The sequence below is a fragment of the Rothia sp. SCPM-O-B-18226 (M350) genome, from assembly GCF_058213595.1.
In genome coordinates this window covers 173,014-279,538 of sequence record NZ_JBYQJS010000004.1, presented here as the reverse complement: position 1 = coordinate 279,538, position 106,525 = coordinate 173,014, and the positions used below count along the sequence as shown (strand labels likewise).

Genomic DNA, 106,525 nt, shown 5'->3' with positions numbered 1-106,525 from the left:
CTGAAGGCTTACTTTTCAAGATGTTGTTTGTTGTTTGCGTTCACTGTATGGTTTTTGGATAACAATCCAATAGGCAATAAAAAGAGCCCGCTTACGCGGGTTCTTTTGCTTTAACAGCTAAAGCTAAAAAAAGGGGCAGACCCATGCGGGTCCGCCCCTTTTTTTTTGTACCTTCATATCCCTTATCGAGGGAAATGAAGGAAGAAGGGATATCCCCTCCAGAGAGGAGCGCACTGGGATAGAGTAGAACCATGCACTACCCCATGTTCTCCCACGCACCCGAGCCAGTTGATCAGCCGCAGCAGGCTGATGAAGAACGAACGGTAGCCCTCTACGTAGAGAGTACACTGGAGCCTCACGAAGCATGGGCCGCACTCACCGAATACATTCACCTCTGGTGGCCCAGGCAGCTTCTGCACAGCGAGGAAAGCCATATAGACCTCTCCGCTGAGCTATTGCTCGAAGAGACCGAGAACGGTTATGTTATTCCTATAGCCCGCGTTGTCCAATGCGTAAACGAAGACGTTCTTACCATCGCACCCTACCCGGGAACACTCCTAGGACGCCTCCTGAGAGCGGATGAAGAGACAGAAGAGAGCCTGAGCTTCATCCTGGATGCCCTAGCTCCCGAGACTGCAGACGCACCCCGGTCCCTCCTCGAAATCAGCAGCGGCACCTACACGGGTCGTGAGGACGAGGAACTAGGCATCTACGCCGGACACGAAGAAGCAGCCGCGCTACTCATGGGTGCCTATAGCCGCTTTATTGGAGCTGAACTCCAGAAGGAAGAACTATAAGGGACTCGCGGGTAAAAGAGGGTTCTCAACCCTGTAGAGTGGTATGTCATGAGCACACAGGACCAGAACACCGCACAGCAGAAGGACGCACGCCCCATCTGGGCACGACTGCGCACCAACGCGGCTGCGGGAGAGGTACAACCTCAGCAATACAGCAAGACCGATGTGCTGAAGCAGAGCAATACCTGGTTCCGCAAGCAGGGCGTGCCCCTCATCATTCCTGCACGTCAACGTGCTCTTGATGCCTTCCCGCGCTCCGTGCCCTGGATCCTGTGGGCGAGCATCATGCACGTCTGCTATATCTTCCTACGCGATATCCTCATTCTCGTAGTTGATGACGCAAGGGGTTCCCTCCCGGAATACATTAAAGCCATCACGACCAACACTGCACTCAGCGATGAAGTGCTACCCATGCTCGTGCTCGGTGGCATCTTCCTCGTGATGCCGATAATCTCCGGTGTGTTCATTACTCTTGCCCATATGCTCATGGTCCGCACCCCGCAATGGGTGCAGATTACCGCGGGCGTTCTCACCGTGCTGGTTGCCTGGGCGCTCTTCGTCACCGGAGTATTCGAAGACAGTAACCTTGACGGCTTCGACTTCGTCTACGACGGAGCCCAAGCCTTCCGCTCATCGTCGTGGGTATCTACCTTGCCATCTTCCTCGGCGTAGACACTGTACTGGGCTGGTCGCTCAAGCACGCTATCCACCAGCTCGCCTCCCTGCCGCCCATGATCGCGAAAGTACTGCCCGTGCTCATGGTGTCCGTGCTCTTCATCTTCGTGAACGCAGACCTCTGGAAGCTCGCCAACGGGCTCAGCTTCCCGCGCACCTGGGCTGTTCTGGGGCTTATGGGGCTACTTGCCGTGTTTGTGGTCGTCACGACCTCCCTAGAGCGCACGGCGCGTCTCCTGGGGCAGCGGAAGGGTGATGACATTGCACGCTTCACCGACAGCGACTACGAACAGGCCGCAGCCCGCGAAGGCGGAATCTGGAACACCGCCCAAGACTGGGTCGAAGAGAAGAAAATCCTCAAACACCGACCCCTCAAAACCGCCGCCTGGGGCAACCTCATCATCATCCCCATGATCGGGCAGATTATTCAGGCAACCCTCTTCATGCTGCTCGTCTTCGGGTTCTTCATGGGGTTCGCCTCCATTGCCATTAATGACGCCACTATCGAATCCTGGATGGCCGTCAAACCCAAACACCTCAAAATCCTCGGCGTAGACACCAATATCAACGCCGTGGTCATCAAGGTGTCCATGATCGTTGCCGTGTTCTCCGGGCTCAGCTTCGTCGCAACCACCAGTAGCGACGAAAAATATGCCCGAAGCTTCCTCAAACCCATGATTGAGCAAATCAAGCACATCCTGATTATTCGCGATATCTACCTGGGGCTTGCTCACCATGCCTAAAAGCGAAGTACTCGTACCCCTTAGCGAGGAGGAGACTGCGGAAAAAGAGCCTGACAAGGGATAAAAGGTATGGTGCTAGTGGGCGGATAGGTCCATAGTGAGCAGGTTGAATACCAGATACACCATGAGTAGGGCCACCGCTGCGTCAAGTACACGCCAGGCCTCCGGGCGGGCGAAGAGCGGACGTAAAATTCGTGAGCCGTAGCCAATCATGAGGAACCACAGCACGCTACCGCAGCAGCAGCCCAGGTAATACCACCAGCGGCCGGGATCGCCCTGCGTATTAGCCAGAGAACCGAGGAAAATCGTTGTGTCCAACCATGCCAGCGGGTTGAGGTAGGTGACCGCCGCCGTGGTTAGCAGGGCCGCCTTCAACGACTGCGCATCCTCGGTACCCTCCTCAACGACAACCGCATGCGGGGTGAAAACACGCTTCGCCGACTCGTAGCCGAACCACGCCAGAAAAGCTGCGCCGACGTAGCGGAGAACCTCCATAACCCACGGGGCGGCGTCAAGTAGCGCACCAAGACCCACGACACCCAAGCCAATCATGAGCGCATCCGAGAGCACGCAGAAGATAATAATCGGGGTAATATGCCGACCCGTAATGCCCTGACGCAACACAAACGTGCCCTGGGCGCCAATGGCGGCCACCAAAGAGATAGTGGTGGTGGCACCCAGAAACAGCAGGGACAGGGATGTGGACATCGTGAAACTTTCTATGTCGATCAAACGGGGTGTGAACCCGCGTACGCAGTGGCGGGTAGCGGCTCCCTTACTACCAGCTTGCCAGGCAAAAGCTCGCGACGCAGGGATAAAGCCTGCGTTAGCTGAAGTGTGAAGTGCCAGAGATGAGAATACGGGAAAAAGGACCCTAAATCTATCTAAATATTTTCACACTGCGTAAGATATTCTTATGACACGTTTCAGTACCGACCAGCTCACCACCTTCGCCACCGTCATCGAATATGGCACCTTCGACGCGGCGGCAGATATCCTGCGAGTGAGCCCCTCCGCCATCTCCCAGCGCATCAAAGCCATGGAGCAGATCGCCGGAAAGGTTCTGCTGCGCCGAAGCAATCCTGTGACCCCCACGGATGCCGGACAGAGCGTGCTGCGCATCGCCCGCCAGAGTGAATTCCTGCAGCAAGAAATGGAACGCGAACTCATGGGTGCCGGCGGCTTCCAAAGCGTGTCTGTGGCGGTCAATGCCGATTCGCTTGCCACCTGGTTCATCGACGCCGTCGGAACCCTCAGCCGCGAAGACAGCATCTTCTGCGACCTGCGACGAGAAGGCGAATTCCACTCCTCCGCCATGCTCCGCTCCGGAGAAGTCATGGCAGTCATCACCTCCAAACCCGAAAAAATCCCCGGCTGCTCCGTTGAAACCCTCGGTGTGGCACGGTACTGGTGCGTCGCCACCCCCGACTACGTGCGGCGCTACCTGCTCGGCTGGCCCAAGCGCGTAAGCCGCGAGGAGCTCAACCAGGCCCCCGTCGTCGAATACGACCGCAAAGACTTCGTGCAGGACGTAGCACGAGTCCTCATCGAACAAGAAGTAGGTCTGGAGGCTGAAGAAACCTTCACCCAAAGCCCCACCATCTACATTCCCTCCTCCCCGGACTACGCGCGTGCTGTCAGCGCCGGTATCGCATGGGGTCTTATCCCCGAAGCGCAATGCGCCGAAGAACTCGCAAGCGGGCACCTCATCAAGCTCGCCGTAACCCCCGTAGAATTCCCTCTCTACTGGCAACGGTGGAACATTAACTCACCCGTCATGGAGACCGTAACCCGCCGCGTTCACGAAGCGGCACGAGGCGACCTTATCTACTAGAAGGGGGCTTTGTGGAACGTCACCAGGTGGCCCTCTACCTTGGCTCCATGGCTGTGGGAGTTGCCTGCGCGGGGCTGGGCGGATGGAGTCAGGTCTCCGAGCATCTCGTGCCCTACGCGCTCGGTGCGCTACTGTGGACCAACTTCGCCCTCATGCCCCTGGCCGGCATGAATGTTGGTCAGCATAAGATGCTTGTTCGCAGGGTCGTGCTGGCGGCTACCCTTGGAACCCCGATTCTAGTTGCGCTGCTCGTTCCCCTCTTTATTCCCGAGGGTGGTCCCGTTGCTTTAGCTGCAGCGATTGTTCTGCTGGCTCAATGCGTGGATTACGTTGTGGTCTTTACGTGTATCGCCGGAGGGGAATATTGAGGTTTGCTGGCGGCAACACCCTACCTACTTAGCGCCCAGATCCTTTCTATTTCTATATGGACTAGTGTATATATTTATATGAGAATATTAAATATGGGGACAGTGGGAGAAATATTCCCTCTCCCCGTCGAAAGCTACCTCAGCCTTGCACCGCTCATCGTGCCCCTAGCAGCCGCCTATCTGGCGCAACGCTGGTCAGCCCGCTCACCGCAGCGTCAGCAAACCTCATGAGCGCCACCGTACTCACCCAAACCCTCACCGAACTGCTCATCATGGTCGCTATGACCGCGACCTTCCGGACTGCCTTTCAGAACAGAAAAACAGGGGCAGAGAGTCACTAGCCCCCGGTTCTTCGAGAACGACAGAGGCGGCCGCCCAGTAATGGGACAGCCGCCTCCTCAATACGCTCTAGCGCCAGCGGGTCATCATCAGCATACTCACCATCATGGCGCCCACGCCGATGCTGACGTTCCACATACCCAAGTCAGGAATCGGGAATAGGCCCTGCGTAATGTAGAAAACAATAATCCACAGGATGCCCAGGGCCAGCAGCGAAAACATGATGACTCGGTACCACAGCGGAGTCTGCTCCTTCAGCTGCGTACCGCTCTCCATCTCATGGGCAATCTCGCGCAGACGAATCTCGCTTGCGTCCTCCACCTCAGACTTCTCGGACTTCTGAGACTTCTTCTTGGACGATGCCTTAGCCGAGTTGGACGACATACTTCCTCCGCTTATTGTTGTATGGGTAACCTAAAAATATACGTTTACACCTATCTTTGCAGACTTGCGGGATGATTTCACCTCGCCCGAGCGTTAAACACAGCGTATGACGGCTGAGAAACGCAATGCCACTAACCCCAAGGAGAGAGCATGAGCCACGGAAAGGCACATAATGCCGCGCGCCGACCCCGCACCGTGCTGCAATGGATCATCCAGATTACCGGCGAGCTCCTTATCACCGCGGGCGTTATTCTGCTTCTCTTCGTTGCCTGGCAGCTGTGGTGGACCAATATCGACGCCGACCGTACCCAGTCCCAGGCCGTCAGCACCCTCGTGCAGGAGTTTGACGCGCATCCGGCCGAAGCCCCGCCCAGCTGGGACCCTAACACCCCTCCCGCCGGGCTGAGCGAACCCGAACACGGTGAGGTCTTCGGAGTCGTCTACATCCCCAAATTTGGCGCGGATTATCATCGTCCCGCCACCCAGGGCACCAGCGCCGACGTGCTCGACTCCCTCGGTCTCGGACACTACGACGGGACCGCCATGCCCGGCCAGGTCGGCAACTTCTCCCTCGCCGGCCACCGCCAAACCCGCGGTAAGGTCCTCAACGACATCGACCTGCTCACCGAAGGCGACCACATCTACGTGCGCACCAAAGACGGCTACTACACCTACACCGTCTACAGCCACGAAATCGTGCAGCCTGACCAGGTTGAAGTCATCGAACCTGTGCCCGGCCAACCCGGTGTGGCCCCCACCGAGCGTCTCATGACCCTCACCACCTGCCACCCACGCTACGGCGATACCGAACGATACATCGTGCACGCCCGATTCGAATCGTGGCGTCCCGCCTCCGCCGGCGCCCCCGCAGAAATCGCCGCTTCGGTGGCCGGATCTTAAGGAAAGGAAAAGAACATGTACGGATGGATTTTCCGACACCTGCCCGGGCCCCTGTGGCTGCGCATCATTATTGCCATCGTGCTGGTGCTCGTAGCCGTCTACCTGCTCATGGAGTACGTCTTCCCGCACTTCGCCGAGTACGGCCCCTTCAACCAGAACGTCACCATCAACCATTAGCACTAGGACAACACCATGACCCGCATCCTTGTCATCGACAACTACGATAGCTTCGTCTTCACCCTCGTGGGATACCTGCAGCAGCTCGGCGCCGAGACCACGGTCATCCGCAACGATGAATACGACCTGGACCACGTGCTGAAGCTCGCGGAAGACCACGACGGCGTGCTCATCTCTCCAGGCCCCGGAGCGCCCTCTGAAGCCGGCGTCATTATTGACACCATCCGCTGGGCGGCTGAGGCAAAGAAGCCCCTGCTGGGCGTCTGCCTGGGCCACCAGGCCATTGCCGAGGCTTTTGGCGGCACCGTTACCCACGCCCCCGAACTGATGCACGGCAAGACCTCGAAGATGGTGCACGAGAACGTTTCCGTCTTCAAGGACGTGCCCTGCCCCTTCACCGCGACCCGCTACCACTCGCTTGCGGTCGTACCCGAGAGCATGCCGGACATCCTGGAAACCACCTCCACGACCGACAACGGCATCATCATGGGCCTGCGCCACCGCGAAGCCCCCATGCACGGCGTGCAGTTCCACCCCGAATCAGTCCTGACCGAAGGCGGCTACCTGATGCTCGGCAACTGGCTTGAAGAAACCGGCCTGCAGGGCGCCGCAGAACGCGCTAAGAGCCTCTCGCCTCTCATGGCCTAAATCCCCTTGCCTTTAGAGTCCTCAGTGGCTTATATCGCCTCCAGAAGCTCCGTAGTAGGCGCACTACAGGGAAGCTGGAGGCGATACTCTATCTGAGCCCATAGTCGCGAGCAAGCCCGGGCACACGGGCAGGCACACGAAAGGGGCGGCGCCCCACACCCAACGGCGTAGAGCGCCGCCCCTTTTTTTCGCGGCTAACCTCTAAAACCCCTTAGCGGGAGTTAGCGTTATTTGCATTGGCGTTCGCGTTATTACCCTGAATCGTACGGGTACCCGCAGTAGCGGACGCAGCCGGTGCCGGAGTAGCCGAAGCGGTAGAATGCTGCTGGTTCTGGTTACCGGTGGTAGCGTTCTGGTTACCGGTCGAGGCGGCAGGCTGAGTAGCCTGCTGAGTGGCCTGACGCTGCTGGTTACCGGTGGTAGCGTTCTGGTTACCGGTCGACGCTGCCGGCTGAGTAGCCGCAGCAGTCGGGGCAGTCGTCTGAGTCGGGGTAGCAGCCACGCGAATCGTCACGGTGCTGTTCTGCGGCACCAGGGTACCGGCCGCAGAACTCTGCGAAAGCACGGTACCGGCGGGACGCTCGGTCGTCTGAACCGTCTCAATGTTGGTGTTCAGCAGAACATCCTGAGCGGTCAGAGCGGCAATCGCCTGATCCTTGGTCAGACCCACCAGCGAGGGGACCTTCACCTTACCCGAGGACAGGACAATGTTCACGGTGCTACCGGCCTCAACCGTCTGAACACCCTTATCGTCCGTCGAACCCTTCTCGGGGGACAGCTCAACCACCATACCGGCAGGCACCGAAGCGCTCTCCACGGTGGAGACACGGCCGTCCACCAGACCCAGGTCCTTCAGCGCGTTACGCACGTACGCCTCGCTCTGGCCCTGCAGGTTATCGGGCAGCTTAATCTTCTCCGGGCCGCTTGAGACGGTCACGGTCACGGTCGAGCCCTTATTAACCGTAGAACCGACACCCGGCTCGACGCTAATCACGTCGCCCTTCTTGATGTTGTCGGAGTAGCCCTGACGGTACTCCACCACGAAGCCTCGGTTACGCAGCTGGTTATCGGCATCATCGCGGGAAATGTTCACCACGGCCGGAACCTGAACCTGCGGAACCTCGTTCAGCTTGTTCTGGTAATACAGCACCGAGCCGATGCTAAATGCCAGTAGCGCGGCGATGAGAATACCAACCAGGAAGCGCGTCCACGCACGCTTACGGGGCGAACCCTCATCGTATTCGACGTACTCCTCATCCTCGTACGGTTCCTCTTCATCCTCGTAGTCGAAGAATCCGTTGAGACCGCCGTCCTCCACCGAAGCCTCGGTAATCGAGGTGGTGTACGGGGCGTAATCTTCGCCCAGGGACGCGGTGGTTGCCGACGGCACGAACGCGGTCGTCATGGCGGCGTCCTGAGCCACGGTTTCCTCGCCGGGACGAATCACGGAGACCAGTGCCTGCTCGAACTCGGCAGCGCTCTGATAGCGGTCGTCCGGGTTCTTAGCCAGACCCTTCAGAATGACCGCATCCAGACCTGCCGGAACCTCGAGCGGGGTGAACTTGCTCGGGGGCTCAGGGGTGTCGGAGAGGTGCTTAGCAGCCAAATCCACATTCGACTCGGCATCGAAGGGGGAACGGCCGGCAATCATCTCGTAAATCACGCAGGCGGCCGAGTACAGGTCGCTACGGGCATCGACCTCCTTGCCGCTGACCTGCTCGGGGGACATGTAGCGTGCGCTACCCATCACCACGTTCGCCTTGGTCAGCGCCTCGCCGGCCTCCTCAATCGCGCGAGAAATGCCGAAGTCCATGACCTTAATCTGGCCCGGCTGACCCTTCGCGATATCCTCGCTGGTGCGGTCCAGCACCATGATGTTCGCCGGCTTAATATCGCGGTGAATGATGCCCATCGAGTGGCTGTACTGGAGCGCGCCCAGCAACTGCTCGGCGTAGCCCAGCGCATCGCTCACCGGCAGGTGACCGCCACGCGACAGGATGGTGCGCAGGGTGTGACCCTCCACGTACTCCATCACGATATAGGGGATGAGCGTAGACTCGCCCGCGGCCTCATCCACGCCGTAGCTCTGGGAAGGATCGAACGAACCGGTGTCATACACCGCAACAATCGCAGGATTATTCAGAGACGCGACGGCCTCCGCCTCCCGCTTGAAACGGGCACGGAAGGTCTCATCCTGGGCCTGCTCCGGACGCAGAATCTTAAGAGCCACCTTGCGGCCGAGGCGGGTGTCCTCGGCAGCGTAAACGGTCGCCATCGCACCGGTACCGATTACCTCGAGTACCTTGTAACGGTTATCAACCGTGTCGGGAACCGACAGGTCCATAAGTTCTCCTGGATCAATAAGACAAAAACTAAATCAAAACGTAGGGGCTAACGCGCCGTGGCGGAAGCCGACGCAGACGGTGCAGCGGAAGCGCTGGCACTCGATCCCCTACCCGAATTGGAAGAGGCCACATACATGTCTACATTACTACCAACCGTCACCTTAGTGCCAGATGAAGGTGTAGTACGAAGAACCGTGCCGGGGGCCGCGGTATCCGAATTCTCGTAGTGAAGAGAAACATTCACGCCGAGCGCTGCGACGGCCTTCGAAGCCTCGTCCACGTTCTTACCCTCAAGGTTCGACGGGAGAGTCACCGACTTCGGACCGGTTGAATAGCGCACCGTGACGCTATTGCCCTGCTCCAAAGTACCCGTCGGGGAAACCGAAATCACCGTGTTCTCCGGTTGAGTGGACTCCACACCCTCCGTCTTGGGGGAAAGGCCGAGGTTCTTCAACTCGTTCACCGCATCCTGCAGCTCACGACCCTCGTAGTTCACCGCGTTCACGGTCACCTTCTTCTTGGAGGAGGTCGTGGCAGCAGCCTCGCTCGTCTCCACCGTCGACACCTTACCGGTGTTTGTCGGTTCCGAAGAGGCCGAAGCGCTCGCCGATGTCTCCGGGGACGTGCCGCCTCCACCATTATTGGTGAAGAACACGGTCCAGATGCCGCCCAGAATCAGCAGGATTGCCAGCAGCATCGCAATCCACATCCACACGTTCGGGCCACGCTTCGTCGAGGAACGGGGCGCCGCGGCAGAACGCTCCGTACTCGTGCGCACCGTCTGGGCGCTCGTGCGGGGGATAGGCGCCGTGGTCGGTTCCGGCGAGAAACGCCCGCCCGAACCAAAACGCGGTGCGGCGGAGGCGCTAATCGGCTCAGCCGCAACGTTCATGGCGTCCATGGCCACGGTTGCATCGTCGGCATTCTCCTCGGCCAGGAACTGGGCCAGGGAGGGCACAGCCTTCACCGCTGCCTTCAGGTCGCGGCGGCGAATCGCATCCACCGCGGAGGCCAGGGCGGTTGCATCCTTGGGACGCTGCGCCGGGTCCTTCGCCAGCAGGCACATAATCAGCGCGCGTGCCGCAGCCGGAATGCTCTCCGGAAGCGGCGGCGGCGGATCGTTCACCTGAGCCAGCGCAATCGCAATCTGCGACTCACCGGTGAACGGGCGTCGTCCCACCAGGCACTCGTAACCGATGATGCCCAGAGAATACATATCAGAAGAAGCGGTCGCAGCCTGGCCGGTAGCCTGCTCGGGAGCCAGGTACTGGGCGGTACCCATCACCTGACCGGTCGCAGTCAACGGCACCTGGTTTGCCAAGCGCGCGATACCGAAATCGGTCACCTTCACGCGGTCGTCCGGGGTGATAATCAGGTTACCGGGCTTCACATCGCGGTGCACCAGGCCCTGCGAGTGAGCGGCAGCCAGCGCACGAGCGGTCTGCGCGATAAAGTTCAGGACGCGGTCCGGCGGCAGGGTACCCTCGCGCTCGATGATACTCGACAGGGGGCTACCCGGCACAAGCTCCATCACCAGGTACGCGGAGTTATCCTCCTCGCCGTAGTCGAACACGTTCGCCACGCCGGGGTGGTTCAGCAGCGCCGTATTGCGAGCCTCCGCGCGGAAACGCTCCAGGAAGCCAGGGTCGCCGGTGTACTCTTCCTTCAGAATCTTGACCGCAACGATGCGACCAAGCACCTTATCGCGAGCCTTCCACACCTCACCCATACCGCCAATTGCGATACGCTCGGTCAGGGTGTAGCGCCCGCCCAGGGTAATATCAGCCGCAGGCCTCACTTGTTCAACACCGCCTCAAAAAGTTGCTTACTTGTACCGGTTGCCAATTGTGCGCCGGTCGCCACGTCAATATCTTCGTACACCACCGCGATGGCAATCTGAGGGTCATCGGCCGGAGCGAAACCGGTGAACCAAGAATTATTCAAACCCGCCGTCGTCTCTGCGGTACCGGTCTTACCCGCCACCTTCACGCCCGCGACACCGGCATTACGTGCAATACCATTATCAACCGAATTCACCATCCACTGCTTCACCTGGTTGGCCACCTCGGGGGAGGTGGAGGTGCGGAGCTTCTCAGCCGAGAACTCCTGCAGGGTGCTCAGGTTGCTGGTCTTCACCGAACGAATCAGGTTCGGCTTCATCTGCACACCGCCGTTCGCAATCGCCGCGGAGGTCATCGCCACCTGCAGGGGCGTGGTCTTCACGTTGTACTGACCGACGGCCGACTGAGCCAGCTGGCTCTGCGTCATATTCGAAGGGAACGAAGACTTCGACACGGTCAGCGGAATCTTCAAATCCTGACCGTACCCGAAGTTCTCGGCGGTCTTAGCGATACGCTCCTGACCCAGGTCCATCGCAATCTGCGCGAACGGGGCGTTACAGGACTGCGCCAACGCCCACTCAATCGTTGCCTGAGTTCGGGTGGAACACTGGCCGCCCGTGTAGTTCGGCAGGGTGATGTTCGTGCCCGGCAGAGGCAACTGCGCGGGGTTCGCGATAACCGACTCGGCGTTGTACTTACCCGACTCGAGGGCCGCGACCGCGTCAATAATCTTGAAGGTCGAACCCGGCGAGTACGTATTACCGGCAATCGCTCGGTTGAAGAGGGGCTGATCCTCATCTGCCGTTAGCGCCTGGTAGTTCGCAATCACGGAAGAACCCGAGTGGGAGGACAGCAGGTTCGGATCGTAGGAGGGGGATGAGGCCATCGCCAGAATCTCGCCGGTTTTCGGGTTCAGCGCCACGACGGCACCCTTACGGCCCTGCAGAGCGTTGTAGGCGATGTCCTGAAGCTTCGAGTTGATGGTCAGCTCCACGCTGGCACCCTGAGCGGAGGAACCGCTGAAGAGCTGCGCCACGCGATCGTAGAACTGGCTATCGCTCGTGCCGGCGAGCTCCTTATCCATGGCGGCTTCCAGGCCGGTCGCACCGTAGATGGTGGAGAAGTAGCCGGTCAGAGCCGCGTACTTGAGCGGGTGGTTGTACACGCGCTGGTAGTTGTACTCATCATCGGACTTCACCGAGGAAGCAATCTCCGTGCCGTCCACCACGATGGAACCACGCGCCGAACCGTAGTTGTCGTACAGTGCTCGGCTATTCCACGGGTTAGCCATCAGGGTCTTCGAATCGAAGAACTGAATATAGCTGAGGGTACCCATCAGCAGGACAAACACGCACGCGGCTGACATCCACATGCGGCGAATCGCCCTATCCATTCTTCTCACCTCCAGAATCCTTTGCCGTGATACGGGCCAGGACGCTCGTCGCGCCCTCGGGCTCGTAGCTGGTATCCATATGGTCGATACCCTGCGATGCATCGTAACCGGCCACCAGGTGCGGAGCACGGGCACTATGCGAAATCGACAGCCACAGCGCCACAATAATCCAGTTGGCCACCAGCGACGAACCGCCCGCCGACATAAACGGAGTCGTCAGACCCGTCAGCGGAATCAGACGGGTCACGCCGCCAATCACCACGAACAGCTGCAGCACCATGACCGTGGACAGGCCCGCCGCCAGCAACTTACCGAAGCCGTCGCGGGTGCCCAGAGCCGCGCGGTAGCCGCGCGAAACCAGCAACATGAACATCATCAGGATGGCGCCCAGACCAATCAGGCCCAGCTCCTCACCCAGCGAAGAGATGATCATGTCGGAGTTTGCGTAGGGAACCAGGTTCGCTCGGCCCTGACCCCAGCCGCGACCAAACAGGCCGCCGTACGCCAGGCCGAATACGCCCTGTAGAATCTGGCCCGAACCACCCGGCGAAGCCTGGTAAATATCCGGGTCAAAGGCGTGAACCCACGCGTAGATGCGGGCGTGCACGTGCGAAACGTAGTTGTACGCGAAGTACCCACCCACAGCGATACCGATACCGGCCACGACCAGCCACGACAGGCGGCCCGTCGCCAGGTACAGCATCGCCATGAACAGGCCGAAGAACATGATGGCCGAACCCAGGTCCTTCTGGAATACCAGAACACCCAGGCTCACGAGCCAGGCCAGGAACACCGGTGCAAGGTCGCGCAGTCGCGGCAGGTTTACCGGACCGATGCGGCGGCCCGCCACCAGAATCAGGTCGCGGTGCGTTGCCAGGTAACCGGCGAAGAAAATCGCCAGCGTAATCTTCGCGACCTCGCCGGGCTGGAAGGTGCGGTTGCCGATGTGAATCCAGATGCGCGCACCGTTCAACTCCATGCCCAGGCCGGGAATCAGCGGCATGATGAGCAGAATCATCGACAGCACCAGGGAGGTGTACGTGACCTTGCGCAGCACGCGGTGGTCGCGCAACACGAACACGATGACCGCGCACAGCACCATGGACACGCCCGTCCACATGAGCTGGCCGTCGCCCACCGGCGCGGCAATCTGCGGGTCCAGACGGTAAATCATCGTCAAACCGATACCGTTCAGAGCCACCACCAGCGGCAGGATGAACGGGTCGGCGTAGCGGGCACGGAACTGCAGGACCAGGTGGATCAGGAGCGAACCGGCGCCCAGCACGATGGTGCAGGGAAGCCACTGGCTCTTCGAAGTGTCCAGGGCGTGCTCCGGGTCGATCAGGTACATGCCGAAAGAGCTAATACCCACGGCCACGACCAGCAATAGTAGCTCCGTGAAGCGGCGCGCGCGTGGCGCATCGGAATCGCGTCGGAACGACAGCTTAGCCATGGTTCTCACCGCCCTCCGTGCTCGGGGATTCGGTCGGGGTTTCAGCCCCTGATTCCGCGGGCTCGGGAGCCAACGATGCGGTCGCCGTCGGATCGGGGGTCGGCGAAGCGGAGGCGGACGCCGCCTGTTCCGCCTTGATGCGGTTCTGCTCGGCCTGGGTCTTCAGGCGCGACACAATCTGGTGCGCCTCGTTCAGGTCCTTCGCGGTAATCGAATTACGTAGCAGGGTGCGGGTGTGGTCGGAGAGCTGCGAGGTCGAAATATCGGTATTCTCCACCACGTGCGAGAGGCGAATCGGGCCCAGCGCATGCGGAATACCGTTGTACACCGCCACCGTGCCGTCGCTCTCGCCCACGTAGTAGCTACGCTCCACGTAGCGCAGGCCGGTCCACGCTGCCAGGGTCAGCAGAGCCGCCACCAGCAGGAAGATGAAGAGACGCACCGACCAGGAACGGCGGGAGGTGCGTTCGGCCGGCTCCTCCGCGATGAGCTCCTCCAGCTCGGCGGGCAGGGGCGCTTCATCCACCGTTAGCGGCATGCGCTGAGCCACCGTGGCGCGGTGCTCCAGGGTACGGGAGGTCACCGCCGGAATCATGCCGGTCTCGGTCGCCACCGCGGCGGCACCGACCAGCTGATGCGGACGCGAACCCAGCTCGCCGCGCAGAATCGCGGCGTTGGTGAGGGCCGCATCCACGGCGTTGTCGTAGGTTCCGATGTGGTGGCGCACCGCATCGGAACCGCTGTGCAGCAGGGTTCCGGCAAAGTCGCGGGCACGGCGGAAACGACGCACGTTGTGGTGAGCGGACTCTTGCTCCAGCGCGGCGAGGGTTGCCTCCGCGGCCTCGGCGGTTGCGGCAATCTCGGGGAGCTTCTGCGTATTCACGCTGACTTCCTGCTCCGCCGCAATCGAGTCGGGCAGCGCGGAATCGGGTAGCGCGGAGGGGCCCACCGGCTCGTCCACCGGCAGTTCCTCGCGGTCGATGACCTGCAGGGCCACGACGGTCACGTTATCGGGCGCGCCGCGCTCCAGGGTCATGGAGATGAGCGTGTCGGCAACCTCCGCGAGGTCGTCGTGCGAACGCATCACCTGCTCAATTTCGGGTACGGAAACCACGGCGTCCAGGCCGTCCGAGGACAGCACCCAGCGCTCGCCCACGACGGCGTCCAGGGTCTTGAGCTCCAGCTCGGGGGAGGCGTCAACGTCACCGAGCACGCGCATAATCACGTTCTTATGCGGGTGGTGTTCGGCCTCCTCCGGGGTAATGCGGCCCTCGTTCAGCAGGCGCTGCACGAAGGTGTGGTCGGTCGAAATCTGCTCGAACTCACCGTCGGCACCCGGGCGCAGGCGGTATGCACGCGAGTCACCGATGTGGGCAAACTCGATGCAATCGCCGTCAATCAGTAGCGCGGTGCAGGTGGTGCCCATACCGGCAAGCTGCGGGTCGTTTGCGGCCAGCTCGTTAATAATCAGGTTGGCGCTCTGAATCTCGTCGGCCAGGTAAACGCCGCCGGTGCCGTTCTCAAAGTCGGGGTGGTCCAGCGGGGTCAGGTTTAGCACCGTGGTCGCGGAGGCGACATCGCCACCCACGTGGCCGCCCATGCCATCGGCGACGACCGCAAGGTAGCGGCCGCCGTAACCGGAATCGTCGTTCTTAGAACGTTTGAGGCCCGTATCGGAGCGCGCCTCAAGACGGAAAGCAATCTTCATCGGCTACCCCCTCAGCTGCATGGTGGTGCCGCCCACGCGGAATTCATCACCGGGTTCAATCGGGGTAGCGCGAGTCAGTCGCTCACCGTTGACGTACGTGCCGTTGGTCGAGTTCAGGTCCTCCAGGAACCAGCGGGAACCCTGGGGGAACAGGCGGGCGTGACGGCCCGAAGCGTAATCGTCCTGTAGGGACACCTCAATATCGTTGGCGCGACCAATCGTGATGGGGTGGTCGCCCAGCTGCATCATGGCGCCGGCCTGCGCGCCCTCGGTAATAATCAACTGCGAGGGCCGCGAGGGCGGGGGCGTGATGTGGGTGGCCTCGGCGGAAGCCTCCACAGGCACTGCGCGGTAGTTCTTACCCAGACCCAGGTCGCGGCGTGCCGCGGAGACCACCAGGAACACGAAGAACCAGATGAGCGCCAGGAACGCGTAGCGAAGAATAGTGACTGTTAGTTCGGACGCCATTAACGGGCACCTCCGGTAGAACTATGGAAGATGATGCGGGTATTGCCCATGCGAAGGAGTGAACCGTTGGTCAGCACCACGGGAGAGCGAAGTGGAGCCCCGTTGACGAGGGTGCCGTTCGTGGACCCCAGGTCGGTGGCAACGACGGCGCCGTTATGCGCCGACAGCTGCACGTGACGACGGGAGACGCCCTTATCGTCCAGGCGCAGGTCAGACTCCGAACCGCGGCCCAGAGTGAAGGGCAGGTGGCTAATCGGGTGCATGCGCCCGTTGATCTCCAGGAAAAGACGGGGAGCCGCCGCGGCGGGAGCGGCCGGGGACGCCGGGGCACCGTGGGCGCCCTGCGGGGCGTGCCCACCCTGGCCGCTACGCGGGATGCGCGAGAGACGAGAGTTCGGCTGCGCCACCGGCTGCTGCGGCTGAACCGGCTGCGCGGGCTGAGGCTGGGCGGCGGGTTTCGTGATGCGCGTGGGCAGCGAAGACTCCCGGGGCGGGCGCACCGGCGCGTAGTTAGCGGCGCCGCGCAGGGTGGGGGAGGCGGGCGCATCCGGAACCGAGAACGGCTCGAAGGTGGCCACCACCTCGAATTCACCCTCGGCCAGGGAATCGAGAACGTTGAAGGTCACGCGCACCGCGCCGATGAGGGTGTACCCCTGGGCGCGAGCGTGAGAGATGGCCAGGTCGCACAGCTCCACGGCGAACGGGTTGCCCCACTCGCGCACGCGCGGAAAATCGACCGGCGCGAAGCGGAGCGTGTAAATATTCGGGGCCATGGTGCGGCCGCTGCCGTCCACGTAAGACTCGTCGTCCATCATGATGCGGACGCGGTTGGCGACATCTGCCTTCTCAAAGGTGCCGAAGCCCTTAGAAAAGCCGACGGTGCGGCCGATGCCCTGTTCCAGCTTTCCTAGCTTGTCGAAAAACTTCATGCCGCCTCCTTCTCAACGACCAATCCGAGCAACTACTGCGCTCGCGGTATACCTCAAAGGGTTCAGTTTAACGAGCGTGCCTGTGCGTTAGCTGTGTGTTCTGTGCGTGAACACACCCGGTTCCATTTTAGGGGATGCACGGGTGAATCGGCCCGGAATCCCGCGTATCGTCTGGGGATTGGGCCGTTAATGCATGAAAAAATCCCCGGTTCTTTCGAACCGGGGATCGTTGGTGCGCGAGGGGGGAGTTGAACCCCCACGCCCTCACGGGCACACGGACCTGAACCGTGCGCGTCTGCCTATTCCGCCACTCGCGCAAGTGTCTTACGGTGTATCACCGCAGGCAACACATAGAACTATACGGGGTGCGTGATGCACTGTCCAATTGAAATGGTGTGACCTTCGTTACCTTAATGGTTGGGGTGGGGGTGTTAGACCCGGACTACTCGGCCCGAGCCGCAACCTCACCGGCTTCCCCAAGTGGAGCCCCGTCCCGCTTCGCCGCCTCCAGCTCCCGCTGTGCGGCCTCCGCGCGCTCGGTACGAACCCGCAAAATCCAAACCAGGGGGCCAAGATACGGCAGGAACAGCACCAGCAGAAGCCACTTAAGCTTCTGCACCTCGGAAAAGTACGGGCTACGGTGCACCGTCAGCAGACCCCACAGGGCCAGGCCGATACCCAGCAGGAAAACCGCGGTCACCACGATATCCACTACGGGCTTCCAGTCCATTACTTCTCCTCACAATGCCTCAATAGCGCCCCGCCTACGCGCGGCGCACCTCCACCAGAATACCGGTGCACGCGACGCCCACCGGCCGAATCGCACCGTTGGGCCCCCGAATAGCGTGAGGGCCCGCCCCCACATTCGGCGGGAACGGGCCCTCACACAGCTCTCAGTCGACGGCTCACGCTCGGTGAACCGCGTCAGCTAGCCTAGCGACCGGCCTTCGCAGCCTTCTTGGCGGCCTTCAGCTTGCGACGCTCGGCCGTCTTCGCATCGTACTCGGCCCAGAACTCGCGGGTCGTCACTACGTCCGTGCCATCCCAAGCCGCAAGGTTCTTAATCTCCGGAAGGTCCGAAGCCCTGAAGATCGGCTCCAGGCCGGCCTTACGCTGCGCCTCGTAATTCTTCAGCACCGCAACAACCTTCGGCGTCATCAGCAGCACCGCCGTCAAGTTCACAATCACCATGCCGGCGTTCAGCATATCCGCGGTCGTCCACACCAGATCCAGCGAAGAAATCGCGCCGAAGAACACGAACACCAGAACCAGCACGCGGAAAATCGTCAGGACCACCTTGTTCCCGGTCACGAAGCGCATGTTCGACTCGCCGTAGTAGTAGTTACCAATCACAGTCGAGAACGCAAACATGAAAATCGCGATAGTCAGGAAGTGAACCGCCCAATCGCCCAGCTGCATAGCCAGCGCCGACTGAGTCAGCGAAGCACCACGCGACTTATCACCGTAGGCCGGGTTTGACAGCAGCACGATAAACGCGGTCACGGTGCAGGCCATCATCGTGTCAAAGTAAACACCCAGGGTCTGCACGTAGCCCTGCTTAGCCGGGTGAGAAATAGTAGCGGTAGCGCCGGCGTTCGGGGCGGTACCCATACCGGCCTCGTTGGTCAGCAGACCGCGCTTCATACCCCAAATCACGGCACCCATGGTACCGCCGGTCACGAACTCCTTAATGCCGAACGCGCCCTGGAAAATCATCAGCAGCATGTTCGGGATCTGGGTGATGTTCAGCAGAACCACCAGCAGACCCAGCAGTAGGTACAGCACCGCCATAATCGGAACCAGCCACTCGGTCACCGAAGAAATCGCGCGAATACCACCGAAAATAATGGCCGCGGTCAGCAGTACCATGACGGCGCCCACGACCATGCGGAAGCCCATGGAGTTCGTACCCGACACGTCGATGCCCAGGGAGTTCGAGGTCGCATCCACCACGGCGTTAGTCTGCACAGCAACGAACACGAACGCATAGGTAATCACGATGAACGCCACGAAGATGTAACCCATCCACCGGGCGTTCAGACCGCGCTTCATGTAGTACGCGGGACCACCGATGTAGGAATCCTTACCGCGCTCCTTGTACAGCTGACCCAGCAGAGACTCCGCGAAGGCAGAAGCCGCGCCCACGGCCGCGATAACCCACATCCAGAACACAGCGCCGGGACCGCCCATAGCGATAGCCAGGGCCACACCCGCCACGGTACCGGTACCCACGCGGGATGCGGCAGAGACCGTAAACGCACGGAACGAAGAGATGCTCTTCTTACCGTCAGCCTCACGAGCAACCGGGTCACCCAGAACACGGACCATTTCCTTAATGGAACGCCACTGCACGCCGCGAGTACGAATCGTAATGTACAGACCAGCCGCAATCAGGGCGTAGTAGAGGAAGTTGCTCCACATCCAGTTCTGCACAGCATACACGGAAGAAGTCAGTCCCGAGGTCTGCTCATTTATGTCCCCGATGATGTTCAGAAGAAAATCCACTCGGTACTCCAATCTAGAAAGCGCGAAAGCCCACACGTTCACACCGAAGGGTGGGTTACGAGGGGCTTCTCTGCTGGTGATGCGGCTTTAGATCCGCGGCGCGCGGTCAAAATGCGCACGATTAGTCATCTCATTGTGGAGTTCGCGGGCTTCGTTCGGCAACTTAAAAGTGGGGCAGAGCTCAAATTGTAACGAATACTTAATATAGGGTCGGGTTAAACATTCACGCCCCGGCGGGCCGCGAAGAGGCGGTGCCGGGGTGAGAAGGCGCGGTGCTGTGCCCTATCCTTGCCCTCTAATCTTGGCGGAACTTCACGAGCGCCGGGGTTTCACGAACGGGAACGAAAGCACGCCGCGAATCTGCGTCTGGGCCAGCAGCATCACAAGGCGATCAACGCCCAGGCCCAGGCCGCCGGTCGGGGGCATACCCGTCTCCAGGGCGTACAGGAAGTCCTCATCCACCTCCATCGCCTCCGGGTCACCCGCGGCGGCCTTCAGCGACTGCTCCGTCAGACGCTCACGCTGCACGAGGGCATCCGTCAGTTCCGAGTAGGCGCACCCCATCTCCATGCCGTTAATGACCAGGTCCCAGCGCTCCGCCAGGCCCGGTACGCTACGATGCGGAGCCGCAAGCGGGCTCGTTTCCGCCGGGAAATCCGTGTAGAACGTCGGCTCCACGGTGACGGCCTCCACCAACTCGCCGTACAGCTCCTCGATGATGGCGCCCGGCCCCATGCCCTCATGGACGCGCACCCCGTGACGCTGCGCGAGGGCCAGGAGCTCCTCGAAATCTGTCTGCAGGTCGACGCGGCGGCCCAGCGCCTCCGAAAGGGCATCGCACACCGAAACCACGCGCCAGGGGCCCGAAACATCCGTCAGCACGCGTTCCGACGAGGACTTGGGGCCAAGGGGCAGCTGAACCGTGCCGAACACGGCCCGCGCGGCGTCCTTGATGAGCCGCTCGGTCAGCTGGCGCATCTGCACGTAATCGGCGTGGGGGCGGTACGCCTCCAGCACCGTGAATTCGGGGTTGTGGGTTGCGTCCGCACCCTCGTTGCGGAAGTCTCGGCCCAGTTCGTACACCGGGCCGCTACCGCCAACCACCAGGCGCTTGAGGTACAGCTCGGGGGCGATGCGCAGCGTCAGATCCTCGCCGTAGGCGTTGATGTAGGTACGGAAGGGGCGTGCGCTCGCCCCGCCGTGCACCGTGTGCAGGATGGGGGTCTCGACCTCGAGGAAGCCCTCGGCATCCAGACGCGCGCGCAGTGCCTTGATAACCGCCGTGCGTAGGCGCAGGTTGTGCATCTGATCGGGATTCACGATCAGATCGGTCGAGCGTCGGCGCAGGCGGGCCTCGGGGTCGGTGAAGGAATCGAAGGGGATGGGGTGCAGGCTCTTAGCGGCCATGCGCCATCCGGAGGCGATGAGCGAGGGGGTGCCCGTGCGGCTCGTGCCGTAGGTGCCGGTGGTTTCGATGAGGTCACCGGTATCGAGAGCTCGGGAGGCGAGGGTTAGGAGCTTCTCACCAACGAGCTCACGCTCTAGGATGACCTGCAGGGTCTTACCGGCCTCAAAGAGCGTCACAAAGAGGACTCCACCGTGGTCACGCAGAGCGCGAACGCGACCCGAAACAGTATATTCTTTTCCGGGAATATTTTGGTGGGAGAATATATTGAGGGCCTCGGGCACGCTGAGCACCATAACAGAGCCATCCCGACCATGGGTTTTGGTGACATCCTCACCCTCGATGGGGTACGGGTTCATGCCGGCATCGCGCAGCTCCTGCAGGTGGCGCAGGCGGTGCTGCGTCTGCTGGCTACGGGGCACCTGCGGGTGCTCCTCGGCGCGCACCTGTTGCATCTCGCGCAGAAGAACCAGCTCACCCTCGCTCAACGTGCGATGCTCCTCCCGCGAGCGTCGGGCGGACAGATCCGGCAGGAAGCCCTCCGCCACGCTCGCCGCAACCGCAACGTTCACAAGCGCCAGCGTCGGCTCGCAAGCAAGGTAGCGGGGTACCCAGCGCGGGGAGAACTTCAGGTTGAAGCGATACAGGCGACGCAGCTGCAAGAAACGGTCCAGCACGCCCAGGGAACGGGAAGCGAAACGATTCCACGCCGAGGCACCCACCCGGTCGGCCGCGGCGAAAATCTGCCCAAACATCGCGAAATTCAGGGACACCCTGCGCACGCCGAGTGAAGCGGCCTGCTCCATGAGGGAGGCCACGATGAACTCCACCACCCCGTTGGGGGCCTCGGGGGAGCGGCGCATGACATCCAGAGAGAGCCCCGTGGGGCCCCAGGGCACGAAGGACAGTAGGGCCACCAGGCGGCCCTCCCCGTCGTGGGCCGATACCAGAACCGTGGACTGATCCGCCGGATCATTGACGCGATTCAGCGCCATGGAGAAGCCGCGCTCCACGCGACCGTGCCGCCACGCCTCGATATTGTGCTGGATCTGCTGCTTCTGGGTATCGTCAAGCTCGGAGTAGCGGCGAATCTGCACGCCGTACCCGCCGCGTCGCACACGCTGAACGGCCTGGCGCACCGCGAGCATCGAGGTGTCGTTGAGGGTGAATCGGTCGGTCTCGAGCACCGCCTCCTCGCCCATCTGAAGCACGCTCAGGCCCGCCCGACTATAGGCGCGCGCACCGGCCTCGCTGACGCTCAGGGCCGCTGGAACCCAACCGTAGCTGCGGGCCTGCAGCATCCAACGTTCGATGACGTCCTGCCAGGCGTGCGGATCGCCCACGGGGTCGCTGGAAGCCAGGCACACCGAACCCACCGTGCGGTAAGTGATGGCCGCCCTGCGGTCGGAGGAGAAGATAACCTGCTTATCGCGGCGGGTCGCAAAATAGGAGAGGGAGTCGTTTGCGCCGTAGTGCTGTAGCAGGGCGCGAATCTGTAGCTCCTTCTCGCCATCCCACTCATCGGGGGCGCGGTACCCGCGGGCCAGCTGGTAAAGAGCCAGCACGAGGAAGAGACCATCGCCGACGGAGGCGATAAAGCCCACGAGGTCTGCGGACCACAAGCCCGGATGCATACGCTCGATGCCCAGCCCGTGCAGCAGCAACTCCCACACTGAGACGTGGCGTAGCTCGGGCCACCAGCCCACCCGGCAGAGGTACCACAGGGCGAGGGTCGTGAGGGCGATGCCGCCCACCGCGGTCGCCAGGGCCCCGGCCCAGGAGAGGCGCCCCACGCGCGCGGGGAATGCCGAACGAATCGTCACGAGGAAGGGAACCAGCAGCGCGGCGCACAGAATCGAGAGCGTGTCGATGCTCGAGGAGAAGAGCCGGTCCTTGGGCATAATGCCGGCGGGAAAAAAGAGAGTGAAAGCGCTGTGCGAGGCCAGGAGAGCGCCGAAAATCTGGAAGGCAATGACGACGTATAGGGCGGCGCGTTTACGAGCGATAAGCCCGGAAACCACCACAATCAGGGTGATGGCGCTGGGCAGAGTGTGCGTGGACGGGATGTTGAACAGGTCGGCAATGACCTCCCACCAGGTGAACCCGCGGCCGTGGCGTAGCGGCGAGAGAATCCACGCGAACGAGGTGAGAATCGCGGCAAACGAGTACACCCCGATAACCCAGCGTGCCGAAATTTCCGCGTACCGGGAGGGGACGGCGAGTTTCTGCCGCCTCCTGCTGGTTGAGCGGTGGCGAGCATGCCCATCCGCTACGTATTCCGCGCGTTCAGCGGGGTTGTCCGTCGTGCGACGGTCCCCGCAGGGAGCGTGGTTTTCGGTGGTTTCGATGCGGTGAGACATGGTTATCTTCGGCTGGGAATCGGGGTGTAGCGGGTGAGCGTTTTAGGCCTTCGGCTCGGTCTTCGGGTCACGGTAGGTTCCCTCGAAGACGTCGGGGATGCCGTTGTCGTCAGCGTCCACGCTTTCCTTCTCAGCCAGGGCACGGTAGTGCTTGTTACGGCGAGACAGGATGATGGCACCAACAATTGCGGCGAGCACGGAGCCGACGAGAATCGCAATCTTGGCGTCCTCGGTGTGCGGAGAGCCGTGCGGGAAGGACAGCTCAGCGACCAGCAGAGACACGGTGAAACCGATACCACCGGTTGCAGCCAGACCGACCACGTCAATCCAGGCGACGTCCGGGTCGAGGTTAGCGTTCTTGAAGCGAGTCACGAGCCAGGTAGTACCGAAAATACCGATGGTCTTACCTGCAACCAGCGCAACCATGATGCCGACCGCCACGGAGTCGGTGAGGGCGCGTCCGAGGCCTTCAAAGCCGCCCACAGCCACACCCGCGCTGAAGAACGCGAAGATGGGCACGCAGATGCCGGTAGAGAGGGGGCGGAAGCGGTGCTCCAGTACCTCTGCCAGGCCGTGTTCTGCGTGCGCTGCCTCGGAGCGTGCGGACATCTTCACGGGCACCAGGAAGCCCAGAACCACGCCGGAAATGGTGGCGTGAATACCGGACTCGAGGAAGAGTGCCCAGGTGATGATGCCCAGGGGCAACAGCAGAACCCATGCGGCGAGAGGCTTCAGGTGCAGCATGGTCTCACCGCGGTAGGCGATGAACGCGAAAAGGGCGAGGGGAATCAGCGCGAAGAGCAGGTACTCGCCGTGGAAGTTATTGGTGTAGAAAATCGCGATAATGCAGATTGCGATGAGGTCGTCGACAACAGCCAGGGTCAGCAGGAAGACGCGCATCGCCGAGGGGAGGAAAGTACCCACGGCGGCGAGAACAGACACCGCGAACGCAATATCGGTTGCGGTGGGGATAGCCCAGCCGTGCAGAGCGCTGGGGCTACCGAAGTTAATCGCCGCGTAAATAATTGCGGGGGTGATGACGCCACCGAAAGCAGCCGCAATCGGCACAATTGCGGTGGAGGGCGACTTGAGGTCACCAATCACGAATTCCTTCTTCAGCTCCAGGCCGGTGAGGAAGAAGAAAACGACGAGCAGGCCGTCCGCCGCCCAGGTGCCGATGCTCATCTGCAGGTGGTTGAAACCGGGGATAGCCGGGCCGACCACGGTGTCTCGCACGTCAAAGTAGAAGGTGGAGGCGGGGGTGTTGGCGAGTACTACTGCCAGCACCGTTGCGATGAGCAAGACGGTACCGCCGACGGATTCTGCGCGCAGAATGTCGGCTACGCGGCGTGAGTTGCTATATGAGCCGCGGCTGAGGGTATCTGGGTTGGTGTGAGTCATTCTCTCCTCTTTCTGCCGCGATATTATGCGGCATCTAAGGCTTTTAAGTTTACTCTGCACTGTATGAGTATTCGAGTATCCGCTGGCGGCTTTTAGCTCCTGGACGGTGCACTGTGGTGAGTTTTCAGGTGTTAAATGCATAAACGTTCCGCCCTCGCCGCGGTATGCGGTGAGGGCGGAACGTTAAAGATTCTGCAGGTATTCTGCGGGGTCGACTAGGGGCCTAGCCGCACGAATACGAGATTAGGCACCTGCGATGGCGGGTGCGCCGGACTCCTGGCCGTGGTCGTCGCCCAGCTCGCGGGCAACGTAGTTCTCCAGGTCGAAGAGGTTGCCGTTTGCGCGCTTTACAACGGTTACGAGGGTCTCCATGGTTGCAACTTCCTCAACCTGTTCCTTCAGGAACCAGAGGATGAACTGCTCGCCCAGTGCGTAGTTCTCAGCGCGTGCTGCGGAGAACAGTGCCTCGATCTGGCCGGTGACAACCTTCTCCTGTGCCAGGGACATGTCAACGATTTCCTGGACGTTCTCGAAGTCGTTCTTGACGGCGGGAACAGCGGGGATCTCGACCTTGTGGCCGCGGTCCAGCTTGTACTGAACCATCATGAGTGCGTGCTCGCGCTCCTCGAGGGACTGGCGGTAGAAGAACTTAGCCAGCTGGGGCAGGTCCTCACCGTCGAGCCAGATAGCCATGGACAGGTACTGGTGGGATGCTGCGAACTCGTGGCCGATCTGCTCATTCAGAAGGTCGTAGAAAGACTTGGACATATGGTTTCTCCTTATATGGTGGTTGCTTTTAGGCGCCGGGATGGCGCGGTGCAACCTGTTGGTATTTATCGTACGGGGTACTGTGGGGCGTGTACAGAGAGAAAAGGCTAATCGGTGGGGCAGATGAGGTACCCCTGACATATTGTCGCCACAACCCTTAGTGCGGATGCCCCGAATACTTTCTTTGGATTGAGTGGTATTGGGTGTGTTTCCTTGAGATTTCGCGGTTTAAAGCGGCATTAGACACCCCAACATCCCGCGTATATGCATGATGCCCCGGCGCCCGACAGCCGGTCATCCGACATTTCAAAGCGGTACGTGATACCGCAAAAAATTTTTTTAAAATTCTTCGCATGTATCGATGCTCGGGGCAACTTTAAGCGGTTTTAAGGTTCGCGCGTACCGCAGCGCTCGCGACTGCAAGAGCCTATTTAAGAAATCTATTAAAGAGATAAGGCACGTTCCCAGTGAGGAATGTGCCTTATCTCTGGTTCTCTCAACTCTCGCCCGGGGCGAATCTTACCCGAAGGCGGAGGAGGTTATTGTGTGGGGTAGTCCCCACGCTGCAGTGCATCAATCGAGATGACATTCGAGGGGGTGTCGCCCAGGACTGCCTCGCCAATCTCCGCAAGCTGCTTGACCTGCTGGGGTGTGAGGTGGTCAAAAATTTGGTGGCGCACCTCAGCGACGTGGCCGGGGGCTACTTCCTGAACCTTCTTCTGGCCGGCCGGCAGGAGGTGACAGATGCTGACGCGGCGATCTTCCGCGCTGAGGGAGCGGCGCACGTATCCGTCCTTCTCGAGGCGGGCCACCACGCGGGAGAGGCGCGCGGGGAGAGTATTTGTGGTGATGGCCAGTTCGGTCATGGTCAGAGAGAGGTCGTCTGACTCGGAAAGCATTGCGAGCACCATGTACTCGACGAAGCTAATGCCGGCCTCGCTCTGAAGCTGGTTCTCGAGGCGGCGGGTGAGGTTAAAGATGATGGAGCTGATAAAGAGCCAGCCCTCACGTTCTTCGGCAGAGAGCCAGCGCGGAGACTCAAGGCTTGCAGTGCCGTCCGGTTGCTGCGGTGTGGTCGGTGTGGACACGGAATCGGTTCCTCTTTTATCGGATGTGAATTTTATCGAATAGGAACTCTCCGAGGGAGAGATGTGGTGTGGTTGGCACCCATTGTAGCGAAGCAACAACCGCTCAAGGTTGAAATTGGTACGGTCAAGTAATGCTTGACACTTTGGTGCTAATTTTTAGGAGGGTGCTAGGGTTGTCGATTTATGAGCATCAAGTGCAAAAACAGCAATCTGCCTAGTGACTCAAGACACTTATAAAAAGATTTCCACCGCAAGTATAAACGAGAATGACTCAAAAATCATCTTGGGCCCACCAGGCAACTTCCGCGAAATATCAAGGATTTTAGGGGTATTGATGAAAATTCTGGAGAGTGCAAAGAACTTGCCCTGGGTGAAAAATAACAAAACGATAACAAATTTTTTAAAAAACCCCCGGTTTTAGGTTTGCAGACGTTATGAAACCGTGTACACTGGTTACATAACGGGGTCGAAGGAAGCCTCCGAGGCGAGACCGGAAGCTCGCTTCGATAGGTTCGACTCTCTATTTATCGGTGATTGTCGTCGGTGTACGAGTAACTCGTATTTCTACCGACGGATGTGCGGTGCGGATGCAGTTCGTGGTTGGGCTGCATTCCGTACCGTATCTTTTTAATTGCGTTTCTCTATCACTCACTCAAGAGCATCCCACCGCGGGATGCTCTTTTCTTTTGCCCTTTACGCCCCGACGTCGGCGTCGACGGAAATTTGGCACTCTGGTGCGGCTCCTCGGGGTAGTTTGATTCCCTGGCGTTCCGGGGGTACGTCTCCCCAATCTTGTCTCCCCCCGTTCCTGTCGGAAAAGAGGTTATCCACAGGAGTTTTCCACAGTGTGGAGAACTTACATGCGTGTGATTCTTGCTCCCTGCGCAGGGGGACCGATGTGCCTTAAAAATTCTGGGCGGCTGGAAAATTCTTGTAATTACAGGCTTCTGCGCTCGTTAAAACCGAGGGGGAATTCTTAAACCGAAAGGTTTCTCGCCTTTAAATCCGCGGATGTAGATTTTCTCCACAGTTGTGGATAACCCTGTGCACTTAATCCACCGCCTCCGGCGTAAGGAGGCGCGTAAGATCGCTCGGCGGCCCTGTTGGCACTCAATATTTTGGCTAGTAGAAGGAAAAACGCCTCGAATGAGGGCGAAAATTCTGTAGTTTATCCCCCGCACATCCCCAAAATAGGATGTTATCCACAGAAGTTTTCCACAGTGTGGAGAACTTACAGCACTGTTATTCACATGAGTGCATACCCCGATATTTCAAGGCAGAATAGGGTGCCGAACCTGAAAATCCTGTTGATACACAGGATTATCCACAGGTGTGGGGAAAGGTCTTTACTTAAAATCCACAGGCTCGAGCGAGGTCTTACATAAATGTGACGCTCCCCAACTCATGAAAAGTAAAGTAAACGCTACGCTGGTAATCTTTAATACAAGCCAAGTTTTCTAATGAAAGGCATCATCATGGCTGAAAAGTACACCCTCCCCGAGCTCCCCTACGACTACGCGGCGCTCGAGCCCCACATCTCCGCAAAGATCATGGAGCTGCACCACGATAAGCACCACGCAGCATACGTTGCAGGCGCTAACGCAGCTCTCGAACAGCTTGAAGAGGCACGCGAGAACGGTGCATACGGCAACATCTCCAAGCTCTCCAAGGACCTGGCATTCAACCTGGGTGGCCACACCAACCACTCCATCTTCTGGAACAACCTGTCCCCCGAGGGTGGCGACAAGCCCACTGGCGAGCTGGCAGCAGCAATCGACGAGTTCTTCGGCTCCTTCGACAAGTTCCGCGAGCACTTCACCAGCGTTGCACTGAGCATCCAGGGCTCCGGCTGGGCAATCCTCGCGTGGGACACCGTCGGCAAGCGCCTCATTATCGAGCAGCTCTACGATCAGCAGGGCAACATCTCCGTTGCACTGATCCCCGTTCTGCAGCTGGATATGTGGGAGCACGCATTCTACCTGGACTACCAGAACGTCAAGGGCGACTACGTCAAGGCATTCTGGAACATTGTGAACTGGGCAGATGTTCAGGCTCGCTTCGAGCGCGCAGTGTCCCAGACCAAGGGCCTGGTTCTCTAATCTAAGTTTTCGTCAGCGCGGTGAAGTAGCCGCGGTGAGGTAACTGAAACGGGTGCCCGGCGCCTCCAATATTCGGAGGTGCCGGGCACCCGTTCGTTGTATTCAGATGTTGCTCCAGGGGTGGAACCCTAGAACGCCAGCGTGCGGTCAATGCGGATGCGGCGGCAGAAATCCTCGTCATGGCTCACCACGATGAGCGCGCCGGTGTATGCTTCGAGTGCCTGCACCAGCCAGTCCACCGAGGAAATATCGAGGTTATTCGTCGGCTCATCCAGCATGAGAAGTTGCGGCACCGGGTCGGCCAGAAGCACCTGCGCCACCGCGGCACGGAAACGCTCACCACCGGAGAGCTCGCCGGTCTTGTGGTGCACGCTCTCTCGGCGGAAGAGCAGGCGCGCCAGCTGATCACGCAGGTGTTGTTCGCTCACGCCGGGGTTAGCCCGCTGCACGCACTGCAGAAGAGTGAGCTCCGGGTCGAGGGTGATGCGCTGGGGAATGTAGGCCCCCTCGAGGCAATAGTCGACGCGGTAGGCGGGCTGCACGGGGGAGCGGTACTCCGGGTCTTGTGCGTGGGCGATGGCCTCGAGGAGGGTGGTCTTGCCGCTACCGTTTGCACCGGTGATGCGCAGATGCTCGGGGCCGCTGAGAATCAGGTGTTCGGGGTGCTCCGCCGGGGTTCCCTGATTGCACTCGCTATCAGCCTCAATGGGTGAAAAATGCAGAGAATCAACCTTAGAAGGTTGCTGAACGGCAAATGTTTCACGTGAAACCCGAGAATCAACACGGCGGGAATCAACCCTGTGCAGCTTCAGCACCTTGCGTCCTGCGGGTAGGGGCTGCTGGCTCAGCTCGGCATAGATTTTCTCCTGCACGCGCACCTCATCCTGGGCGTTCTGGTATGCCTCCTGAGCCTGCTCCTGCTTGCCGATGCGCAGAACTCGAAGCTTTGCCGCCGCCTGACGTGAGGCGTCCTTGGCGAGGTCGAGAATCGTGTCCGGCTGGTCGTCCTTCCAGACCTGTGCCATGTTCTTCGAGATAATCTCCTGCGCCTGCACCCACTCGCGATGCGCCGAACGCACCCGGTTCTTCGCCTCGCTCACACGACGCTGAGCTGCCTGCTGCTCGGTCTCCAATGCCTGCCGGTAGGTGCTGTAGTTACCCTCGAAGAGGCGCAGATGCGCCAGCCCCTGACGATCGGAGTGAAGCTCCGCAATCACGTTTACACGCTCCAGAAGATCGCGGTCGTGGCTGATGATGAGCGCCGGGCAGGGTAGCGCCTCCAACGCGGTGAAGAGCTGAGCCTTCGCCGCGGAGTCCAGGTTGTTCGTCGGCTCGTCGAGCAGAATGAACTCGGGGTCAGAAATCATCAGCGAGCCAAGCGCGGCAATGACTGCCTCGCCACCGGAGAAACTGCGCATGCTGCGGGCAAAGAGTGCCCGAATCGCCTCCGGGTTGTCTCGATCAATCAGTGCCGCCGGGGTGAAACCGTAGGTCGCAAGAGCCGCCAGGGTGCGCTCCTCAACGTCCCAGTTATCCCCGATGGTCTCATAGAGTTCGGGGGAGTACTCGCCGGATTCCACCGCCTGTAGCGCCCGCAGAATCTCGGAGATTCCGCAGAGCTCGGCGAGGGTCTGCTCCCGGTCCAGACCCAAATCCTGAGGTAGATACGCCATGCGTGCCGGTGCCGCCAAAGAACCGGAACTCGGGGTCAAATCACCCAAAATCAACCTCATAAGGGTTGTTTTTCCGCAACCATTATCACCAATGAGTCCGGTTAGAGGTACCGAAAACACCGCCGAAAGGTCCACAAACAGTGGAGGTTGGCTCGGGTGCGCAAAGTGTAGATGGGCGATACTAACGTGCGCCGCCGCGTGGGAAGTGGCGTGCGAGCGGGCATCGCGGGAAGAAGCGGAACGGGGAAAGGTCGCCTGCGGCTGAAGTACGTGTGTCATACGAGCTCCTTGAGGTATGGATGCTCGGGTGCTCTCAAACTCCGACGGTGGTGCGTTGCAGTAGTGTGCCGGCGGTTTGGGTGCCTATGCTGAGCGCGTGGCGGTAAGAGGATCGCCCCAAAAAAGGCGCGAAAAAACCCGAGCGTAACGGTGGATGTACCTGTGCCCGGGTGCGTGCGCGCTGATTGGAATACGTAGGAAACGTGTCCGTAGAGCTGCTGCGTGAGCGCGCGAAAAATTCTTCTGAGTCCGGGCTTATGCTCGGTGGGTCATTTCTTTGATGCCTCCTAGATTCCGAATACCACCCCGGTCGCGCCTTGGGTGGCTTCGGTCAAACGATACGTTCAGCTCCGTAGCTACCCTCGCAATGGGGTAGTGCAGGAAGAGAGCTGATGAATCCAGCATAGGAATCGTGTGGGTGCTGAGTCAAACACCCTCCCACAAAACTGCCCGACAAGTACCGATACCCCTTAGAGAACGCAAAAGGAGGGGTGACACCAATCGGTGCCACCCCTCCTTTAAAGCATTAAATCTTAGGCATTAAATCTGCGCGCGTACAACACGCGAAAGGCTATTACGCCTCGTGGCGCTCACGGTACATGCCCAGCGGGCCCGCATCCGCGTACGCCTGAGCGTCGTTGTAACGGTACAGGCGCGGCGGGCGGTGACGGGTGCCCTCCACGCGGCGGCCGGTGTCAATAATCGACTTCGACGCCGCAATCTGGCGGCGGAAGTTCGCCGGATCCAGGGTGCGGCCCAGAATTGCCTCGTACACCTCACGCAGCTGCGCCAGGGTGAACTCCTCACCCAAGAAAGAGTGCGCAATACGCGAGTACTCGACCTTGTTCTGTAGGCGGTAGAGTGCGTACTCAATGATTTCGTTGTGGTCGAAGGCGAGCTCGGGCAGCTCATCCACCGGGAACCAGCGGATGTTCTCGTGCACGCGGGTGTTCGCGACCTCGGTGGCGGGAATCGACGCCCAGTACACCACGGACACCACGCGCTCGTGATCGGCGGCGGGGGTGGGAACCGGGGCGCCGCTCAGGCGGGCGGCGCGTGCCTCGGGGGCGCGCAGAACGTCGCCGAACGCGTAGAGCTGCTCCAGGTAGCCGGGCTCCAGGTTGGTGGCACGCTTCAGGGTAAAGCCGGCCGCCTCCTCCAGGGAGAGGGTCGGCTTAAGGGGGCCGCCGGGTAGCGCCCACTGGTCCTTGTAGGGCTCGCGGAGGCGGCGAACCAGCGGTAGCCACAGGGTCGGGTGGGTCTCGTTCTCCTTGGGGCGCAGGGCTAGGATAACGGTTGAAACGGCGAGGGATACGGAAGAGTGGTCCACGTCGTTGTGCTCTTCAACGGCGACTGCGCCGGGAAGAGGCTCAGATGCGATGCTCATTCAGGCCTCCTGTGCGAATGGGTATCGATAGGTGTGCATACTCTACTCATTTTAAGGGGTTAATAGGGTAAAAATGCACGCAAGGTGCCTAGTACCCAGAAAACGTGCATCATCTGTGCTGTGTCAAGGGGAAAAAGTTCAGGTGTGGCGCACGCGAAAGCGCCCCTCCTGCCTGTCCACAAGAACAGTACGGAGGGGCGCTCGAGGGTCTAACTATGCAATTCTAGGGTGCATACCAGCGGTGCAGACTAGTCGATCTGCAGCTCGCCCATAGCGTCCCAGCCCTCGCCGTCAACCAGGCGAGAAACAATCTTCGGGGTTGCGGTCAGCATGGGGCGCATGTCCTTCAGAGCCTGCTGGAAGTGGTCAGAGTTCACGTGCGGGCCAGCGGCGTCATCGTTGAAAGCCTCGAGCAGAACGAACTCGTTCGGGTCCTCAACGCTGCGGGACCACTCGAAGAACTTGTTGCCTTCCTCGGCGCGGGTTGCCTCGGTGAAGGCGCGGGTCTTCTCAATCCACTGGTCAGCGTATTCGGGCTTGACGGGGAACTTCACGGCAATAAAAATCATGGGAACTCCTTGGTTGGGGTGATGACGTATCACTTCAGTTTAAACCCTCGGTGCCTGTCGGTACCCGGGTTTTCATCGGGGTAGTCGCACATGCGGGGGTCGTTAATTGGCAATCACTGTGGCCTTGAGCACCTGCAGTGCGCGTTCCAGTGCGGCGCGGTCGGATTTGAGCATGTCGGCGGTCTGCGGGTTGGCGGAGCCGCCCCCGAAGGCCGCGTTGTAGTACATTCCGTCACCCAGAAGTAGCACGGCGCGGGCGATGCGTTCGTCGCCGAGCTCGGCAAGAATGAGCGAGTGCCACCCCTCCTGTACACGGGCTAGGGTTTGCTGGGCGAGCTCATTATTGTTCTGAGCCAGGCGGCTGAGGGCAATGAGGGCACGGTCGAACGGGGTGTTATCCGGCGTGGAGGAATTGATGTAGTAGGCGCTTGCCCCCTCGGGTGCCTGCTCCATCGCCGCGAAGTCCTCTTCAGCCAGGGTGAGGGTGCGTTCTGCGAGCGCCTCAAGGAGCGCCTTCTTGGAGGAGAAATGGTAGAGTAGTCCGCCCTTGGAGACCTTGGCGGCGGTGGCGACGGCGTCGAGGGTTGCGGCGCGTTCTCCCGAGCGAATCAGCAGGTCGACGTAGGTGTCGAGGATGTGTTCGCGGGAGTTGTTGGCGCGCTGTTTGCGGTGGTTGGGGGTGGTCATGGGTACCAGTCTAACCGCTTGAAACTATACCGTCCAGTTGGTATAGTTAATCTTCGTTTATGGACCCGCCCGGACCCCTAAAACCTCCGGGTAAGCCCCGAAAACCTCACTAAAATAACTAGTCCAAAAGACATACCGAGCTGATGCCGCGCCCGCGTCCGCCAAATCAGCCAACACTTTATAGACGCACGAAACACTTCATGACGAATCACAATCCGCACACCACGGCTCTGCCCATTCACGCCCCCGACCAGAAGACCAAGCGCTGGGCGGCACTCGGCGTGCTCATGCTCCCGGTGCTCCTGGTCTCCATCGACAACACGGTGCTTGCCTTCGCGGTGCCCGCAATCGCTAAGGCGCTGAGCCCCTCCTCCGCGGAGCAGCTGTGGATCGTTGATGCCTACCCGCTGGTGCTCTCCGCCCTGCTCGTGCCCATGGGCGCTATCGGTGACCGCATCGGCCGCCGTAAGCTGCTGCTCATCGGTTCGACCGGCTTCGCGGCGATTTCTGCGCTCGCGGCGTTCGCGCCCTCCGCACTGATGCTCGTGGTTGCCCGTGCCCTGCTCGGTATTTTCGGTGCGATGCTCATGCCGGCAACCCTGTCGATTATTCGCAATATCTTTGTGGACGCGACCGAGCGCCGCATCGCTATTGCCGTGTGGGCTTCGGGCTTCTCCGCCGGTGCGGCGCTGGGCCCGATTGTGGGTGGCTTCCTGCTGGAGCACTTCGACTGGGGTTCGGTGTTCCTGCTCGCTGTGCCGATTCTGATTCCTCTGCTGATTCTTGCCCCGATTATGGTGCCCGAGTCTAAGGACCCGAATCCCAGCCCGGTGGATCCGCTGAGCATCCTGCTGATTATGACCGGCATGACCGGTATTACCTTCGGTCTGACTCACACCTCCGAAACCGGTTTCGATGCGGTGGCTATTAGCACCATCCTTGCCGGTCTGTGCTTCATCGTTCTGTTTGTGCTGCGTCAGCTCAACCGCGAGAAGAACGACATTCAGCCCATGCTGGATGTGCGCCTCTTCCGCAACACCGTGTTCACCGGGGCGATTACCGCGAACCTCATCTCCATGACGGTGGACGTTGGCTTTATCTACTTCGCCTCCCAGCACCTGCAGTTGGTCTCCGGCCTGCCGCCCATGTACGCCGGTATGCTGCTGATTCCCGGCACCCTGGCGACCATTATCGCCGGTCTGGTGATTGCGCGCGTGGCGGTGCACTTCCACCCGGCGCAGGTGGTGTCTTTCGGCCTGGCGCTCAACGCTGCCGCGTTCGCGGTGCTCGCCTTCCTGGGTGCGCACAGCGACGTGGTCATTATCCTGATCTTCATCGTGCTCGGTACCGGTATCGGTATTGCTCAGACCATCTCGAACGACCTGATGCTCTCCAGCGTTCCGCCGCGTAAGGCGGGTGCGGCATCCGCGATTTCTGAGACCTCCTACGAGACGGGTGCGGTGCTCGGTGCCGTCATCATCGGTGGTATGCTCACCGCCGTCTACCGTGCGAACGTGGTCGTGCCCGCCGGTCTGGATGAGACTCTCGCCGATAACGCCCACGAAACCCTCGGCGGTGCCGTGACGGTCGCAAGCCAGGTGGGTGGCGAGCAGGCAAATCAGCTGCTCTCCTCCGCATTTGCCGCCTTCGACTCCGGCGTGGTGCTGAGCTCCGCGTTCAGCGCCGTGCTCATGGGTGTTATGGCTGTTATCAGTTACCTCATGATCCGCAAGGCACCGCGCGAAATGAAGCCCGCAGAGCACTAATATCGCCCCCCCCGTTCGTCATGGGTCCGCCGCCCGCCCCGGCCTTCTTCGGAAGCCGGCGCGGGCGGCGTTGCGTTACCCGGAGGTGCCGCGCGAACCGGCGACCCGTCATGCGGATTTTCTAGCCCGCGCACAGCCGGTCACAGGTGCGGGTGGTACGGTAGAATCCGGAAGATATTGCACCCGAGGCAACGCCCGGGCCGCGTGCGCGCGGAACCCGGGGCGACCGAAACCCCGGTACACGCGTTCAACGAGAAAGGCCGGAATGGGACTCAAAGACTGGATTGCACCCTTCATCACCCTGCTGATCGGTGCCAGCACCATCTTCATCTCCTATAAGAACTATCAGGCGCAGGCGGCGGCAAAGCCCTCCGAGCTGGCGCGACTGGAACTGTGGAGCAAGCTCCTCACCGAAGCCGGCATGGAAATTAGCGCCCTGCCGCCCGCCGATGAGCTGACCTCCGATCAGCGCGTCGTCCTGGAGAATTACCGGGTCTTCCTCAAGCGCGCCTCCCTAGAATCGAAGCTGCGTAAGGTCGGCATCGATAGCAACCGTATCTTTAGCCTGCTCATGAAGCGCGCCCACTCCTCGGTCAAGCCCACCCCCATCCAGATGGGCGACTCAATTAGCTACTACCGCCTGATTCTGCGTGCCCTGCTGTACATTTGGGTTCCGCTGGCCGTGATTTTCATCGGCGTGCCCATCATCGTGGTCACCATCGCCTACCTGATTGGCCTCTTCACGAACCACCGTGGTGACCTGTCTGACTTTGCGCTCTCCCCGCTGGCCGTGATACTCCTCATCCTGGGCGCGGCCGCCGTGGGTGCCCTCGTCATCCTGCAGAACCGCATCATCTCGGCCATTATCGCGAACAACGTGTACTTCTACTTCTGGGATATTTACGGGTCCAAGAAGAACTCCCGCGACTCGGCCCACGCCTACAGCGAGCGCCTGGCGGCTAAAACCTACGCCGACCAGCTGTTCCTTGGCCAGCAGGAGTTCGCCCACCAGTTCCGCGAAAATATGTACATGGCGGGTATCCAGGAGATCGACGAGTACCCGCGCGTGCTCAGTGATAGCGTGATGTTGCCGCGTAACTACCGGATTGTTGAAACTACCGAGGGTGAGGACCGTATCGACCGGATGGTGAACTGGGTGCGCTCCAAGATTGGCTTCGAGCGTCTGGAACCGCGCATCATCTACACGCTCGAACATAAGGACGCGCACAAGGATGAGCAGAAGGATTCCGCGCACGGTGAGCCGGTAGCTACTGAGCAGGGTGTTTCTGGGCAGCCCGTAGAGACTCCGGCTCAGGATAAGCAGGAGGATGCGCAGAAGGCTCCGGAGGTACCCGCCTCGGAGGAGCCCATCGTTGCGGAGGTGCCCGTTGAAGCGCCTGCCGAGGATCCGGCTGATGCACCCACCGAGCCCGTCACTGGAAGTGCCACCGAACCCTCCGCCGCAGCAGTTGCCGTATCCGGGGCAGACGACCCCACGGAGGCGTTCACCCGCATCCCGCACGATGCCGCCAGTGAGGAACCCGGCGCTGAGAAGCCCAAAAACTAAATAGCCGCCCGGAACACAGAAAAACCCCGGGGCACAGAAAATCCCCGCAGTGCCGGAATCCGGGCATGAGAAAAGGGTCGCAGCCTACGAGTTCGCCGTTGAACCGTAAGCGTACGACCCTTTTCTTTATTCTCTTCGGGGACGCGCGAAATCGGAGGTACCGCGCGTTCCAGAAGAGCCTATCGATGCGCTCGTCGTGCATCGTACCGGCCATCTCGCCGGGTAGCCGGCGGGCGCATCACGTCTTTCGAGCCGTCCGCTACCGCGGACGGGGGATCCGCTCCCCGGGTGAGTCCTACCCTTTCTCACCCGGGGGCGCATCGAGGGACGTTCACGGTGTCATGAACCATCCCACCGGAACCCCACACTCAACACAGGAGTTCCGGGACCTTGACGGTATGCGTGCCTATCGAGACGTGGGGGCGTCCTCGCGAGCGATAACAACCTTGACCGCGTTGTGCTCGGTCGCGTGCCCGAAGACGTCGTAGGCCTCCTCGAACTGGTCGAAGGAGAAATGGTGCGTCGCCATGGCCTTGGCGTTCAGGCGGCCGGAGCGAACCATGTTCAGCAGGTTGCCCACGGTGTTGCAGTTGACCAGGCCCATGTTGATGTTCACGTTAGAAATCCACATGGTGTTCAGCGGCAACTCAACGGGCTTGCCGTGCACGCCGGCGTTCGCGATGTTGCCGTAGGGGCGAACAATCTTGGTGCAGGTCTCGAAGGTCTGCGGAACGCCCACGGCCTCGATAGCGACGTCTACGCCCAGGCCGTCGGGGGAGAGGGCCTTAATCTTCTCGATGAAGTCCGGGTCGGCCGCGTTGACCTTATCGGTGGCACCCAGCTCCAGGGCCTTGTCCATGCGGTTCTCGTCGAAGTCGACGGTGATGACGCGACCGGCACCGCAGAGGTTAGCGGTCATAATCGCGCCCAGGCCCACCGGGCCCGCACCAATCACGGCGACGGTATCGCCGGGCTTGGTGTTGCCGTTGAGAATACCCATCTCAAAGCCGGTGGGCAGTGCGTCGGTGAGGAAGAGGACGTCCTCATCGGTCAGACCCTCCGGAACCAGGTGGACCGAGGTCTCTGCGTAGGGAACACGCACGTACTCGGCCTGCGTACCGTCAATCATGTAGCCAAAAATCCAGCCAACGCCGCCGACGGTCTGGCAGTGCGAAGGCTGGTTCGCCTTGCAATAGGAGCACTTACCGCAGCTGGTCACGGCGGGAATGATGATGCGGTCGCCGACCTTCAAATCGGTTACCGCGGAGCCCACCTCGGTGATGGTGCCGACAGCCTCGTGGCCGAGGATGCGCCCGTGCTCCACCTCGGGGCAGTCGCCCTTGAGGATGTGCAGGTCGGTACCGCAGATGGTGGTGGTGTCCACGCGTGCGATGACGTCCGTGGGCTCGAGGATGGTGGGGTTCGGGACTTCCTCCCAGGCGCCCTTCTGGTCGGGGCCGTGGTAAACATACGCTTTCATGCTGACTCCTCCGTTGAAGTTCATGTAAGGGGTAGCGATGACGTTATCACTGCCGATATCAACCTATAAGAAGTGTTTGATAGGTTGTACTTTCATTAAACAGGGAGTGTTAAATTAAGCGTCTTTATTACACGGAGTGTTCTCTTTGGTTCTTAAGGCTTAAGCATGGGGCCTCTTGAAGGCTTAAGCCGCTGCCTCCGAGCTCTGCTTGAGCTGGGCGCGCGCTCGCGAACGAACCGCCGTCACCGCCCAGACCAGCACAAAAGTCGCCACCATCGACAGCACAATCGTGCCACCGGTCGGCAGGTTAAACGCCCAGGACAGGTATAGGCCGACAATCGAGCAGATACCGCCGAATACCGGCGAGAACACCATCATCGACCCCAGTCGACGACAGGCCAGGCGCGCTGCCGACGCGGGAATCACCAGAAGCGCCAGCACCAGCACGTTACCGAGGGTCTGTAGGCCCAGCACCACGGAAATGGTCACCAGAACGTACAGCACAATGTCCAGGGCGAGCACCGGCAGGCCCATCGCGCGGGCACTCTCGCGGTCCAGGCTGACCGTCACAATCTGCCGGTGGAACAGCCACAGCACCAGCAGAATCACGGCGCCCATGATTGCGGCGTTGGTGATGTCCTCATTCGAAACACCCACAATCGAGCCGAACAAGAAATCCTGCACCGACCCCGAATAGCCCGGCGCCAAGGAAATAATCACAATACCCAACGCAAAAGAGGCGGCGAAGAAAATACCGATGACCGAATCCTCGCGCAACCGCTGATTCTGGCTAAAAATAGCCACCAGAATAGCCGTCACCACGCCCGCGGTCAGGCCGCCCACCATCAGGTTGCCGCCCAGCACGAACGCCACCGCAAGGCCCGGGAACACCGAGTGCGCCACCGCATCGCCAATGAAGACCATGCCGCGCATCATCACGTGGCAGCCCACCACACCCGTCACCACCGAGGCCAGCAGCACCGCAGCCAGGGCGCGCGGAAGGAACGCCAGGGACGGGTTGAACAGATCGGCCAGAAAATCGAGAGGAGTAATCAACGGGAACCCCCGGTAGAAGTAGCAGTATCAGCGTGGGCGGGGGAAGAAGCGCAGGAATCCGGCAGTTCGTGGCCGTACTCATCCAACGCACCACCGGCACAGGTGAAGCCCGTGCGGGCGTGGCCCTGCGCCTCCTCAATGTCGTGGCCGTGCAGCCACGTGTGCAACTGATCCAGGCTGAAGGAGGCCGCCGGACCGTCCAGGTGAATATTGCCGCGCACGCCGCACAGGCGCGAACAGGATTCGCGCGCCGCCAGCATGTCGTGCGTGGACATCAGAATCGTGATGCCCTCGTCCGCCAGCTCGCGGTACAGGCGGGTCAGCGTGGTCTGGGTGGGTGCATCCACGCCCGTGAACGGCTCGTCCAGCAGCAGCAGGGAGGGGCCGGCCGCCAGGGCGCGCGCCAAAAGAACCCTCTGGCGCTGACCACCGGAAAGCTCCGCAATGGAAGCATCCTGCAGGTGCAGAACATCGGTACGCTCCATCGCCGAAAAGACCTGCACCCAATCCTTCTTCGCCGGGCGGCGGAAGAACCCAATCTCACGCACGCGGCCGGTCATCACCGTATCCTTGACGGTCAGCGGAAAATCCCACTGGAACTGGTGCTTCTGCGGCACGTAACCGATGTGCGCACGCGCCGCGCGGGGCGACTCACCCAGCACCCTAACCTGCCCGGAGGCGGGGCGAATCAGGCCCAAAATGGTGCGCAGCAGCGTGGTCTTACCGGCACCGTTGGCGCCAATCAGACCCGCAAACTCGCCGCGCTCCAGGGTCAGGGACAGATCCTTGAGGATGGAGCGGCGCGCGTAGCCCGCGTACAGGTTTGAAATTTCGAGGACGGGCTCAGTACCCGCTGTTACCGACGCGCTCACGAACGGTCACCGCGCACTTCATCCAGTGCCTCACGCTGAGCGGAGGAGCGGCGGCGGCGGGAGGCGATGAACGCGCCCACGCCCACCACGACCACGATGCCAGCGACAATAGGACTCCAGGAAATCGTGAACTCGGCACGGAAACCGCTCTGGTCGCTCGCCGCGGCGGCAGAAGAAGAACCGGACGCCTGAGTACCGGATGCCTGAGAAGCAGAAGAAGCGGAGTTCGAAGAACCGCGCGCCTGCGCCTCCATCGCGTATAGGGTATCGGCGCTCGCGGAGTCACCCACCGCAAACTTCAGGTAGCGGGTATCGGACACGGTCGAACCGTCAGAGAGCTCGGCGCTCGCGGTGACCTTCAGCAGGTACTCGCCCGGGGCGGTGAATACCCAGTTCGCGTGGGTGTGAGTGTTCTTCTCAACCCACAGCTTCTGCGGCTCACTCTTGGTCGAGGACCACAGCACCTGCGGCGCCGAGAAGTTGCCGTTCTCCAGGTACAGGCTGAACGTGCCGGGGCCGCTCACCTGCTCCAGGGTCAGGTTCACGCCGCGATTCAGCTTGGACACCAGCTGCGGATCCTGGGTGTTCCAACCCGGCCAGATGACGCCCTTGGTTTCGGTCTGCGGAATCACGTACACCTTCGAACCGGCGGGCGCACCCACGAAGGAATAGCGCGGGTCGTTCGGCACCTCCAGGATGGCCTTATCGCTGCCGCGGTAGATGACCTCGTCCAGGCTGCGCCAGACGGGGGTTTCGCCGTGGTCGTCGTGGAGCATGAGCTCAAACTTGCCGTTGTTGAAACGAGGACCCATGTCCACGTGGCCGGCGGAGATTTCGATGCGGCCGGATGCGACCGGCTGCTCCGCAGACAGGGTCTGGGTGAGGGCGCGCTCGCCGCGGCTGAGGTTGCTGTCGCTCGGCTGAGTCGAGGCGCTCTCAGCGGTTGCCGGGGTGGTCTCCGCGTGTGCCACACCCAGGGGCGCGAGCATGAGGCTGGCGCCCAGAGCCAGGGCGGGCAGCGCGCGGCTACGTGAGGAGCGGGAGGGGGTGGTTGAGTTCATCATGAGGACTTCCTTGGATCATGACCGAAACGGTGTGTGAAAGATTATCTATATGCTGATATGGCTATATGAGCTTGTGGGTAGCTTAGAGTCGGGTTATGAGGTGCTTGCCTCCGAGCAGCTAGCGCCCGAAGAATCGCCGCCAGAACTAGCCCCAGAGCACAGCGCAATCGTGTGAGCATTCGCCAGCATCATCTGCGCGTAGTGGGGGGCCTGGGCATCCAGGGTGTCCGAATAGAGCACCCCGGTACGCACCTGCGCCTCCCGAGCCAGCTCCGTGAGAACCGGCGAACGCATCGCCGTGGACTTATCCAGGTAAATCGCCGGGACCTTCAAATCCTCGACCGTGCGACGCAGGCGCTGACGCTGCTGAATACTCGGCTCGCCGCTGGCGCTGGCGCTCACAAAACCTGCAATGTGCAACCCGTAGGTGCTCGCCAGGTAGCGGTAGCCGTCGTGCGTGGTGACTAGGTTGCGTGCCGACTCCGGCAGGCCCCCGTAGACCTGGCGCAGCTGAGCGTCCAAGGTGTCAAGCTCCTTGACGACCTGCTCGGTGCGGGTCGCGTACTCGCTCGCACCCGCCGGATCGGCGGAGGTAAGCGCGTCACGAATGACCTGCACGCTCGCCTTCGCGTTCGGCACCGAATGCCAAATGTGCGGGTCGATTTCGCCGTGCACGTGCTTGCCCAGAACGGCCTGCGCCAGCAGATACACCTGGCCGCGATGCTCCGAAGCACCCGACCGCAGGAAACGGTAGCTACCGCCGGCGGGCACCTCCTGCAGGGTGCGGGAGGGGACCGCGACCACGGTGCGGTTCAGCTCGTACTCGACGGCACCCTGGGAGGAATCCGCGCGGAGCACGAGCCTGCCGTCGCCGGTGCGCGCCGTAATATCGGCGTGACCTGCGGAAAGAACCTTAATCTCGGCGGCAGAAACGTTCTGTTCCTTCGCCAGGCGGTCCACCAACTGTTGCGGGTCGCGACCGACCGCGCAGTACAGGGTGCCGCGCGAAGAATGCACGGACTCCGGGGCCTTGACCGCGGTGGCACTCAGCTCAATGGCGTACTCGCCGGCGTCGCTAAACGCCCAGGATAGGTGCGTATGCGCCTGCAACGGAAGCTCCAGCGAACCCATATCTCCGGTACGGATTGCGGTGTCCCCCTCGCGGGTGAGGTTCACGCCGCGCGCATGCGAATCGCACAGCATCTCCACCGCGCCGAAGGTCTGCGTAATGAACGCCGCCAGCTGCGCATTCGAGGAATCGGTGGCGGTGTGCGCCCGCACGCTCTGCACCTCAAAACGCATGCCGGCCTCCGAAGAGTCGGCGGGGGCGGACTCGTTCTGCCCGCCCTCCTCAACGCGCAAACCCAGCCAGATGGAGTCCAGGGAGGCATCCTCAACAATGGCTTCGAGCTTGCCGCCGTACTGCTCGATCTTCTCCGCAACCGCCACGGACACAACGCCTGCGGGCAGGTTCGCCTCAACCATCTTGGTGAGCTTACGCTGCTCCAGCAGCAGGCCGTTCGTCAGGGCGCAACGGGCGTAGGCGACATCGCGGATATCGCGCAGGCTCGGCTCGTACGAGTGCGGGTCGGCACCGGCGGGCACGAGGGAGTGCACGCTGGCGCGGTCGCCAGCAATCTGCTGCGCCAAATCCGCCAGAATCGGGGTCGTGGCGACCACGTGCATCCGGTCGGAGGAGGCATTGATGGTGGTGGCGCATCCGCTCAGCGCGAGGGCACCTGCACCCGCCGCGGCACGGGAGGCGAGGGTGAGGGCGGCGCGTCGCGTATAGGCGTGCGAACCCTCGCCGGCGGTATGCCCGCTATGCGGTGCCACCGCGGCGTCCCTTCCGGCGTGCCGAACGCAGAATCATGGCGCCCAGCGCCAGAGCGAGAACCGAGGTGCTGACCATGAACGGGTCGATGACCACACCGGTGTTCGGCAGCTTACCCGCCGCGGCCGCCTTCTGGGCGGTGGCGAGCTCCTGGCTGGTCAAGGCGCAATCCTCGCCGGAGGCGGTCTTACCGACGATGCGCACCTTGGATCCGTCGGGCTTGGTGACGATACCGGTGGCTTCGTCCACGGTGCCGTTGAGCGGGTTCTTGGCGGTGCTCTTCTCGCCGCCGTTGTTGGCGCCGTTAGCGCCGTTAGCGTTGCCGCCGTCCTGCTTGGTGCCTGCCGCACCCTGCACGTTATCGCTGGCCGGGGCGTTATCGGGGTTGCCGACGGTGAAGTGCAGAACCGATTCGCTGCTGACCTGCTGACCGTTCTTCAGGCGCGCAGTCCAGCCGATGGTCACGGTGTAGCGACCCTCGGCAGTGAAGACCCAGTTGCTGTGCTGGTGGGTGTTTGCGGGCACCTGGAAGGAGCCGCCGCTACGCGAATCGAAGACCTTCTGACCGGCGGAACCGAAGTTGCCGGAGAGGAAGGTGGACATGGTGCCGGGGCCCTCAAAACCGTTGAGGCTCATGGTGACGGGGCCGTCGAGCTGCTTGAGCAGTTCGGGGTCCTGGGTGCTCCAGCCGAGCCAGGGTACGCCCTGCTGCTGGGTTGCACCAATCATGTGCACGGGGGTGCCCGCCGGGGCGATGTCTTCCATGCCCGCGGGCAGGTTGAGCTTTGCGGCGTCGTTGAGTACGAACTCGAGGGCGCCGGGGGAGACGTGGCGGGCGGGGCTGGTGCGGTCGTCCTTCACGCTGCTGGTGAGGTTGCCGCCGTTGAGCACGGGGCCCACGTCGAAGTGCCCGTGGGTGACTTCTTCACGGCCGCTGTGCTCGGCAGCGTTAACCACGGCGAGGGTGGGGATGCCGGTCGGCGCCTGGGCTGCCTGGTTGCTCTGCTTGCTGTCCTTCTGAGCGTCCTTGGAATCCTTGGTGTCTTCGGCGGGGACCTCGGTGGCGATGCACTGCTGGTTCAGGCTGCCGGGCAGGCCGGAGGAGAGGATGCCGCCGCCGTTACCGCTATTGCTGGGTGCGCTGACGTTCTGGGCGTTGGAGCCCTTCACACTGGATCCCTTCGCGCTGGGGGAGTTGCCGCTCTTGTTGCCGTCCTTGCTTTCGCCCTTGTCGGAGCCGTTATTGGTGTTGTCGGTGCCGCTGATAGCGGTTACACCGGATCCACCCTGGGATGCCTGCTCGCCGTTTGTGGCAGACTTTGCGCCGTTCGGGTCGGTCACCTGCGCGGCGTTCTGACCGTTCACGGATCCATCCACGCGGCGAATACCGGTGGATGCACTCGCCTCAGCAGAAGCACTCGCCTCGGCACTTGCGGAGGTAGATGCACTGGGGCTGCTGGTGGCGCTCTCGGTAGCGGTGGAGGTCGCCTCGGGGGTAGTGGTTGCCTCGCTCGTGGCGTCCTTGGTCGCTTCCTTTGCGGCGTTCTGCGCGTTCAGGAGCTTGAAGCCGTCCTCAGCGTTAGTGCCCACGGCGATGGTGTAGGTCGCCTCGGAACTGACCGGGGTGCCGTCGGCAAGGGTTGCGGTGGCGCGGAACGTCAGCTGGTAGATGCCGGCGCGGGTGAATGCCCAACTGAGGTGCTCGTGGCCGCCAGCGGTGATGGTGTGCGGTGCGAGCTGGTCGTTGGTGCTGAAGACGCGCGGGTTGTCGCGACCGGATTCGGTGAAGACTTCAGCGCGGCCGCCTTCGGGTACGCTGCTGCGCACGAGTTCAAGGTTGATGGTGTTGTCCTTGAGCGCGCCGGGGCGGATTCCTTCCGCACCGAGGCCGGGGTAGAGCAGGCCGCGGGTGCGGGTGGAGGGAATGTAGAAGATGTCGGTGCCTTCGGGGGCAATGTAGTCGTAGCCTGCTACGACCTTGGTGTGTGCGTCCTCGACATCGGGCAGGTGGAAGACGGTGCGGGCGGGGTTGAATCGTCCCTGCTGGCCGGGGGCGGTGTCTGCGAGGGTGCCGAGGGTGAACTGGTTGCCGTCGAGGAAGGCGTTGAGCATTTCGGTGTGTACGCCCGCGATGACGTAGTCACCTTCGTAGCTGACGTAACCGCGCGACTCGGTACCTGCCTGGGTGCCGGTCTGGTTTTCCTGTGCCTGTGCGGCGGTGAAGGTGCCGACCTGGGGCAGGGCGAGGGATGCCCCGAGTGCGAGGGTACATCCGAGGGTGGTTGCGCTGATTAGGCTCAGGGGTTTGGTGCGTCCTTGCATGGTGGCTCCTTGGATGACTGCTCGTTGGCTGGCGCGCTACCCGATGTTTTCGGGGCTTGCCCGGTGCTGGGTCCGGCGGCCTGTTGCCGGTTTCCCTCTTGGGTTCGGGGTGCGCTCTGCCGTGTTTTTCTCTTTGTGGATGTACGTGGTGTGCGTTTTTGGGCGCGCCTCGGCGCACACGTGTTTCTGAGAATCACTATACTCAGTTAGGTTCTGAATGACAATTATTTGCAAAAGCGCTACGCTAAGAAATAGAAAAATGAGAAAGGTTATCATGAGCTCTCAGAAGCAGACCCAACGACGGGTCATCACACACACCCCCGCACTCTTCGTCCCCGGCGGCAAGCCCGCCCTCCGCCGCGCAGCCGCATTCCTCTCCGCCGCAGCGCTGCTCGCGCTCGCCGGCGCAGCCCCCTCTCTGCCCGCCGCAGCAGGCCCCGACGACGGCAAAATCGTCACCACCAAGGGCCACGTTGACGCCCCCAAGGCATACTGGGACGAGCAGAACGGCACCTTCGTCCTCATGAACGAGGCGAACCCCTACAAGACCGGTGCAGACACCTACGAACTGGACAAGACCGTCAACTGGGTCGGCAAGGGCTACAGCACCAGGGACGGCAAGTCGCAGTACACCATGACCCTGGGCGACTCGCCCTCCCTGGCGTTCCTCGGCGAACCCGGCCAGACCCTCTACATGGCACCGCACCTGACCTACGGCAACCAGGACCCCATCTGGGCTGGCCTGGGTGCCTCCACGAAGGTGCCCACTGAGCGTTTCCGTGACGGCGTGTTCGCTACCGACATTCTCTCCGTTGAGGGCCCCGGCCGTATGGAGCTCTTCCGCTACAACCCGGACGACGCCCCCGCTGACGTGTACCGCATGCTCTCCAGCAGCTCCACCGGCTGGCACTCCTGGCTGCTCGACAAGGGTAGCCACACCCACAACACCACGACCTTCACCCGCCCCGGCCGCTATGTGGTCACCTACCGCACCGTGGCGCGCTCCACCGACGGCCGCATCATCAGCTCCAAGCCGTCGAAGCTGGTCTGGCAGGTTGGCGGCATGCAGCCCGTGCTCGGTGACGGCACCCCCACCGCCGTGCCCACCGTTGACCGCTACAACGCGGCACCCGTCGGTGACCTGGACGCCGCAAAGTACGTGCTGTCCGTGGCACCGCACCGTCTGGACGCTGACCCGGCTAAGAACAAGGACGCCGACGACAAGCTCAGCGACATCACCTTCACCGCCGCGAACAAGAACCTCAAGGGCACCCTGACCCTGTACAACAATGGCTACTTCCTGACCGACCTGCCGGTCGTGAACGGTACCGCCACCTGGTCTGAAATGCTCGGTAGCGAAGGCTCCCAGCTGCAGGCGGTCTTCACCCCCGACACTTCCGACGCGAACAGCGCGGAGGCGTCCCGCTGGATCTCGCACAAGCTCACCTACGAGCCCGGCAAGGCTGAGAGCGTGTACAGCGACGACGGTAACGGCTCCTGGCCCGAAGAAATCCCGGATCAGGCGAACACCGTACTCAGCACCCAGCAGTACACGCCGACCAGCATGGACTACGACGTAACCGTCACCCCGAACGGCAACGGCTTCAGCACCGTTGAGGTCCGCTTCAAGGACCCGAAGGTGCGCGGCTTCATGCGTGGCGGCTTCTACGCCCAGGATGACCCGGTCTACCCGTACCTCGACCTGGAAGGCTCCGTTGAGGATGGCGTGGCGCGCTTTACCTTCCGTGACGAGTCGTTCTACAAGGGCACGGCGCTGCGCGTGAAGATGCTGACCCACCCGGATATGAACGCTTCCGCCTCCACCACTGAGGTTGCGGCGAACTACGAGCCGGGCACCAAGTACACCGCGCACGGTGCGCTGGCTCCCGATAGCGCACCCATTAGCGATGCGCCGAAGCCTGCTCCGGTGGATCCGTCGCCGAGCGCTGAGCCTACCGTTGCGCCCTCTGCCGAGCCTTCTGCTGAGCCGAGCGAGGCTCCCAGCGAGGCGCCGACCGCTGAGCCGAGCACGGCTCCCACGACCTCGCCGAGTGAGGTTCCGACCGTGCCTGCGGTGCCGACCGCCTCCGCAGAACCGAGCGTGCCTGCTCCGGCGCCCTCCACTCCGGCACCGAGTAGCCCCGCGCCCGCAAACCCGGAGCCGTCCAGCCCCGCGCCCTCTGCTCAGCCGTCCACTCCCGGAACCCCGGGTCACCAGTGCGTGCCCGGCCAGATTGACGGCCGCGCCAAGATTTCGAAGGGCCACCTGGACATTCAGGCGACCCTGAAGGACCGCCAGCTGTCCGTGGGTCTGCGCGACGACAGCGGCATCATTGACGCTGATTCGACCGTGCGCCCGCTCGATTCGGTCGTGTGGACGGTCAGCGAGAACGCCCGCCGTGTGCGCACCGAACGTATGGCTGATGAGAAGCTGAACTTCATGGGCCCGGTCGGCACCGCCTTCTACGGCCTGCCGCAGACCCAGCAGAGCGGCCTGCCCTGGCCCGGCTACAACACGCAGGACATCGACTACTCGCAGCTGCGCGGTCCGGTGCGCCTGCACGTAGTGCCGAAGGTCATGCCTGAGGGTGCGCGCTTCGGCATGTTCACTGAGTCGCTGAACGGTGCGGATGTGCTGCTGGATTCGACGACCGGCAAGACCACGATCGACATTGATTACGCGACGCACGCGCACGCGAACTGGGTGTTCTCTGAGCCCGGCCAGTACATGTTTGACGTGCACTATTCTGCGACCCTGGCTGATGGTACTGAGGTGAACAGCCCGGTGCAGCAGCTTGCGGTTGCTGTGGGTAAGAAGGCGTCGGATGCGTGCTCGTTTGAGACTGCCGTGCCGAAGGACCCGAACGCGGCTAAGGACGACTTTAGTGGTGTGCGCCGTGTGGATTCGGCAACCCCGGGCGGTACCGCTGGTGCTAACCAGCCCGGCTCCGCGCAGTCTGGTGCCGCGCAGGGTGGTCAGTCCGGTCAGGCTGGCGCCGCCGGTGGCGTGAACGCGCAGGGCTCCTCTGACGGTTCGGCTGATGGTTCTGCTGGCGGCGTGTACCCGGGTGGTATTTCCGGTGGTGGTACCGGTGGCGGCTCCCTGGGTCAGTCTGGTGTGTCTGCTGCGTCGGGTGGCGCTAGCTCCCAGCAGGGCGGCCTGGCGCGTACTGGTTTTGGCGCGGTGTCTGTGGCTGTGGGCGGTGCGCTGGTGTTGGGTGCGGGTACTGTGATGGTGCTGCGTTCCCGCCGCCGCGCTTCTTAGCGCTCGCCGCGTGAGGACACGCTGATACGATAAAGCCCCCGCGGCTGAGAGGATGACTCTCGGCCGCGGGGGCTTTCCTGTGCCCGGTTCTCTGCGCTTTGGGGCTCCAGGATTTATCCGAACGGTCCAGATACATAACGCTCACGGAAGATACGGTTGAGGGGCGCTCGCAGGCACGGCGACTGCCGCACGCACGAACGCCCCCATCACATAGAGTCGGTTACTAAACCAAGCGGACCGGTTTACTTATCCATCTCGTAGACCCAACCACCGGCGTTGCAGTAGCGCTTGCCGTCCTTTTCGGTGATGGAATAGCCAGGCTCGTGGTTCTCGCACTTCTGGATAACCTCGCGGGCCTCTCGGTTAGACTTTTCAAGGTTCGCCGCACGAATCTGGAAGAAGGCAAACGTGGCGATGTACGCCACCAGAACCAGCACGAGAGCGGTAATCGCCATGCCCTTACCCTTGCCGGTGCCATTCTTGACCATGACCAGAGCAATCACCGCGAAAACAATGGTCGGGATGGTTAGGAACGAACCAATAACAAAGATGCCGGTCAGTGCGGAGATAATGCCCAGGACCAGCGCGGTTACTGCCGCCCACTTCTTCTTCGGTGCTTCGGCGGGTGCGCCGTATGCGGGCTGCGCGGCGGGTACCTGCTGGGTGTTCTCAGACATGAAAGTCCTCATTTCGTATGTGGTTACGAGTTGCATGAATGTGTGCCCTCCAGTGGAGTGGCATATATCTCACAGCATACCGTACACAAGGAAGGTTCTTGGCGAGATGGGAACAAGTTTGTCTATCTACTAAGATGCGGTATCCACTGTTGGAAATTTTTCCTGCAGGGGATGTTGTGGGCGCTTTTTTATATGAGATGGTGTAGTGTTCAAAGTGGTGCGAAGCACTAAAGGTGCGTATTTGATATTCGCGTGTCTAATGCACATCTTCCGGCAATTCATCGACGAAAGAGGATCACCGTGTCTGATCGCGTACTCTCATCGCAGGCAGCCAAGGATGCTATTACTGCTCTGCAGAACATCATCAACGGCGGCCTGCAGAACGAGATTAATAACCTCAACCAGCAGGGTAACCAGCTGAAGGACCCCAACAACTGGGACGGCCCCCTGGCTGAGCGTTTCCGTAATGATACCTGGCCCGGCGTAGAAAACACCCTGCGTAACCTGACTCAGGAACTGACCGACCTGCGTGAGCAGCTCAACCAGATTTCTACCGATATTTTCCAGGCAGGTGGCGGCGCCTAAGCCTCCCCTGGTGAACGCCGTTTACCGCCCCGATCCCCAGTTTATGGGGCGGTGTGCGGTAGGCGGCGTTTTCTGTCATTCTGCTTCAACACACGTTACTTCCAGGCATGTGCACGGGCCTGTCTTAACGTGTTTAATCACCCCACTTCCGCACTTAGATACTTTTCAGAGGTTCTATCATGTCTTCCGGCCCGAACCCCCCTTACGCTAACAAAGAGGACGTTGTTTTTAATAATGAGGTCTCCGATAAGCTTGCTAATGCGTGCCGCAAAGTAGCGCAAAACATTGAAAATGCTATGCCTGGGCTCAAGTCCTCTTTGACGACTGCTCTTGAGGACTTTGAAGGACACTATGCGGACGTCACCGCCTCTAATATTGATACTGCAATCAGTGATGGTCGTGACATCGCCAATATATTCTGTCAGTTGGCAAGTGTTGTTGATCAGCTGAAGGAAGCCGCTCACAAGGAGCAGGAGAACCGCCGGAAGGCTCGTGAATACGAGAACGAGTGGTTTGGTCTTCACAAGGCGTGGGATGACTTCTGGGGAAATGCTCCGGCTAAGGTAGAGCCGTATATTCCAGATACAACAATTAATACTAAGTCGCTGGGTACTCGGGAGAATACTGAAACTCGTTCGTCGGGTATGGCTGTTTCTTCGGCGCGCCCTTCGACTGTTCGGGACCTCTCTACCACCTTGGGAAATCTCGGCACTGAGTTTGGCTCTGAGCCCGGCAATATTCGTAGCCTCGCTGCTGAATTTGCGGCTAAGTGTCAGTGGGGAACCATTGACGCTGAAAATCTCATCAGCACGTTTGAATCGTGGAATCAATCGAACGCCAACGATAAGACCTGGCTGGGTATTGTAGCCGATACCTTCAAACAGGCCGGCGGCAATGGTGAGATTAGCACCGTCTCGAATGAGACATTGGACAATGCGCTTGCTGCAGTGAATGTCAGTACCGAACGACCTGATTTGGAAGTTCCTGCACCGGCTGTTGTGGGTAAGCCTGCCACCAGCGGTTATGCGAATGATCCCGTGAACGTTGCGACCGGTAACTTCATCGAAGAAGAGACCGATATGGCATTCTCCGGCGTGGTTTCTGCCTGCTCTGTAACTCGCATGTACAACAGTGTGACCGTGTTCGGTCAGCACGCTGTATCCGGTGTATTCGGCGCGGGCTGGTCCTCGAATATTGAGAGCCGCGTGCAGCTGAGCGCTGAGAACGCTGTCTGGACGATGCCTGACGGCCGCGAGGTTACCTTCGACCGCATCGTTCGTGAGGACGGTACCCATGGCTATGCTCGTGCTCCGCGTGAAGCATGGTGGCTTGAAGAGCTGCCCCTCACCCAGCTGACGGGTGAAGAGGGCTCTATTGCTGACCCCTCCCTGCGTTATATTTTGCACGCTACGGGCTACGATGCCTCGTCTCTGTTGCGTATCTCTGACAATTCTGGCACCCAGCACATTTTTAGCCTCACCGGTGTTTACCTGGGCATGAGCGCTGGAGCAGGTACTGCTGTCGCGTACCTGCGCGATGAAGAGGGCCGCGTTGGCGCTATCGTGCATCAGCGCGGTGCACGTATCAACGTGGAGTACACCGAAGGTGGTCTTGTCGGTGCTATTCATTCTTCTCGCGGTCAGTCTGTGCGTTATGAGTACGTCACCCTTGACGGTCGTACTCACCTGTGTGCTGTGCACGGTGATGCTGGTACCCGCCGTTATGAACATGACGCTGCTGGCCTGATTCATCGCGTGGTGGCTAGTACCGGTGCTGTTGAGGTGACGAACTATTACGACCCGGCCGGCCGCATTACCGAGCAGGATACCGAATACGGTCGTCGTGTTCGCTACCGTTACCTGCCGAACGGTATTACTGACGTTTCGAATGAGGATGCCTCCTACACGAACCTGTGGGTCAATGACCAGTACGCACGCCTGACCGCCATTGTTGACGCGGAAGGCGGGCGTACTAGCTATGCCTACGATGACTTTGGCAACCGCGTGAGTGTGGTGGACCGCGATGGTTCCCGCACTACTCGCTACAGCGATGAGCGCGGCCGTATTATTCGCGAAATCACCGATGAGGGTGCAGAAACCCTCTTCGCGTATGACGAGCATGACCGCGTAGTCTCCGTGGCAATGAGTGCTATTGAGACGGACCCGCGCGCACGCCGTGCCGCCCGCCTGGCCCGTCGTGCCCGCCTGGAGGCTGAAGCCCAGGGCCGCACTTTTGAGGGTGTTTCGGGGCAGGAGCCTGCTCAGAGCCCTGCCGTAAGCTCGATGACTACGGTGACTTACGAATACGCGAACGATTTTGAGCGTAACCCCTCTTCCATAACCGACGGCAACGGTCATGTGACCCGTTTTGAGTGGGCCGATGGCCTGCTGCAGCGTGTGGTGAGCCCTGAGGGCGTTACCGTCTCCTTGGAGTATGACGAGTGTGGTCTGCTGACCGGTATTCGTAACGCTGAGCAACAGCTGACCCGTTGCGAGTACTCTGCTGCGGGTCACCTGGTGAAGGTCGTTTCTGCTCTTGGCTATGAAACTGAGTTCACCTATGATTCTGCCGGTCACATGGTGTGCCGTCAGGATCCGGATGGTTCCCGCTGGCGTTTTGAGTATGCTGCTGGTGGTCGCCTGGTGGCTTCGGTGGACCCTGCTGGTGCTCGTACCGAGTACGAGTATGGCCCGAGCGGTGACATTGTTGCCGTGGTCGACCCGCTGGGTCGCCGCATGGAGCGTTCCTTTGACACGAACGGCAATATTGACCGTATTACTCTGCCGGGTGGTGCGCAGTTTAGCTACGCCTACGATGGTTTGATGCGCCTGGTTCGCACCATTGACCCCGCCGGTGGTGTGTGGACCCGCGAGTATGATGCCGCAAGCACCCTGACCGCGTTGATTGACCCGACCGGCGTGAGCGTACGTACCTCCGTCGATTCCTCGCGCAAGACCATCACCACGAGTGATGGTGTTGACCGCGTGCGTATCTCGTGCGACCACCTGGGCCGCCCCGTGCGTACCGAGGTTCTCTCCGATGATTCTAGTCCGCAGGTTAGTGCAGATGCCGACGACCCGACTGTCTCCACGATGGTTTACGACGGTGCGGGTAACCCCGTGCAGGTTCTGGACGCTGAGGGCGGTCTGAGCCGTTACGAGTACAACGGTTCGAACCAGATGGTGCGCATGATTTCCCCCGCGGGTCGTGTGACCGAGTACAGCTATGACGCGTGCGGTCGACTGGCTGCAACCTATGAGGCTGCCGGCACTGCTGAGCAGTCTGTGACTCGTTACGGGTACGACGCTGATTCGCGACTGATTCGCCAGGTGTACGGTGACGGTTCTGAGGCGCGTGTTCGCTATGACGCGTGCGGTCGTGTGCTGTCTATTACCGGTTCCGGTGTGGCTTCTCCGGTGTTCTATACCTGGGATTCGTGCGGTCGTGTGAAGAGCATCCGCGATAACAAGTGGGGTACTCGTTCGTTCACCTATGATGCCGCTTCTCAGGTGGTTGCGGTGACTAATGGTGCCGGTGGCGTGACCCATTACCGCTATGACGAGGCGGGTCACGTTACCTCTGTAATGGACCCTGCCGGTCGTATTACCCGCTACGAGTATGATCTGATGGGTAATGTTCTGGCGGTAACGGATCCGCTGGGTGTGCGCACTACCTCTACCTATGATGCTGCCGGTCGTCTGCTGACCAGCACTGACGGTAATGGTGCTGTACATTCCTTTGGTTATGACCGTGACGGTGTTCCCTGTTCCCATTCGGTGAATGGTTCTTTGCTGTACCGTATGGAGCGTGATTCTGCGCGCCGTACGATGACGACTTATGACCACGCGGGCGTTGATGCGTTTGGTGCTCCCGTAGTGACCGTCGAGTCCTACGACCGCTTGGGCCGTCTGGTCCGTCAGCGCCGTGAGTTTGGTGCCCAGATTCCGCAGTCTTTCCGTACCGAGTACATGGATGAGACTGGCGGCTACGAGCTGTCCTACGCTTACGATGCTGATGGTCTGCGCACTGAGTTTGTGCACCCTCTGGGTTCGAGCGCTTATGCGTATGATGCCGCTGGCCGCATGGTCAAGCAGACTGATATCACCGCGTACCGCCTGGATGGAACCGCCGTTACCTCTGAGTCTCGTGTGGAGTCTTCCTTCGAGTACAACGCGGTAGACGCGCTGGTGCGTGCGCAGGTGTCTGACTTGGCGGGTACCTGGGTTCGCGAGTTCGGCTACCGTGGCGCGCACATGAGCTCTGTGACTGAGCAGCCTGCTGTGGCAGACTCGGCTGTGGCAGATTCTTCTGAGGCTGTGCACACTGAGATTATTCGTGATGATTTGGGTCGTATTAGCGGTGTGGATTCGCCTGCTGGTCTGGTCATGTACACCTATACTGACGCGCAGATGCTCTCTTCTGCTGTTCGCGGTACCGAGACTATGCGTTGGGCCTATGATGCTGCTGGTGCGCTGGTGCGTGTTGAGTACTTTGATAGCGCCCAGCCCGAGAATGCTTGGGTGAAGGTGCTGGTCACTGATGAGGGTGCCCGCGTTCGCGCAGTATGCGTCTACGCTGTGCAGGATGAAGCGAAGACCGGTCCCCAGTCGGCTGAGTTTGCCTCTGCTGTTGAGGACGCTCAGGCGTGGCTGGGCCAGTGCCCGGAGTTTGTGGAACTTGAGGGTGTCACCTTGGTGCCGGTTGCGACGAGCGTGTTCTCCTACGACGGTAATGATTCGCGTCTTCTGCAGGTTTCTTCGGATGGTTCCGGCTCGTCCCTAACCTATGGTGCGGCTGGGTTTGTGAACTCGGTGGCGTCGTGGGGTTCTGCTGAGGATTCTGCTGTGTCCTTCTCGCTGTTGTGTGCTTCTACTGATGGTCGTGTGCTTGCCGCTGGTGGTGTGTCTGCTGGTGTGCCTGAGTTTGGTGTGCCCTCAACCGGCGCTCGTACTAATGCTGGTTTTGATGCTTCGGTGATGCACCCGCTGGTGTGGGATGAGAATTCGTTCGTTCCGCGTGTGCTGGGTGTGGCTGGCTCGTCGATGCCTTCTGTGGGTTCGCTGGTGCCTGGTGCCGGTTCTGGTGCCGGTTTGCTGGATCCGTATGGTTGGGCTTCTTTGGGTGTTGCTGCACCTACTGTGCCGTCTGCTCAGGGTGCTGGTGGTGTGCCTGTGTTGCCGGATTCGCTGGTTGGTGTTTCGGCGGCTTCGGGTGTGGTGCTGGGTTCTTCTGGTTTTGAGGTGTTGGGTGCCCGCGTGGTGGATTCGCGTGTGGCTCGCTTTACGGCGCCTGATCCTTTGGCTGCGCCTGTGGGTGCTGGTTGGGGTGCTGACCCGTTCTCGCTGGTGGGTGGTAACCCGGTTTCTTTGGTAGATCCGTGGGGCCTGTCGCCGGTGTCGGTGGAGGACTTCGATAAGTACCGCGAGCAAAAGGTAGCTTCTGGTGGCTGGTTACAAAATAACTGGGAATATGTAGCTGCTGGCGCCATGTTGCTTACTGGTGCCGTAGTTGGCGCATTGGGCACTGGTTTGGGGCCTTTTGGTGGTGCCGCATTTGGTGCAGCATCAGGTGCTTTGATGGGTGCTGGTATGTCGGTAATCGAGCAGAAGATGTCTGGCGAGAAGGTTGATTGGTCTAAGGCTGGTAAGGAAGCCGTAAAGGGAGCTATTACCGGTGCTGTGACGGGTGCTGTTACTGGCGGTCTAGGTAATCTGAAGAAGCTGGCTGACGCGACAGAAAAAATTTCTAAGATTGGCAAAGCGGCCCAGAAAGCTGGAACTTATTTGAAGAATAATAAGCTTGTGGAGGATGTAGTAAAAGATTCGGTGTCAGGCGGTATTAATAACGTAGTGTCGTATTGCTTTGACGACAAAGTGAAGGATAAGAGTATAACGGGCGCTATGGGTATGTTTGCTTCTGGCGCTACCGCTTCGGCGGTGGGTGCTGTCGCTGGAGGAAAGATGAAGAGTAAATGGGGTGTCGCGGGGTATGAGAAATATAGCGCCCCAAGCCATAATCCGAGTGATCTTTTGGATTCGTCGCAAATGATGCGGTCAGCGACACCGACAACTCTTTGGGAAACAGCTAAGAAAAGCTCCTTTGAATTCAGTCGTGATGTTACGATTGACACCCTTTCTGGCGCAGCTAAGAATTCTGTTCAGGAGAGGCTTGAGATGGGTATGCAGGGGCGTGAAAATTCGCCGCAGCATATGGATGCGGTGCTTGCGAAGGGTATTCAAAAAGATGGATTGAAATCTTCTTTTAAGACTGCGGTAAAGATGACTCCGGAGGATGCCGCGGAGAACCGTGCTGCTATAGCTGGTGCATCGCGACATGCTGTTGGTGTAACACGAGATGCAGCAGTTAGCGCATCGCATCATGCCATGGATGTAACGCGACAGGCTGCTGACATTACGCGACAAACTGCCTCTCACGCGAAGGATAGGATTTCAGATGCCGTGGACTGGGCAGGTGACATTATCGAGGAACGAATGCGCAAATGGAAGAAGTAAGAATTAGGAACTTTTTATACCCTGGTTTAAGGAGATTGTAAATATTGACTAATTATCATGAATATTATAGTAAAATATCGTTTTTTTTGGCGATAGCATTGATTGCATATATAACTTATATTATTCCCAAAAATTTGCGTGATGATAGTGATGGGATAACTGCAGTATGCACTGTGACCGGAGCGTATACAAAGGAGCTGGGGGGAGCGGATACTGCGGGTACAACTAATGTTTCCCCCATAGGTATTTTTACGACTGAGGAGTGTGGCAATCTTACGATGTATGAAGCTCCTGAGGGTTGGAAGATACCCGCATATGTTGCAACAGCTCAGCCTGGTAAAAAATACCTATTCCATGTTGCAAATTCATCGCCTAAAAAGGAGCGGGATTTTGATACAACCCGCTTCGAAGAAATTAAAGAATAAAGAATTAAAAATTAATTATAATAATCGTATACAGAAGCCCCTGGGCTGAGAGATGACCTCTCAGCCCAGGGGCTTTCTGTGCATCAGATGGTGCTCACCCGAGTGCCACCGTTAGCGGGTGATAATCGCGAAGTCGCTACTGGACAGGTTCGTGAAATTACCAATCTGCGCGTTCAGGCGGCACTTAGAAGTCACCGACAGCGCCGTCACCACCCGCTGATCCTCAGACACCAACACATGCCCCGAACAACCATCCGAAAAACTAATCAACTGAGCATCCGGAGAAATCGCCTGAACCAGCGTCGAAAACTCACCCGTACGCGGCAAAACCATCAACGGATTCAACTCATCCGCACCACTCGGCCACACCGGAACCACCGTCACCGGCAAAACACTCTGATTCACCACACGAGAAGGAACCCGCAACTCAATCGAACGCAAACGCTGAATCGGGTACGCCGTCGAACGAACCTCCCGATCAGAAATAGCCTTCAACGTCTCAGAATCAATACGGTTCAGCCATTCCTCAAAAGCACGCGAATCCTTAAACTCAGCAGACACATTCGCCCGGACCTGCACCACACCATTAGCTGGGATACTCACCCCAGACAGATTCCATGAACACGGAACGTCCACCGCAGTCACACTCGACTGATTCTTCGCCACGCCAGAAGACGCCTGACCGGCATCCCACGTCACCGAAGCACACGAACCACCCTCAACACCGGGAAGCACCTGCAAAATATCGCCCCGAAGAGCCGACTTCTGCGAGGAAAACTCAAAAGTCAGGCGGGCGCTCTTATCCCGTGGGTTATACGTACCCTCAATACGGGTACCCAAACCACTCGGCAAAGACGCCGAACTACGGCTCGACGCAGACCATGACTCGGCCGTCTTAGGTGAACCCTTACCGCCGTTCAAACCCACAAAGACGAGTACACCCACAAGGATTAGAGAACCCAGGATAGCGCCCCACACCAGCGGGCGGCGCAAGGGCGAACGGGCAGGCTCCTCATCCTCAACGACCTCATCAGGCACATATACCGGTTGCTCCACCACAAAAGGAGCCCGGATAACCGTCTCATTCTGTGCCTGACCCAGCGACGGCATGCCTGCACCATACAGCTCCGTGACATTCTGCCCAGGCACCGCAGAAACAGCAGGCTCAGCGCCATGAACCACCGTAGGCGTATAGCCCACAGCACCCGAAGACACCTCAACCCATCGGGGAAGCACCACATCAGTAGCGAAACCCTCAGCCAAAAGACGCAACTTAGCGGCAGCCTCAGCCGCCCCAGGACGCTGAGCCGGGTTCTCCGCCAACATCCCGTGAAGCACCTCAGCCACCTCAGCCGGAATCTGCGGCGACAACTGCACCGCACCACCACGCACCGGAAGAGGACGCGCTGCCACCAACAACTCATGAAGGGTCACTGCGCACGCATAAATATCAACCGCTGGAGTGGCCACACCGTGTGCAGAACGCTCCGGAGCCATATACCCCGGAGTGCCAGAAAACGAACGAGAAGCCCCCGAACCCGCAGAGCCGGTAAAAGAAGCAATACCGAAATCAGCCACACGAACCTGCTGATCCAGAGACTCCCCCAAAACACCGCTCAGCAGAACATTCTCCGGCTTAATATCCAGGTGCATCACGCCCTGACGGTGAGCAAACTCCACCGCATTCAGAACCTGCACCATCAGACTCAACGCCAAACAGACCGGCAGCGGCCCCTTAGAATCCAGCTTTTGACGTAGCGAACCGCCATGCTGAAACTCCGTCACCAGAGCCAGCACGCCACCCTCAACCACCATGTCCGTCAACGGCACGATATGAGGATGCGACAGCGCCAACAACACCGAACGCTCACGCACAAAAGACTCAAGAACCACAGGGTTCTCGGCAAGCTCCGGGCGCAGAATCTTCGCCGCGTACAGAGCCCACGAGCCGCTCATCGTAGCAGCCCACACCTCACCGACCGCACCAGAACCCACCCGGCGAAGCAAACGATACGAAGAGCCAAGGGGAGTGCCCTCAACCAAGCCCCCAGCAGGCTGACCAGCAGCCTGCGGGGCAGGATGAGCATCACGACGCTCCGAGCCGGAGTACTGCGGCGAACCAGCAGGTACAGTCACGGGCTAACTCCTTAACATCAACTTCACAACAAGCAGGAAGATTCCCCAGACGGGGTGACCCCTACAGCAAAACGGTCGGTAAAGTTACACGATACCTCACCACGCGCCAGACAAGCCCTACAGCCCGCCACGGTGCTGAGAATCCTCCGGGCTCATCAGCTGCACCAGAACCGGCGATCCAGCCAAGAACGCATAGCCACGACCAACGCTCAGCTGAACCGGGGCACGCCTCGGAATAGTGCCGAACATGTCCATATCCATATCAACATTCGGCTGAACCACGGCACCCGTACGGAACTTACGAATAGCCTTCGTCCAATGGCTATACAAAGGACGCAAATCAGTCGGCTTACCCGTAGCAATAATGTGAACGTCCGGGAAGTCACCCTTCACAATCGCATCAAAAACGTTCATCGGGTCATCTACGCGGTCACCGTCATCAATCAGCAACAGCACCGGGCCCGCGGCATCCTGCAAAGCTGCCTGCACCTGAGCAGAAGCATTCTTGCTCTCGAACACGCGGTCAAAAACGCCCTCCGGCACATTCACCAGACCGGAACGCTGATCGAAGACAGCCCAAGCCTCCGGAACCTCAGCGGCATCCATGCGCGCGTTCTCTGCCGCGATAGCGTCACCAGATGCCAACGCGGCAGATACCGACTGCTCCGCCGCAGCCCTCGCCCGAGAAACCAGACGAGCAAACGCAACCAGCAGAGAAGACTTACCCGAACGCGGATTACCCGCAACCATGGCATGCTCACCCTCATACAGCTCGAAAGCACACGCCTCCAACGTAGCCTCCGCAATACCCACAGGGATACGCCACAGGCTCGGAGAAAACTCGGCAGCAGGCATGCTCTCCCACGAAACCCACGTCGGCAGCTGACCAATCACATCACGCTTAGCAGGAGCCTGCGGGAAACGCTCACGAACCATAGAGACAGCCTCCTCCACGCCAACAGCGGGAGTAGCCACCTGCATCTGACGCAGACGCTTCGGGTCAACACAACGGCCGGGAACCGCAGCCGGAACATTCGTGCCGCGAATACCATGCGAGGAATAATCGTGAATATCGCTCAGCTGGAAGAACCACGTCTGCAACGAAGCATCAAGAATCTGCGAGGGAATATTCTTCGCACGGCTCGTCGACACCACGCAGTGAATACCAACAGCAGGACCATCCGCATACACTCGGTAGAAATTCGCCAGCAAATCCATGCTTACAGCGTCAGAGAACTCATCACGCAGCGTCGCAAAACCATCCAAAACAATGAAAAGAGGCTTACGGCGTGACGCGTCAGCACGGCGAGCATCAAGCTCCGACTTCACAAAACGCAAGAAGCGAGCCTGACGCTCCCTAGCGCCCTGGCCGGTACCCACAGCAGACACAACGTGCGGCAGGGAGTGTAGAGGCAACAAACCATCAGCGCCCATGTCCACCAGAACGATATCGATGTCCTCCGGCGAATAATGCTGAGCCAAACCCAGCACCACAGACTGAATCGTCGTGGTCGTACCACTACCGGCAACACCCACCAACAGCAGGTTGCTCATCTCAATATTCCAGCCCATAGGCACCTGACGCTGCAGCTCCGGCTCATCACCCAAAGTGCACATCAGGACACCGTCCCGGACACCCCCCACAGTGGGAAGATCCGGGTCGGGGAAGCCACGCACACCAAAATCAGCCAAATCAACATACGAACCCAACGGTTCAGGCCACACCTTACGAGGAGCGACCGCGCCACGAGCCGCATGAGCCGCCACAACAGCATCAATCAGCAGATCTAGGTCATTCGCATCACTCGACGACACCTTCGGACGTGCACGCTCCGAACGAGGAGTGCCGATACTATCGGTCGCACGAACCTCCAGAGAAGTCACCACCTCAGTGCCGCTCTGACCCGTCACCAGGGCAGTCTGCACCGGTGAAATATCATTCTGGCCCAGCTTCACATAGGCGCGACCCATCTGCGAACGCGAAATCTCCGAAGCATCCGGAACACCAATCACGTTCGAAGAATCCTCACGGCTCTGCACACGCAACGCCACACGCAAGTTCGTATTCGCCAGAATGTCATCATTCACCACGCCAGCAGGACGCTGAGTCGCCAAAATCATGTGAACACCCAGGGTACGACCCACCGCGCCAATACTCACCAGCGACGACAGGACATCCGGGAAGTCCTTCGCCAGCATCGCGAACTCGTCAATCACCAGCAGCAGGCGAGGCATCGGCTCCGGAGGGTTCGTCGCCAAATAATCCTTAATGTTGTCCACGCCCTCGCCGGCAGCCGCAAACAGGCGCTGACGGCGGTCCATCTCCGCCTCCAACGACTCAATAGCGCGGTGCGCCAACTGAGCATCCAAGTTGCTCAAAGTACCAATCGTATGCGGCAGACGCTCACACGTCTTAAACGCCGCACCACCCTTAAAGTCAACCAGAATAAAGTTCAAACGGCTCGGATCGTGGTGCGCAGCCAAACCCGCCACCAACGAACGCAAAAACTCACTCTTACCCGAACCGGTAGTACCACCCACCAGACCGTGAGGACCGTCCTTCACCAAGTCCAGCGTGAACGCGCCAGAATCGCCCACACCAATCTCGGTGCTGAAACCATTAGCTTGCGACCAAAACGCCTCAATATCCTCAGCACCCGGAGGGGTCGGCAAACCAACCAGCTCAGGCAGCTTTACCAGCTGAGGCAAACCGCCACCCAACAGCAAACGCTCAGGGTCCTCATGATGCGCCAAAGTACGCGCCACATGAAGAGCATCCTCAGCGTTCACGCCGGCGAGCACACCGTCAGTGACCGTGTAACGGCGGCGAGGCTCCGAATAGGTCATAGAAGCTTCCTCACCGATCTCCACGACAGAAGTACAAGACGCCGGAAGACGGTCAACGGAAGAAGCCAACACAATACCGGCAACACGGCGAGCGCCCGCAGCAGCAGTCTTATTCGCCATCAGACGCACTTCATCGCCGTACGCCAAAAGGTCGCGTGCCGGCGACTCACGGCCCTCAGTGAGGGTATCCGAATCAACGACCACGCACAGGCCGCGGGTCGGGAGGGACTCAATGTCATTGTAAAGAGAGCGCAGCATCTGGTCCGACTGCTCCTTACCAGAAGCAAACCAACGCATCTGCTGGTTCTGCGCCATGCGGATATGCGGAAGCCACGACGTCCACACCCAGTCCTGCGAACGCGCGGAATCAGCGCAGACCGCAATCGTCATATCTGCAGGACCCGTATGGGTCGCCGACTGCAGTACTAGGCTACGCGCCAGGGCGAGAGACTGCTCACGCGGACCCACGATGCCGATAGCGCCACCCTCACGCAGGTCAGCAATCAGCGGAGCATCCCACAGGGTATTGTGGTCAAGAAGATGCTGAACCTCAGGCTCAGGGTTGCTCGGTTTTGTCAGCTCAGGAGTCCAATGAATATGCCCAGTACCCACGTGGAAAGTCAACAGGTCGGGGCTGGTACTCCGGCGACGCCACAGCGTCATCGCGGGAAGAAGCGCCCGCAGCTGAACGGTATCCGGTGCCGGGGCAAGGTCACGAAGACGCTCAACCTCCTCACGGTTGCTCAGAGCGACACGTTCCTTAAACTTTTCCATTTCCTGCTCAAAACGCACACGCTCCTTCACCTTGTCCTTGGCGTGACGACGTTTCTGCTCCACCCACATGCCGATACTCAGGACGGGGCTGAGCATCGCGAAAAGGGCGTAACGAATCTCCTGCATAATGGCGACCATTGCCGCCGCCATAATAAGCGGGCCTATCGCCATTGCAATATTGAACTTCGGCGGGTCAGAGACGTTCTTGCGGGTGGGTGCCTCTACTTTTTCCGGAGCGCTCAGCGCACCCTGACGTGGCGGACGGTTAAACGGCGCGGTGCCCGATGCGCTCACATTCGGCGCGCTACCGGGGCGAGGTGCTGCCTTCTCTTGAGGAGCAGGCCGCAGGGTCAGAACGCAATCGCCAACGTGGATCGTGGTGCTCTCAGAAACAGTCAGACCTTCCTCGGGAATCTTCTGACCGTCCACAAAACTGCCGTTCGTAGAACCCGGGTCAGTGATACGTACCTTCTGAGTATTCGTCGACTCATCATGAACCACCTGCAAGTGCAGGTGCTCCCACGACGCGCTCGCCGTGGGCAGCACAATGTCGGCGTACGGGGAACGACCCGCCACCAGAGGACGCGAAGAGGGGATAGGGCGCGGCAGGGTAACCGTTGAACCACCACTCAAGCACACGCTCCAGCCCTGCACCAGGGAAGGGTAGGAGAGCGGTGCCCTAGAGATGCGCATACCTTCCATCGGCTTGACCTCCGCCAGGGTGGAGGAGGCCGTCACCGGGCGGTTATCGCAGTACAGCGGCTCGTCGACGGGCAGGGAGGGGCCACCGGTCGCCTGGACGAGATCAGCGATGGTCGTCTCAGGCTGCCAGGAGTCTAGCTCATAGCTCCCGTTATGCTCTTCAAGATCAAGGAAAAAGCGCATAAGGTGTTCTCCAAAATAGATAAATCGTGAGCCCTGCTGGTGAACGGACTAGAAGTAATACCCGAAAGCCGGGGTGTGATGGACCGGCTCTGCACGGATTAGGTTTTGTGCGGAAAAGCTAGTCGCGAGATTCTGAGGTGAACGTGCGAAGCATCCACACGGGCGGATTCACCGCATCCGCTGAGGAAGACCCACCCTGAATCATCGAAGCATCAGCCGTAGGGTATAGAAGCCCCACCTGACCGCCAGCGGCGTAGGAAGACGAAAAATCCAACGGATACGCGACCGTGGAATCTTTAGCGTCCAGCCGGAGAGTTCCTAGAACCCGTCGAACCGCATCGGGAGTGTATTCACGAACCCGGCTCGTTGCATATGCAAAGGCTAAGAGAGCGTTATGGGAGGGAGCATCCGCCCACGCTGCCGAGTTCGAGAACGCCTGTTCGCCCGACAAATCCTTGAGCGAAGAATCGTTCTTCATCCGTTCCACCGTCGACACAAACGCCGAAGAAGCACGACCGTCATCATCAGCACTCAACGCCGCAGCACGTGCCTGCATACGCCCCACAACGCGAATATTGTCGGTCAGGGAACCACCGTTCTCCAGAAGAAGCCGCGTAAAAGGCTCCGTCAAAGCTTCCTCACCTGCAATCACGGGAGAAGTAATGCCCGCCCTCTGGAGAGAACGAAGAACCTTTGCCTGAGTTGAGGCAGAGCCCGCTAAAACCAGAACCGGAGACGAGCCCGAAGACTTATCACCCAGAAGGTGCATCAACTCTTTAAGCGTATCCTTCATGCTGTCTTCATCAGCAGAAACCTGAACGCGATTCGTATAGGGAAGGTCAGGCGCAGAACCCTCACCCGCATCCAGCAGGATGGTGTGCACACCATCCTGCTGCTGCGAAGAGCCCGTGCTAGATACACCGGCAAGCGAACGAATGGCAGCCGTATAGGCCTGCTTCTCCTGCTCAGGGTCCAGAGCAAAACTCCACACCCCATCGCCAGTATCTACCCGGTCATACGTTTCAATCACCGCAACATTGCGTTCCTTGGCGGCAGCCGTAGCACCCCGAAGATGTTCCCCTTGAGAAGCAAGCACAATACCCAAAGCGCCCTCAGAAGAGAGCTTTTCTACCGCCTCACGGGCGCCCTGCTCCGTTCCCTTATCGTTCGCATAAAGAACCTTCACGGACGAATTACCCAGAGCCAGGCGGTACTGTGCAACACGAGCGCCCTGAGCGTTCAGACGCCACGCAGACCCCTCAGCATCATCACCGAAAGTAGCGACAACACCAATAACAGGCTCACGGCCAGAGGCCGGAAGAGAAATAGCCTGCTGAACCGTCACCGCAGACGCAGGGTTCGTACCCGTACCGAGCGGCAAAGGCTGAGGAGTCACAGTGCGCACGCCATACCAGATCCCCACCACCGCAAGGCTAAACAGCACACACAGACTGACACACCACACCATGGTGCGCTGAGTGAGCCGCCTGCCCTCGCGGCGGTGAGGACCTGGATCAGAACCCAGATGAGGGGAAAACCCCACGGCTAATCACCAATCTGGAAGGTGTACACTGTCTTCACCTCTGCACTGCCGGCATTCGACAGATGGAAGGTAGGCAGAGAACGCAGACGTTGCAGCGAGGCCTTGAACTGCGCCTGACGCTTCTGCAGAGCAGCGATATCCTCGGAGCGGAGGTTCGTGTAACCCTGAGCATTCTGCATCGCCAAAGCAAGCTGGTAGTCAGCGGCACCCGCCTTCGCGCTATTGCTCTTGAGCGCTCCCAAGAGGCCAGCACCCTCAGCGCTGCTATCGCCCAAATCAAGCATGAGCTTCGACAGGTCGTTATTCAGCTGAGCAGAAGCACCAGCCAAATCTCGGGTAGCGTTCTCAGTGCGGGTGCTCAGAGCAACCAGAGAACGCTCGGTCACCGAGTCCAGGGACTGACGCAGACCCTCAATACGCTCATTCATATCCTTATGCTGAACCTCGATAGAATCGCCAGCCACCTGAACCACGGTATTCGCGGTATCAGTAATACCTGCAATCGATGCGGCGAATGCCTCCTGGGCAGTCGAAGCGGCGGACGAACCGTTACTCGAAACCTTACGGATCTCTTCGTTAATCATGCCCGTTAGGGTGTCGCGAGTTTCGCTGGCAGAATCCTTGAACGCTTCCTTAATAGCGCTGGAGAGATCTGCCTGCGTGTTCGTCATATCTTCCAGGTTTTTACCCAGAGCATTGACGGTATCCGAAGCCGAACGGATACGGTCACGCAACGAAACCTTCGCTTCGTCAGACAGTTCCTTCTTCTCGGCGTCCTGGTTCTGTGCGTTTACGGCATCATCCAGGGTCTTCTCAACCTCACCGAGAGCACCATCTACCGCGTTCACAGCATCGTTAAGATTCTTGGCGTCGCGAGCCAGGCCCTCCTTGGGGTCATCCATAGAGGTTGCGGCAAGGACCTCATCCCATGCTGCTACGGCCGTGGCGATACGCTGCTCCATCGGAGTACGTGTAGCAGAGGGGTTCGGGGTGATGATACGCCTGTTCGCGTTCTCCACCGTGATGGAACGCGTATTACCTTCAGTGGCGGTAGGCTCGGCAGAAGGCGCCTCGGAGGACGGGGCAGTGGAAGGCGACTCATTCTTTGACGGCTCTGCGGAAGGGGTCGCAGAAGCAGATTCAGACGGTGCGGGGCTAGGTGCTTCAGAAGAAGGAGCCGCAGACGGCGAAGCCTCACCGTTACAAGACGAAGCTGTCAGGTATCCACGCAGATGCTCCACCTGCTCAGCAGATAGAGAGCCGCCGCGCTCAGTCGACAGAGCGCAAAGTTGCTCCGCCAGTTCCTGGTTCTGGGCGCTCATGGAACCAGAACCTTCCACCAAATCTGCACGAGCGGAAGCCGCACGAGAATGAACGTTCTTGATGCTCTCAATCAGACGACTCGACGTTTCCTTCAACTGGTTCACACCCTGACGAGCCGCGCTGACCTTCTCTCGCAAAGCGCGCACAGCATCAGCGTCAAGAGAGGACGGGTCCTTCTCCATCTGCTGAACAATCTCATCCATCTGACGCTTCAACGCCGAATAGTTGGTGTTCGCACCCTTCAAATACTCGGGCTGCAGATGATCCACAATCTTTTCGCCGGTAGCAACCAGTGCAATCAAAGAGCTCTGCACCGTCACCGACGCACCAAATAGGGCACAGGTTACCGAGCCGCTAGAAGAGCAAGTCTCAGCGGTCGGGTGCTCCGGGCCCACAATCTCACGAATCGAAGCCGTAAGATCCTGCTGGCAGTCTGAGCTTGCCTCCGCATACGCGTTCAGGACCGCAGAGAGCTGGACCAAGTTACCGTATACACTACGGCTACTTGCATCCTCCTCACGATGCACAACACAACGACCATTACTATGCGAAACAGACACATTGGGGCGCGCTGTCGTATCACCCAGCATGGTGTGAAGAGCCGCGACGGTACGTTCCAGCTGGGAAATTAGCTGAGAATTATTGGTACGCGAAGCCTCAGAAAGGTCCTTCTGCAGGTTCTCAATATTCGCCTGCAGACCCTGCATGGTCTTCGTCAATGATTCATTCTGAGTCTTCAGGTGCTCGGCAGCGTCCTTACCCAAAGTTGCAGACGTATCATCCAGGCTCTGACGCACCTGAGCAACCTGTGAACTGGCGCTATTCAACGTTGAATTAACCTCGTTGACGGTATCGATGGTGCGCTGCAGAAGCGCCACCTGAGAGGCATCCTGAGAGGTGAAACCGTTAGTAATAATTCCCGCGCCAGACAAATCGGACGCAAAACCAGGCTGCACCGAAATGTTGAAGGTGGGCGCGCTAAAATCCTTCGCCTTAACCTTCAACACAAAAGAAGAGGAACTGCCGGTTACCGGAGGCGCCGAAATAGCGCCCCACTGAACAACAGCCTTACCTTCATCATTGGTGCTTACCACGCCATTCGTCGACGAATCAGTGGCATCAGGGGTCGTAATAACCTGGGTAGGAGAACCCGAAAGAACAGTAGAAGCAGCGATGGAGAACGGAGTACCAACCGGTGCGGGGCTAGTACGGCTGGTACCGGATGCATCATAGGTGACGTCCTCAGTCTTCACCGTCAGGTTTTCGACCGTAACCTTAATGGTGATTTCGCCACTGTAACCGTTCAAATCATTCAGGTTAGTGCCGCTACCGCGCTCGCTAGAATACTGCAGGCTCACACGCACGGGAAGGTCATTGACGACGTCCTTGGGTTTGAACTGAACATTGCTCGTAGAGCTCGTGCGGTCCTTGTCGTTAACGTAAATGTTGGTCGACTCAATCGACGAGACCTCACCGTCACGGCCCATCTGAACATTCACGTTCTGCAGAACATTAGTAGCGTTCTCAACCTGATGGGGGCTCTGAGAAGTAACAGTACCCTTATCGGAAGGGGTGCTGTTATTGTTCGTGCCCGTGGAGCAAGACGAGAAAATAAGTGCCGTAGTGACACCCAAAATCAAAGGAAAGCGGAATAAGCGCTGACGCGCGGTGGTGTGGTTGGTCATGATGATCTTTTCGTTTAAGTTATGTGCCATGCAAGCAACCGATAGCGGCGCACCTGAAACGCAACCAAACGATGCCTGCAGAGGTAGACGGAGGGCCGGGCCCAGTACCACTCTATCAGCCTAATCTGAGAGGGCGGATAATATTTCGTCCTAGTCGGCGCCTCGTTAGGGGATTCCATTCAACCTTGAGGTGATAGTCAAAAGTATTTTTTATTTTGTTTTAATCTCGTGTGTTTGCCGAGTGCTGTTCGACGTAGAAGTACTCTGCGGCCGAGGTTATTTCCCAACCCAGGAACTTTCTCTATGCATGGGGGCTGTTGTCGTGCGACGCTACATCTTGATATCCGCTAGACCGGTGATTTTGTTGCGTCTTCTGTACAGCTTCCTGAACAGGGGCTGCGTCCACTCGAGGTTATCCCACGTATCAACCCACGCCAGATCCTGCGGGTCCCGCATATCGGGCCAGTGGTCGAACTCGAGCCTAAACCGTACGATTGCCAGCAGCCGGTGGTTCTTGCCAACGGGGTCAAGCTTAGCGATTTCCTTGCCTTTCTTGGTGTAGAAGGTGGCCTTGTCAGACCCTACCCCAGTCCATTCCAATTCTTCCTCCGCATCACCCTGGAAGTAGAAAACCTGATCGATAGCCCTAATCGGGTAGGAGGTCACGGCAGCAAATGGAGAGAGCTTCTGCTCCACATCGTCTGGCGTGATTTTCGTGTACACCAGGTGAACGTGCAGAAAGTGGTAGGGGAAGAAGAGCAGCATGATGAACGCCAGCAGGTTGAAGAGGATACCGAGCTCAACCTGCGTGTAGAGGTAGAGAGCGAAGAAACCTGCCGGGAATATGGGTGTGAGAAGGCCTATGAGTGCTTCACGGCGGGGCACGCGCGTAATGTAGATGCCTTCGTCGCGCAGCTTCATGTCCTGGCGCAGGTGCCTATCATGCAGAACAATGATAGTGATGGCGCCGATGATTGATGCGAGGGTGTAGGTGCCCCAGAGCAGAAGGAAAAAGGTGTGCATGATGCGTGCTCCTCTTTCGCGGTGTTGGTGGTGTTCGTGCCGGTTGCGGCTCTTTGGATGTAGGGGGTAGTCGGCGCTTATCGAGCGGGCTACATGTAGACGTCGGCAAGGCCAGTAACCTTCTCACGACCCCTGAAATAAAGAATGGTCATACCCCTATCGTCCAACTCATTCACCTTCGCCACATCATCCGGATCATTCATATCAGGCCAACGCTCGTTCTCAATCCTGAACCGCACAATCGCCATCAGACGATAATTGTTATGGATGGTCGGGCAGAACAGGGCAATCTGGGTGCCTGACTTGGCGTAGAACCCCACCATATCCTGATCTTCAATATTCAATGCCTCGTAATACACAATACGGTTGATTGCATTGAAGGGGTAGCGGGTCGGGTTGGAGAACCAAATACGCTGCTCGATACCTTCAGGTGAGATTTTGACGTAAGCGACGAGGATATAGCGCGAGAAGGCATAAAAACATAATGTAAAAATAATAGCGAATACATTAAACCAGATACCCATATTTCCACCATATCTATTACCAATATATCCAAAAAATGGAATTAATGGATTAAATATGCACACATAAGCCTCAAAGTGATTTACTCGCCTAATGTAAATTCCCTGTTCTTCTTTTTTCTTATCTTGGTGTCGATTAATCTCGTACCTAATAATAATGTAGGGGATAGAGAGAATAGACAGCGCTAAGATAATTCCCCAGAAGATACTAAAGAAGGTATCTAGCATGCTTTACTCCGCCTCCTGAACGCTAGCATGAGAGGAGGAATCCGCGTCTTCCTCTTCGGGAATAGAAATACCCACAGTGACGTACCTCTTCACCGACCACCCATTCATCGCCACCGGCGCCGCAAAGAACAGCGCAGGCAGCAACTCCAGGCGAACCAGCGAATAGCCCAAGTACCCGAGCGCAATACACGCGGCCAGGCCAGCCACGCCGATGCACACGGCACGCAAGGTACGGTACCCCTCGGTTCCCTCCTCAAAGCGGTTGCCCTGCAGGTAGAAGAGGCCCTCGCGCACAACACGTAGGAACCCTGGGGCCAGGAAAAGTGCAACCGCCAGAGCTACCGGATCATAGCCTGCAGTCATGAAACTGATCAGAGGAACCACGAGGCACAGAACCGTGAAAATAGCTGCCGCCATAACGCCCACGCGGGTTGAGCGCCTGTCCATCTGCTCCATGCGCTGCAGGTCAGGAATATCGTCATTAGGTTCAGTAGGCTGAATGAGGAAGTAGGTAATGAATATTCCACAAACCATGTACCAGGAGGCAAAGTTCGTCTCTGGGGTCCACAGCGTTGCATCCGCGGTGCGCAGTACCCCAAAAGCGGTCAGCGCCGTCAGAACAATCAAGCCTACCGCGCTGATGGAGTGAACGAAGATAAAGAAATGGTGGAAGAGGCCGCCGTTTGATTCGTAGCCAATACCTCCCTTGAGTACTGTATCTATGGCTGAGAGGCCGATAGTACTTGCAACGAGGAACAGCGCGCCCCACGGCCAGCCTCCAAAAATGAACGATAACAACGACACAAGAATCATGAAGCTAAAGCAGAACCACAGGAAGATTAGCCATAGGATTCTGAAGGTTTCAGAGATAGCGTTCATGCTATTTCCCTTTCAACTATTTGGACTCTGCCGCAGCACGGTCAAGGATGCGCTGCAGATGCTCCGGGATCTGTCGGTACTCCCCGGCTTCGGGGGAACCAATCTCATACTTGCGGGCGTAGCAGAGGATTTTGATTAGGGTATCCATCTCCTCATAATCACCGAACTCTACAAAGAGCTCCGGGATGTACTTGGGCGGCCAAACGCCGTAGCGTTCGCGGAAGAGAATCATATGGTAAATGTAGGTTGCGTCAAAGAAGACGGGGCTGAAACCCAGACGGTAGCGTCTCATCTGGCTACTGCTGATGAGCAGGTGTCCGCCTTTGCCGTTGACCTGCATGTGTATTTTGGTGATGCTGCTGTAGTCGAACTCGCGGGTTTTGAATCGCCAGTTCCGCCACTTCACGGAGGTTTCATTCTGCTGGATGTAGAAGGAATGGGTGTGAATAGCCATGAACCAGAGCCAGCATCCTAATAAATTCATAAATAGATACGCCGGAATGTAATCAATAAGTGTTTCTGCAGGAAAAGTTAGAGGAAATAGAACACACGTAAATAGGGTCAACAAGTCCACACACACTACAGCCAGTAGCGGTTTTTTCTGCCGCTGTCCCAGAGGAATATAACCCTTGGGGCGATTGAGGCCGATAGAGCCGTTGGTGACGGTTTCGGCAAGAAATTTTCTGAACATTCGCTGTCCTAGTGTGGTGGGTGGTTACATGTAGACGTCGGCAAGGTCGGTAACCTTCCCCAAATTTTCAAAGTAGCGCATCGTCTTCCCGGCACAATCCAAACGGTCCACCTGAGCTACGTCATCCGGGTTGTCCATGTCAGGCCAACGCTCGTTCTCAATCCTGAACCGCACAATCGCCAGAAGCCGGTAATTTTTATGAGGCAACGGGCTAAACAGGGCAATCTGAGTACCTGACTTAGCGTAGAACCCCACCATATCCTCGTCTTCATATTTTGCTGCCTTGTAGAACACGACACGGTTGATCGCGGTGAAAGGGTAACGGGTCGGGTTAGAGAACCAGATGCGCTGCTCGATACCCTCGGCGGAGGTCTTCACGTAGGCAACATGCACGTACCGCAACAGCGGAAGGACTGCAAGTGACAAGCATAGGTAGAGTATTTCATTGCCTGTGCCGAATTCTTCTTCAACATAAACATGTAAGAAAGCCATTAGCACGGACGGGACGGGAACAAATATCAGGCATAAAGCTTCGAGCCGAGTAACCCGTCGAATATAGATACCCTCACGTTGCCGTTGCTTATCTTTCCAACGCTGTACCTCGTAATTGATGAGGACGTAAAACGTCGCCACTGTTGTGAGTAGAGCAAAGATACCCCAGAAGATAATCAGGAAAGTGCGCATGGTGGGTTCTCGTTTCGTGTGGTTGGTGAATAGGAAGAGCGCGCACCCCACCCAAACTAGGCGGCGGCGCCTCCAGAAGATACGGTTGAGGGGCGCTCGCAGGCACGGCGACTGCCGCACACGCGAACGCCCCCACCCATCACATCACCGGTCAATAACCGAGACGACCGGTCTACTTGTCGTCGTCTACAGGGTAGAGCCAGCCGCCGTATGCGCAGTAGCGCTTACCGTCCTTCTCGGTGTAGTAGGCGCCAACAAATTCCTTGCTCTCGCACTTCTGGATTGCTTCCTGGGCTCGTTGCTTAAGCCTTGCATCCCTCTCTGCGCGCACATTGTTACCCAGAACGAAGGTGACCATCGCAACCGCAACCAGCACGAGCGAAATGATAGCCATGGCCTTGCCCTTGCCGGTGCCGCGCTTGACCATGACCAGGGCAATAATTGCGGAAATAACGGTCGGGATTGCGGTAAATGCGCCCAGGATAATGAAGCCGGTCAGGGCGGAGATAATGCCCAAGACCAGTGCGGTTACTGCCGCCCACTTCTTTTTCGGTGCCTCGACGGGTGCGCCGTGTGCGGGCTGTACGGCGGGTGCCTGCTGGGTGAATTGCGGCTGCTGCGGTGCAGCCGGCTGCGGGGTGTTTTCAGACATGAAAGTCCTCATTTCGTATGTGGTTGGTGAATATCCGGAAGCGCACCACCTGCAGGTGGCGTACCTTTCCCAAGGATACTCTATGTGCTTGAAAGCTCTGACAGGTTGAAATGTTGAGCACTTTGATGGTCTATGGGTTAGGTGGCTAAAAAGTTAACTCGGTGCAAGGCTCGGGTGAAGACTGGGCGACCATTCACCGGCGGGTGGGATTGGGCCCATATTCGCCCGAGTTTCTTGGCTGACCGTGGTATGCAGAAAGCCCCTGGGCTGAGAGATAATCTCTCAAGCCCAGGGGCTTCTCTATACGGTGCTACATCTGAAATAACACTATTTAGATGAGGCACCAAGGATGCGCTGCAGGTGTTCCGGGATCTGTTGGTAGTCCCCGGCTTCGGGGGAGCCAATCTCGTACTTGCGGGCGTAACAGAGACCCTTGATGAGGGCGTCCATGTCCTCGTAATCACCGAACTCTACGAAGAGCTCGGGGATGTACTTGGGTGGCCAAACGCCGTAACGCTCACGGAAAAGAATCATGTGGTAGATGTAGGTGGCGTCAAAGAAGACCGGACTGAACGCTAGGCGGCGTTTACCCATCTGGTTACTGCTAATTACGAAGTAGCCGCCCTTGCCGTTCTCTTTCATATGGATTTTGGTGATGCTGCTGTAGTCGAACTCGCGGGTTTTGAACCGCCAGTTCCGCCATTTTACGGAGGTCTCATTCTGCTGGATGTAAAAGAAATGCGCATGTAAAACCAAATACCAAGCGGGGGACCCAAGGATATTCATCATAAGAAAGAAGACTATTAAAGATTCAATATCCTCTGAAATCACAAAGGGGGTAACAACGCACATCAGAAACGTCAATACATCTACATATACAAGAACCAGAAGAGGGTTTTTCTGCCGCTGTCCCAGAGGAATATAGCCTTTGGGGCGGTTGAGTCCTATGGAGCCGTTGGTGACGGTTTCGGCAAGAAATTTTCTGAGCATGAAATGTCCTAGTGTGGTGGTTGGTTACATGTAGACGTCGGCAAGGCCGGAGACCTTCTCCAAATCCTCAAAATAACGAATTGTCCTCGAGGCACGATCCAAGAAATCCACCTGCGCCACATCATCCGGGTTGTCCATGTCAGGCCAACGCTCGTTTTCAATCCTGAAACGCACAATCGCCAAAAGCCGGTAATTGTTATGAGTCATTGGACCAAAAGCAGCAATCTGCTTACCCGACTTCGTGTAAAAACCCACCATATCCTGGTCTTCAACATCCACGGTCTTGTAGTAGGTAACGCTATCAATCGCACCTATCGGGTAGACCGTTGGGTTAGCTGACCAGACACGCTGCTCGATACCTTCAGGAGAAAGCTTCACATAAGCGACATGCACATAACGCAAGAAAGAAAGGAACATAACCGAAAGTGATAAGACCAATATTTCAGTCCCTATATCTAATGAATCAGGACCGTATATGTGGGCTACAAACGAAAGACAGGGGAAGGCGGGGGTAAATATCATAATGAGAGCTTCACCCTGATTAACTCGTCGAATATAAATACCCTCGCGCCGCCGTTGCTTATCTTTCCAACGCTGCACCTCGTAATTGATGAGGACATAAAATGTCGCAATTGTTATAAGTGTAGCGAGGGTGCTCCAGAAAATCAGGGGGAGACTAAGCACGGTGGGTTCTCGTTTCGTGTGGTTGGTGAATAGGAAGAGCGCGCTCCGTCCGCGCATCCCCGGGAGCCTTTAGCCTTGTATGTCGGGGCTACATGTCAATCTCAGCCAGACCCGAGATTTTCTTACGGAACTTGAAGTACGGAATGACTTCAGCACGGTTATCCAACCGGTTCACCTTATCCACGTCAGCCGGAATATCCAGGTAAGGCCAACGCCCGTACTCAATCCTAAATCGAGTCATAAGCAAGAGGTAGTACTCATCATAATTCGGGTTCAACGGGTTAATGCGCGCACGCGATTTGGTGAGGAACCAGGTGCGGCTTGCGGTATCTTCATCCGTGGATTCGCTATACACGACGCTATCAATCGCGCCGATGGGGCAGATCCTCGACCCGCGAACAGGGGTGTGCTGCTCAATACCTTCAGAAGAAATCTTCATGTATGTGGCGTTGACACTCCACAGGTAGAACAACAGGAAAGCAGCCATGAGTATGGATGCAATGTCTACAAATGAGTTAGTCCCGAGGCCATTGAGCGACAAAAAATAGCAGATAATCGGGAAACCCGGGAAAAAGACAATAATGTACGCCAGCGGCGCTTGCATACGACTAATGTAGATTCCTTCACGCTTTTTCTCCTCGTCACGGCGCCGATTAATGATGTAGGTGGCCAGGGTGAAAAGCGTGAAAATAGTCGTGATGATGGAGCACGCACCCCAAAAGGTAATAGCAAATTCTTGAGACATCATTTAGCTATTCACTCCTTCAGCCGAGTTGGAATCGGCGATGGTAGCAGAGTACGCTTCTCTGCTTACTTCAGTCGTGCTCATGGTATGTACGTCCTTGTGTGGTGGTGGTTGGTGAATTGTGCTCGCTACGGTGAGGTGGCGGGCACATCCTTAGCCTATCGCACTGTATCTGACCAGAAAGTTAACTGGGTGCAAGGCTCGGGTGAAGACTGGGCGACCATTCACCGGCGGATGGGATTAGGCCCTGTGCTCACCCGATTTTCTCGGCTGCTCATAGGGGAGGGGACGCGCCTTTCGTGTCTTGGTGGTGCTGGTTGAGGCGAAATAGGTTGCGGATATCGTATGGAAAGCCCGAACGGTACGAGATGAAGACTCGCACTGCCCGGGGCTCTAGTTTATAGAATGGTTATTCTTTGATTTCTTCGAAGCGGGTTGTATCAAAATCTCGTTCCTTTTGAGCAGAGTCATTCGCTACATGAAACAGATACTTCTTCCCCACCTGAGCCGTCTGAACATAGTCGGGAACCTTCCACCCGGATGGAGCCACAGACAGGCGGAGCGTGCCGCACTCCTTCGTCTCAAAAATACCCACGGGGGCAATATTGGTCATGCCGCTAACATCTGATCCCCCTCGGTCCTTCGTGTAAGCCTTAGTGACGGTGCAGGTAGCGGTAACGTTATCGCTATCATCACGCAAAGAGTAGGGAAGATACACGGTAACGAAGAGAGCAATCGCTACAATAATTGCCAGCATTATCATGCGGCTCCGATTCATGGTGCCTAATGTCTCTTTGAGGCCTTCACGAACACCTTGTGCAAATTCTGCCAGGAACATATTTTATTACTTGCTTTCTCTCGTGGGCATTAGGGTCAATATTTACTCACAAGCGGTCGTCTTTGTTTTATTGATCTACGGCTTATTCTTTGATTTCTTCGAAGCGGATGACGGAGAACCCTGTTTTGTCGTTTCGGGTAGTGAAGGACTTGTACGCCCTGTATTTCTTGCCCGCCTCAATACTGTTGAGGTAGGGGTAGATACGTTCCCCATCGGGAGCGTGCCACATTGTGATGGTTCCGCACTCTTTCGTCTCGAAGGCACCGGAGATTGCGTAGGGGTCCTCGTGCTCAATGATTTCAACCGACTCGATAGTGCATATTTCAGAGTCGTTATTCGGGTTGGAATGGGTCATGAAATATATAGCTCCCAATACGGCAATAAATCCTACGAAAAATATAATGACGCCGCGGTCATTCCATATATTTTCTGCTGTTCTACGAAAATACTCTTTGAAATTGGCTCCATTATTTTTCATCGCTATTCGCCTCTTCTCGCCTGAGTTCTTCGACTTCTTCAAATCATGAGTTTTTGCGGCGCGCCTCATTACGCGCCTCAGTGCGCGCAGCCCGACGGCGGCGACGCTGGCGCTCACTCTTCGTCACACCCACCACATACTTCGTCTTACACAAGTCATAAAACTGGGCATAAATATCGCGCGAAGAGCCATACATCCCCACCACACTCATCACATCCAGGCCGTCCTCCTCAGCCCAATGCCCATGATCATCACGGTACAGCACCTGCGCCATCAGAATCGTCGCGTCGAACTGGTACGGGTCAAAACTGCAGGTACGCTTACCCATCTCGGTACTGCCGATGCGTAAGAACCCGTTCTTGCCATTGTTCTCCACGTGGGCAAACGTAATCGAGGGGTAGGTGAAGGTGCGTTCCTTCCACCGCCAGTTACGCCACCGCACGCAATCTTCGCGTAGTTCGAGGTAGAAGGCGTAGCAGTGGTTCAGTGGGAGAGCGCCCAGCAGGCCAAGGGACACGACGCCAAAAATAAGACCTGAAATCGCAACGGTAAAATCCTCTGAACCGGGCTGCACATCCCCAAGACCAAGGGACAGCCATATAAGCGGCATGCCGACAAACCCGAGAATAGTTACAAGCCAGAAGAAGATATATGCCAGGATGGGCCTCTTCTGCCTCTTATTCAAGGTGGGTTTGCCGAGCTTAATACGGTAGCCCGGTATCAGGGCGACGATAAGTCCCCAAAGGGTTCCGGTTTCAACAGCGCTCATAGTGTGTACGTCCTTGTGTGGTGGTTGGTGAATCGCGCCGGGTGAGGCGGCGGGTACATCCTTAGCCTATCGCACCGTATCTGACCAGAAAGTTAACTCGGTGCAATGCTTGGGTGAAGACCGAGCGACCATTCGTCAGAAGGGCCGGCTCAGCGGCGAACCGACCCCCATCGGTGCGCGGAATTCACCCGCAAAACGCTAGAATCCGGGCCGTACGCGGCGTGTTGACAAACTAATATTTCAGCAAAAATCCCGCCGGAAAAACGCGGACTAGCCCACATGCCCTAAGCCTCAACTAGAAGGTGCACTCTGTACGCAAAAACTTTAACGTTTAACCTCTAGAATAAGAAAAGGTTCAAGGCGCGGCCGCACGCCGTACCAACGCCGCTCACTCTGCAGAAACACCAACCTTGAAAGGTACAATCATGACCTCCAAGAAGTCCGCACGGCTTACCCGCCGCGCAGCCCTGGCCGCCGCCGGTGCTGGCGCAGCAACCGCCCTCGGTGCGCTGCTCACCCCCGCGCAGGCCTACTACAACCGACCCACCGTCCGTTACCGCCCGGCCTTCCGCTACACCTACCGTTACAACCGTTACGGCCGTCGCGAGCGCGTCATCATCGTTGATAACGGCGGTAACTAAACCAAACACCCGACCGGGTTATCCTCGTGTTCGGAACATATACTAGGAGGCGGTGCCACACACTCGTGGCGCCGCCTTTGGCGTATCGTGCCGTACCCGCCGCGCGGTCCGCCCATCACCACGGATAGAGAGAACCCATGAATACGATCAAGCCCCTCACCCGCCGATCCGCCCTTGGCCTGCTCGCAGCAACCGGCGGCGCAACCCTCCTGGCAGCCTGCGGCGCTCAGCCCCAGGCACCCAGCGGCTCTAGCTCCGTAGCCGGTAGCGCATCCGGTAGTGCATCTGCTTCCGCGTCGGCATCCAAGAGTGTTCGTAGCGACTACTCCGGTGTTGCAACCCTCGACGGCTACACCTCCAAGCCTGCTGACTACCAGCCTGGAACTCGCACCGAGCCCTCTAAGAACGCGCCCGTGCCCGTGAAGCCCGCCGTTGCCAACGAGAACAGCGTGGAAGGTCTGTACCAGTCCATCGCGTTCTTTGGTGCCGCCATTGAGTACTACATGCGTACCGGTAAGACCGAGCCCCTGCGTGAATGTGCGGTTGACAACTCCGAGCTGAAGAACATGCTCGAACCCGAAGAAGGCACCCTGGGTGCTGGTTTGCAGCAGGGCAAGATTTGGATGCAGGACCCGTCCGCCACCATCACCATGCTTACCGCACAGCCCGAGCGTGATGGCGACGCCTACGACTGGGATATCCGCCTGACCATGGACAGCGGCGAGTTCATTGCAAGCAAGGACCGTGTGGAAGAAGCCTCCTCCGATTCGGACCGTAAGAACGATGTGGAGCGCACCCTGCACGGTGTGTACGAGAACGGTGCGTGGAAGCTGACCGGCATGCGCACTTCCTCTTCGTCCTCGTCTTCTGCTTCCTAAAAGCTTCAGCCTAGAAGCGCATAGCTTCTACATCTAAAAGGCGCCCGCCTCGTGGTTTTCAAGCCACGAGGCGGGCGCCTCTCTCATGCGATGAAGGACCTACCCTGCTTTTACCTATGCAGAAGCAAGCTTCGCCTCAAGCTCCTTCACAATCTTCGCGTGTTCCTTCTCAGAGATAGAAACCTTGAAGAAGAAGGCGAGGAACGAGCACACAATAATGGCCAGCGGCACGTAGAAAGCAGCCGTGTTGAACGTCTGAATGTTCTGCGCGGTGAGGCTATTAGGATCTGCACCGTTAGTCATAGCGGCAGCAACAGCAACCACACCCACGATGCTGTTAGAGAGAGCACCAGCGATCTTGTCGAGCATCGGACGGACGGACAGGGTAACTGCCTCGTTGCGCTGACCGGTCTTCAGCTGGCCGTACTCAATGGAGTCGGTCAGCGCCAAGATAGCGGTCATCTGAATGAAGGTGTTCGGGGTGTAGAACAGGACCAGTGCCACCTAGACCAGAGCCAAGTTCTGCGGGAAAAGAATGAACAGAATGTAGGCAACAATCATCACGCCTTCCGGCATCCTTAAAGGGACCAAACAAAGATGTATACGAGAGGAAGGAAGACATGTCTTCCACCGAACAAACGACTCCCGTAGTCTCCTCCCAGTCACCCTCAGCAGCGTGGCTTGATGACCCCACCGTGTACGCTGTCAACAGGGAAGCAGCGCACTCCGACCATCACTCCTCAAACCCCCAGCAGAGCCTCAACGGCACGTGGGCTGTCCGCACTGCATGGGCCTCAGAAATTGACGTCACCACCGCAGAATTCGCCGCCCCCGCCCTCGACGAAAGCGACTACCAGAGCATCCCCGTCCCCGCCACCCTGGAAACTGAGGGACTCTGGCGCCCCGCCTACGTCAACATCCAGATGCCCTGGGACGGCCACGAAAACCCCGAAGCTCCTCACATCCCCGAGAAGAACCACGTAGCCCTCTACCGCAAGCACTTCACCCTGGAGGGCGACCTCAAGAAGATGCTGAGCGAATCGGGCCGCATCGCGCTCGCCTTCGAAGGCTTCGCAACTGCAATTTACGTGTGGGTTGACGGCACCTTCGTCGGTTACGCAGAAGACGGTTACACCACCACCTCCTTCGACATCACCGATATCGTCAGCAAGGACGCAGAAGGCAACCACACCCTGACCGTCGCATGCTACGAATACTCGAGCGCTTCATGGCTGGAAGACCAGGACTCGTGGCGTTTCCACGGCCTCTTCCGCGCCGTGAACCTGGTAGCCCGCCCCGCAGTCAGCATCGCCTCCCTCACCGTTGAAGCAGACTACGACGCACCCACCGGCAAAGCACACCTGGATGCTCTCGTCACCCTCAACGGTGAAGAAATCAAGGCGTACACCCTGCAGGCCAGCGTCCTTGACGGCACCCAGGTCATCTGGTCTGGTACCGTCGCCGCCGAAGACGCATCCGTGCGCATCTCCTCCGATGCTCTCGAGGGCATTTCCCCCTGGTTGGCTGAATCGCCCTCTCTCTACACTCTGACGGTGGACCTGCTCCACGACGGCAAGACCGTAGAATCCACCAGCCAGCGCGTCGGATTCCGTCGCTTCCGCATCGAGAACGGAATCATGACCCTCAACGGTCACCGAGTCATCTTCAAGGGTGTCAACCGCCACGAGTTCCACCCGCGTACCGGCCGCGTCCTGACCGTTGAAGACATGACTTCAGAGATTCTCTTCTGCAAGCAGCACAACATCAACGCTATCCGCACCAGCCACTACCCCAACGATTCACGCTTCTACGCCCTGGCCGACGAATACGGTATCTACCTGGTTGACGAAGCAAACCTGGAAACTCACGGCTCCTGGTGCACCCCCGGTGACATCCCCACCCCCGAGACCACGATCCCCGGCTCCCGCATGGAATGGGAAGGCGCCTGCGTTGACCGCGTAGAATCCATGATTCGCCGCGACTACAACCACCCCTCCGTAGTAATCTGGTCGCTCGGTAACGAAGCATACGGCGGCGAAGTATTCCGCTCCATGTACCGCCGAGTCCACGAACTGGACCCCAACCGCCCCGTACACTACGAAGGCATCACCTGGAACCGCGAATTTGATGACGTCACCGACATCGAATCCGGTATGTACATCCACGCTGACGTCGTCGAAAAGTACCTGTCGAACGACCCCAAGAAGCCCTTCATCATGTGCGAATACATGCACGCAATGGGCAACTCGGTCGGCGCTATCGACGAATACGTCGCACTGGAACGCTACCCCCACTACCAGGGCGGTTTCATCTGGGACATGATCGACCAGGCACTCTGGCACCCCGGTGAGAGCGAAGGAGCCCCCGAATACCTCGCCTACGGTGGCGCATTCGGCGAACGCCCCTGCGATTACGAATTCTCCGGTGACGGTATCCTCTTCGCCGACCGCAAGGTAAGCCCCAAGGTCGCTGAAGTGAAGGCAGTGTACTCCAACCTGCGCATCACCCCCGACCAGAAGGGCGTGACGGTCGTCAACGACAACCTCTTCACCTCCACCGCAGACTACACCTTCAAGGCTAGCCTGCTGGTCAACGGCGTTCCTCAGTGGCAGGAAGACTACTTCTTCGACGTAGCCCCGGAATCCACCCACGAGCTGGTAATTCCCTGGCCCCTGGAAGAATACGCTGCCGACAACGCAGAAGTAACCCTGGACGTCAGCCTCGTGCTCACTGAAGACACCGCATGGGCTCCTGCAGGACACGAAATTGCCTTCGGTCAGTACGTCATCCCCGCATCGCAGGCTGAAGCAAACACCGCTGAAGACGCAGCAGATGCGACGGTGACCGTCGGCCGATGGAACGTCGGTCTGCGCAACAACCAGGCTGAAGTTATTCTGTCCCGCACTCAGGGCGGCATCGTCTCCTGGGTACACAACGGCACCGAGCATGTTATTCGCCCCCCGAAGCTCACCACCTTCAGGCCCCTGACCGACAACGACCGCGGCGCCGGACACGGTTTCGAACGCGCCCAGTGGACCGTTGCAGGCCGCTACGCCCGTTGCGCTAACGTTGCCGTCGAGCAGCCCAGCGATGACAGCGTGGCAGTGACCTACACCTACGAGTTGGCAACCCCCGCTCACACCGCTGTTACGGTCCGCTACGAAGCACAGAGCACCGGCAACGTGCGAGTAACCATCGACTACCCCGGCGAGAAGGACGCACCGTCCCTGCCCGCTTTCGGTCTGGAATGGGCACTGCCCGGCGAGTTCTCGCACCTGCGTTACTACGGCCTTGGCCCCGGCGACTCCTACCCCGACCGTTGCAGCGGCGTCCGCCTGGGCGTGTGGGAAAGCACCCCCGAGCAGGACTACGCACCGTACCTGGTACCTCAGGAAAGCGGCAACCACATGGGTGTCCGTTGGGCTGAAGTGACGAACGACAGCAACCACGGCTTCCGTGTCCGCCAGCTGCAGACTGCCGGTGAGGGCCTGCACGTATCGCTCCTGCCCTACTCCTCCTACCAGATTGAGGAAGCTTCCTACCAGTGGGAGCTGCCCGAGAACAACCGCACCTACCTGCGTATCCTGGCAGGTCAGCTCGGCGTTGGTGGAGACGACTCGTGGGGCTCGCCGGTACACAGCCAGTACCACATCGATGCAACCGAGCCGCTGCACATGGACATTGCGCTAGAAATTATCTAACGCAACGCTCTGCACAGTAGCAGTAGACGCCTACCTTCGTGTAGCGTCCACAGCTCTCTAGAAAAGAGGCGCCCGCCTCGTGGGTTCAAGCCACGAGGCGGGCGCCTTTCTTATATGCGCAATAAAGCATATACCCTTATCGGGATGCTACCAGATGCGCACGCGCTCCTCCGGAGCCAAGTACAATGCATCGCCCTCAGAGACACCAAACGCCTCATAGAACTCATCAATATTGCGCATTACACCGTTCACACGGAACTCATCCGGCGAATGCGGATCCACCGAAATCATCACCTCAGCATGCTGCGGGCGGGACTTCGTGCACCAGCCGCGAGCATTCGAGAAGAAGAAACGCTGAATACCGGTCATACCGTCAATCACCGGCGCATCGTCCAGCGACTCAATGCCCTGCTTCTTCAAAGCCAGACGGTACGCCTTCAACGCAATCGACATGCCCGACAGGTCACCAATGTTCTCGCCCAGAGTCAGCTCACCGTTCACGTGGAACTTCGGATCCAGACCCACCGGAACGTACGCGTTGTACTGCTCAACCAGCGCGGAGGTGCGTTCCTTGAACTTCGCGTAATCCTCCTCAGTCCACCAGCTCTCCAGCTTTCCGTCACCGTCATAGCGGGAACCCTGATCGTCAAAACCGTGGCCAATTTCGTGGCCAATAATCATGCCGATATTGCCGTAGTTCGCCGCATCATCAGCATCCGGGTTGAAGTACGGCGGCTGCAGAATAGCTGCCGGGAACACAATCTCATTCGCCGGAGGCATGTAGTACGCGTTCACGGTCTGCGGAGTCATCAGCCACTCCGACTTATCCACCGGCTGACCCTTACGGGCAATCAGCCAGTCAGCATCAAACGCACCGGTACGGCGCAGGTTCTCAAACAGGTCACCGGGAACGAGCTCCAGTGCGGAGAAGTCACGCCACTTATCGGGGTAACCAATCTTGGTGACGAACTTCGACAGCTTCTCCAGCGCCTTCTGGCGGGTTGCCTCGGTCATCCAGTCCAGCGACTCAATAGACTCGCGGTACGCCTCAAGGAGGTTGCCGACCAGAACCAGCATCTTCTCCTTGTGCGAGGGCGGGAAGTGCACGGCCACGTACTCCTGGCCAATCTCTTCACCCAGAGCCTTCTCGACGGCGCCCACGCCGCGCTTCCAGCGCTCACGAATCTGCTGAGTACCGGAAAGGGTCTTGCCGTAGAAGTTGAAGCTTTCCTGAACCAGCTCGTCGTACATGAACGGCGCACGCGAACGCAGAACGGTCCACACAGCCCACAGCTTCCAGCTCATCAGCGGGATGGAGGTGAACAGCTTCGCCGCACCCTCAAAGAAGGACGGCTGGCCCACAATAACCTGGCCCAGGGTCTCCGGGTCGGCACCCAGAGCCAGCAGCCACTGGGAGAACGGGAAGCCGGGGAACTTCTCGTCCAGCTCGGTAGCCTGGTACGGGTTGTAGGTCGCCTCCGCGTCGCGGTTCTCCACAACGTTCCAGTGCAGGCGAGCCAGCTCAGACTCGTGAGTGAACACCAGCTGAGCCGCCTGCTCCGGGGTCAGGCCGAAGCCCTCAGCCAGACCGGTCAGCTGGAACATGCGGGCGATGTGCTCAACGTACGCCGCGCACACCTGCTCGTGCTTCTCTTCACGGTAGTAGGATTCGTCCGGCAGACCCAGACCCGACTGGTACAGGAAGAACGTGTAATTCTTCGGGTCCTTCGGGTCGTTGCTGGTGTACCAGGCGAACAGCTGCGGCAGACCCGCACGCGACAGCAGTGCCAGGGTCACAGCCAGGTGGGAGGGGGTTGCCGAGTTCAGAATCGGGGCGATTTCCTTCAGCAGCGGCTCCAGGCCGTCCGCCTCAATCTTCTCAACATCCATGAAGGAGTTGTACAGTGCGCCAATACGGGACTCCGGCTGCTCCTTCGCGATCTTCTCCACCAGCTCACGCACGTGCTTCTCTGCGTTATCGCGGAGGGTGTACAGGCCGCCGTCCTTGGGGCGATCCGCCGGGATTTCGTGGGTTGCCAGCCACTTGCCGTTGACGTGGCGGAAGAAATCGTCGCCCGGCTTGACGGTTTCATCCACCCAATCTTTAGTGATTCCAGAGTTAGTAGTCATGGTTCCATTCTAGGTTCTTAACGTAAGAAGCCACACGATTACCGACAAGCCACCATATGGTGACTCACCGGTAAGCGTGTGGCTTCCCCATAAGAAAGACCGGGTAATTAAGCCTGAGCCGCCAGCTTCTCTGCACGCTCAGCCATCATGCGCTTCTCAGCGCCGTTGACCAGCCACAGGAACAGCACGGCCAGACCGGAGCAGACAATCATGAAGACGAACGCGGTGCTCCAACCCCAGTGGTCAACAATAATGCCGATACCGGCAGAAGCCAGGGTCGCACCCAGCGCGTAACCGAACAGGCCGGTGAAGCCCGCGGCGGTACCCGCAACGTGCGAGGGAGACAGGTCAATAGCCTGCAGACCAATCAGCATGACCGGGCCGTAAATCAGGCCACCAATCAGAGCCAACGCAACGTACGCAATCCACAGCGGCGCATCCGAAGAAGGCAGCCAGTACAGCAGAATCGCGCCGACGGTCGCAATCAGGAACAGGATACCCGCGGGGGAGCGGCGACCCTTGAACATGCGGTCAGAAACGTAACCGCACAGGACGGTGCCACCAATGCCGGCAAGCTCCAGAATCGAGAAGCCCGCAATACCGCCCTCAAGGGAGGTGTGGCGCACATCGTGCAGGTACTTCGGCGCCCACACCAGCACGCCGTAACGCAGGGTGTACACGAACACGTTTGCCAGAGCCAGGTACACCATGGTCGAGTTGGTCAGCACGTGCTTACGGATGGTGGTCCAAGTGGACTCCGCACGATCCTCAGCGGTGGACTCAACCTTGTGCGGGTCGTTGCGGTACACGTCAACGGTGGGCAGACCCTCAGCCTCGGGGTTATCACGAATCAGCAGCCACGCCACGAACGCCAGAACGAAGCTGATGACGGCCGGGAACCAGAAGGCAACCTCCCAGGTCTTGCCGAACATGGAGAAGCCCCACGCAACCAGCAGACCGGACAGCGCACCACCAACGTTGTGAGCGGTGTTCCACCACGAAACCTTCGCGCCGCGCTCGCTGGTGGAGAACCAGTTCACGAGCACGCGGCCCGAGGGCGGCCAGCCCATGCCCTGGAAGATGCCGTTGAAGACCATGATGGTCGCCATGATGGAGGCGATAGCGGCACCGTATCCGGCCGCGCCCGCGCCTTCACCCATGTAACCGGTCAGTGCCAGCAGAATGTTTGCAATACCCGAGAGCACCAGGCCGATGGGCAGGAACAGGCGCGCGTTCGAGCGGTCGGAAATCATTGCGGTCAAGAACTTGCTGAAGCCGTATGCGAGCAGCAGTGCTGTGGACAGCGCACCAATTGCTGCGTTGCTGAAGCCAAGTTCCTTGGTCAGAATCGGGGTGACCAGCGGGACGTTGTTACGAATCAGGTAGAAGGTCGCGTAACCGATGAAGATACCCATGAAGACCTGCAGGCGCATGCGTGGGTACTTCGCATTAACTTCTGCTTCGCTGAGCTGGGGCTTGGGTGCCGGAATAGCGAGCCAGCGGGGTGCAGAACCCTTCTTCTTCTTTGATGAAGCGGTAGTAGTCATGCTGGAATTCTAAAAACGGATTCTTATAAAAATGCTAATTTGATGGGCATATGTGCATAGTATTCTTGCAACGGTGAACAGATATTCAGAACACATGTTCTTTAAAAGCCGTTTCTGCCTTGAAATTCCGGCGAATATGAAAATACCTGTGATGAGCATCTACCTATCGGGAGACGGGGTCACGCGGCGCGCGATGAATATAAATGCTTTCAATAAACGGCAAGAGAATGTTATGGTCAGACCACACATAAATTTAGGGTAATTTATACCCTAAATCTGCCGCGAAAACCACGTGGACGCCGCGAAACGAACCCGGGACAAATCCGAAACGAACCTGCAACGGGCACCTCCCGGGCACACAAAAGTCCGCCCGCACGGTGCAGAAGAAGCCGTGCGGGCGGACCCGTTATCTATCCCCAAAAGTTCGGCGTGCAGTCGGTACGCATACCGGCGGGAAGCCGAACAGCCGCCACCTGCCGCAGGTCACCGCGAGCAAACCATCATCCGGTCAACCCGCAGCAGGTAGCGGAACCTAAAGCTCTCCGGATGGGAAACCTAGAGAGAAGCGCGAATCGCCTTGGTGGCGTCCACCAGGTGACGCAGAGACTGCTTGGTCTCCTCGTAATCACGAGTCTTCAGACCGCAGTCGGGGTTCACCCACAGGTCGGCAATGGTGCCGTAGCCAATTGCAGCCTTCAGCAGGGACTCAATCTCCTCCTGCGAGGGAACACGCGGGGAGTGGATGTCCCACACGCCCGGGCCCAGACCGGAAACGAAGGTCTCCGGAATATCAGCCAGCAGCTCCATGTGCGAGCGGGCGGCCTCGATGCTGGTCACGTCGGCGTTCAGAGCGTTAATCGAGTCGATAATCTCGTTGAACTCCGAGTAGCACAGGTGGGTGTGAATCTGGGTGGAGTCCTTCACGCCGCTGGTTGCCAGGCGGAAGGAGTTCACCGACCAGTCCAGGTACTGCGGCTGCTCGTCGCGGCGCAGGGGCAGCAGCTCACGCAGAGCCGGCTCGTCCACCTGAATGATGCGGATGCCTGCCTCTTCCAGGTCGGCAATCTCGTCGGCCAGTGCCAGAGCCACCTGGTTAGCGGTCTCGCGGCGCGGCTGGTCGTCACGCACGAAGGACCATGCCAGAATCGTCACCGGGCCGGTGAGCATGCCCTTGACCGGCTTGTCGCTCAGCGACTGTGCGTGGGAGCTCCACGGAACGGTGAACGCCTCACCGCGCAGGCCCTCACCGTGACGCTTCACGTCACCGAACAGGATCGAGGGGCGGGTGCAACGCGAACCGTAGGACTGAACCCAGCCGTGGCGGGTGGTTGCGAAGCCGTCGAAGTTCTCGGCGAAGTACTGAACCATGTCGTTACGCTCAGCCTCACCGTGAACCAGCACGTCCAGGCCCAGCTCCTCCTGCAGCTTGATGACCGAGGCAATCTCGTCACGCAGGAAGCCGTTCAGCTCCTCGGCGGAAATCTTGCCCGCACGAGCCTCCGCGCGGCGGCGGCGAATCTCAGCGGTCTGGGGGAAGGAACCGATGGTGGTGGTCGGCAGCTTCGGCAGGTTCAGGTCAGCCTGAGCCGCATGGCGAACGTCAATGGTCGGGCGGTCGAAGTCCTCGGCGGTTACAGCTGCGGCGCGGGCACGAATCTCGTCGTTGTGCTTGCGCGGGTCGGCGGCGAAGCGAGCCAGCGCCTCATCAGCAGCCTTCAGCTCGGGCTCAACAGCGGCCTCACCCTCGGCCAGGCCACGAGCCAGCAGTGCAATCTCAGCGACCTTCTGGTCGGCGAAGGCCAGGCCGTCCACGGGAACCTCGGCGGGGTCTTCCAGAGCCAGGTCGTGCGGCACGTGCTGCAGGGAGGTCGAAGAAGCCACCGACACGGCACCCTCGGATGCGCCGGGCAGCGCCTCCAGGGTCTTCAGCGCGGCACGAACGTCGGCACGCCACACGTTGCGGCCGTTCACAACACCGGCAACCAGGTGCACGCCGGCGGCAGAAACAGACTCAAGCTCAGCCTTCGAGTACACGCCGTGCACCAGGTCAAGATGCAGAGCCTCAACACCGGTACCCAGCAGCGCCGGCAGGTTCTCACGCAGGGAACCGTAGGGGCTGGTCACCAGAATCTGCGGGCGCTTCTCGCCTGCAGCCAGGGCACGGTAGGTGCGCTCGGCCAGCTCGGCAACCTTCGCGTTGTCGGCACGGTCCACGGTCAGGCCCGGCTCGTCCAGCTGAACCCACTCAACACCGCGCTCAGCCAGCTGCTCCAGCACCTGAGCGTAAGCGGCAACGAACTCGTCCAAGCGGTCGATGGGTGCGAAGTCCTCGGCGGAACCCTGCTCAGCCTTAGCGCCCAGCAGCAGGGTCAGCGGGCCAACAATCTGCGGACGAACCTTCACGCCAGCCTGCTTTGCGACCTCGAGCTGCTCGTCAATAGCCTCAAGGTTCAGCTTAATCTCGGTGCCGGCACCAATCTCGGGCACCAGGTAGTGGTAGTTGGTGTCGAACCACTTGGTCATCTCCAGAGGAGGCAGGGTCTCGGTACCGCGCGCCAGGGCGAAGTAGCCGGGCAGATCCAGCAGGCCGCGTGCATCCTTAGCCTCGGCCAGACGCTCGGGAACCAGGGTGAACAGGCGAACAACGTCGAGCACCTGGTCGTAGTAGGAGAAGGTCGCCGGAATCGAGTAGTTGTCAGCCTTCAGGCCCGCGGCGGTCACGCGCTCAAAGTAGGTGCGCTGCACGTCAGCGGCGGTATCCTGCAGCTCCTGCAGGGTGGTCTTGCCCTTCCAGAAAGCCTCCTGAGCCTTCTTCAGCTCACGGAAGCGGCCCACGCGGGGGTAACCAACAATAGTTGCGGCGGGGAAAGCAACGTTAGACATAGTGCATATTCCTTTACTGGGGATAGAAATGGGAGAATCAGCGGGCCCTGCCGGCCCCGTCGATGGGGCCGAGATCCGCGGGACGCTCCCGGGGTACTTTGGGGGAAACTTGGGTGGCGCATCCGCGCCGGGCGGAGCGGGTCGCGTTTAGGCGAATTCCAGCTCGCTCAGGGGCTGGGAGAAACGGTTGCTGTATCGGGGCAGGTCCAGCTGGTCCAGAACGTCCAGCACCGCGGCATGCTCGTTGAAGGTGAAGAAGTGCAGGCCCGGTGCGCCCGCATCCATCACGGCGCGGCACTGGTTCAGTGCGTAGTCCACGCCGATGCGGTGCAGCTCTGCGCTGCTGGTTGCCGTCTCCAGGGCGTACGCAAGATCCGCCGGAACCGACATGCCCGCCATCTGGCAGAGGTTCTGCAGGCGCTTCAGGGAGGTCACCGGCATGATGCCCGGAATAATCGGGATGTCCACACCCGCCAGGCGAGCCGAATCGACCAGGGCACTGTAGCGCTCATCCTCGAAGAACACCTGGGTGATAGCGAAATCCGCGCCGGCACGCTGCTTCGACAGCAGAATCTCAATATCCTGCAGCAGGGATGCAGACTCGGGGTGCTTCTGCGGGTACGCCGCCACACCGATGGACACCTTACCCGCCGCCAGGTGGGCGAAATCTTCACGTTCCACGCGGCGAATCAGCTCGACCAGGTAGCGGGCGAAGGGAAGCTCCGAAACCTGACCTTCCTGCACGTCACCGCGCAGCGCCAGGAAACCGCGCACGCCCAGACCCAGAATCAGGCGGACCGCACGCTCCAGCTCGTGCACCGAGTGGCCTGCACAAATCAGGTGTGCCAGGGGGGTGAGGGAGGTTTCGTGCACCAGGTAGTCGAGCAGCGCCAGCGTCTTCTGACGGCGCTTCGCGTCACCGGAATAGGTGACCGAAACGTAGTCGGGGTTGGTACCCTCAAGCTCCGCAATGGTGCGAATCAGCGACTCACAGCTTGCGTGTGAGCGCGGAGGGAACAGCTCAAAAGAAAGAGCCGGGTGAACTGTCGTCATAACCATCCTTCGTGTTCACCCGATAGATACGCACCGTAAGGGTGCGCGAATTCTTCTGCAGGATGCGCGCCACCGGTTTGCGGGTGCGCATCATCAAGGGGCGCCGAAGGGTATTCTTCTCTATCGGTTCTGGCGGGAGCACCTTGTCCGCACCCTGCACCGTGACGGTGGGGGATACTGGCGAGGTTGCTGCGACGTCGACGAGCCAGATCTCTCGGTCGCTCTTGATAGATAACGCCTTCACTGTACCGGGCGTTTTGGAGGGTGCGCAAGAACTTCGGGGGATGATGACCCAATATGTCGAGAGATGACGAGTCACCGAAATATGAACTTAATATGACCGACTATGACGAAGGGCGGCTGGGGGCGTTGCGGGTAGGGCTGTCGGCTGACCCCTGAATGCCTGAAGATATCACAGATATATCTGCTTAATATTCTTGGACACGCACGAATATATGTGTTTTATATTTCATTGAGGGGTAGGGTAGCTAGTGAGGCACGGGTAGTGTTTCAATGTCCGCTCATCGAGGAGTTTCAGGGCTCAAAGATGAGTTCAATATGACTTTGTGAGCGTGGTGAGAATGAAAAAGCTATTTTCTTCTATACTCTGGTCCTTCCGCCTAGCATGGAAAACCTGTCCCACAACCCTGGTGAGCGTCGCCCTATCGCTAGCCGTCATCGCCTGCATTCCCTTGAGCCAGTCCCTGCTGATCGGTAATACAGTATCAGCCTTGAGCGGTTCAAATGGTGGCGCGGCCTGGATTTATATCGTTGCTCTTGCCCTTGTTGTCGGAATTAATATCATTGCTCAACGCTGGGTAAGAAGTAACATGCTTATCCTCAAATCAAAGATGAACTATCGGGTTCACCGCATGTTAAATACCAGGTTATCTACTTTTCCGTTGTCTGATATAGGTAGCACAAAATCACAGGAAGATATACGTGCTGCAAGAGAGGCAATATCGAAACAGGAATTGCAGGTTCACACCATGTCAGTTATGACACTGGTGAGTGCCTTCGCAATGGTGTTACTTCTCTGTCTTAATATCGCGAACGTCAGCATTGTGGCAGCAATTTTTGCGGCACTGTGTTCACTACCCCTATCTATTGCAATGGTAATCCTCGCTAAACGTGATTATGCTATCTACACCCTAATGTACGAGGACTATCGGGTAGAGAACTACTATCTAGACAATCTGATTGCTCAAAGTCGCGCCCAAGAACTTCACCTCATGAGAGCCTCCCGATTTTTCTCGCAACGCGTAGCGTCCTGGCGACGCCGGGCGGCCGGTAGGGAATTGAGCCTTGAAAGTGTTAGAGGAATCATCTCCATAGTTGCAGGGCTACTCTGCTCTGTCTTACTTTTTGCGTCCCTGTACTTCCTTGTGGATTCAGGAGCCGATATATCGTATGTGGCCGGATCGCTGATTGGAATCATTGCCTGTGTTAACGCGACCCAAGAGGTGGGATATTCATTCGGCCAGATTATTAATGGAGCATTATCTGTTCAGCAATTCCGAAGGGTATGCGACTCTGATACTTACGACCATGCTTCTGAGATAAAAACTTCTAACCATAACCGTGAAAATATTTCAAAAATTATATGCAAAGATGTATCCGTTCAGTATGAGGGCGCGTCGTCTTTTGCGCTTAAAGATATTAATCTTGAGCTGATGAATAATCAAATGATTGCAGTAGTTGGTGCCTCGGGCGCGGGAAAAACAACGCTAATAAATGCAATTCTTGGAATTACACCAATTGCCCAGGGGAGCATAACGTATAAGGGTGCTTCTTCTGAGAGTAAATACAACATGTTGGCGAATGTTGGTTTGGTGAGTCAAGACTACGGCCGTTATGAACTGACTGTGCGTGAAAATCTCCTGCTGGGTTTGCCGCAGGCGGCGGTTGAGCGTCTTGGTGATGCTGATTTGTGGTCGGCTTTGTCGGTGGCTTGTGCTGATGATTTTGTGCGTGGTCTTGAGGGTGGTTTGGATGCTCAGTTGGGTGAGTCGTTTGGTGGTGTTGGTCTTTCGGGTGGTCAGTGGCAGCGTTTGGCATTGGCGCGTGTGGTTCTTCGGGATGCGCCGGTGTGGGTGTTGGATGAGCCGACCAGTGCTGTGGATGCTGAGACTGAGGAGGAGATTTTTGCTCGGTTGAAGGTGGCTGCTGCTGGGCGTTTGGTGGTGTTGGTGTCTCATCGTGCGTGGACGTTGCGTGGTGTTGATTCTGTGGTGGTGTTGGATGGTGGGTGTGTGGTGGAGCAAGGAACCTACCAGGACCTAACGACCGACCCCACATCACGCTTCAGGAAGCTCTTCGCCTCCCAACTGGAGGGGAAATAACCACGCAACATACCCGCACAACGTAGAGTTAAAAACATGGAACGTATTGAATCCCCCGTCTACCGCAGGCTCGGCAACTCCGGCCTCGTCGTACCCAGCGTCGGCATCGGCTGCAACAACCTCGGCCGCCCCGGCACCCCCACCCGCACCCAAGAAGGCACCAACGAAGTCATCGCCGCCGCAGTCGACGCCGGCATCAGCTTCTTCGACATCGCCGACCTCTACGGCGCCGAACCCGGCCTCTCAGAAACCATGTTCGGCACCGCCCTCACCCAGCTCGGCCTCGACCGCGACGAACTGACCATCGTCACCAAATTCGGTCTGCCCGTCGGCGACCTCAACGGCAACGACCGCAACGCCCGCGGATCCCGCCGCTACATCATGCGCGCCGTCGAAGGGTCCCTCCGCCGCCTCGGCACCGACTACATCGACCTGTACTTCTACCACAGCCCCGACCCCAACACCCCCATCGAAGAAACCCTCAGCGCCCTCGACCAGCTCGTACGCGACGGCAAAGTCCGCTACCTGGGCCACTCCAACTTCTCCGGCTGGCAGCTCGCCCACGCCGAACACTGCGCACGTGAACTCGGCACCGAACGGTTCATAGTCGCTGAAAACCACTACAACCTGCTCGACCGCCGCGCAGAACTCGAAATCCTGCCCGCCGCACGGCACTTCGGCATGGGTGTGCTGCCGTACTTCCCGCTCGCTAACGGCCTGCTGACCGGCAAGTACCGCCGCGACAACATTCCCGCCGGTTCGCGCCTGTCCCACTCCAAGAAGAACGTGCTCGACGCCGCCAACTGGGACCAGCTCGAAGCCTTCCACAGCTTCTGCACCGAACGCGGCATCACCGAAGTGCAGGCGGCGTTCTCCTGGCTCGCACAGCAGTCGCCAGTCACCTCCGTCATTGCCGGTGCGACCAGCGCCGAGCAGGTGCGCGCCAACGCACAGGCGGCATGCCTGCGCTTCGACGCTGAGGACCTCGCCGCCCTGGACGCCATCTTCCCGGCACCCGAGAAGATCGCGCTGTTCTAAACTCCGGCTCCCTCTCAAAGGGGCACTCAAGCGGTCGCACGTGTCGGCCGTAATATACGCTGAAAAATGTCCGCGGTGAGAAATAAATATCACCCGCTGAACGTTTTCGCTAGGATTAGGTGAGGTGTGTCTAACCTGATGCACCTCACCTAGCCCACTGACAGTGCTGAAGAACCACCAATGTCGGTGTAATCTCACCTAACCCCTCGGCATAAAGGACACCATGAGCGCACAGAGCACCGCCTCCACCCTGCCCCCTCTGGGCACCGGGAAGCACAGTCGATACCTCGGCATCATTGCACTCATCGCCACCTTCGGAGGTCTGCTCTTCGGCTACGACACCGGAGTGATCAACGGCGCGCTCGAACCCATGAGCCGCGAACTCGGCATGGACTCCACCACCCAAGGCTGGGTCACCGGATCGCTCGCCTTCGCCGCCGCTATCGGCGCACTCGGATGCGGCCGCATCTCTGACCGGTTCGGCCGCCGAACCACCATCATTGGGCTCTCCACCATCTTCTTCATTGGTGCCCTGGCGTGCGTCTTTGCACCCAACGTCGCCGTGCTCATCACCGGGCGCACCCTGCTCGGCCTGGCGGTTGGCGGCGCCTCCGCCGTGGTGCCCGTGTTCCTCGCAGAGCTCGCACCCTACGAAATTCGCGGCTCCCTCTCCGGCCGCAACGAGCTCATGGTCGTGGGCGGTCAGCTTGCCGCGTTCATCGTGAACGCCCTCATCGGCAACGTATGGGGCGAGCACGACGGCGTGTGGCGCTGGATGTTCGCCATCTGCACCCTACCCGCCATCGGCCTGTTCGTCGGTATGCTGCGTGTGCCCGAGTCGCCGCGCTGGCTGCTGCGCGTCGGCAAGCGTGAGCAGGCGCTTGAGGTGATGAAGCGCATCCGCTCCACCGAGCGTGCCGAGGCCGAAATTGCCGACATTGAACGCACCCTGCAGGCGGAGGCGACCACCCAGAACAATGCGGCGGGTAAGGAAAGCGTGGGCGTGCGCGGCTGGTTCGTGCGCATCCTGCTCGTCGGTATTCTGGTCGGCGCGGGCCAGCAGCTGACCGGCATCAACTCGATCATGTACTACGGCATTAAGGTGCTCAAGGAAGCCGGTTTCAGCGAATCCGCGGCGCTCATTGCGAACATTGCGCCGGGTACGATTGCGGTGCTCGGTTCCATCCTGTCGCTGCGCCTGATGGAGCGTGTACCGCGCCGCGTCATGGTCATTACCGGCTATAGTTCGACCGCGTTTTTCCACGTGCTGATTGCGGGCGCATCCATGCTGCTGCCCGCCGATAATGCGGCGCGTCCCTGGATTCTGCTGGTGCTCATCGTCTGCTTTGTGGGCGCGATGCAGACCTGCCTGAACGTGTCCACGTGGGTGATTATGAGTGAGCTGTTCCCGCTGCGTGTGCGTGCGGCGGGTATGGGCATTTCGGCGTTTAGCGGCTGGATGATGAATGGTGTGCTGTCGCTGGCGTTCCCCGTGATTCTGGGTGCGGTCGGTCTGACCGGCTCCTTCATCGGCTTTGCCGTGGTGAACGTGGTCATTGCGCTGCTGATGTTCCGCAACCTGCCGGAGACTCGCGGCGTGAGCCTGGAGCAGGTGGAGCGCGGCGTGATGGACGGTAGCATCTACCCCTCCTCACACAAGCGCTAGATTCGGCGGTTTTTAGGCAAGAATGAGGCGGGCGGTCCCTCCCCGGTGGAGGCGCCGCCCGCCTCGTGCGTCTCGTGACCCGCCGCCCCTCGCCCCACCGCACTGTTCGTTGAAGGAGAAGCAAGGAGCCCCTACCCTGAAACCCCGCCCGCAAGGTGCTACCTTCAAGAGGGTACTATTGACTTCAAAGTGCCGAAATATATGCTTGACCTGTGCGAGCACACACCGCGTAGCCACCGGAACGATTCGTCACCCGGTGCAATACACATGACTCTAACGAAATATAGGTGAACCATGACTGAGAACGTACACAACGATTGGGATCTGCGTAGCGAAGAGGTCCAGAAGGACCAGGTAGCAGCCTACGACGCGATGCGCCGCCGCTGCCCCGTCGCCCACGACGAATTCATGGGCTACTCCGTCTTCAAGAACGCCGACGTGCAGCACGTTCTCGACCACCCCGAAATCTACTCCAACGTGGTCTCTACCCGTCACATCGCCGTCCCCAACGGCATGGACGCCCCTGTGCACACCGCGTTCCGCGCAATCAACGACAAGTACTTCACCCCCGAGCGCCTCGAAAAGTTCGCACCCGTCATCCGCGAAGCCGTGCAGGGCCTCATCGCTGACCTTCCTCGCGGCGAAGAGGTAGACGTCATGCAGGGCTTCGGTCAGGCATACGCAATGCGTGTGCAGAACGCCTTCATGGGCTGGCCCGCATGCCTCGAGCAGCCCCTCACCGAGTGGATTGAAAAGAACCGCGTCGCCACCCTGCGCCGTGACCGCGCAGAAATCGCCAAGGTCGCCCTCGAATTCGACGGCTACATCCGCCAGCTGCTCGACGAGCGCCGCGAGGATGCCGCAGCCGGCAAGCCCAAGGACGTCACCGCCGAACTGCTCACCGACATCGTGGACCTGCCCGGCGAAGAGCCCCGCACCATGACCGACGAAGAGATTGTCAGCCTCATCCGCAACTGGACCGTGGGCGAGCTCTCCACCGTCTCCGCAACCGTGGGCGTGTTCGTGAACTTCCTGGCACGCAACCGCGCCGAGCAGGACCGCCTGCGCGCATCCCTCGCCGACGGCAACGCACTCGACGACCGCAGCGAAATCGCTCTCGCCGTCGAGGAAATCATGCGACTCGAGGACACCCTCGTCACTAACCGCCGCGTCACCACTCAGGACACCGAACTCGGCGGCCGCACCCTGCCTGCCGGCTCCCGCGTGACCATCAACTGGGCCAGCGCAAACCGCGACGAGGACGCCTTCGAGGACGCCCTCACCTACAACCCGCACCGCGACCAGTCCCGCAACCTCGTGTACGGCGACGGCATCCACGTCTGCCCCGGCGCGCCCCTGGCACGCCTGGAACTGCGCATCCTGCTCGAGGAGCTGCTGCGCGGCACCAAGTCGATTGAGATTGCGGACGAGAGCGAGAAGCCCGCAACCGTGAATGCGGTGTACCCGGTCTCCGGCTACTCGGTTGTGCGCGCCATCTTCAACTAGGCACGATCCAGCCATAAAAAGTGCGAGGCGCCGAACCCCGAGAATGGGGGTCGGCGCCTCGCGCTGTTAAGAGTAAATATAAGAGTGAATAGTAGGGTAGTGGCGGCCGGTATCAGCCGCTCACTATAGATAAAACAGAATATTCCCTGACGGCTATATAACCTAGTGGACTACCTAAAAAGCTGAATTTAGCGGCCGGAACTCGTCGCCGAAGGCTTCACCGAAGAACCCGCAGAACCGCTCGCAGACGGACGAGCCGAAGCGCTCGCAGACGCCGAGGCGGAAACCTCCGCCGCCGCGCTCGCCGACTCCTCGGCCGACAGCGGCGTACCGGCCGCATGCACACCCGCCATTGCCGGGGTCACGCCATTCACGAAGCTCAACTTCGCCTGCTTGAACTGGTACTCGGGAGAGCAGGTCAGCTTATACTTGGTATCCGCCAGCTCGCGAATCGTCTTCACATAATTCTGAGTCTCGGGGAAGGGCGGAACGCCGCCGTACTTCTCCACGGAACCGGGGCCCGCGTTATAGCCGGCGAGCACCACATCCTGCAGCTGGTCTTCATTAGAAGCGTACTTCGCCAAACGGGTGCGAAGCTCGGACAGGTAGCGGGCCTGCGCAGCAATCGCATCGTGCGGGTTCAGCACGTTACCGCCGTTGCCGAAGCTGTAGTGCTCGGCATTCCACGCCTCATCGGTAAACTGCGCGATACCCTTAGCGCCCTGGTGGGACACAACGCCCACGCGCCAGTGGCTCTCGGTCTCAATCTGCGCGGCCATCACACCGGGGCGGAAACCCGACACCTTAGAGCCCTCCTCAAAATCGGATCGGAGGGCCGCCGGAGCATACGAAAGCTCCGTCATGCCGCAGTAGTCGTCATAGGTGGCTGCCAAACCGGCGACGCCGCCACCTAAAAGAACCGCAGAGGCGATAATCTGCCAGTGCGCGAGAGCCCCGGCCAGAAAGCGAAGCGGGAAAGCTTTACGCGGCCGAGGGGAAGTCTGTGCGTCCGCCGAGGCGGAAGTGTGGTTGGAGGCGCTCGTAGCGTTACGCTCGGAAGGGGCGCCCGAAGTGCTATGTGCCATCCATCCAGACTAGCGCACCCGAGCCGCGGATGCCGACAAAATACCCACGGATGAGGCTAAAAGCATAGTCAGCGCATGATGCGCACCCCGCCCCAATCCGGGCAAACCGCCCTACCGCCCGCCTGCGAGAAAGGAAGAACCCGCCCGGAAAGGCCCCCGGGTAGCGGAGGGCCCCGCCGCGCACATCCGAGGATGCACCCGGCGGGGCCTCACAAATCCGGCTGCCGCGAGGGCTCTGCTCACGGGGTCGCCTAGCGGTCGGTCACCACAATCTTGCCGGCGGCGCCGCGCTCCATCTCCGCGAAGGAATGGTTCACGAACGTGTAAGTGCCGGACTCCAGGAACTGCATTTCCACGAAGCCGCCCTGGGCGGGGGCCAGATCCAGGGCCTGACTGTGGCCGTCACGGCTACCGTACGCATCCGCGCCGCGGCGCAACAGGTAGCCGCCCTCCTTATAGACCGTGTCGAACTGCGAACCGACCACGTGGAAACTCGTGCCGTGGTTCGGGCCCGCCGCCATCACCCAAATACGGATGCGCTCGCCCTTCTTCACCTGCAGGGGCTTTGCCTTGTACTGGGTTGCGTGGCCGTTGAACATGGTCAGCGTGGGGGTGCCCGCCGCAATCAGGTCGGGGGAGTTCTCCGCCAGCTTGTTGCCGTCGGAGGCGGTCTTGCCGGTGTCGTGCAGGTACGCCTCGCCCTGAACCATCACGTACTCGTGATCCACCTGATCCATGTCAGCCGGGTCAATGATGACCGCGCCATACATGCCCTGGGTCATGTGCAGGCTCAGCGGGGCGGTACCGCAGTGGTACAGCCAGATACCGGCGGCCTTCGCCTCGAAACGGTAGACGAGACGCTCACCGGGGGCGATGGTCTTCATCGTGTTATCGGGGGAAACCATGCCCGCGTGGAAGTCCAGCGAGTGGCCCATCGTGCCGTTATTGACGAGTGTAATTTCAAAAATATCGCCGACCTTGCCATGCAGAACCGGGGCCATGTTTTGCCCGTTGAAGGTCCACATGTGGACGGTTACGCCGGGGGCTACCTCGCGGTCGACCTCCTGCACCTCCAGGGTGACCTTGCGGACGGTCTTGCCGTTCACCTGCGTGGCGGTGTTCAGCGCCGGGATGTTCGGGTCGCGGTACTGGTAGCCGCTGCCGGGCGCCGCAGACATGTCAATCTTGCCGTTCGCGACCGTCATGAGGGTCGGGACGTTACCCGTCGCGGCGTGGTTGTGGTCGGTGTGGTCGCCGGAAGCCACCTGCTGCGAAGAAGCACCGGTCACCTTCACCTTGAGGACCATGCCCAGGGAGCGGTGGCCCGCCACGGAGCAGTACGCCTCGGTATCGGCGGTCATGACGCCGGCGTCCACGCTCTTCGTCTCGCCGGGGTTGATCGTGCCGGTGGTTGCGCCGTTATCGAAGGTCAGGTCGTGGGTCATGCCCTGATCCTCGTTGGTGACCTCGACGACCAGGCGGTTACCGGCGGGCACCTCCACCTCGGCGGGGGTGAAGCGGTAGTTGCTGGTTGCCTTCACCTGCACGGTGGTGGTCTGTCCGGTCGGCGTGACCGTCTGCGAGCCGGTGTTCAGGGTGGGCAGGGCCGAGAGGTTCAGCGCGGAGGGGTTCACCGCGAAGCCAAGCAGGAAGGCCATGGCCACGGCCAGGGCAGCCTGGAAGCTCTGCTTGGCGTGCGGGACGGGCTCGGGGGTGAGCGCCTCCTGGTTGAAAGCGGGCTTCTCACCGCGGGCGCGGGCCGCCATCATCTCCTTGCGGGCGCTCACCGAAGCCTTCACACCGCGAATCATGAGCGGAATGAACGCGGCCAGGGCCAGGGCACCCACGACGGCGACGGCAATCTTAATGGACTGGCCCACCGCCGCGCCGGGCATCATGAAGACGAGCAGGGCCAGGTTCACGGCGGTCACGCGGGCCGCCGCGAAACGGTTAAATTCCTTATTGGATGCGCGCACCACCGCCGGGCCGCCACCCATGCGCTGCGGAAGCAGGTAGCTCATCGCGCCGAGCAGCACCTGAAGCAGGAAGCCAACCACGAAGATGGGGGTCACGGCGCGCATATCCAGCTGCGCGAAGGGGGTGGTCGCCACCATGACGATGGTCGCCACAACGCCCACCAGGAACCAGCAGAAGCCCATACCCACGCTCATGGGCGGGTACTCGTTCGGGCGCTTGGTGCGCAGGGTGCGAACCATCACCCCGGCCACGAGCAGCAGACCCAGCAGGTACACCACGAGGCCGGCCACGGCCACCGGGCGCAACCCGAAGAGCGCACCGACCAGGGTCAACGCAACGCCACCGCACATGAGGTACAGGGCGCGCACGCTGTGGGCAAGCGCCTTATCCACCATCTTGGTGCGCAGCATGGTCGGCCAGAAGGTCACCAGCGTACCAACCACCGTGATGCCAACGAATCCGAGTACGTTCACGGCCTCGTGGGCGAGCAAAAACTGCGAGTGCAGGGTGCCGTTCAGGCTCGGGTAGGCCACCATCGCGCCGAGCAGGGCGCCCAGGGGCAGCAGCAGGGCCGCAACGATGTAGAAACGAATTGTCACGCCAAAGCGGGAAGGCAGGGCGCGGCGTACCTGGCCCATCAGGTAGATGCCGTGCCAGGCCACCATCGCGCCGATGACGAGGGCGCCAATCACCGTGCAGGCGTACAGGCCCGGCACGCTCAACTGGCCAACCATGCCTACCATGAGAAGCACGATGCCCGCGTTCAGGGTGAAGATGCGGCCCACCTGGACCTTGCGCTGCTCGTCGGGGATCTTGATCTTCATGAGCGCTTCGGTGAAGTGCTGCGACCAAATCAGAATCGAGTTCGTAATCAGGCCGAGGGTCACCATGTGCACCATCAGCCAGCCGCTATTGGGGATGACGCGATGCAACAGAAGCGCTGCGATGAGGGCAAACATCCAGTAGGAGACGGGCTTGGAGGCGCGACGATGCCACGTGCCGCGGCCGGATGCGCGGCGCGCAATCTCTTCGGTGGTGAGGGAAGCGCCGGGAACGCCGGCCGGGCGCATGCCGATGCTCAGCCCGGAGGAGCCGCCTCCGGAGACGGCCGCACCGTCTGCCGCACCGTTTGCTGAACCGTCGGGCGCGCCGATGCTCAGGCCGCCGAGGCTTCGGGGACGCTGGCCGTCGGGCTTGCCGCCGCCGGTTGCGTCGGGGCGCTCGCCGCCGTTGGGCTTCTCGCCGTCAGATGGGGTGCCGAGATGTTCGCTCACGCAATCACTGCTTTCACTGCTGGTTGTTCACGTCGGTACGTCGGTGTGTTTACGTCGGTGTGTTCGGGGGGCGCTCCGCATCCGCTAGACTCCGCGAAGGGCGCGTCGAGTGCCATATAAATCCATTATATTGCCCCATTTGTGCCAATTTTGAAGACAGTACGTGCGTATAAATGCGCTCTGCGGCCCGCCTCCTGAAGCCTGTGAATCTGCGCCCTGATGCATCGGATACACGCGCTTCGCGATACACTGTTATGGCTTGAAAACGCCGATGCCCCGCACTCTCACGGGGCATCCGAAACACCCCGCGCCGGGATCCGCAGCTAAACCCCACAGTAAGGACATCTCGTGGCCAGAACCGAATCCAAAACCCCGATTTGGGGCGTTATTGCCGTCCTAGCGCTCCTGGCGGTGGGCGCCAATTTCCTGCTCCGAATCCTGAGCGACCCCGCCAGCGGCATGGATTTCTCCATTTACCGCCTGGGCGCCATGACCATTTTCGATAACGAGGGGTTCACCCAGGACCTGTACTCCCCGACCCTGAACGATCACGGCGTGATTAAGCCGCCGTTCACCTACCCGCCGTTTGCGGCGATGCTGTTCCTGCCCTTCGCGTTCATGCCCCTGGTCGTCGGTAAGGTGCTCATGGTGCTGGGGTCCGTGGTGGTGGCCTGGTGGCTTTCCACCGTCATCTACAACTACGTCAATGCGCGCGGTCGCGAACTGCCCCTGCAGCGATACTTTGGCCGCGTGGGAACTATCGCCGTGCTGACCCTTCTGGTGGTTGCAGCGGGTCCCTGGCAGCGCACCATCGACCTGATTCAGATCAACCCGTTCATTACCGCGCTGATTCTGGCCGATTTTGTGCGCCCGGCGACCCGCGTGCCGCGCGGCGTGCTGATCGGCATTGCCGGCGGCGTGAAGCTCACTCCGCTCGTGTTCGGCCTCATCCTGCTGGTGCGCCGCGATTGGAAGGGCATCGCAACCCTGGGTGCGACCTTCTTCGCCACGATTGCGCTGGGCTTCATTCTGATGCCCAAGGAGGCACCGGAATTCTGGTTCTCGGCGCTGACGAATCCTTCGCGCGTGGGCGGCCTGAACTATGTGGATAACATTTCGATTCAGGGTTGGCTGTTGCACTTCGGCCTGTCCGAGGGTGCCGCGAAGCCCGTCTACTATGCTCTAGCGCTCGTGAGCATCGTACTCACCGCCGGCCTGCTGTACCAGCTGGAACGCCGCGGTGCGGCCCTGGCACAGGTGGCGGTGACCGCCTCGCTCATGGTGGCGCTTTCGCCGATTAGCTGGTCGCACCACAACGTGTTGCTGCCCCTGCTGGCGGTTGTGCTGGTGCTGGATGCGTTCCCCACCTACTTCGCCCCGCAGCCGGCCTGGTTGCGTGTGGCTGCCGCGTGCTTCGCCTGGGTTACCGTGCTGGGCCTGTATATTTCCCCGATGCGTATCGCCTCGTGGATGCACGGCTCCATGGACGACATGGAGCACCTTGCCGCCGGTGCGCTGGCGGTGTCGGCGATTCCGGCGTTCTGCCTGTGGGTGACGATGATGCTCTGGTCGGTTGCCGCGCTGAGCGCCCCGGTGCGCGGCGCGAAGGTTGAGCCCGTGCAGTACGGTTCCGTGCCCAACGATGCACCCCTGGGCTGGTGGGGTGCCCGCGCCCTGGTTACCGGGTGCGCCGAGTCTGTACGTGCCGCTACCTCCCGGGGGGCAACCGCGTGAGCCACGCGAAAAACACTGAGAAGAACGCCGAAGATACCGAAAAGAATACCGGGGCGGTAGCGCCCGCTATCCCGTGGGCCTCGGCCTCCGTAGCTTCCGCCGAGGCTGCCGCGGCTACCGGGTCCGTGCCGGCCGCCGAGCCCGCCGAGCCTACCCCGGCCGCGAAGCCGAAGGACCGCCCCGAGGAACCCGGTCACTCCGATGCATCCGAACGCATTCTCAGCCTGCGCGAACGCTTCTTCCGCGGCGGCGATATCTGGGCGCACCTGGTGTTCATCCTGGTGGCCGCCTACGCCCTCAACTACGTCACCCACGCAGCCGCCGACGACATCTACGTCTACCGACTGGGCGCGGTCTCCCTGGCCGACGGCCCCGACGGACTGCAGCTCTACAGCTTCCGCACGCGCGGCCTGCCCTTCACCTACCCGCCGTTTGCGGCCCTGCTCTTCTACCCGCTTGCGTTCCTCACCGAACCGCAGAGCATGATGCTGATTACCGTCATCATCGGCGTGCTCAGCTACGTGTGCGCCTACGCCCTGTACTCCTACGCGCGTAGCCGCGCCTGGCGTCTGCCCCTGCAGAAGTACCTGAGCCCCTGGGGCATGGTCTCGCTCATGGCGGCCCTCATTTGGGCCTGCGGCCCGTGGCGCCTCACCACGCACTTCGGGCAGATTAACGCGATTATCCTCGCCCTAATCCTGGCCGACTTTATGCGCCCGGCCACCCGCGTGCCGCGCGGTGTGCTGCTGGGCATTGCCGCCGGCATTAAGCTCACCCCGCTCGCCTTCGGCTTGCTGCTGCTCATGCGTAAGGACTGGAAGGGGCTTATCACCACGGCCCTAAGCTTCGCGGCAACCGTGGGTATCGCGTACCTCGTCGTGCCCCAAGAATCGACGATTTACTGGTTCCAGGCGCTGCACGACACCTCCCGCGTGGGCTGGTTCAGCTACTTCGATAACGTGTCTATCATGGGCACCCTCACCCACGCAGGCCTGCAGCACCAGCTGACCGCAACCGCCCTGTCGACCGTGCAGGTGGCCCTGACCCTGCTCATCGTTCTGGTGACGGCCGTTCTGCTGATCCCGCTGATTCGCGCCCGCGCGGTCGTGTCGCAGCTGGCGCTGACGGCCTTCATGATGCTGCAGATCTCGCCGATTAGCTGGTCGCACCACAACACCTGGTACCCGCTGATGCTGGCCGCCGTCGTGGTGGAAATCTTCCCGCTGTTTTACCGGTGGGCAAGCTCGTTCATTGCGACCCTCGGCGTTATCACGGCGAGCGTGGCGCTGGCGGGCATGTATATTTCCCCGTACTGGATTGTGCTGGTCTTCGCCCCGCACTTCAGCTCGGATAACATCCTCATGGTGCCCGAGGGCTCGCTGGGCCTCATGGCGGGCACGTCCCCGTACCAGTTCATGTACGTGTTCACGGTGGTGACCTTCTTCGTGTACCTGGTGCACCGCCAGCAGATTAATCGCGCCGCAGCCCGCGAGGGGGAACGCGTGACTGCCCTGGGCGCCGCATACTAGAAACCGTCGCGACCCGCGGCCGCGGAAGACCGCAGACGCAGAAGAGCCCCCGCATCCGATAGGGATGCGGGGGCTCTTCCGGCGTGCCGCCACGGGCTACGGGCGGCTAGTGGGTGCCGATGCTCCAGTCAGCCGAGGAGGTGCTACGCACCTGCAGGAGGTTCTTGCCGGTGCTCTTCCACTCCATGCTGCTCTTCATGTTCGCCACGCTGGTGCCGAACATAACGTCGCTACGGCTGGCGCTCAGCAGCGCGAAGCCGCGCTTGCTGTCCAGGCCCTTCGCCTCGAACTCCATGGTGGACTCGCCACCGTCGTAGGTGAAGGCGTAGTAGTTCATGTTCGTGTGGAACTTCTCGCCCTTGGCGTAGTTCGGTGCGGAGGATTCGTCGTACACGCGAATCAGCCACTCGCCCTTACCGTTGAGCTCCAGCTTGCGGGTGGGGCTGGAGGGGTTGGTGGTATCCAGCCACGCGGTGCCGCGGATGGGGGTGCGGTCGACGGTCATATCGATGACGCTCAGGCCGGTGGAAATCTCACCCTTCTCGGTGAGGCTGGTGATGTAGGCGCGGCTGCTCAGGTCGTCCGAGGGCTTGAACTCGTAGTAGACGATGCCCTTGGAGGCGTCGCCCTTCACCTTTTCGATGTCGATGTTCTTCTTATCCTCGGTGACGGTCTCCTTGTACTCCTTGTACTCGCCCTCGGGTAGCTTCGCCTCGGACGCGGTGGTCGAGGACGAGCCATCCGAAGACTGGGCGCTCGCCGAGGTGGAGGTGCCGTCCGCCTGGTTCGAGCGGTCGGAGGAGTCCGAACCGCCGCGCGGCAGGAGCATCACGATGACCAGGATGAGGACGATCAGCAGGGCCAGCGCGGCACCGATGATACCCAGCAGCTTGCCGCCGAACGGGCCCTTCTTCTTGGTCTCGGTATCGGCGGGCTGGGAGTTCTGAGGCTCGTGCTGAGACGCGGGATCAGCCTGGGGGACGTAGGGGTTGAACGCTGCGGCGGGCTGAGCCTGTTGGCCACCCTGCTGACCTGCCTGACCGGACTGGTCTGCCTGACCGGACTGGCCGGCGGGCTGGTAGGGGTTGTAGGGCTGGCCGCCGTGCTGCGAGGCGAACTGCTCACCCTGGAACTGGCCGGGCTGACCACCGAAGGAATCGGCGGCACCCTGGTGCGGGTTCTGCTGGCCCGCGAAGTCCTGGCCCGCGAAGTCCTGACCCGCGAAGTCCTGACCGGTAAATTCCTGGCCCGCGGGAGCCTGCGGAGCAAACTCCTGGCCCGCGAAGTCCTGACCGGTAAACTCCTGGCCCGCGGGAGCCTGCGGAGCAAACTCCTGGGCGGCGAAGGCCTGGGGAGCCGCGACGTCGGCGGGGGCCGGGGCGCTTGCCTCGGGGGCCTGCGCGGGCTGCTCGGGCGAGGAGTGGAACTCAATCAGCGGGGAGTTCTCGACGGAGTGGGGCAGGGAAGCCTCGGCGGGTGCGGGCTCCTCAACCGGCTCGGCGGGTGCTACTGCCTCGGCAACGGGCTCCGCGGGAACGTCTGCGGAGACGGGGGCCACGGGAATCGTCGGGGCGGCGGGGGCCACCTCGGCAACAACCTGCTCGACCACAATCTGCTCGGATACGACGGGTTCTGCGGGGGCCTCTTCGACCGGTGCCGCTGCCTCGGAAATAGGCTCAGCGGGGGCCTCCTGAACGGGCTCCGCGGGAGCCTCTGCGGCGGGGGCTTCGCCGGCGGGGTTCAGCACCTCTCGGGGTAGAGCGGTCTCCTGAATCGGCACCGGGGTCAGGTAGCGCATGGGCTTCGGCTCTGCCTCGGTCCGCTCTGCCTCGGTCTGCTCGGCTTCAGCCGACTCTGCGCCGGACTGCTCGGTCGCGATGGGCTCGGCCGCGACGGGCTCCGCGGGAGCCTCTCCGACCGGAACCTCTGCGGAAATCTCGGTCGTCTCAACAGCAGGCTCCGCAACGGGTTCTGCGGGTGCCTCGGCGGCGGGCTCGGAGGCGCCCAGCGCCTCGGCGGACTCTTCCGAAATGAGCGGCTCCAGGGGAGCGTCATCGACATCGATGGGCTCGGGGTCGGGCTCTTCGACCCACAGCTGCCAGCCATCGGGAACGGGACCCCAGGCCGGGTCGGGGCGCCAGGTGGGGGTAGGGGTCCAGCCTGCGGGCGGGGCGGGCCAATTGGGCGGCGGGTTGAAGACGAGTGCCATAAGAAAGCAGCCTTTCTGGTGCTGAAAACACCCCGGAAGAGCGGTCATCAGCGACTATGTATATGACGTGTATTATCGCTTCAAATTATGGCACAGCTTTATGGGTCAAAAGCCTTGCCTGGTCGTTTTTGAGAGGATTCACGGCAGACTCTTCACTTTCGTAACATTCTGCGTTAATCCGCGGTTCAAGATTGGGGTTTGAGCTTAGGTTGAGGGTTTTGCGTGTGGTGCGCGATGCAACCGGGGCGGCAGGAGTCCCCGCTCCCGTGACACCTCGTGCCGGTATCCGCCCGAGTTGCCCGGCTAGGA

74 protein-coding genes, 1 tRNA gene and 1 riboswitch are annotated in these 106,525 nt (G+C 59.7%); of the genes, 24 read left to right on the top strand and 51 right to left on the bottom strand.

Features of this window, described 5'->3' with window-relative positions; genetic code table 11:
- Nucleotides 1–251: 251 nt before the first annotated feature.
- From AC3E6W_RS07915 to AC3E6W_RS07905, 3 genes are read left to right on the top strand one after another with little or no spacing between them, the layout of a single operon-like run.
- Nucleotides 252–797, top strand: a complete 546-nt coding sequence (locus AC3E6W_RS07915) for a GTPase (protein WP_490652794.1) — start codon at nucleotides 252–254, stop codon at nucleotides 795–797.
- A gap of 48 nt (nucleotides 798–845) precedes the next feature.
- Nucleotides 846–1,469 carry a hypothetical protein gene (locus tag AC3E6W_RS07910; RefSeq protein WP_490652793.1) on the top strand — a complete coding sequence of 208 codons (624 nt, stop codon included), beginning with the start codon at nucleotides 846–848 and terminating at the stop codon, nucleotides 1,467–1,469.
- Nucleotides 1,436–2,215, top strand: coding sequence for a hypothetical protein (locus AC3E6W_RS07905; protein WP_490652792.1), 780 nt, complete (start codon nucleotides 1,436–1,438; stop codon nucleotides 2,213–2,215). Before AC3E6W_RS07910 ends, AC3E6W_RS07905 begins: the two co-directional genes overlap by 34 nt.
- A gap of 75 nt (nucleotides 2,216–2,290) precedes the next feature.
- Here AC3E6W_RS07905 and AC3E6W_RS07900 read toward each other — a convergent pair whose 3' ends face one another.
- Nucleotides 2,291–2,923, bottom strand: a complete 633-nt coding sequence (locus tag AC3E6W_RS07900) for a LysE/ArgO family amino acid transporter (RefSeq protein WP_049333723.1) — start codon at nucleotides 2,921–2,923, stop codon at nucleotides 2,291–2,293.
- A 208-nt stretch (nucleotides 2,924–3,131) separates the two neighbouring features.
- Between AC3E6W_RS07900 and AC3E6W_RS07895 the strand changes: the two genes are divergently transcribed.
- Nucleotides 3,132–4,049 (top strand): LysR family transcriptional regulator ArgP, encoded by a 918-nt coding sequence (locus AC3E6W_RS07895; RefSeq protein WP_070679840.1) that lies wholly within the window; start codon nucleotides 3,132–3,134, stop codon nucleotides 4,047–4,049.
- A gap of 11 nt (nucleotides 4,050–4,060) precedes the next feature.
- On the top strand, nucleotides 4,061–4,417 hold the full coding sequence (locus tag AC3E6W_RS07890; protein ID WP_490652791.1) for a hypothetical protein: 357 nt from the start codon (nucleotides 4,061–4,063) through the stop codon (nucleotides 4,415–4,417).
- A gap of 408 nt (nucleotides 4,418–4,825) precedes the next feature.
- On the opposite strand, the gene AC3E6W_RS07885 is transcribed toward AC3E6W_RS07890, so the two are convergent.
- Nucleotides 4,826–5,140, bottom strand: a complete 315-nt coding sequence (locus tag AC3E6W_RS07885) for a cell division protein CrgA (protein WP_049333728.1) — start codon at nucleotides 5,138–5,140, stop codon at nucleotides 4,826–4,828.
- Between the two features lie 150 nt (nucleotides 5,141–5,290).
- Here AC3E6W_RS07885 and AC3E6W_RS07880 point away from each other — a divergent pair, with 150 nt between their 5' ends.
- The 3 genes from AC3E6W_RS07880 to AC3E6W_RS07870 are packed head-to-tail and all read left to right on the top strand — an operon-like array spanning nucleotide 5,291 to nucleotide 6,865.
- Nucleotides 5,291–6,040 carry a class E sortase gene (locus AC3E6W_RS07880; RefSeq protein WP_049333730.1) on the top strand — a complete coding sequence of 250 codons (750 nt, stop codon included), beginning with the start codon at nucleotides 5,291–5,293 and terminating at the stop codon, nucleotides 6,038–6,040.
- A 15-nt stretch (nucleotides 6,041–6,055) separates the two neighbouring features.
- Entirely contained in the window at nucleotides 6,056–6,217 is a 162-nt protein-coding gene (locus AC3E6W_RS07875) for a hypothetical protein (RefSeq protein ID WP_049333732.1), read from the top strand.
- Between the two features lie 15 nt (nucleotides 6,218–6,232).
- Nucleotides 6,233–6,865 (top strand): aminodeoxychorismate/anthranilate synthase component II, encoded by a 633-nt coding sequence (locus AC3E6W_RS07870; RefSeq protein WP_294647671.1) that lies wholly within the window; start codon nucleotides 6,233–6,235, stop codon nucleotides 6,863–6,865.
- 211 nt (nucleotides 6,866–7,076) lie between these two features.
- Here AC3E6W_RS07870 and pknB read toward each other — a convergent pair whose 3' ends face one another.
- The 14 genes from pknB to AC3E6W_RS07800 all read right to left on the bottom strand — a co-directional run bounded on the left by pknB (nucleotide 7,077) and on the right by AC3E6W_RS07800 (nucleotide 26,529).
- On the bottom strand, nucleotides 7,077–9,209 hold the full coding sequence (gene pknB / locus AC3E6W_RS07865) for a Stk1 family PASTA domain-containing Ser/Thr kinase (protein WP_490648001.1): 2,133 nt from the start codon (nucleotides 9,207–9,209) through the stop codon (nucleotides 7,077–7,079).
- A gap of 47 nt (nucleotides 9,210–9,256) precedes the next feature.
- A complete protein-coding gene (locus tag AC3E6W_RS07860) occupies nucleotides 9,257–11,008 on the bottom strand; it encodes a protein kinase domain-containing protein (protein WP_049345821.1) in 1,752 nt (583 codons plus the stop codon).
- Complete coding sequence (locus AC3E6W_RS07855) at nucleotides 11,005–12,444, bottom strand: peptidoglycan D,D-transpeptidase FtsI family protein (protein ID WP_049333742.1); 1,440 nt, start codon at nucleotides 12,442–12,444, stop codon at nucleotides 11,005–11,007. The genes AC3E6W_RS07860 and AC3E6W_RS07855 overlap by 4 nt, the downstream gene beginning before the upstream one ends.
- A complete protein-coding gene (locus AC3E6W_RS07850) occupies nucleotides 12,437–13,897 on the bottom strand; it encodes an FtsW/RodA/SpoVE family cell cycle protein (RefSeq protein WP_049333744.1) in 1,461 nt (486 codons plus the stop codon). The genes AC3E6W_RS07855 and AC3E6W_RS07850 overlap by 8 nt, the downstream gene beginning before the upstream one ends.
- On the bottom strand, nucleotides 13,890–15,605 hold the full coding sequence (locus tag AC3E6W_RS07845; RefSeq protein ID WP_049345831.1) for a PP2C family protein-serine/threonine phosphatase: 1,716 nt from the start codon (nucleotides 15,603–15,605) through the stop codon (nucleotides 13,890–13,892). The genes AC3E6W_RS07850 and AC3E6W_RS07845 overlap by 8 nt, the downstream gene beginning before the upstream one ends.
- A gap of 3 nt (nucleotides 15,606–15,608) precedes the next feature.
- Nucleotides 15,609–16,073: an FHA domain-containing protein FhaB/FipA gene (locus AC3E6W_RS07840; RefSeq protein ID WP_049333748.1), complete on the bottom strand. Its 465-nt coding sequence runs from the start codon at nucleotides 16,071–16,073 to the stop codon at nucleotides 15,609–15,611.
- Nucleotides 16,073–17,002, bottom strand: a complete 930-nt coding sequence (locus tag AC3E6W_RS07835) for an FHA domain-containing protein (RefSeq protein ID WP_070648546.1) — start codon at nucleotides 17,000–17,002, stop codon at nucleotides 16,073–16,075. The genes AC3E6W_RS07840 and AC3E6W_RS07835 overlap by 1 nt, the downstream gene beginning before the upstream one ends.
- Before the next feature lie 230 nt (nucleotides 17,003–17,232).
- Nucleotides 17,233–17,319: transfer RNA gene (locus tag AC3E6W_RS07830), tRNA-Leu, on the bottom strand.
- A 125-nt stretch (nucleotides 17,320–17,444) separates the two neighbouring features.
- A complete protein-coding gene (locus tag AC3E6W_RS07825; RefSeq protein WP_049333752.1) occupies nucleotides 17,445–17,732 on the bottom strand; it encodes a PLDc N-terminal domain-containing protein in 288 nt (95 codons plus the stop codon).
- A 203-nt stretch (nucleotides 17,733–17,935) separates the two neighbouring features.
- Nucleotides 17,936–19,507 carry an alanine/glycine:cation symporter family protein gene (locus AC3E6W_RS07820; RefSeq protein ID WP_070824791.1) on the bottom strand — a complete coding sequence of 524 codons (1,572 nt, stop codon included), beginning with the start codon at nucleotides 19,505–19,507 and terminating at the stop codon, nucleotides 17,936–17,938.
- 312 nt (nucleotides 19,508–19,819) lie between these two features.
- Nucleotides 19,820–23,272: a bifunctional lysylphosphatidylglycerol synthetase/lysine--tRNA ligase LysX gene (lysX, locus tag AC3E6W_RS07815; RefSeq protein ID WP_490652790.1), complete on the bottom strand. Its 3,453-nt coding sequence runs from the start codon at nucleotides 23,270–23,272 to the stop codon at nucleotides 19,820–19,822.
- Between the two features lie 42 nt (nucleotides 23,273–23,314).
- Nucleotides 23,315–24,673: a Na+/H+ antiporter NhaA gene (gene nhaA, locus AC3E6W_RS07810; RefSeq protein ID WP_490652789.1), complete on the bottom strand. Its 1,359-nt coding sequence runs from the start codon at nucleotides 24,671–24,673 to the stop codon at nucleotides 23,315–23,317.
- A gap of 243 nt (nucleotides 24,674–24,916) precedes the next feature.
- Entirely contained in the window at nucleotides 24,917–25,441 is a 525-nt protein-coding gene (locus AC3E6W_RS07805) for a ferritin (protein ID WP_049333759.1), read from the bottom strand.
- Between the two features lie 539 nt (nucleotides 25,442–25,980).
- Nucleotides 25,981–26,529 carry a MarR family winged helix-turn-helix transcriptional regulator gene (locus AC3E6W_RS07800; RefSeq protein ID WP_490652788.1) on the bottom strand — a complete coding sequence of 183 codons (549 nt, stop codon included), beginning with the start codon at nucleotides 26,527–26,529 and terminating at the stop codon, nucleotides 25,981–25,983.
- A 1,475-nt stretch (nucleotides 26,530–28,004) separates the two neighbouring features.
- Here AC3E6W_RS07800 and AC3E6W_RS07795 point away from each other — a divergent pair.
- On the top strand, nucleotides 28,005–28,628 hold the full coding sequence (locus tag AC3E6W_RS07795) for a superoxide dismutase (RefSeq protein WP_490652787.1): 624 nt from the start codon (nucleotides 28,005–28,007) through the stop codon (nucleotides 28,626–28,628).
- A 128-nt stretch (nucleotides 28,629–28,756) separates the two neighbouring features.
- On the opposite strand, the gene AC3E6W_RS07790 is transcribed toward AC3E6W_RS07795, so the two are convergent.
- The 4 genes from AC3E6W_RS07790 to AC3E6W_RS07775 all read right to left on the bottom strand — a co-directional run bounded on the left by AC3E6W_RS07790 (nucleotide 28,757) and on the right by AC3E6W_RS07775 (nucleotide 33,223).
- Nucleotides 28,757–30,580, bottom strand: a complete 1,824-nt coding sequence (locus AC3E6W_RS07790) for an ATP-binding cassette domain-containing protein (RefSeq protein ID WP_490652786.1) — start codon at nucleotides 30,578–30,580, stop codon at nucleotides 28,757–28,759.
- A gap of 574 nt (nucleotides 30,581–31,154) precedes the next feature.
- Nucleotides 31,155–31,967, bottom strand: coding sequence for an NUDIX hydrolase (locus tag AC3E6W_RS07785; protein WP_049342966.1), 813 nt, complete (start codon nucleotides 31,965–31,967; stop codon nucleotides 31,155–31,157).
- 248 nt (nucleotides 31,968–32,215) lie between these two features.
- A complete protein-coding gene (locus tag AC3E6W_RS07780; RefSeq protein WP_294647988.1) occupies nucleotides 32,216–32,536 on the bottom strand; it encodes a putative quinol monooxygenase in 321 nt (106 codons plus the stop codon).
- A gap of 102 nt (nucleotides 32,537–32,638) precedes the next feature.
- The gene (locus AC3E6W_RS07775) at nucleotides 32,639–33,223 is read right to left on the bottom strand and encodes a TetR/AcrR family transcriptional regulator (RefSeq protein ID WP_490652785.1); all 585 of its coding nucleotides are present in this window, start codon (nucleotides 33,221–33,223) and stop codon (nucleotides 32,639–32,641) included.
- A gap of 200 nt (nucleotides 33,224–33,423) precedes the next feature.
- On the opposite strand from AC3E6W_RS07775, the gene AC3E6W_RS07770 reads away from it, so the two are divergent.
- Nucleotides 33,424–34,989 carry an MFS transporter gene (locus tag AC3E6W_RS07770; RefSeq protein ID WP_490652784.1) on the top strand — a complete coding sequence of 522 codons (1,566 nt, stop codon included), beginning with the start codon at nucleotides 33,424–33,426 and terminating at the stop codon, nucleotides 34,987–34,989.
- A 265-nt stretch (nucleotides 34,990–35,254) separates the two neighbouring features.
- Entirely contained in the window at nucleotides 35,255–36,556 is a 1,302-nt protein-coding gene (locus AC3E6W_RS07765) for a CoA-disulfide reductase (protein WP_490652783.1), read from the top strand.
- A 406-nt stretch (nucleotides 36,557–36,962) separates the two neighbouring features.
- On the opposite strand, the gene AC3E6W_RS07760 is transcribed toward AC3E6W_RS07765, so the two are convergent.
- From AC3E6W_RS07760 to AC3E6W_RS07735, 6 genes are all read right to left on the bottom strand, one after another.
- The gene (locus tag AC3E6W_RS07760) at nucleotides 36,963–38,036 is read right to left on the bottom strand and encodes an alcohol dehydrogenase catalytic domain-containing protein (protein WP_070483207.1); all 1,074 of its coding nucleotides are present in this window, start codon (nucleotides 38,034–38,036) and stop codon (nucleotides 36,963–36,965) included.
- A 183-nt stretch (nucleotides 38,037–38,219) separates the two neighbouring features.
- Nucleotides 38,220–39,092, bottom strand: a complete 873-nt coding sequence (locus AC3E6W_RS07755; protein ID WP_490652782.1) for an anchored repeat-type ABC transporter permease subunit — start codon at nucleotides 39,090–39,092, stop codon at nucleotides 38,220–38,222.
- Nucleotides 39,089–39,964 carry a metal ABC transporter ATP-binding protein gene (locus AC3E6W_RS07750; RefSeq protein WP_490652781.1) on the bottom strand — a complete coding sequence of 292 codons (876 nt, stop codon included), beginning with the start codon at nucleotides 39,962–39,964 and terminating at the stop codon, nucleotides 39,089–39,091. Before AC3E6W_RS07750 ends, AC3E6W_RS07755 begins: the two co-directional genes overlap by 4 nt.
- Nucleotides 39,961–41,028 (bottom strand): TIGR03773 family transporter-associated surface protein, encoded by a 1,068-nt coding sequence (locus AC3E6W_RS07745; RefSeq protein ID WP_490652780.1) that lies wholly within the window; start codon nucleotides 41,026–41,028, stop codon nucleotides 39,961–39,963. Before AC3E6W_RS07745 ends, AC3E6W_RS07750 begins: the two co-directional genes overlap by 4 nt.
- Nucleotides 41,029–41,121: 93 nt before the next feature.
- Nucleotides 41,122–42,864 (bottom strand): anchored repeat ABC transporter, substrate-binding protein, encoded by a 1,743-nt coding sequence (locus tag AC3E6W_RS07740; RefSeq protein WP_490652779.1) that lies wholly within the window; start codon nucleotides 42,862–42,864, stop codon nucleotides 41,122–41,124.
- Nucleotides 42,851–45,184 (bottom strand): TIGR03773 family transporter-associated surface protein, encoded by a 2,334-nt coding sequence (locus AC3E6W_RS07735; RefSeq protein ID WP_490652778.1) that lies wholly within the window; start codon nucleotides 45,182–45,184, stop codon nucleotides 42,851–42,853. Before AC3E6W_RS07735 ends, AC3E6W_RS07740 begins: the two co-directional genes overlap by 14 nt.
- A 274-nt stretch (nucleotides 45,185–45,458) precedes the next feature.
- On the opposite strand from AC3E6W_RS07735, the gene AC3E6W_RS07730 reads away from it, so the two are divergent.
- The gene (locus tag AC3E6W_RS07730) at nucleotides 45,459–48,449 is read left to right on the top strand and encodes a choice-of-anchor M domain-containing protein (protein WP_490652777.1); all 2,991 of its coding nucleotides are present in this window, start codon (nucleotides 45,459–45,461) and stop codon (nucleotides 48,447–48,449) included.
- Nucleotides 48,450–48,691: 242 nt separating this feature from the next.
- Here the strand turns inward: AC3E6W_RS07730 and AC3E6W_RS07725 are convergent, their stop codons facing one another.
- Nucleotides 48,692–49,126 carry a DUF4190 domain-containing protein gene (locus tag AC3E6W_RS07725; RefSeq protein ID WP_490652776.1) on the bottom strand — a complete coding sequence of 145 codons (435 nt, stop codon included), beginning with the start codon at nucleotides 49,124–49,126 and terminating at the stop codon, nucleotides 48,692–48,694.
- Nucleotides 49,127–49,426: 300 nt separating this feature from the next.
- Here AC3E6W_RS07725 and AC3E6W_RS07720 point away from each other — a divergent pair, with 300 nt between their 5' ends.
- From AC3E6W_RS07720 to AC3E6W_RS07710, 3 genes are all read left to right on the top strand, one after another.
- Nucleotides 49,427–49,711, top strand: a complete 285-nt coding sequence (locus AC3E6W_RS07720; RefSeq protein ID WP_049342976.1) for a pyrophosphorylase — start codon at nucleotides 49,427–49,429, stop codon at nucleotides 49,709–49,711.
- 296 nt (nucleotides 49,712–50,007) lie between these two features.
- Nucleotides 50,008–56,223, top strand: a complete 6,216-nt coding sequence (locus AC3E6W_RS07715; protein ID WP_490652775.1) for a DUF6531 domain-containing protein — start codon at nucleotides 50,008–50,010, stop codon at nucleotides 56,221–56,223.
- Between the two features lie 44 nt (nucleotides 56,224–56,267).
- Nucleotides 56,268–56,648 (top strand): hypothetical protein, encoded by a 381-nt coding sequence (locus AC3E6W_RS07710; RefSeq protein ID WP_141754184.1) that lies wholly within the window; start codon nucleotides 56,268–56,270, stop codon nucleotides 56,646–56,648.
- A 111-nt stretch (nucleotides 56,649–56,759) separates the two neighbouring features.
- Here AC3E6W_RS07710 and AC3E6W_RS07705 read toward each other — a convergent pair whose 3' ends face one another.
- The 16 genes from AC3E6W_RS07705 to AC3E6W_RS07630 all read right to left on the bottom strand — a co-directional run bounded on the left by AC3E6W_RS07705 (nucleotide 56,760) and on the right by AC3E6W_RS07630 (nucleotide 77,023).
- Nucleotides 56,760–58,784 carry a serine/threonine-protein kinase gene (locus AC3E6W_RS07705; RefSeq protein ID WP_490652774.1) on the bottom strand — a complete coding sequence of 675 codons (2,025 nt, stop codon included), beginning with the start codon at nucleotides 58,782–58,784 and terminating at the stop codon, nucleotides 56,760–56,762.
- 117 nt (nucleotides 58,785–58,901) lie between these two features.
- Nucleotides 58,902–63,290, bottom strand: coding sequence for a type VII secretion EssC family protein (locus AC3E6W_RS07700; protein WP_490652773.1), 4,389 nt, complete (start codon nucleotides 63,288–63,290; stop codon nucleotides 58,902–58,904).
- Nucleotides 63,291–63,408: 118 nt separating this feature from the next.
- A complete protein-coding gene (locus AC3E6W_RS07695) occupies nucleotides 63,409–64,686 on the bottom strand; it encodes a molecular chaperone Hsp90 (RefSeq protein WP_490652772.1) in 1,278 nt (425 codons plus the stop codon).
- A 149-nt stretch (nucleotides 64,687–64,835) separates the two neighbouring features.
- On the bottom strand, nucleotides 64,836–67,841 hold the full coding sequence (locus AC3E6W_RS07690; RefSeq protein ID WP_490652771.1) for a prolipoprotein diacylglyceryl transferase: 3,006 nt from the start codon (nucleotides 67,839–67,841) through the stop codon (nucleotides 64,836–64,838).
- Between the two features lie 330 nt (nucleotides 67,842–68,171).
- Entirely contained in the window at nucleotides 68,172–68,864 is a 693-nt protein-coding gene (locus AC3E6W_RS07685; protein ID WP_490652770.1) for a hypothetical protein, read from the bottom strand.
- Between the two features lie 89 nt (nucleotides 68,865–68,953).
- Complete coding sequence (locus AC3E6W_RS07680) at nucleotides 68,954–69,613, bottom strand: hypothetical protein (RefSeq protein WP_490652769.1); 660 nt, start codon at nucleotides 69,611–69,613, stop codon at nucleotides 68,954–68,956.
- Between the two features lie 3 nt (nucleotides 69,614–69,616).
- On the bottom strand, nucleotides 69,617–70,492 hold the full coding sequence (locus AC3E6W_RS07675; protein WP_490652768.1) for a hypothetical protein: 876 nt from the start codon (nucleotides 70,490–70,492) through the stop codon (nucleotides 69,617–69,619).
- A 16-nt stretch (nucleotides 70,493–70,508) separates the two neighbouring features.
- Nucleotides 70,509–70,946 carry a hypothetical protein gene (locus AC3E6W_RS07670; RefSeq protein WP_490652767.1) on the bottom strand — a complete coding sequence of 146 codons (438 nt, stop codon included), beginning with the start codon at nucleotides 70,944–70,946 and terminating at the stop codon, nucleotides 70,509–70,511.
- Between the two features lie 261 nt (nucleotides 70,947–71,207).
- Nucleotides 71,208–71,867 (bottom strand): hypothetical protein, encoded by a 660-nt coding sequence (locus AC3E6W_RS07665; protein ID WP_296543717.1) that lies wholly within the window; start codon nucleotides 71,865–71,867, stop codon nucleotides 71,208–71,210.
- 172 nt (nucleotides 71,868–72,039) lie between these two features.
- A complete protein-coding gene (locus AC3E6W_RS07660; protein ID WP_490652766.1) occupies nucleotides 72,040–72,519 on the bottom strand; it encodes a DUF4190 domain-containing protein in 480 nt (159 codons plus the stop codon).
- A 327-nt stretch (nucleotides 72,520–72,846) separates the two neighbouring features.
- Complete coding sequence (locus AC3E6W_RS07655; protein WP_490652765.1) at nucleotides 72,847–73,161, bottom strand: hypothetical protein; 315 nt, start codon at nucleotides 73,159–73,161, stop codon at nucleotides 72,847–72,849.
- 372 nt (nucleotides 73,162–73,533) lie between these two features.
- Nucleotides 73,534–74,193, bottom strand: a complete 660-nt coding sequence (locus AC3E6W_RS07650) for a hypothetical protein (protein WP_490652764.1) — start codon at nucleotides 74,191–74,193, stop codon at nucleotides 73,534–73,536.
- A gap of 88 nt (nucleotides 74,194–74,281) precedes the next feature.
- Nucleotides 74,282–74,941, bottom strand: a complete 660-nt coding sequence (locus tag AC3E6W_RS07645) for a G protein-coupled receptor family protein (RefSeq protein WP_490652763.1) — start codon at nucleotides 74,939–74,941, stop codon at nucleotides 74,282–74,284.
- A 406-nt stretch (nucleotides 74,942–75,347) separates the two neighbouring features.
- Nucleotides 75,348–75,776, bottom strand: a complete 429-nt coding sequence (locus AC3E6W_RS07640) for a hypothetical protein (RefSeq protein WP_490646691.1) — start codon at nucleotides 75,774–75,776, stop codon at nucleotides 75,348–75,350.
- A gap of 82 nt (nucleotides 75,777–75,858) precedes the next feature.
- Nucleotides 75,859–76,296 carry a hypothetical protein gene (locus AC3E6W_RS07635; RefSeq protein ID WP_246823733.1) on the bottom strand — a complete coding sequence of 146 codons (438 nt, stop codon included), beginning with the start codon at nucleotides 76,294–76,296 and terminating at the stop codon, nucleotides 75,859–75,861.
- Nucleotide 76,297: 1 nt separating this feature from the next.
- Complete coding sequence (locus AC3E6W_RS07630; RefSeq protein WP_490652762.1) at nucleotides 76,298–77,023, bottom strand: ECF transporter S component; 726 nt, start codon at nucleotides 77,021–77,023, stop codon at nucleotides 76,298–76,300.
- A 425-nt stretch (nucleotides 77,024–77,448) separates the two neighbouring features.
- Between AC3E6W_RS07630 and AC3E6W_RS07625 the strand changes: the two genes are divergently transcribed.
- Both AC3E6W_RS07625 and AC3E6W_RS07620 read left to right on the top strand, forming a co-directional pair.
- A complete protein-coding gene (locus AC3E6W_RS07625) occupies nucleotides 77,449–77,664 on the top strand; it encodes a hypothetical protein (protein WP_049333812.1) in 216 nt (71 codons plus the stop codon).
- 137 nt (nucleotides 77,665–77,801) lie between these two features.
- Nucleotides 77,802–78,542, top strand: coding sequence for a DUF6318 family protein (locus AC3E6W_RS07620; protein ID WP_490652761.1), 741 nt, complete (start codon nucleotides 77,802–77,804; stop codon nucleotides 78,540–78,542).
- A gap of 114 nt (nucleotides 78,543–78,656) precedes the next feature.
- On the opposite strand, the gene AC3E6W_RS07615 is transcribed toward AC3E6W_RS07620, so the two are convergent.
- Nucleotides 78,657–79,046, bottom strand: a complete 390-nt coding sequence (locus AC3E6W_RS07615; protein WP_314842035.1) for an MFS transporter — start codon at nucleotides 79,044–79,046, stop codon at nucleotides 78,657–78,659.
- Between the two features lie 116 nt (nucleotides 79,047–79,162).
- On the opposite strand from AC3E6W_RS07615, the gene lacZ reads away from it, so the two are divergent.
- Nucleotides 79,163–82,243 (top strand): beta-galactosidase, LacZ type, encoded by a 3,081-nt coding sequence (lacZ, locus tag AC3E6W_RS07610; RefSeq protein WP_490652760.1) that lies wholly within the window; start codon nucleotides 79,163–79,165, stop codon nucleotides 82,241–82,243.
- A 147-nt stretch (nucleotides 82,244–82,390) separates the two neighbouring features.
- Here the strand turns inward: lacZ and AC3E6W_RS07605 are convergent, their stop codons facing one another.
- From AC3E6W_RS07605 to AC3E6W_RS07590, 4 genes are all read right to left on the bottom strand, one after another.
- On the bottom strand, nucleotides 82,391–84,373 hold the full coding sequence (locus AC3E6W_RS07605) for a M13 family metallopeptidase (RefSeq protein WP_490652759.1): 1,983 nt from the start codon (nucleotides 84,371–84,373) through the stop codon (nucleotides 82,391–82,393).
- Nucleotides 84,374–84,480: 107 nt separating this feature from the next.
- On the bottom strand, nucleotides 84,481–85,920 hold the full coding sequence (locus AC3E6W_RS07600; protein ID WP_371556210.1) for an MFS transporter: 1,440 nt from the start codon (nucleotides 85,918–85,920) through the stop codon (nucleotides 84,481–84,483).
- Nucleotides 85,921–86,475: 555 nt separating this feature from the next.
- A complete protein-coding gene (metE, locus tag AC3E6W_RS07595; protein ID WP_490652758.1) occupies nucleotides 86,476–88,803 on the bottom strand; it encodes a 5-methyltetrahydropteroyltriglutamate--homocysteine S-methyltransferase in 2,328 nt (775 codons plus the stop codon).
- Nucleotides 88,804–88,950: 147 nt separating this feature from the next.
- The gene (locus AC3E6W_RS07590; protein ID WP_049333826.1) at nucleotides 88,951–89,856 is read right to left on the bottom strand and encodes a methylenetetrahydrofolate reductase; all 906 of its coding nucleotides are present in this window, start codon (nucleotides 89,854–89,856) and stop codon (nucleotides 88,951–88,953) included.
- A 117-nt stretch (nucleotides 89,857–89,973) separates the two neighbouring features.
- Nucleotides 89,974–90,090: riboswitch (SAM riboswitch) on the bottom strand.
- Between the two features lie 458 nt (nucleotides 90,091–90,548).
- Between AC3E6W_RS07590 and AC3E6W_RS07585 the strand changes: the two genes are divergently transcribed.
- From AC3E6W_RS07585 to AC3E6W_RS07570, 4 genes are all read left to right on the top strand, one after another.
- Complete coding sequence (locus tag AC3E6W_RS07585; RefSeq protein WP_490652757.1) at nucleotides 90,549–92,198, top strand: ATP-binding cassette domain-containing protein; 1,650 nt, start codon at nucleotides 90,549–90,551, stop codon at nucleotides 92,196–92,198.
- Between the two features lie 36 nt (nucleotides 92,199–92,234).
- Complete coding sequence (locus AC3E6W_RS07580) at nucleotides 92,235–93,236, top strand: aldo/keto reductase (protein ID WP_005507313.1); 1,002 nt, start codon at nucleotides 92,235–92,237, stop codon at nucleotides 93,234–93,236.
- Between the two features lie 223 nt (nucleotides 93,237–93,459).
- Nucleotides 93,460–94,902 carry a sugar porter family MFS transporter gene (locus AC3E6W_RS07575; protein ID WP_490652756.1) on the top strand — a complete coding sequence of 481 codons (1,443 nt, stop codon included), beginning with the start codon at nucleotides 93,460–93,462 and terminating at the stop codon, nucleotides 94,900–94,902.
- Nucleotides 94,903–95,196: 294 nt separating this feature from the next.
- Complete coding sequence (locus tag AC3E6W_RS07570) at nucleotides 95,197–96,408, top strand: cytochrome P450 (RefSeq protein ID WP_490652755.1); 1,212 nt, start codon at nucleotides 95,197–95,199, stop codon at nucleotides 96,406–96,408.
- A 188-nt stretch (nucleotides 96,409–96,596) separates the two neighbouring features.
- Here AC3E6W_RS07570 and AC3E6W_RS07565 read toward each other — a convergent pair whose 3' ends face one another.
- Nucleotides 96,597–97,493 (bottom strand): lytic transglycosylase domain-containing protein, encoded by an 897-nt coding sequence (locus tag AC3E6W_RS07565; protein ID WP_490652754.1) that lies wholly within the window; start codon nucleotides 97,491–97,493, stop codon nucleotides 96,597–96,599.
- Nucleotides 97,494–97,744: 251 nt separating this feature from the next.
- A complete protein-coding gene (locus AC3E6W_RS07560; protein WP_490652753.1) occupies nucleotides 97,745–100,744 on the bottom strand; it encodes a multicopper oxidase domain-containing protein in 3,000 nt (999 codons plus the stop codon).
- 348 nt (nucleotides 100,745–101,092) lie between these two features.
- Between AC3E6W_RS07560 and AC3E6W_RS07555 the strand changes: the two genes are divergently transcribed.
- A complete protein-coding gene (locus tag AC3E6W_RS07555; RefSeq protein ID WP_490652752.1) occupies nucleotides 101,093–102,478 on the top strand; it encodes a glycosyltransferase family 87 protein in 1,386 nt (461 codons plus the stop codon).
- Nucleotides 102,475–104,007, top strand: a complete 1,533-nt coding sequence (locus AC3E6W_RS07550; protein WP_490652751.1) for a glycosyltransferase 87 family protein — start codon at nucleotides 102,475–102,477, stop codon at nucleotides 104,005–104,007. Before AC3E6W_RS07555 ends, AC3E6W_RS07550 begins: the two co-directional genes overlap by 4 nt.
- A gap of 106 nt (nucleotides 104,008–104,113) precedes the next feature.
- On the opposite strand, the gene AC3E6W_RS07545 is transcribed toward AC3E6W_RS07550, so the two are convergent.
- The gene (locus AC3E6W_RS07545; RefSeq protein WP_490652750.1) at nucleotides 104,114–106,216 is read right to left on the bottom strand and encodes a hypothetical protein; all 2,103 of its coding nucleotides are present in this window, start codon (nucleotides 106,214–106,216) and stop codon (nucleotides 104,114–104,116) included.
- Between the last annotated feature and the right edge of the window lie 309 nt (nucleotides 106,217–106,525).

Coding starts and splice junctions, on each gene's coding strand:
- AC3E6W_RS07915 (WP_490652794.1), top strand. CDS start 252: ATGCACTACCCCATGTTCTCCCACGCACCCGAGCCAGTTGATCAGCCG.
- AC3E6W_RS07910 (WP_490652793.1), top strand. CDS start 846: ATGAGCACACAGGACCAGAACACCGCACAGCAGAAGGACGCACGCCCC.
- AC3E6W_RS07900 (WP_049333723.1), bottom strand. CDS start 2,923: ATGTCCACATCCCTGTCCCTGCTGTTTCTGGGTGCCACCACCACTATC.
- AC3E6W_RS07895 (WP_070679840.1), top strand. CDS start 3,132: ATGACACGTTTCAGTACCGACCAGCTCACCACCTTCGCCACCGTCATC.
- AC3E6W_RS07885 (WP_049333728.1), bottom strand. CDS start 5,140: ATGTCGTCCAACTCGGCTAAGGCATCGTCCAAGAAGAAGTCTCAGAAG.
- AC3E6W_RS07880 (WP_049333730.1), top strand. CDS start 5,291: ATGAGCCACGGAAAGGCACATAATGCCGCGCGCCGACCCCGCACCGTG.
- AC3E6W_RS07875 (WP_049333732.1), top strand. CDS start 6,056: ATGTACGGATGGATTTTCCGACACCTGCCCGGGCCCCTGTGGCTGCGC.
- AC3E6W_RS07870 (WP_294647671.1), top strand. CDS start 6,233: ATGACCCGCATCCTTGTCATCGACAACTACGATAGCTTCGTCTTCACC.
- pknB (WP_490648001.1), bottom strand. CDS start 9,209: ATGGACCTGTCGGTTCCCGACACGGTTGATAACCGTTACAAGGTACTC.
- AC3E6W_RS07855 (WP_049333742.1), bottom strand. CDS start 12,444: ATGGATAGGGCGATTCGCCGCATGTGGATGTCAGCCGCGTGCGTGTTT.
- AC3E6W_RS07850 (WP_049333744.1), bottom strand. CDS start 13,897: ATGGCTAAGCTGTCGTTCCGACGCGATTCCGATGCGCCACGCGCGCGC.
- AC3E6W_RS07845 (WP_049345831.1), bottom strand. CDS start 15,605: ATGAAGATTGCTTTCCGTCTTGAGGCGCGCTCCGATACGGGCCTCAAA.
- AC3E6W_RS07840 (WP_049333748.1), bottom strand. CDS start 16,073: ATGGCGTCCGAACTAACAGTCACTATTCTTCGCTACGCGTTCCTGGCG.
- AC3E6W_RS07835 (WP_070648546.1), bottom strand. CDS start 17,002: ATGAAGTTTTTCGACAAGCTAGGAAAGCTGGAACAGGGCATCGGCCGC.
- AC3E6W_RS07825 (WP_049333752.1), bottom strand. CDS start 17,732: ATGGACTGGAAGCCCGTAGTGGATATCGTGGTGACCGCGGTTTTCCTG.
- lysX (WP_490652790.1), bottom strand. CDS start 23,272: ATGTCTCACCGCATCGAAACCACCGAAAACCACGCTCCCTGCGGGGAC.
- nhaA (WP_490652789.1), bottom strand. CDS start 24,673: ATGACTCACACCAACCCAGATACCCTCAGCCGCGGCTCATATAGCAAC.
- AC3E6W_RS07805 (WP_049333759.1), bottom strand. CDS start 25,441: ATGTCCAAGTCTTTCTACGACCTTCTGAATGAGCAGATCGGCCACGAG.
- AC3E6W_RS07795 (WP_490652787.1), top strand. CDS start 28,005: ATGGCTGAAAAGTACACCCTCCCCGAGCTCCCCTACGACTACGCGGCG.
- AC3E6W_RS07790 (WP_490652786.1), bottom strand. CDS start 30,580: ATGACACACGTACTTCAGCCGCAGGCGACCTTTCCCCGTTCCGCTTCT.
- AC3E6W_RS07785 (WP_049342966.1), bottom strand. CDS start 31,967: ATGAGCATCGCATCTGAGCCTCTTCCCGGCGCAGTCGCCGTTGAAGAG.
- AC3E6W_RS07780 (WP_294647988.1), bottom strand. CDS start 32,536: ATGATTTTTATTGCCGTGAAGTTCCCCGTCAAGCCCGAATACGCTGAC.
- AC3E6W_RS07775 (WP_490652785.1), bottom strand. CDS start 33,223: ATGACCACCCCCAACCACCGCAAACAGCGCGCCAACAACTCCCGCGAA.
- AC3E6W_RS07770 (WP_490652784.1), top strand. CDS start 33,424: ATGACGAATCACAATCCGCACACCACGGCTCTGCCCATTCACGCCCCC.
- AC3E6W_RS07765 (WP_490652783.1), top strand. CDS start 35,255: ATGGGACTCAAAGACTGGATTGCACCCTTCATCACCCTGCTGATCGGT.
- AC3E6W_RS07760 (WP_070483207.1), bottom strand. CDS start 38,036: ATGAAAGCGTATGTTTACCACGGCCCCGACCAGAAGGGCGCCTGGGAG.
- AC3E6W_RS07745 (WP_490652780.1), bottom strand. CDS start 41,028: ATGATGAACTCAACCACCCCCTCCCGCTCCTCACGTAGCCGCGCGCTG.
- AC3E6W_RS07735 (WP_490652778.1), bottom strand. CDS start 45,184: ATGCAAGGACGCACCAAACCCCTGAGCCTAATCAGCGCAACCACCCTC.
- AC3E6W_RS07730 (WP_490652777.1), top strand. CDS start 45,459: ATGAGCTCTCAGAAGCAGACCCAACGACGGGTCATCACACACACCCCC.
- AC3E6W_RS07725 (WP_490652776.1), bottom strand. CDS start 49,126: ATGTCTGAGAACACCCAGCAGGTACCCGCCGCGCAGCCCGCATACGGC.
- AC3E6W_RS07715 (WP_490652775.1), top strand. CDS start 50,008: ATGCCTGGGCTCAAGTCCTCTTTGACGACTGCTCTTGAGGACTTTGAA.
- AC3E6W_RS07700 (WP_490652773.1), bottom strand. CDS start 63,290: ATGCGCTTTTTCCTTGATCTTGAAGAGCATAACGGGAGCTATGAGCTA.
- AC3E6W_RS07690 (WP_490652771.1), bottom strand. CDS start 67,841: ATGACCAACCACACCACCGCGCGTCAGCGCTTATTCCGCTTTCCTTTG.
- AC3E6W_RS07685 (WP_490652770.1), bottom strand. CDS start 68,864: ATGCACACCTTTTTCCTTCTGCTCTGGGGCACCTACACCCTCGCATCA.
- AC3E6W_RS07680 (WP_490652769.1), bottom strand. CDS start 69,613: ATGCTAGATACCTTCTTTAGTATCTTCTGGGGAATTATCTTAGCGCTG.
- AC3E6W_RS07675 (WP_490652768.1), bottom strand. CDS start 70,492: ATGAACGCTATCTCTGAAACCTTCAGAATCCTATGGCTAATCTTCCTG.
- AC3E6W_RS07670 (WP_490652767.1), bottom strand. CDS start 70,946: ATGGCTATTCACACCCATTCCTTCTACATCCAGCAGAATGAAACCTCC.
- AC3E6W_RS07665 (WP_296543717.1), bottom strand. CDS start 71,867: ATGCGCACTTTCCTGATTATCTTCTGGGGTATCTTTGCTCTACTCACA.
- AC3E6W_RS07660 (WP_490652766.1), bottom strand. CDS start 72,519: ATGTCTGAAAACACCCCGCAGCCGGCTGCACCGCAGCAGCCGCAATTC.
- AC3E6W_RS07655 (WP_490652765.1), bottom strand. CDS start 73,161: ATGAAAGAGAACGGCAAGGGCGGCTACTTCGTAATTAGCAGTAACCAG.
- AC3E6W_RS07645 (WP_490652763.1), bottom strand. CDS start 74,941: ATGATGTCTCAAGAATTTGCTATTACCTTTTGGGGTGCGTGCTCCATC.
- AC3E6W_RS07640 (WP_490646691.1), bottom strand. CDS start 75,776: ATGTTCCTGGCAGAATTTGCACAAGGTGTTCGTGAAGGCCTCAAAGAG.
- AC3E6W_RS07630 (WP_490652762.1), bottom strand. CDS start 77,023: ATGAGCGCTGTTGAAACCGGAACCCTTTGGGGACTTATCGTCGCCCTG.
- AC3E6W_RS07625 (WP_049333812.1), top strand. CDS start 77,449: ATGACCTCCAAGAAGTCCGCACGGCTTACCCGCCGCGCAGCCCTGGCC.
- AC3E6W_RS07620 (WP_490652761.1), top strand. CDS start 77,802: ATGAATACGATCAAGCCCCTCACCCGCCGATCCGCCCTTGGCCTGCTC.
- lacZ (WP_490652760.1), top strand. CDS start 79,163: ATGTCTTCCACCGAACAAACGACTCCCGTAGTCTCCTCCCAGTCACCC.
- AC3E6W_RS07605 (WP_490652759.1), bottom strand. CDS start 84,373: ATGACTACTAACTCTGGAATCACTAAAGATTGGGTGGATGAAACCGTC.
- AC3E6W_RS07600 (WP_371556210.1), bottom strand. CDS start 85,920: ATGACTACTACCGCTTCATCAAAGAAGAAGAAGGGTTCTGCACCCCGC.
- metE (WP_490652758.1), bottom strand. CDS start 88,803: ATGTCTAACGTTGCTTTCCCCGCCGCAACTATTGTTGGTTACCCCCGC.
- AC3E6W_RS07590 (WP_049333826.1), bottom strand. CDS start 89,856: ATGACGACAGTTCACCCGGCTCTTTCTTTTGAGCTGTTCCCTCCGCGC.
- AC3E6W_RS07580 (WP_005507313.1), top strand. CDS start 92,235: ATGGAACGTATTGAATCCCCCGTCTACCGCAGGCTCGGCAACTCCGGC.
- AC3E6W_RS07575 (WP_490652756.1), top strand. CDS start 93,460: ATGAGCGCACAGAGCACCGCCTCCACCCTGCCCCCTCTGGGCACCGGG.
- AC3E6W_RS07570 (WP_490652755.1), top strand. CDS start 95,197: ATGACTGAGAACGTACACAACGATTGGGATCTGCGTAGCGAAGAGGTC.
- AC3E6W_RS07565 (WP_490652754.1), bottom strand. CDS start 97,493: ATGGCACATAGCACTTCGGGCGCCCCTTCCGAGCGTAACGCTACGAGC.
- AC3E6W_RS07545 (WP_490652750.1), bottom strand. CDS start 106,216: ATGGCACTCGTCTTCAACCCGCCGCCCAATTGGCCCGCCCCGCCCGCA.